The following is a 100,665-nucleotide window of genomic DNA, read 5'->3' as shown; positions in this document are numbered from 1 at the left end:
GGCGGCGCGCGGGCCGGGCAGCGAGGGGCGGGGCTCAGACGGCGGCGCGGATCGCGCGGCGCACGCGCAGCACGAGGCGTTCCGGATACCGGAACAGTTCCTCACTCGTCACGCGGATCACACACCACCCCTCGGCGGCGAGCCCCTCGTACCGCCGGATATCGGCCGCCCACTGCGCCGCGTCGACGAGATGATGCGAGCCCTCGTATTCGACCGCGACCTTCCATCGCGGATAGGCGAGATCCACGCACGCGATGCACCGGCCGTCACCATCGACCACCCAGTGGTTGATCAGCGGCTCCGGCAGACCGGCATCCACGATCACGAGCCGCGTCCACGTCTCGGTACGGGACGCAACGCGCGGCTGCACCTGCGTCAGCGCCTCGCGCAGCGCGCAAACACCGACACGCCGCTTGGTGAAGACCGCGGCCTCCAGTTGCGCGCGGGTGGCGAGGGGCGCTGCCATTCCATAGCGGCGGTCGCTGACGAGGGCATCTGCGACGGCCACGAGATCATAGGGATGCCGGAGCACCCGGCCGAGCATCGCCCAGGTGCTGGCGGGGGTCGGCACCGGGAGTCGATGCTCGGGGTGGAGAGTCAGCCGCACGTGCTCAGGCTGCACGCGGTGACCGCGCACCCCGCGCCCTCTCGGCGGACGTGCGGGGTGCAGCACTCCGACATCGAGGTCGTCGTGCATCAGGAGCGGTCCGGGAGGGAGCGGCACGCCCCAGAGGACGGCCGCCGTCAGGTGCGAGAAGAACGCACCGTCACCCAGCCGCAGGTTCGCGATGGCGGCGCGGTCGATGATCTCGTCCTCGGGCCGCAGCACCGGCGAGCGCGCGTCAGTGACGACATAGATGCCGTGGAAAGGATGCCCGAGGTCCGCTGCCCGGAGCCTCGAACGCGCGACGCCGGCGGCTGCGGCATCCGCCGCGGTGAACGCAGACGGGAGCAACTCGGGAAGCGGCGCACCAAGCATGAAAACAACCTGGCATTCGTCGCGGGGGCGCCGTTGCCGATGTGGGCCGAATGGGGACGGATGCCACCCCTCGCGACCTGTGGAGGAACCGCCGCGCCGCCACCCGCTGCGTGCCCGGCGCCGCTCCGGTGTCGCCTCCGCACGGTGAGAGGTCGCTCCCACCCGCGATTCGCGACACTCGAGCAGCCCCAGCCCGCGGGCGCGGGGTTCAGCCCAGGATCGTCGTGGTGACGGGGGTCTCGAACTCCGACCCGCCTCCGGTGAGGGTCAGGGTCACGGGCGCGTCGTCGACATCCACGCCGCCGTCGAGGTACACGAGGGTTGCGCGGGGAGCGAGGTCCATCGTGCACATGCGGTCGGCGGCGGGCTCGGCGAAGGTGACCGTCACGGCATCCGCCGCCGTCGCCTCAACCGACTCGACGATCGGCGCGCACGACGACGACCCCCACGTGAGCACGACGAACGCGTCGTCGTCCACCCAACCGGCGCTCGGCGCGTAGTCGGTCTGCCCGCTCGGCGCCGCCAGCCCGGGGATGCCGTCGAGGTCGGTGTCGGCACGGTAACCGTCGCCGATCACCTCGATTTCGAGGTCCTGCGAGGGGTCGACACCCTCGGGCAGGCCGACGGGCGTCACCCGCGGGCTCATGTCCGCGGTGCAGGCGGTGTCGCCTGCGGGGTCGACGAGGGTGACCTCCAGAACACCCGCCGAGGTGAGCGTCGCGGCATCGGCCGTCGGCACGCACGACGACGAACCCTGGGTCACGAGCGCGATCATGCGACCGCCGTCGAGCCAGGCCGCATCCACGTCGATGTCGGCCACACCGCCCGACGCTGCGGTGCCCGGGGAGGCGGGGGTAGCAGGATCGGCCGTGGCGCAGGCGGTCAGCCCGCCGGCCAGCAGCACGGCGAGGCCGGCGCCGGCCAGCACAGAGGTGAGTCGGGAAGAGGTCATGAACCTATTCTGGCCTGTTCCGCTCCGCAGCGCTGACCGATACTCACACCGCGATGACGCTCATTGCAGCGCCGAGGTGAGTCGCGCGAGGTTGTCGAGCACCGTGGAGCGCAGCGGCTGCTGCATCCACTCGTCGAGCGTCAACTCGCGGCTGAGTTCACGGTATGACTGCTCGACTTCGCGCATCTCCGTCACGAACTCCGTTCCGCGCACGAGCATCGACACCTCGAGGTTCAGACCGAACGAACGCATGTCCATGTTGCTCGATCCGATCACGGCCACCTCGTCGTCGACGGTCATCGACTTCGAGTGGAGGATGTAGGGCTTGCGGTACATCCAGATGCTCACGCCGGCTCGCAGGAGCGCCTCGTAGTAGCTGCGCTGCGCGTGGTAGACCAGGGCCTGGTCGCCCTCCTCGGAGACGAACAGCTGCACGTCGACGCCGCGCTGGCACGCGGTGGCGATGGCCAGCAGCATCGCCTCGTCGGGCACGAAGTACGGGCTCACGATGATCAGCTTGCGCTGCGCGGCATACATGAGACTCAGGAACAGCTTGAGGTTGTTCTCGAACTCGAAGCCGGGTCCCGACGGGATGATCTGGCAGTCCAGGTCCCCCGGTCCGGCCTGCACCGAGAACAGGTCGATCTCGTCGGCGAGCGTCTCGCCGGTCTCGCTGAACCAGTCCGAGAGGAACACCGCGTTGATGGATCCCACGATGGGTCCTTCCACCCGCACCATGAGGTCCACCCAGTGCAGCCCGCGGCGGATGTTGCGCCGCAGGTTGTAGGTCGAATCGGTGATGTTCTGCGAGCCCATGAACGCGACGACGCCGTCGATCACGAGGAGTTTGCGGTGGTTGCGCAGGTCGGGGCGCTGATACTTTCCGCGCAACGGCTGCACCGGCAGCATCAGCTGCCAGTGCGCGCCCATGTCGGTGAGGCGCGTGAGCGTCTGCTTGTAGTAGGGCTTGCCGCGGTTGGCCCAGTGGTCCAGCAGCACACGCACGGTGACGCCGCGGGCGCAGGCCTCTTCGAGGGCTCGGAAGAAGTTGTCGGTGGTGGCGTCGGCCTGCAAGATGTAGAACTCGACGTGCACATAGCGCTTCGCAGCACGGATGGCGTCGGCCTGCTGGTCGAGTGATGCTTCGTAGTCCGCGATGAGGTGGGCGGAGTTGTCCCCCGCCAGCGGCATGGCCCCCAGGTTGCGGTTGAGGGTCACGGTGGAGGTGAACCACTCCGGCGCGTGCGGGCGCAGCGTGCCGAAGTCGAGGTTCTCGCTGGTTTCGTGGATGTACTCGTTGATCTGCGCCTGCTTGCGGCGGCGCTTGCGCGGCAGCCGCGGGTTTCCGATCAGCAGGAACAGGAAGACACCCACGATGGGGATGAAGTAGATCGCCAGGAGCCAGGCCATAGCCGCGGTCGGGCGCCGGTTGCGGGGCACGACGATGATCGCGGTGATGCGGACGATGATGTCGACGACGCCGACGAGGATGACCCACCAAGTCCAGTCGACGGTGATGCTGATCACTGGTGCCCCTCGCTACTCATTGGGTCAGCGTAGCGAGAGGGGCGGTCATCCGGCGCTGGTCGAGGCGGGGGTGTCGTCGGCGACGGGCGGCAGACCACGCTTGGCGCGTTCCTCCGCCTCGATGCGGGCGTGCACGCGGCGTTCGGTGCGGTCCATGCGCAGGATGCTGCGCAGCACGAACCAGAACAAGAAGACGACCACGATGGTCGGCAGCAACGCCCACATCACCGCGCCCCAGGTTTCGTCCATGAACCCATCGTACGCGGCTCCAGCGCTTCCTTAACCGGCAGAAATCGCCCCGGATCCTTCACAACGGGGGCGGTTCCGGCCTCGCCGGCATCCGTCGATCCGACCACGCTGACGCCATGACCACGATCGTGAAGGCGGCGGATGCCGCGCATTTCCTCTCCCTCGTCCCTGCGATGCTCGGCTTCGCCCCGACCCGCAGCCTCGTGCTGGTGCCGTTCGATCGGGGGCGCAGTATCGGCGCGATGCGCATGGATCTGCCCCGCGCGGAGGTCGATCTCGACGCCTTCGCGGCCACGTGCCTCGGCATGGTGTGCCGACTTCCCGACGCCGATGCCGTCGCCGTCGCGGTGTACACCGACGCGTCGTGCCGTGACGGCCTGCCACACGCCGACCTGGTCGCGAGCCTGGGCAGAAGCGCGGATGCCTGCGGGTTGCGAGTGACCGACGCGCTCTCCGTCGGGGCCGACGGCTGGGGTTCGCACCTCGACGCCGACTGCCCACCGGGTGGCCGCCCCCTCGCCGCCCTGCAGCTGCCCACCCCCGCGGCGGCGCCCATCGCGCCGGGTGATCAGGCGTCAGGCGCGACGTTGCCGCCGCGGGACTCTGCCCGCGCCGATGCGGTCGCCGCGGCGCTGCGCGGGCTCTACTGGGCGGTGCGGACGCTGTGCGGCGACCGCGCCGAACCGCCCGACCCGGGGGAGGCCGACGGCGGCGTGGCAGACGGCGACCGTCGCATCGATCCGGCCGCCCTGGCGGCGGCGTGCCGCCTCGACGACGTGGTGCAGTTCTTCGAGCAGGCGCTCGAAGCGGATGCCGCCACTGTGCCCCCGTACGACGCGGCGCTGCTCGTGTGGTGTCTGGCGCGACCGGCGCTGCGCGATGTCGCCCTGGTGCAGTGGAGCGCCGACGCGGCGCGCGGCGAGCGCGCGCTGGAGGCGCAACGGCGGTGGGAGGACGGTGCCGAGTATCCCGTCGACCTCGCCATGACGATGTGGGGCGAGGGTCAGCGTCCCGACCCGCAGCGACTGTCGCGCGCCCTCGAGGTGACGCGGGTGCTCGCCGCACTCGCGCCGACGCCACTGCGGCCGGGAGTGCTCGCGGCGTGCGCCTGGTTGTCGTGGGCGCTCGGGCGTTCGACGCACGCCGAGCGGTACGCGCAGCTGGCGACCGACATCGAGCCCGAACACGGGCTTAGCGAGATCGTGCTGTCTTTCGTCGCGGCCGGGCATCTGCCCGACTGGGCCTTCCGCCGCGCCTGACCCCGCGGCCGCGGCGTGCGGGCGTCGGGGCGTGCGCGGCGTCGGGGCGTCGGGGCGTCGGGGCGTGCGGGCCGTCGGTCCGTGCGGGCCGTCGGGCCGCTCAAGTGTCACGTCCGCACAGTCCGCGCCCGAGGCACCCACCACACGTGACACCGGAACGGCGCCGGCTCGCGGGCCCGCGGCATCCGCCTGTCCCAGGGCCGCTCGAGTGTCACGCCCGCACAGTCCGGGCACGAAGTACCCGCCACACGTGACACCGGAGCAGCCCGGCACACCCGCGACCCCGGGCACACCCGCGACCCCGGGTCCCCGCGGCACCGCTCGAGTGTCACGTCCGCACAGTCTGCGCGCGATACACCCGCGATATGTGACACCGGAGCAGCCCGGGCAGCCCGCACGCGGGACCGGGCACCGCGGGGCGACGCGCCCCCGCGCGGCGCGGGTTACTTCACCAGCGGGAAGAGGATCGTCTCGCGGATGCCGAGGCCCGTGATCGCCATCATCAGGCGATCGATGCCCATGCCCATGCCACCGGTGGGCGGCATGGCGTGCTCGAGCGCCCGCAGGAACTCCTCGTCCACGCGCATCGCCTCGTCATCCCCGCGGGCGGCGAGCTTGGCCTGCTCCACGAACCGCTCGCGCTGGATGACCGGGTCCACGAGCTCCGAGTAGCCGGTGGCCAGCTCGAAGCCGCGCACGTACAGGTCCCACTTCTCCACGACACCGGGGATCGACCGGTGCTCGCGCACGAGTGGGCTGGTGTCGAGGGGGAAGTCCATGACGAAGGTCGGGCGAACGAGGTCGCCCTTGACGAAGTGCTCCCACAGCTCCTCGACGAACTTGCCGGGCGTGGCGATCTTCGCGGGCACCTCGACCCCCACCTCCGCGGCGAACGCGGTGAGCTCGTCGAGCGTCGTCTCGGGGGTGATGGTGCGACCGGATGCGGCCGACAGCGACTCGTACATCGAGATGCGGTCCCACTGACCGCCGAGGTCGTACTCGGTGCCGTCGGCCCACGTGACCGTGGTGGAGCCGGCGACGGCGACGGCCGCGTTCTGCACGAGTTCCTGGGTGAGGTCGGCGATGCCATTGTAGTCGCTGTAGGCCTGGTAGGCCTCGAGCATCGCGAACTCCGGGCTGTGCGTGGAGTCGGCGCCCTCGTTGCGGAAGTTGCGGTTGATCTCGAACACCCGGTCGATGCCACCGACGACGGCGCGCTTGAGGAACAGCTCCGGCGCGATGCGCAGGTACAGCTCGGTGTCGAACGCGTTGGAGTGCGTCACGAACGGGCGGGCGGCCGCGCCGCCGTGCTGCACCTGCAGCATGGGCGTCTCCACCTCGATGAAGCCGTGATCGGTGAAGGTGCGGCGCAGGCTCGCGTTGACCTTGGCGCGCGCGACGACGGCATCCCGCGCCTGCTCGCGGGCGATGAGGTCGAGGTAGCGCGAGCGCACCCGGCTCTCTTCGCTGAGCTCGGTGTAGAGGTTCGGCAGCGGCAGCAGCGCCTTCGAGGCGATCGCCCACTCGGTCACCATGATCGACAGCTCGCCGCGGCGGCTCGAGATGACCTGCCCGCTCACGAAGACGTGGTCGCCGAGGTCGACGAGTTCCTTCCACGACTGCAGCGACTCCTCGCCCACCTCGGCGAGGGAGACCATCGCCTGGATGCGACTGCCGTCGCCGGCCTGCAGCGAGGCGAAGCACAGCTTGCCGGTGTTGCGGCTGAACACCACGCGCCCCGCGACACCGGCGGTCACGCCGGTCTCTTCGCCCGCTTCGAGGTCGGCGAAGCGTTCGCGCAGCGCGGGGATGGTGTCGGTGACCGGGACCGACACCGGGTAGGCGCCGCCGGCGGCATCCGCGCGTTCGGCGATGAGGCGCTCGCGCTTGGCGAGTCGCACGGCCTTCTGCTCGAACACATCCTCTTCGGAGGTGGATTCTGCGGGCGTGGGGGAAGGCGGCATCGTCACGAAGGGCTCCTTGGAAAGTCGCCCTCGAGTCTACCGGCGGCACCCGAGCGGCCCCTGCGAGCCAACCAGGTCGGGCCGCCGCACCGCAACCCGCATCTGCCGCCCACCACCCGCCGCGCCACAACCCCCGACAGGCCCCGTCGCCCGTCGCCCGTCGCCCGTCGCCCGCCCCCGGCCCCCGGCGCCCGTCAGCGGCGCCCCAGCTCGACCCTCACCGCCTCACCGGCCTGCCGCATCGCCTCGAGCACGTCGTCGCGCACGTCGGTGCCGCGCTCCCAGTTCGCCAGCACGGCGTACGCGATGCGCCGCGTCGGCGACATCACCAGCCCCATGTCCGCGCGAACGGTCGAGATGGTGCCGGTCTTGTTCCACAGCCACACGTCGCGGTCGTAGCCGTAGTGCGCGAGCGGGTCGAGGCGAAAGGCGGATGCCACCATCGACAGGTCCATCCCCGCGCCGAGCCACCGTTGCAGGGTGTCGGTGGACGCGAGGCTGAGATCGGCGCCCTCGGCGGTGCGCCGCACGAACCGCACCAGGTCGGCGGCGGTCGCGTGCGACAGCGTCACGGGCGCACCGGGCGGGCGCGGCCAGCGCACCACGTCGTCGAGCCCGGAGTCGAGGTAGCCGAGCGCGCGCGTGTGCTCCTGCACGACCGGCAGCCCGATCACGCGGCACAGCGTGTTGGTCGCGGCGTTGTCGCTCACCGCGCCGATGAGGGCGGCCACGTCGTGCAGCGACAGGGTGTCGGCCTGCAGCAGGTACCAGAGGCCGGAGTTGTCCATCCACTCCACCGGCCGCCGCGTGACGGTGTCCTCCAGGCTCCGCAGACCCTCGTCAACCTCGGTGAGCAGCCGGTGCAGCAGGAAGATCTTGCCCACGCTCGCGGTGTCGAGCTTGAGGTCGGATCGGTGCTCGAACACGACGGTGTCATCGTCGAGGTCGAGGGCGAACGCCGAGACGCGCAGTCCGGGGAGGCGCTCCTCCCACGCGGCGAAGTCGATGCTCATGCGTCCACCCGCTCTCCGCGCGCGAACGCGCTCAGTCGTCCGGTCCAGATCTCTGCCGATGCCTGCAGCATCACCGTGTCCGCCGCCGTGTCGACCACGATGGTCGCGTAGGTCCAGAGGTCCTCGGCACGGTTGAGCACCCCGGGCGCCCGCAGCGCCCCGAACACGTCACCGGGCCCGGCGGGGCTGCGGCAGGCTGCGGTGAGGGCCGCCAGGCGCCCCCGGCTCTCTGCGAGCCCGGCACCGTCGGGGTCAGCGCCCAACGACCCTGCGAGGTCATCGAGGCACAGGTGGTTGGTGTGACGCAGCGGCCCGAATCCGCCACCCGCGGTCGCCACCCGACCCGCCGCGTTCTCGACGAGGTCGACCCGGCCGGCCGCGTCGGCGACGTCGAACGCGAAGCCTCCGGCGCAGGCGACGCCGGTGAGGGCGGCACGCGCGGCATCCCCGTCGCGCCGCCGCTGCGCGTGCCGGGCCACCAGGTGGCGCCCGGCACCGCCGAGGTCGGCGACGGCGACCGAGACGTGGTCCATGCCGAAGCTGAGCCCGGCCGAGGTCGTGACGAACGCGTTGGCCGGCAGCATGCCGGGGTACCAGACGGCGGTGACCGTGGGGTCGCCGTCGATGTCGAGGGTGACCAGGCGCACGTCGCCCCGCAGCTCGTCGCCGCCGTCCTCGTTGTGGCCCATCACGACACCGCCGTCGACCGCCACGGCGAGGTCACTGCAGCCGAGGCCGTCTCGGCCGAGGTCGCCGCGCAGATTCATCGCCCACAGCTCCGTCGCTGCGATGCCCGCCCCCGCGGCCATCCACTCGATCTCCTGAGCCTCCACCGGCAGCAGCCGAGCACTGGATGCCACGACCTTCGCGAACCGGTCGTGCGCGGTGCCCTCGGCGCGGTGCACGAGGCTCTGCCACATGCCGTCCTGGCGCTCGCGCACCCGCGCGATGTCGGCGGCGTGCACCTCACCCAACGCCCGGAACACCTGTTCGCGGTCGCCGCGCAGCACCGTCCACTCCAGTCCCGAGACGGCGGCGGGGCGCTCGACGACGACGCTCACCTGAGCGGCTCGTCGTCGCGCGCCCGGCCGGTGACGTGGGCGCGCAGCGTCTCGCCCAGTTCGCGCATCGCATCGAGCACCGGCGCCCGCAGGTCCCATCGGGAACCCTTCCAGTTCGCCGCCACGGCGTAGGCGACGCCCGCGGCGGGACCGGCGAGGTGACCCACGTCGATGCGGGCGAACGAGGTGGTGCCGGTCTTGTGACGCAGCACCATGCCCTGGTATTCGGCCTCGGCGTGGGCGAGCGGGTCCAGCAGCAGCCCGTCGGCGACCATCGACGTGTCGGTGTCGGCGGCGAGCCACGTCATCACCTGCTCGCTGACGGCGGCCGAGACGACGTCCCCCGCCGCCAGACGTCGCATCAGGTCGCACAGCTCCGCCCCCGTGCCGTACGACGGCGTCCACGGCAGGTCGGGGGTGCGCTCATTGCGGATGAAGTCGTGCAGCGCCGTGTCGCGGTACCCGAGCGCGGGGGCGACCTGGCGCACCGCGTCGAGGCCGCACATGGCCAGCAGGGCGTTCGTGGCGAGGTTGTCGCTGACGGCCCCCACCAGCAGCGCGGCGTCGTACACGCTCACCCGCGGATCGGCCATGCGGTACAGCAGCCCCGAGTCGGCCACGGCGTGCTCCGGCGGAATCTCGACGCGCTGGTCGGGGTCGACTTCCCCCGCCTGCAGGCGCCGGGCGACCTCGATCAGCAGGAAGACCTTGCCGACGCTGGCCGTCTCACACACGACGTCGGGGTCGTGCTCGGCCAGCACCGTGCCGTCATCGGCGACCACGCGCACCGACCACTGGGCGCGCGGGTCGAAGGTGGGGAGCACGATCGGCGTCACGCCGGCTCCCCCACGACCAGTCGCACACCCGCATCCGCAGACCCACCGGCATCCGCCTCGAGCACACCGTCGACGTTGAGCGGAATGCTCAACGCGTCGGGGGCGTGGCCGAAGCCCTGCTCCCACAGCACCGGCACCCCGAGATCGCCGAGTTCGTCCGCCATCAGGGCGCGCACCGCGTCGGGCTCGGCGCAGTTGTGCCACGAGCCGAGCACGATGCCCGCGGCCGCCGTGAGCCGACCGGCACGCCGCAGCTGCAGCAAGAAGGAGTCCAGGCGATAGGCGTCTTCGTTGACGTCCTCCAGGAACAGGATGCCGCCCGGCACCACCGCAGCCTCGGGCGAGCCCAGCCCCATCGCCAGCAGCGACAGGTTGCCGCCGGTGAAACGGCCGCCCGCGCGCCCTGGAACGAGCACCTCGGTGCGGGGTCCGACGATGCTGCGGCCCCGCCACGGCTCGAACAGCCACCGGTGCACGTCGTCGCGGATGCCCTCGGCGTCGCGGAAGACGTCGTTGCCCGGCATGGGGCAGAAGAGCGTCGGCACGTCCAGGTGCACGCGGAACGCCTCGTGCAGCGCCGTGGCGTCGGACGACCCGGTGAGCAGCTTCGGGCGCCCATCGCGGCGCAACGACGCCTCACGCAGGCGCGGCCAGTCGATGCCGTCGAGCAGCCGCATGGCCCCGTAGCCGCCGCGCAGGCAGACGATCGCGTCGGCGTCGGGGTCGCACCAGGCATCCACGAGGTCCGCCCGGCGCACGTCATCGGCACCGGCGAGGTAGGTCGCGCGCGGGTGCGGGTCGAGCACGTGGTCGCCGACGACCACCTCCACTCCCCAGTCGCGGTAGTAGCCCACCGCGCGTTCGAGGCTCTCGACGTTGCCCGGGCCCGACGGTGAGACCACACGCACCCGGTCGCCCGGTTTCAGCGGCGCCGAGTCGAGGTAGGCGGTGCGGTGTGCGGCGAGCGCGGGCGCGCTCACGCGATGGCCCGCTGGATCGTCGGCGCCGCCGACAGCAGCTGCCGGGTGTACTCGTGCTGCGGGCGCAGCAGCACCTGCTCGGTGGGCCCGTACTCGACGATCACGCCCTCGTACATGACGGCGACGGTGTCGGCGATGTTCCACGCGAGCCCGAGGTCGTGCGTGATGACGAGGGCGCTGAGCCCCAGCCGGTCGCGCAGCGACAGCAGCAGCCCCAGGATCTCGCCGCGTGCCGAGGCGTCCAGCGACGCGACCGGCTCGTCGGCGACCAGCAGCTGCGGCCCGACGGCCAGGGCGCCGGCGATCACGGTGCGCTGGCGCTGGCCGCCGGAGAGCTCCTGCGGGATCGCGGTGAAGAAGTCCTCCGGCGGGGTGAGCTCGGCATCGGTGAGGCCCTGCGCCACCCGCTCCCGCTCGTCGCCGCGGTAGTGCTGCACGCGCAGCCCTTCGGCGACCGATTCGTAGACGCTGAGCTTGGGGTTGAGGGCGGCGGTGGGGTCCTGCAGCACCATCTGCACCTCCTTGCGGAACGCGCGTAGCCCTTTGCCCTTGCGCGGCAGGTCGCGTCCGCGGAAGCGCACGACCGAACCCGGGTCGGGCTGCTGCAGACCCACGAGCGTGCGGGCGAGGGTCGTCTTGCCCGACCCCGACTGGCCCACGAGCGCCAGGATCTCGCCGCGGCGCACGACGAGGTCGACGTCCTTCACGGCGCGGGCCGACTTCGTGCGGCTGTGGAAGGTGACACTGAGCCCGCGGGCCTCCAGCAGCACCTCGTCGGTCATGGGGCTCTGCTGCGGGTCGGATGCCGCATCCGAGCGGGTGCGTCGGGTCACCGGGTTGCGGCGCGATGCCGGGTCGCCGATCGTGGGGAAGGCGTCGGCGAGCTGGCGCGTGTACGGGTGCTGACCGCGCGTGCAGACCTCCAGCGCGTCGCCGACCTCCACCACCTCGCCGCCGCGCATGATCGCGATGCGCCGGCAGGCGCTGGCGAGCACCGACAGGTCGTGGCTGATCATGAGCAGCGAGATGCCGCGCTCGGTCACGAGGCGGCTGATCATCTCGAGGATCTGCTGCTGCACGATGACGTCGAGGGCCGTCGTGGGCTCGTCGGCGATGATGATCTCCGGCTCGCAGGCGAGGGCCATCGCGATCATGATGCGCTGCTTCTGCCCACCCGACAGCTCGTGCGGGTAGGAGTCGGCCTTCAGCGGTGGCAGGTCGACCGCCCGCAGCAGTTCGGTCACGCGTTCCCTGCGCGCGGCCTCGGTCTTCCAGCCGTCGGCGACGTGCAGTTCGAGCGCCTCAAGGATCTGCTGCCCGACGGTGCGCACCGGGTTGAGGGAGTGCATCGCGCCCTGGAACACGATCGAGGCATCCGCCCAGCGCAGCGCCCGCAGCTCACCGAAGCTCAGCTCGGTCACGTCGGTGTCGCCCACCATCACGCGCCCGGTGAGCTGGGCGTTGCCGGGCAGCAGCCGCAGCACGCTCATCGCGAGGGTCGACTTGCCCGACCCCGACTCCCCCGCGATGCCGAGGGTGCCGCCGGCGGGCAGCGTCAGGTCGACGCCGCGCACCGCCGCGATCTCGCCCCGCACCCCGCCTCCCGCGGTGCGGTAGGTGATGGAGACGTCCTCGAACCTCAGATCGGGCATCAGCGGCTCCTCAGCGTGGGGTTGACGATCGTCTCGACGGCGCGGCCGACGAGGGTGAAGGCGAGCACGACCAGCACGATCGCGATGCCGGGCACCAGCACGTACCACCAGTAGCCGCTGGTCGCGGCCGAGACGTCCATGGAGTTGCGCAGCACCGCGCCCCACGACTGCAGGGTGGTGTCGCCGAGGCCGAGGAAGGCGAGAGTGGATTCCGAGATGATCGCCGAGCCCACCGTGAGGGTGGTGTTCGCCAGCACCAGCGGCAACACCGCCGGCAGCAGGTGCTTGACGATGATGTGCCAGTGGCCGGCGCCGAGCACGCGGGAGCGCTCGACGTAGTCGCGGGATTCCACCGAGAGCGTCTGCGAGCGCACCACCCGGGCGGTGCCGGCCCACGAGGTCAGGCCGATCGCGATGACGATGGTCCACACGCCTCGCGACAGCACCGTCGACAGCACGATGGCGAGGATGAGCGAGGGCAGCACCAGGAAGAAGTCGATGAGGCGCATGAGCAAGGCGCCGGGGATGCCGGTGAAGTGCCCGGCCGCAATGCCGACGATGGTGCCGATGATCATCGACATCGCCGTGGCGGCGAAGCCGACCAGCAGCGACACCTGCGCGCCCCAGAGCATGCGCACCCACAGCTCGCGGCCCTGGTGGTCGGTGCCGAGCGGATGCTCCCACGAGGGCGGGGCGAACCGCGGCGAGTCCATCACCTTGGTGACATCCAGCATCCACGCCGGGGCGAGGATCGGCGCGAGGAAGGCGAGGGTGACGATGACGACGAGGAAGACGAGCCCCACCATGCCCGAGCGGCTGCGGGAGAACTCACGGGCGAACCGGGCGAATGCGGTGCGCCGCCGCGCCCACGCCATGGCGCGCGGCGAACGGGATGCGACGTGCTCGCTCATCCGCGCCTCACTCTCGGGTCGAGCCGACGATAGATGAGATCGGCGACGAGGTTGGTGGCGATGATGACGGCCGAGAACACCACGAAGGTGCCCTGCAGCAGCGGCAGGTCGGGTCCGCTGATGGCCTCGAAGGTGAGCTTGCCCAGACCCGGCCAGGAGAAGACGGTCTCCACCGTCACCGCTCCGGCGATGAGGCCGCCGATGTGCAGGAACATGAGCGTCACCGCGGGCAGCAGCGCGTTGGGCACGGCGTGGCGGCGACGCACGAGGTCGTCGCGCAGGCCCTTCGCCCGGGCGGTGACGAGGTAGTCGGCGCTCTTCTCCTCCATGAGCGAGGCGCGCATCACCATGACGTACTGGGCGTAGACGACGGCCACCATCGTGATCACCGGCAGCACCATGTGCGCCGCGACGTCGAGCACGAGGGCGAGCGGATCGGTGGGCGGGTCGGGGGAGGTCATGCCGCCGGTGGGGAACCACTGCAGGGTGCCGCCGAAGACCATGAGCAGGATGAGCGCCAGCCAGAACGTCGGCACCGACCAGAGCACGAGCGCCATGCCCGAGGTGATGCGGTCGAACAGCGAGCCGGGCCGCCAGCCGGCCTTCTGTCCGAGCCACAACCCCAGGGCGATGGCGAGCACCGCCGAGGTGCCGGTGAGCAGGATCGTGTTCCAGAAGTAGTCGCCGATCAGCTCGCCCACCGGCTTGCGGTACACGTAGCTCTCGCCGAAGTTCAGGGTGAAGACGTTGACGATGTAGTCGACGAACTGCTGCCACAGCGGCTTGTCCAGGCCCATCTGCGTGCGCAGCTGCGCGATCTGCTCGGGGCTGAGCTGGCGCTCGCGGGCGATGCCGGCGACCGGGTCGCCGGGGAGGACCTTGAAGGCGAAGAAGCCGAGCAGGATCACCATCGCCATGCTCACGGCGGCGCCGCCGAGCTTGGACAGCAGGTACGACAGCGCCGAGGTGCGTCGCGGCGCTCTGTCCGAACCCGTCTCGGCGAGGAGGATCTCCTCAGTGGGCGGCACCGTGTTGGTCATGCGGTTCTTTCGTCCAGGGGTGCGGGCGATGGCGGGGATGCCGCGGCCGATCGGCTCGACCGCGGCATCCCGTCACTCATTCGACGTCGGCCATCTTGCGCCGGCGCAGCAGCACGAACACGATGCCGCCGATCACGAGCACGCCGACGATCACTCCGGTGACGATGAGCCCGGTGGGCACACCGCCTTCGTCGGCCTGCGCCTCGGCCGAGACCGGCTCGACGGTGAGGAAGCCCCAGTACCCGGCCTGGCTGGCGATGATGCCGCCCTCCGCGGGCTGCAGCGTGAAGCCGGTGAACCGGTCGGAGCGGTAGGCCTCGAGCGAGTTCGGGTACCACGTGGCGATCTGGGCGGTGTCGGTGTAGTTCATCACCAGCATGTCGTGGACGATCTGCTGACGAGCCTCCTCGTCGAGCTCGGAGCGCTGCTCGGCGTACATCGCGTCGAACTCGGGGTTGCAGTAGCCGTCCTGGCTCGTGCCGCCCGACCCGTCGGTGCCGGTGGGCAGCGTCGAGCACAGGTTGATGCCGAGCTGGTAGTCCGGGTCGGGGTTGACGCTCCATCCGCTGAAGTACATGTCGTAGTCGGCCTTGACGGCGCGGTCGCTGATGGTGTCGCCGTCGGTGGATTCCACCGTGATGCCGACACCGATCTCCTGCATCCACGGCACGAAGTACTCCGAGATCGACTGCTCGATGATGTCATCGGCATCGACCAGCAGACGCAGCTGCAGCGGTGCACCGTCCTTCTCGCGGATGCCACTGGCCCCGACCGTCCAGCCGGCCTCGTCGAGAGTGGCCATCGCCGCTTCGGGGTCGTACGCCATGATCGCCTCGTCGTCGGCGGGGAGGGCCCACTTCGGGAACGACGCCGGGATGAAGCTGGTCGCGAGGGTGGCGCGGCCCTCCATGACGCGCTCCAGCAGCGTCTCGGTGTCGGTGCCCTGGCGCAGTGCCTGGCGCACCTTGACGTCCTTGAGCGCTTCGTTGCCGGTGCCGTACGGCTGACCATCGCGCGTCACGGTGCCGACGTTGATGCTGATCGAGTGGTAACGACGCCCCTCACCGGAGTGGGCCGTGATGCCCTCCACACCCTCGAGCGCCTGGAACTGCGTGGGGGTGAGCCCCGCGACGAAGTCCACCTCGCCGGCACGCAGCGCCTGCACCTGGGCGTCGGAGTTGGTGTAGTAGACGTACTGGATGCGGTCGACCTTCGGTGCGCCCTGCCAGAAGTTGGGGTTGGCGCGCAGCGTGATCGACTGGTTCGGGCTGTAGCTCTCGAGCACGTAGGGCCCCGAGCCGACGACGTCGGCGTCGTTGGCGTAGTCGGCCGGGTCGTCGATCTCCTCCCAGATGTGCTTCGGAACGATCGGCACCTCGGTGCCGGGGTTCGGCGCCTGCGGGGTCTTCAGCCGGATGATGACGGTCTTGTCGTCGGGAGCCTCGACGCTCTCGAAGTTCGAGACGAGGTTGCCGTTGGCGACGCTGAGCTCGGGGACGGTCATCATCTGCTCGTACGTGTAGACGACGTCGGCCGAGGTGATCGGCTCGTCGTCGGACCACAGCAGGTCGTCCTGCAGGGTGTAGACCCACGTCATGCCGTCGTCCTCGACCTCCCAGTCGTCGGCGAGGCCCTTCGTCGGGGAGCCGTCCTCGGCGCTGTTCTGCACGAGGTACTCGTAGACGTAGCGGATCGTGTTGGTGGGGAGCAGGTAGATCGACACGAACGGATTGAACGTGTCGACGAAGCCGGAGGTGGCGATGCGGAAGGTCGTGGCATCGGCTTCGGGGGTCGCGGTCGCCTCGGCGGAGACCACCGTGGGCGCGGTGTCGGTGGCGTGAGCGGCGCCGACGGGCAGGGCGATCAGCGCCGCTGCGGCGACCACGGCCAGCGTGCGACGGGTACGCCTTCCAGGACGTTGGGGCATGAGGGTTCCTTTCATGAAACCTCGGCCGCGGCGTTCCGGGCCGGCGATGGACTACATAGAACCTCATCGTCGATGACGGGGTCAACGTATTTGTGTCCGATCGTGCCGATTGCGCGACGATTTCACATGACTGTTACATGGCGACATCCAGAGCCATCGATGCTCGATCTGCGCGAAACGTCGGGCGTACCTTCACATAATGCGCAGTGTGCGCAGCTTGGACGCCACCTTCGATACAGCATGCGCACGGCAGTCGCGCGCGTAACGATCTCTACAGCGTCGATGATCCGTAACGGATCATGCGCCCGTCGCGCTACCGGCCGAGCACGGCCGCCAGCAGCGCGATGCGCTCCTGCAGCGACTGCAGCGACAGGTGCTCAGTCAGCGCGTGGGCACCGCCGCCGCGCGGCCCGAATCCGTCGACCGTGGGGATGCCGAAGTTTCCGACCTGATTGGTGTCGCCGGCGCCCGCCGCGGGGCGCCCCGCCACCCGCTGCCCGAGCGACGCGCCCGCGCGCGCGATCTCGTCCAGCAGCGCGTTGTCACCGTCGGAGGCCTGCCATGCCGGGCGGTGGCTCAGCACCGACACCGTCACCGACGCGCCGCCGCGCACCGGCGCAAGGCCGCGCAGCGCCTGCAGCACCCGTTCCTCGGACTCACCGTCGATGAAGCGCAGGCCGATCTCGGCCTCCGCCTCGGCGGGCACCACGTTGGCCCGGCCGCCGCCGCGCAGGGTGCCGACGTTGCACAGCACCTCGCTCGGCAGGTCGGGATGGGTCACCGCCTGCCGCACCGCCATCAACTGATCGACGAGCTCATCGATCGCCGAGACGCCGGAGCCTGGGTCCAAGGCGGCATGGGCGGCGCGGCCGCCGACACGAAGGCTCACCCGGGTGCTGCCGCGACGGCCCACCTTCAGCGCACCGTCGGGATGCGGCGACTCGAACCCGATCGCCGCGGCGGCCCCGACCGCGGCCTCACGCAGCAGCTCCTGCGTCGTGGGAGACCCGACCTCCTCGTCGCAGACGACCACGACCCGCACCGCCCGCCGGCGCCGACCCGCGAGCCGTTCGACGGCGGCGAGCATGACCACCAGCCCGCTCTTCATGTCGTAGGCGCCGGGACCGCGCACGATGTCGCCCTCGATCGACCAGGGCAGATCACCCTCCAGCGTGCCGCGCGGCCACACCGTGTCGGAGTGGCCGACGAGCAGCACCGGGTCGCCGGTGCCGTCGAGGTCGGCGATGAGGGTGCAACCGGCATCGGTGCGCACGGCCCGCACACGGGCGCCGAGGTCGCGCCACCATCGGCCCAACAGGTCGACCATCGACTCGCTGGCGGCGATGTCGAGCGAAGGGGACTCGATGCGCACCAGCTGCTCGAGGCGGGCGAGCACGGTCGCCCGTTCTGCGGCGGTGTCGTTCATGCGTCCCTTCCAGAGTTTCGTTTTACGTAACATATCGAGTCTTGCTACGACTCGTGCTGTCAGATAATTTCAGTCGCGTAGCCCGCAATTCCTCCAACATCGGATACGTATCGTGCCTTCAGCACCCCCCTTGCCCCTTCGCGCGGAGTGCCTCGCCGATGCGTCCGCCTACCGAGGTGCCACAGCTCTCTACGCGCGGGTCTTCGGTTACGCCGACCCCGACTTCTCGCTGAACCCCAACCTACTGAGCGCTCTGGCCCGTAACGGCGGCTCCGCCGTGGGCGTGTTCACCCCCGAAGACGAGCTCATCGGCTTCGCCTACGGGTTCGCCGGGCGCGACGCCGACGGCCGCGAGTTCCACTACTCCCAGGCGGCCGTGGTCGATCCCCGCCACCAGGGCCGGGGGGTCGGGCGCATGCTCAAGGACTGCCAGCGACGCGTGGCGCTGGGCTGGGGGCACGACACGATGCGGTGGACGTTCGATCCGCTGTTGGCCCGCAACGCGCACTTCAACTTCTCGGTGCTCGGCGCCGAGGGGGTGGCCTACGTTCCCGACTACTACGACAGGCCGGGCACCGACCGCATCGTCGTCGACTGGGCGCTGCGGCGCACCGCCGACCCGTACGCCGCCCTGCGCGCCGCCGCTCCCCCCGCCCTCGGACGCGCCGATTGGGGGCGGGTCGTCACGAGCACCCTCGCCGCGGTCGACGGCGCGACGCACCCCGCCGCCTGGCTCGCCGTTCCGACCGACGTCACCGGCGTCGCCGGTCGACAGGACGAGGCGGATGCCGCGGGCGACGCCCTGCGCGTCCGCGTGCGCGCCGGGCTGACGACCCTGCTCGACGGCGAGCGCGTGCTCGTCGCATGTCGGAGGATCGACGCCGAGACGGCGGCCTACCTCGCCGTCCCGCGCCGAGCGACCACGCCACCCATGGAAGGGGCGACGTCATCATGACCACCGAGCCGCAGGATGTGGACGACAGCGAACTGGACCGCTCGCTGGACTCCCCCGGCGCCCGCTACGGCGAGCGCTTCCGCACCAATATGTCGGCTGAGGCGCTGCAGGCGCGCGTCATCGAAGCCGAGACCCGGTCGCTCGCGCGCACGTTCGAGGAGCTCAGTCGCACCGGCGAGGTGGCGCACGCCGCCGCGCTGATCCTGGGTGCCCGCCGCCGGTACGTCACCGGTCGCGGCAAGACGGCCGCCTACGCCGAACTGCTCAGCGCCGACCTCGCCACGACCCTCTCCAACGTCTTCCTCGTCGACGGTCGCGCCCTGTCGCCGCTGACCGTGCTCACCGACGTGCGGGCGAGCGACGTGCTCGTCGCCTTCACGATGCGCCGCTACCGCGAGGAGACGGTGCGCTTCGGCCGACTGTTCCACGAGGCGGGCGGGCAGCTGATCCTCATCACCGACAGCGACCATGCGCCGCTGACCGACGTGGCATCCGCCGTCATCCGCGTGCACACCCACTCGGCCTCGTACGCCGATTCCCCCACGGCGGTCGCCGCGGTGTGCCACCTGCTCAGCACACTGACCACCGCGAGCGCCAAGGGCGCCCGACGCCGACTGGCCAACCGCGACCGGTTCGCCGCGGATCTGGGCCTTCACCATCCCGAACCGGGCAAGGAGTGGGACGCATGAGGATCGACCGACTGCGTATCTTCGACGTCGGCCTGCCACTCGTGCACGGCTTCGAGACGAGCTCGCACCGCAAGACATCGCTCGATCACCTGCTCGTGGAGGCCACCGCCGCCGACGGCACGGTCGGGTGGGGCGAGGTCGCTTCGCCGGCCGACCCCTACTACGGCTCGGAGACGACCGAGACGGCGTGGACCATCGCGGTGCGCTATCTCGTCCCGGCGGTGCTCGGCACCGAGTGGGAGACCCCCGCCGACCTCGAGCAGTCGTGGGCGAGGATCCGCGGGCACGAGTTCGCCAAGGCCGGCTTCTCGATCGCCGCGTGGGATCTGCACTCCCGCGCCACGGGGCAGTCGCTCGCGGTCGCCCTCGGCGGCACCCGCACGACGGTGACGGCGGGGGTGTCGCTCGGCATCGAGCCGAGCATCGACGCGCTGCTGACGCAGGTCGAGCGTCAGGTGGCCGCCGGGTACGGACGGGTCAAGCTCAAGATCGCCCCCGGGTGGGATGCCGCGCCCGTCGCCGCCGTGCGCGCCGCGCACCCCGACCTCGATCTGCACGTCGATGCGAACGGCGCCTACCCCGACACCGCCGAGTCGCTCGAGGTGTTCCGCGCCCTCGACGGCGAGCGCCTGACCATGATCGAGCAGCCGTTCGCGCCGCGGGACTTCGTCGCGCATGCCCGGCTGCAGGCACAGCTGGCCACCCCCCTGTGCCTCGACGAGTCGATCGTCGACCTGGCGGATCTCGGCACCATGCTCGCCCTCGACGCGGGGCGGGTGCTCAACATCAAGGTGTCCCGCATGGGCGGGCTCACCGCCGCCCGACGTGCGCACGACGTGGCGCGAGAGTCCGGCGTGCCGGTGTGGTGCGGGGGCATGCACGAGTTCGGCGTCGGCCGCGCTGCGAACGTCGCGCTCTCGTCGCTGCCCGGGTTCACACTGCCGTCGGATGTCTCGGGATCGGACAAGTACTACGCCCGCGACGTCATCGTGCCGCCCGTCGTCGCGCGCGGCGGCCGGGTACCTGTGCCCACCTCACCCGGCCTCGGCCACGACGTCGACGTGGACTGGATCATCGAGAACACCTCGCGGCGGTTCGACACCGCCGCACTCCCCGTCTGAGAACGAAGGAAGCATGCAACCGCTCGTCCTGTATGTGCTCGACCTCGCCGCCGACGGCGCTTTCGAACGGTGCGTTCGCCGCGTCGAGGCCCGGGATGCCGTGCTGAGCGTGACCGACCTCAGCGCCACCCGCGGCGATGGCGTCTTCGAGACGGTGGTCGTGATCGACGGCACCCCGCAGGCGCTCGAGGAGCACCTCGACCGCTTCGCGCGCTCCGCCGCCCTGCTGGATCTGCCCGAGCCCCGCCGTGACCTGTGGCGTCACGCCGTGCTCACCGCGGCGGCCGACCTCGGCGCCCTGCGTCCGCGCGCGGCGATCAAGTTCGTACTGTCGCGCGGCGACGAGGCCGGCGACGGGGCCGGCACCGGCTGGGCGCTCGGGTTCGCCCCGAGCGCGCCGCCCGCCGCACCGCCCGCGCCGATCGATGTCGTGCTGCTCGACCGCGGCTACCGGCACGACGTCGCCCAGACCTCACCCTGGCTGCTGCAGGGTGCGAAGACGCTCTCGTACGCCGTCAACATGGCGGCGCTGCGCGAAGCGCGGCGTCGCGGCGCGCAGGACGTGGTGTTCGTCAGCAGCGACGGGTTCGTGCTGGAGGGCCCGACCTCGACCCTCATCGCGCGCATCGACGGCGCGTACGTCACCCCGCCGACCGATCTCGGCATCCTCCCCGGCACGACGCAGGCCGACGTGTTCGCGGGGCTGCGTGCGTGGGGCGAGCAGGTCGCGACGCGACGGCTGAGCGTGCCCGACCTGCTCGGGGCCGATGCCGTGTGGCTCTGCTCCAGCACGCGGGGGGCGGCGGCCGTACGCTCGATCGACGGCACACCGTTCACTGTGGACGACGCCCTCACCGCGCGACTGCGCGACCACCTCGACGCGCGAAAGAAGTGACCCCATGATCCCCGTCATCGACGGCCACAACGACCTCGCCTGGGCATGCCGCGAGCATCACGGCTACGACACGACGGTGCTGTCCGGCTCGGTGCCGACACTGCACACCGACCTGCCGCGGCTCGCTGCGGGCGGGGTCGCGGGGCAGTTCTGGTCGGTGTGGGTCGATGCGTCACTCACGGGCCCCGAGCAGGTCACGGCGACGCTGGAGCAGATCGATTTCGTGCACCGGCTCGTCGGCGACCACCCCGACCGCCTCGCGCTCGCCCGCACCGCGCAGGACGTCCGCGACGCGATGGCGTCGGGTCGCATCGCCTCGCTCATCGGTGTGGAGGGCGGCGACCAGCTCGACGGATCGCTCGCGGTGCTGCGCCAGTACGCCCGGCTCGGCGCCCGCTACCTCACCCTCACCTGGTCGCGGACGATCCCGTGGGCCGACTCCGCGACCGACGACGCGCATCACGGCGGGCTGACCGAGTTCGGGCGGGACGTGGTGCGCGAGCTCAACCGCATCGGCATGCTGGTCGACCTCTCGCACGTGGCGCCGAGCACGATGCGCGACGCGCTCGAGGTCAGCGCGCGGCCGGTGATCGTCAGCCACTCGGGGGCGCTGGCGCTGTGCGACCACCCGCGCAATGTGCCCGACGACGTGCTGGCGGCCATCGGCGCCGGCGGCGGGGTCGTGATGGTCGCCTTCGTCCCCTCCTTCGTGTCGCAGGCGCGGCGCGACTGGGTGCGCGACGGTGAGCAGGGCCCGCCCCCGGCCGTCGGCATCGCCGACGTCGCCGACCACATCGAGTACATCCGCGGCGTCGCGGGAGTGCACGCGGTGGGTCTCGGGGCCGACTACGACGGCACGGATGCCATGCCCGACGGGCTGCACGACGTCTCGACCTACCCGGATCTGCTGGCCGAGCTGCGCAGCCGCGGCTGGTCGCAGGCCGACCTCGAAGCCCTCGCGCACGGCAACGTGCTGCGGGTGCTCGAGGCCGCCGACGCCGACCACCTCGCCTTCCTCGCCGGGCGGGCCGCTCGCCCCTCGGCCGCCGCTCTGCGCCCCGCCGTCGACGTCGCCGCGCGTGCGGCCGCGCAGCCCCGCGTGCTCGTCGTGCAGAACGCCGCGTCGTCGGGGGTGCGCCGGCTCGGCCGATGGCTCGCCGACGAGGGTGTCGCCGTGGAGGTGGTGGCCGGTGAGCAGGGGCTGCCCGAGACCCTCGCCGGGTACGACGGGCTCGTGATGCTCGGCGGCGGGCTCATGCCCGACGACGACGACCGCGCGCCGTGGCTGGCCGCGGAGCGGGAGCTGGCACGGCAGGCGATCACCGCGGACCTTCCCACCCTCGGCATCTGCCTGGGCGGCCAGCTGCTCGCCCATGTCGCCGGTGGCGAGGTGCGCGCCTCTTTCGGGCCGAAGGAGCGCGGCGCGACCCCCATCACGGCCTCTGCCGCAGGCCGGGCCGACGCGGTGATCGGCGCGCTCGGCGACGGCGCCCCGATGATCGAGAACCACCAGGACATGATCACCGCACTCCCGCCGGGAGCGGTGCTGCTGGCGTCGAGCGACGCCGTCGCACTGCAGGCGTTCCGCCTCGGCGCACACGTGCGCGGCGTGCAGTTTCATCCCGAGGTGGGCGCCGACGATCTGCTCGGCTGGACCGAGCCAACCACGCCCACCCCCGACGATCGCCCCGTGGCGGAGCTGGTGGATGCCGCGCGCGCGGTCGACGCGCACAACACGCGGGTCAGCCGGGCGCTGGCCGCCGGGTTCGCCGCCGAGGTGCGTGAGGCCGCCGCAGCCCGCACCGCCGCCGCCCGCACCGCCGCGACCGCCGCAGCCGCGGGCGCGGGAGTGCTGTCATGACCGCAGCCGCGCCCAGCGGCATCCGTCGCCCCGTCCCGCCGGTCGTCGCCCCGCCGGAGTGGCCCACCCACGCGGGCGACGCCCTCGCCGCGCACCTCGACGCCGCGGCGTCACGCCCGGCGCCGGCGGCCCTAGCCGCCGTCACCCACCGCGGGCGCGTGCTCGCCATCGCCGCGCACGGCGAACCTCGCCGCGACGGGGCGCCCACGGGGCGGGCGACCGTCTTCCGCATCGCGTCGATGTCGAAGAGCTTCCTCGCCGCCACCGCGCTGTCGCTGCGCGATGACGGGCTGCTCGACCTGCATGCCCCGGCCGCCGAGTTCGTGCCCGAGGTCGCCTCCGCCCGCTTCGAGGGCGCTCCCGTGCGGCTCACCCTCGATGCGCTGCTGTCGAACCGCAGCGGTCTGGGCGAGGACAACGCGTGGGGCGACGACCACCTGGGTGACTCCCGCGCGCGGCTGGGTGCGCTCGTGGCGGCCGGGCTCCCGCTGTCAGCGCGGCCGGGCACCGAGTATCAGTACTCCAACATCGGCCAGTCGCTCGTCGGCCGGGCGATCGAGGCGGTCACCGGGCGCCGGGTCGAAAACGTGGTGCGCGAGCGCCTGCTCGACCCGCTCGGCCTCGCCGACACCCGCCCCGCGGCGGACGACTACCCCGCAGGCACCGACCTCGCCGCCGGGTTCCGCACGTTCGACGGCGGCGCGACGTTCCTCCCCGAGCCCTACGTCGGCTCGGGCGCGCTGGCGTGCATCGGGAGCCTGTTCAGCACGGTCGACGACATCGCGACGTGGATGCAGTTCCTCGGCTCCGCCTTCGACGACCCCGACGACGGCGCCGCCGCTCCCGGTGTGCTGGCCGCGTCGTCCCGGCGCGAGATGCAGACCGCGCGCACCCTCATGACCATCGGCGTCGGCGAGCGCGACCTCGTGGGCGCCGGCTACGGGTACGGGCTCGTGGTGGAGCACGACCGCCGGTTCGGCCGCGTCGTGCAGCATGCCGGCGGCCTCCCCGGGTTCTCGTCGCACATGCGCTGGCATCCGGCGACCGGCCTCGGTGTGGCGGTCTTCGGCAACTCCGACGCGTTCCGGGCGGGCGGCGTCGCCGGACCGCTGCTGGCCGACATGCTGGGGCGGGTGAACGCGCCTGCCGCGGTGGTGCGGCCGTGGCCCGAGACCGTCGCGGCCGCGCGGCGCATCGACGACCTGCTGGTGGCGGGGCGCCCGCTGACCGAGGCCGGTGACCTGCTCGCCCGCAACGTGCTGACCGACGTGCCCGCCGCCGTGCGTGCGCAGCGACTCGCCGCCGCGCACGCCGAGGTCGGTGCGGTGCGCCGAGGCCTCGCCCCGTTCGCGCACCGCATCGTGTCGGCCGCCGACGCCGCGGCTCTGCGCTGGAGCGTGCCGTGCGAGCGGGGCGCGCTGGTGTGCGACGTGCGGCTCGTGGGGCTCCCCGACCCGCTCGTGCAGAGCATCTCGATCGCCGCCGCCGATGCCACCGGCCGCAAGCCCCAGGGCGAGCAGCCCGCGATCACCGACCACCACGCGGTCGACCTCGGCTGAGGTCAGTCGAGCGCCGTGAACCCGTCGTCGTCGACCGGAGTCGTGCCGGCGGCGGTGAGTGCCTGGTCGATCGCGGAGTGCACGAGCGTCGACAGGTAGGTGCCGGGGTTCTCCACGCCCGCCTGCGCGAGCAGCGCCGCCGCCTGCGTGACGATGGAGCGCGAGAACGCCGTGGCCGTCGCGATCGCCTCGGCGTACGCGGCCCGGTCCTCTTCGGCGATGACGACCGGCTCGCAGCCGAGCTCGACGGCGAGGGCCTGCGCGATCGGCAGCACGGCGGCGGGGGCGGCGACCGCGGCGTGCGCATCGACGAGCTGACGCACGTCGATCGAGGTGCCGGTGAACGTGATGGCCGGATGCAGCGCGAGCGGGATCGCCCCCTTCGCCGCCGCCGGGGCGAGCACCCCGTAGCCGTGGGCGGGGTCGGTGTGCAGCACGAGCTGTCCCGGTTGCCACGCGCCGACTTCGGCCAGTCCGCGCACGAGGGCGGGGAGTTCGTCCGACGGCACCGCGATGACGACGAGCTCGCTGCGGCGGGCGATCTCGGTGGCATCCAGCACCGGCACGCCCGGCAGGATCGCTTCGACACGGTCGGGGTCGGATCCCGAGGTGATGCCGACCAGCGCGTGCCCCGCACCGGCGAGGGCGGCGCCGATCACGGGGCCCACACGTCCGGCGCCGATGACGCCCACGCCGAGTCGGGCGCTGCGGTTCACCGCGGATCCTCAGGGATCACGGCATCCGGAGGCCGGGGCGTGCGGGGCGGCGCGTCGGGGTCTGCGTCACCGAGGCGCGCCGGAGGCTGCGCCACCGGGCTCTCGGACAGCGGCGGGACGGCGGCCGGCCGCTCCAGCATCGGCGGGCTCACGCGGCGCAGCAGCGCCGGCGCCTCAGCAGCGGCATCCTCCTCGCCGGCCCAGCGGTGCGACCGGTCCGACGCGGCGGCGCGCACCGCACCAGCGGCCACCGCCTCGAACACGGCGATCGCCTGATCGCGATCGATGGCCGAGACGTTGGGGTACACCGGGCCCGCCACGATGCTGCCGCGCACGGCGGCGACCCGCAGCATCCGGTCGATCGGCCCCTGGTGGATGCCGATGGACTGCAGCCGCGCCAGCGGGAGCACGGCGAGCTTGCGCCAGATCGCGCCACGGCGCAGCAGCAGCAGGTCGCCCGACAGCAGGAAGCCGTTGCGACGCCACGACAGCAGACGGATGATGCGCGCCCGCTTCGGGGTCGTGGTGAACGGATCGTCGTCGGTGGGGCCGTCGACGCCCTGCCGCACGAGCGCGGGGCGATCCCCGTCGGCCAGTTCCGGCGCCAGCAGGTGCAGCACGCGCTCGACGTCGGCGTAGGTGCCCACCGGCAGCACGGTGGTGAACTGGTCGGCGCTGCCGTCGTAGATGCTGCGTCCGGTGAGGCGGTTGATCTTGATCGTCCACCAGCCGAAGCCGCGCCAGAGGATCGACTGGCTCACCTCGATCGCGTGCACCCGGCCGGGCGGCACGATCTCGGTGACCGTCGTGAGCAGCCCGAACGTGATCCGCACGCCGTCGGACGTCGGGGCGATGGCGTAGCGCAGGGAGCGCATAATCTGGCGCAGCGCGATCGCTCCGAACGAGAGCACGACCGGGATCAGGGAGAACAGCAGCCACGGCGTGCCGATGACCGAGGCGACGATGATGGCCACGACACCCAGCACGACGACCACGCTGGTCGGGCTGATGAGCTGCGAGGCCACGAGGCGGCCCGCGGGGATGTGCACCACGGACTCGGGCACGAGATCCTGCCGGTCGTCGCCCTCGATGATGCCGGAGATGCCCCGGCTCACCGTCTGCGACAGCGTCCCACCGGTGCGGGCCGCTGCGGCACCACCCAGCCGGCGCCCGGAGGCCAGCCGCAGGATGTCGGCGCGCACCGCCTCGGCGTGCGAGGTCGAGAGGTATTCGAGCTTCACGTTGCCGTCGGTGCCGGCACCGACGACCTCGAGCTTGGCCATGCCGAGCAGTCGCGCGATCATCGGGCGCGTGAGGTTGACGCCCTGCACGCGGTCCAGCGGCGCGCGCCGCTGCGTGCGGAAGAGGATGCCGCTGCGCACCTCGACGTCGTCTCCGGTGATGCGGAACGTGTGGAACCGCCACGACAGGTAGAAGCCGGCGACGAGCAGCAGGATGACCGCGAGCACGATCAGCAGCGCGACGAACACCAGGTTGTTGGCGAACACCCAGTCGATCGCCTCGGTCTCCCAGTCGCCCGACTCGACCTCCTCCTCCCCCATCCCCGGCACGAACATGGCGATGAGCCGGTCGCGGAGGTTGGCGATGACGATGCCCACGATGACGATGAGGGCGAGCCCGCCGCGCAGCAGCGGCGTGAGCGGGTGCAGGCGATGCCATTCGCCGTCGCTCAGCGGCGAGCGCACGAGCGCCGGCGGCGGGGCGGCGACGGTGGGATCGGTCATGGCGTGGTCGGTCACAGGCCTGTGCGCCGGCTCTCGGCGACAGCGATGAGGTGGTCGCGCAACGCCTCGGCTGCCTGCTGCGAGAGCCCCGGAATCGTGACGCCGGTGGTGGCGGCTGCCGTGACGAGCTTCAGCTGCGCCACACCGAAGCCGCGGTCCAGCGGCCCGTGGGTGATGTCGACCAGCTGCATCCGCCCGTAGGGGACGGCCACCATGCGCTGCCAGAGGATGCCGCGGCGGAAGACCAGATCGTCGTCACGCAGCTGGTAGCCGATCGCGCGCACCTGCCGCGGCAGCACCGCGATGGTCCACACCAGGATGACGGCGGCGATGCCGCCCGGGATGAACACCCAGGTCTGCTGCAGCGCGAGCCCGACCACCAGTGCGGCCACGATCACGATGACGAGCACCATCCCGTAGCTGAGCAGCTGCTCCCAGAGGTACTTGCGGGAGATCTGATGCCACACGCCGCCCTCCAGGGCGAGGCGGCCGGGGCTGCGGGGTTCGATCAGCCGGCGGTAGGTGCCGGCGTCGAGCGTCGCATCGATGCCCGGGGTGCCGGTCGCCTGGACCTCACCGGCGTCAGTGGTGGGAGGGAGTGGTGTCGGGCCCGGGGGCGGGGGGTTCGTCATCGTCGTCCTTCCGGATGGTGCAGAGCTGCTCGGCGATCAGCCCTGCCGCGACGAGGATCGCACCGCCGACGGCGGTCGCGAGGATCGTCCCCACCGAGCCTAGCGACGGTTCGACGGGTCGAGACGCGAGAAAGATCCCAAGACCCAGGCCGAAACCGGCCACCGCCGCACCGACGATGCTCGACGCCTTGGCGAGCATCGCGATGCGCAGCGCCTGGAACGGGTCGACGGGGCGTGCGCCGTCGCCGGCGGTGCCCCGGGTCGCGCGCGCGATCGGCAGCGCGAGCACGATGAGGATCGCCCCGAGTGCCACCAGCAGCACCGACAGCATGATCGAGGGGGTGAAGGTCGCGCGGCCGCCGGCCGTGAGCGTCTGGTCGACGAGGAAGCCGGTGCCGAGGCCGAGGACGGCGGCGACAGCGAGGGTGGCGGGTCCGGTGCGTTTCACGAGGGCGCTCCCGCGGCATCCGCGTGCAGTCGCCGCAGCAGCTCGTCGACGCGGCCCCGGCCGGGGAGGACGGCGTCGGGGTCGATGGTCAGCCACGGCCCGAGCACGAAGTCGCGCTCCGCCGCGCGCGGGTGCGGCAGCAGCAGCGCCGGGTCGGAGCTGCGCACGTCGTCGTACGCGATGAGGTCGAGATCGAGGGTGCGATCGAGCCAGCGCACGGCATCCTTGCCGCGCGCGGCGCGGCCGTGCTCGGCCTCGATGGCGTGCAGGTAGCCCAGCAGCACGCTCGGCGCGAGGCGGGTGCGCAGCAGGGCGACCGTGTTGAGGTAGCCCGGCGCCTGCGGGTCGGGGCCGTCGGCGGTGACGGCGACCGACTCGATCGGCGCGGCGGCGACGACCTCCGTCGTCAGCGGCATGCGGGCGAGGTGCCGCAGGGCCGACGCGATCGTGTCGGCGCGGGCGCCGAGGTTGGCCCCCAGCGCCACGACGGCGATGCTCGACTCTGCCGACGACGCCGATGCGTCACCCGAGAAGCCCTGCGCGAGTCGGCGGCTCACGGCATGCGCCCGCGGGTGATGGTGACGGCGACGTCGCTGAAGGGCACCGGGATAGGGGCGGCGGGCTTGTGCACCGTCACGCGCGCGCGCTCGACGAGGTCGTGCGCGAGCACGGCGTCGGCGATGCGCGCCGCGAGCGTCTCGAGCAGGTCCACCGGGTCGCCGGCGAGGATCGCCGCGACGTGTTCCGCCAATTCGCCGTAGTGCACGGTGTCGGAGACGTCGTCGCTCTGGGCCGCCTCGGCGGTGGAGAGGAACAGCACCACGTCGGCCACGAACTCCTGCCCGTCACGGCGCTCGTCGGGGTACACGCCGTGGTGGCCGTACGCGCGGATGCCGGTGACGGCGATCTCATCGAAGACGGTCACGATGCGGCTCCTCGCTGCCAGGCGCGGGCGGTGCGCAGGGCGTCGCGGGTGGCGGCGACGTCGTGCACGCGCACCGCCCACGCCCCCGCCTGCGCGGCGAGCACGCTCGTGACGGCGGTCGCGAGGTCGCGCCGCCGTTCATCGACCGCCGCGGCGGCTGCGGCATCGGTGTCGGGCGCAGCGAGCGCGTCGAGCAGGAACCGCTTGCGGCTCGTGCCCACCAGCACCCGGGGGCCGAGCGCCACCAGCTGCGGCAGCTGCGACAGCACCTGCCAGTTCTGGTCTCCCCGCTTGCCGAAACCGATGCCGGGATCGAGCACGATGCGCTCGCGCGGGATGCCGGCGGCCGCGGCCGCGGCGAGCCGTTCGCCGAGTTCGGCGATGACCTCGGCGGTCACGTCGGCATAGTGGGCGCGGGCGTACATGTCGGTGGCGTGGCCGCGCCAGTGACCGATCGCGAGGTGCGCGGAGGTTTCGGCGACGGCGGCGAACATGTCGTCGTCGGCGAGGCCGCCGGAGACGTCGTTGATCAGGTGCGCGCCGGCGGCGATCGCGGCCGAGGCGGTGGCGGCGTTCATCGTGTCGATGCTCACCGTCGCCCCGTCGGCGGCGAGGGCGGCCACGACCGGCAGCACCCGCTGCTGCTCGACGGCGGGGTCGACACGCTCGGAGCCCGGGCGGGTCGATTCGCCGCCCACATCGATCAGATCGGCGCCCGCCGCGAGCAGGCGCCGGCCGTGGGCGATGGCGGCATCGGCGTCGGCGTGACGTCCGCCGTCACTGAACGAATCGGGGGTGGCATTGACGATGCCCATGATGGCGGTCATCGGCGGGTCCCCGCCAGCAGCGCCATGACCTCGGTGCGCGCCGCCGGATCGGCCATCTCACCGCGGGCCGCCACCGTCACCGTCGAGGCGTCGGGTTGCCGACCGCCGCGCATCGTGACGCACTGGTGGGTGGCATCCAGCACGACGAGCACGCCGCGCGCGTCGATGGCGCCGGCGATGGTGTCGGCCACCTGCTCCCCCAGGCGCTCCTGCACCTGCGGGCGCGCCGCGAGGATGTCGACGACCCGGGGAAGGGCGCCGAGACCCACCACCTGCTCACCCGGGAGATACGCGATGTGCGCGTACCCCGCGAACGGCAGCAGGTGGTGCTCGCACGTCGAACGGAAGCGGATGTCGCGCAGCATGACCGCGCCCGACGGCAGCGTGTCGGGCGCGGGACCACGCGAGACCGAGATCGTGTGGGCGAGCGGCTCGCCGGGGTCGGCGCCCACACCGGCGAAGAACTCCGCGTAGGCGTCGGCGACGCGCTGCGGGGTCAGCCGCAGGCCCGGACGATCGGGATCCTCGCCGATGGCGACGAGCAGTTCCCGCACCAGGGAGGACACGCGCTCACGGTCGACGGACACGCTCCGAGCCTACGCGGTCGCGGGGCGCGCCTGCCCGGTGGGGCGGCGATGTGCGACCTTCTCCACGGCCTCGTCGGCCTCGACGCTGGCGGCGAGTCCGGCCTCTTCGCGGCGACGCGGCACCTCGACGGGCGGACGCGGCGACACCGGCCGGTCACTGCTGGAGAGCCACTGCGGGCGCGGCGGCAGGTGGGTGATGTCCTTGAAGATCTCGGCCAGCTCGATGTGGTCGAGCGTCTCCTTCTCCAGCAGCGCCAGCGCGAGCTTGTCGAGGATGTCCCGGTTGGCGTTGATCACCTGGTAGGCCTCGTTGTGCGCCTGCTCGATGAGCTCGCGCACCTGCGCGTCGACGCGCTCGGCGATGGCTTCGGAGAAGTCGCGGCCATGACCCATGTCGCGGCCGAGGAACATCTCGCCCGACGCGGCACCGAGCTTCACCGGCCCGACCTCGGTGGTCATGCCGTACTCGGTGACCATCTTGCGAGCGATGCTGGTCGCCTTCTCGATGTCGTTGGAGGCACCGGTGGTGGGGTCGTGGAAGATGATCTCCTCCGCGACGCGGCCGCCCATGGCATACGTCAACTGGTCCTGCAGCTCGTTGCGGGTGATCGAGTACTTGTCATCCAGCGGCAGCACCATCGTGTAGCCCAGGGCCTTGCCACGCGGCAGGATCGTGACCTTCGTCACGGGGTCGGTGTGGTTCATCGCCGCCGCCGCCAGGGCGTGCCCGCCCTCGTGGTAGGCGGTGATGAGCTTCTCCTTGTCCTTCATGACGCGCGTGCGCCGCTGCGGACCGGCGATGACGCGGTCGATCGCCTCGTCGAGCGCGCGCATGTCGATGAGCTGCGCGTTGGAGCGGGCGGTCAGCAGCGCCGCCTCGTTGAGCACGTTGGCAAGGTCGGCACCGGTGAAGCCGGGCGTCTTGCGCGCGACGACCTCGAGGTCGACGGAGTCGGCCAAGGGCTTGCCACGGCCGTGCACCTCGAGGATCTTCAGGCGGCCCTTGAGGTCGGGGGCGTCCACGCCGATCTGGCGGTCGAAGCGGCCGGGGCGCAGCAGCGCCGGGTCGAGGATGTCGGGGCGGTTGGTGGCCGCGATGACGATGACGTTGGCCTTGGGGTCGAAGCCGTCCATCTCGACGAGCATCTGGTTGAGCGTCTGCTCGCGCTCGTCGTGACCGCCGCCGAGGCCCGCGCCGCGGTGGCGACCCACGGCATCGATCTCGTCGATGAAGATGATGGCCGGGGCGTTCTCCTTGGCCTGGGTGAACAGGTCGCGTACGCGGCTCGCGCCGACACCGACGAACATCTCCACGAAGTCAGAACCCGAGATCGAGTAGAACGGCACACCCGCCTCACCGGCGACGGCGCGCGCGAGCAGGGTCTTGCCGGTTCCGGGAGGGCCGTACAGCAGCACACCCTTGGGGATGCGCGCCCCCACCGCCTGGAAGCGCGCGGGGTCCTTCAGGAAGTCCTTGATCTCGTGCAGTTCCTCGATCGCCTCGTCGGCGCCCGCGACGTCCTGGAACGTGACGGTGGGCGTCTCCTTGGTGACCAGCTTCGCGCGCGACTTGCCGAACTGCATGACCTTGCCGCCGCCGCCCTGGGCAGAGGACAGCAGGAACCAGAACAGCAGACCCAGCAGCAGGATGGGGAGGAAGAGCGAGATGAACCCGTCGAACCAGGTGGCACGCGGCACCGCGTCGTTGAACCCGTCTGCGGGCTCGGCCGCGGCGATCGCGTCGATGACCTCGTCGGCGCGAGCCTCCACGTAGTAGAACTGCACCTCGGTCGCGCCGTCGTGCGGCTCGGAGAGGGTCATGTCCACGCGCTGGTCGCCGTCGGTGTTCAGCACCTCGGTGACCGTGCCGCCCTGGAGCAGCTCGAGGCCCTCCTGGGTGGTGACCTGCTTGGCGCCGCCGAGGCTGGAGATCAGCGAGAACCCGACGAGCAGCAGCACGCCGATCAGCAGGATGTAGATCAGCGGGTTGCGGGTGATCTTCTTGAAGTCCATGGTGCGGGGCCGGCGCCCGATCCCTTTCGTCGCAGGGCAGCCCGTATGCGAGACGGGCAACAGGGATTCAGGCTACCGCCGCGCCCTATGGCTGATCTGTGCATTCGCCCAGGGCTGAATCAACGCGGCATTCCGCGGGGCGAGGCGTCGAGCGGATGCCGCCAGGAGCCGCGGCTCAGGCGTAGACGTGGGGCGCGAGAACCGCGACGTCGCGCAGGTTGCGGTAGCGCTCGGCGTAGTCGAGGCCGTAGCCGACGACGAACTCGTTCGGGATGTCGAAGCCGACGTACTTGCAGTCGATCTTCACCTTCGCCGCCTCGGGCTTGCGCAGCAGTGCCAGCACCTCGATCGACTCGGCACCGCGCGAGGCGAAGTTCTCCAACAGCCAGCTGAGGGTGAGGCCGGAGTCGATGATGTCCTCGACGATGAGCACGTGCTTGCCGTGCAGGTCGGTGTCGAGGTCCTTGCGGATCTGCACCACACCACTGGACTTCGTGCCGGCGCCGTACGACGACACCGCCATCCAGTCCATCGTGATGTCGCTCTGCAGCGACCGGGCGAAGTCGGCCATGACCATGACCGCCCCCTTCAGCACGCCCACCAGCAGCAGGTCCTTGCCGGCGTAGTCGGCGTCCACCCGGGCGGCGAGCTCCGCGAGCTTGCGCTGGATCTCCTCTTCGGTGACGAGGACGGTGGAGAGCTGGTCCGAGATGTCGGCTGCGCGCATGTCTACGAGTCTAAGTTCCCGCGGGACCTGCGGTGAACTCGATCAGACCGCCGCGACGGCGGGCGCGGCACGCGGGAAGATCGATCGGTCCCTGACCCGCCCAGTCGGTGACGAGCCGGGCGACCTCGAGGGTCTGTGAACGCGAGAGCGAGGCGCCGAACTCGCTGGCCACGACGTGCCGGATGATGCGGTGGCGCAGCGCCGGCGGGTTCGCGGCGAGCGCCGCGACCGACACCGCGATGCCCGCTTCGGCGGGCTGCACGATGTCTTCGATGGTCTCGTCGATCATCTCGGCGAACGCCTCGGCGTCTTCGCGCAGCTGCTCGGCGGTGCGGGCGAGCGCTTCGGCGACGCCGGGGCCGAGTTCGGTCTCGAGCGCCGGCAGCACGCGCTCCCGCACCCGCACGCGGGCGAAGCGGGTGTCGGTGTTGTGCGGGTCGTCCCAGGGGTGCAGGCCGGCGGCGGCGCAGGCGGCGCGCGTGGTGTCGCGGCGCACCCCCAGCATCGGCCGCAGCCACCGCACCCCGGTGGCCTCGTCGCGGCGTTCGGGCGCCATGGCGGCCAGGCTCGCGGCACCCGAGCCGCGGGCGAGCCCCAGCAGCACCGTCTCGGCCTGGTCGTCGAGGGTGTGGCCGAGCAGCACCCCCACGGCGCCGGGGGCGGCCTGTGCCGCCTCGGCGAGGGCGCGGTAGCGGGCGTCGCGGGCGGCGGCTTCGGGGCCGCCCTCGCCGGTGACGGTGACACGTACGACCGCGGCGTCGATGCCGAGGGCGGTCGCCGCTGCTGCGGCATCCGCTGCCGCTTCGGCCGACCCCGGCTGCAGGGCGTGGTCGACCGTGACGCTGCGCACCGAGAGCCCGAGCTTGGGGGCCTCGAACGCCGTGGCGGCGGCGAGGGCGAGCGAGTCAGACCCGCCCGAGAGCGCCACGATCACGGTGCCGGAGCCGGCGTAGGGCTGCAGCGCCGTGCGCACGGCGCGGCGGATCTCGGCGATGGCGGGGCTGAGGGACGGCACGCGACCACGGTAGCCGCCCGGCGCGGCGCCCTGTCGCTCGCGGTTGCCGGGCGCGGTTGCCCGCGGTGGCGCCGCCCGCCCCCGCACGACGTCGCCAATCCACCGCCGGCGACCCCGGATTCGGGCCTTCCGGCCTCGCAGAACCCCGGATCAGCGACGTTGTGCACAGCGCTCGCTCACCATCGGCGGCGGCCCCGCGACTAGGCTGGTCGCCGCATCCCACCCCTGTCTTGAAGGAGCACCAGCATGGGCGCGTACGACGCCGTCATCGAGATCCCCCGCGGCAGCCGCGTGAAGTACGAAGTGGACCACGGCACCGGCCGCGTCTACCTCGACCGCGTGCTGTTCACCCCCATGGGCTACCCGGCCAACTACGGGTTCTTCGAGAACACGCTCGGCGAAGACGGTGACCCGCTCGACGTGCTGCTGCTGCTGGACCGCGACCTGTACCCGGGCATCATGGCGAAGGTGCGCCCCGTCGGCGTGCTGAAGATGAGCGACGAGGCCGGCGGCGACGACAAGGTCGTCGCGGTGCTCGCGAAGGACCCGCGCTGGGCGCACATCCAGGATGTGTCGGACCTCGACGAGTGGACCAAGGGCGAGATCAACCACTTCTTCGAGCACTACAAGGACCTGGAGCCCGGCAAGTGGGTCAAGGTCGACGAGTGGGCCGATGCCGCCGAGGCCGAGCGTCTCGTGGCCGAGGCGTTCGTGCGCTTCGAGGAGCACGACGAGCAGACCCGCACGCAGGGTGAGGGCGCAGCGCCCAAGACCGTCTGACGACGGAGAGTGTCACGAGGGGCGGGTGCTGCGGCATCCGCCCTTCGTCGCGTCTAGACCGAGACGCCGCGGTCGCGCAGGTAGGGCGCGGGGTCGATGCGCACGCCGCCGCGGTACACCTCGAAGTGCAGGTGGCAGCCCTGCGAGACGCCGGTGTTGCCGGCGTAGGCGATGACCTGTCCGGCGCCGACGCTCTGGCCGACACCGACGGCGAAGCCCTGCGGACGGATGTGCGCGTAGCCGGTGACGATGCCGCCGCCGTGGTCGATCTTGATGTAGTTGCCCCAGCCGCCGGCGCTGTACGAGGCGAAGATGACGCGTCCCGCTGCGGCGGCGTAGATCTGTGCGCCGCAGCCGTTGGCGAAGTCGATGCCGCGGTGTCCGCTGCCACTGCAGTATCCGTTGGAGCAGATGCTGTCGCGTCCGCCGAACCAGGAGCTGATCCAGCCGCCGTGGGGACGCACCCAGCCCTGGCCGCCGCCGGAACCGCCGGGAGCACCGCCGCCGCCTCCACCGCCGCCACCGCCGCCGCCGCCTCCTCCGCCACCGGAGTTGTTGCCGGCATTGGCCGCAGCTTCTTCACGCGCCTTGCGTTCGGCCTCTTCGCGGGCGAGGCGCTCGCGCTCGAGGCGGGCGAGACGCTCGGCCTCGACACCGGCCTGGTAGCCTGCAACGGTCTGCGCGGTGGTGTCCTTGAGCGCGGCGAGCTGAGCCTGCAGCGTGCCGAGGTGCTCGGTCTGCGCCGCGAGCGCCGCCTGCGCGGCATCGGCGGCAGCCTGCGCCTCGACCATCTTGAGCTCGGCCTCCTGCTTCAGGCGGTCGCGCTCGTTGCGGGCGACGGATGCCTGATCGCTGAGGCTCTGCGCGTTGTCACGCGCGCTGACGGCATCGGTGTAGACGGCCTGGTTGGCGGCGAGGAGCTTGTCCATCGTGCCGAGACGCGCCAGCAGGTCGTCGGCACTGGCCGCCGAGCCCGAGAAGAACAGTTCGAGCGAGGTGTCGTCGCCACCGTTGCGGTAGAGCTGCGCGGCGACGCGGCCGGCCTTCTGCGCCGCTTCCACCGCGCGCGCCTCTTCGGCGTCGGCCTGCGCCTGCAACGAGAGGGCACGGTCGACGGCGGCTTCGTAGGCCTCCTGCGCGGCCTGGTACTCCAGGCCCAGACGCTCGGCTTCGGCCTGCTTGTAGGCGACGTCGGCGGTGAGGTCGGAGATGAGCTTCTCGATGCGCGCGACTTCGGAGTTCTTCGCCGCTTCGTTCTGCTTCGCCCGCTGCACGTCATCCCATGAGGGGTAGCTTGCGGCGAACGCGGCCGGCACGAAGGGGGCGGCGAGGGCGCTCGCGGCGACCAGGCCGAACGCGCCGACGGTGAGTGCTCCGCGACGGGTGATGCCGCCGGCGAACGCACGCTGTTCCGCCTCGGTGGGGGCACAACCGCAATCCTCCGGGGTTTCCTCGGACCGGAAACGCACGCGGCACCTCATCTCTTCGCCGTTCGGGGGGAACGAAGACAGCATTCACAGTAGCAACATCAGCCCCACAAGCAACGCTCGGGGCCGGATTTTCAGCGCCGACCGGCGGTTCCGTCTCGCCCATCGTGCCCGCGACGCGCGCGGGATGCGGGAGGACGCGCCCTCGATTGGTGTTTTGGCTCAGCAATGCTTATGCTTGGTCGTCGGTAAGCGTGAGCACCGGGTTCGTCCCAACGGTTCACTCGGCCCCATCGTTTAGCGGCCTAGGACGCCGCCCTTTCACGGCGGTAGCACGGGTTCGAATCCCGTTGGGGTCACACCTACAATTGAATATGCATGGCCCTGTAGCGCAGTTGGTTAGCGTGCCGCCCTGTCACGGCGGAGGTCGCGGGTTCAAGTCCCGTCAGGGTCGCTCCAGAGCGACGGGCCCTTTTTCGGAAGGGCCCTTCGTCTCGGACGCGGCAGACATGCCGTGAGGCTCTGTAGCTCAGTTGGTAGAGCGCACGACTGAAAATCGTGAGGTCACGGGATCGACGCCCGTCGGAGCCACACGGGTGATCATTACAGTCACCCTAGAAACCCTCGCCTAGCTTCTACATGGCGGGGGTTTCGCTTTTCCCCGGTGATAGTCGGTGCCCGAACCGCTCCTCGTGGGTTGTGCCCGCCCGGCCGTTGAGCGAGCGCAGCGAGACGAAACGCCTGTCAGAGCCGATCCCACCACCACCGTGACCATTGCTGCAGCTAGCCCACCGAGGCGGCAGGCTCCTGTTGCTGTTCATTGGTGATGGCGACGGTAAGCGGCCGGCCCTCCGCGCGCTCAATCACGCTTTGGGACGCCCCCTTCTGACTGAGCACGATTCGCATCCACTCCCCTGGGTCTCTGCAGCAACGCGGGTGACCCGAGGTCCGGCAGCGCTCAGAGCCGCGTATCGGCGCGCATCATCCCCGCGTTCTGCGGGGGCGCATTGAAATTCGGCGCCTCAACACTAGACGTGGGGCGGCAGAGCGCGGGGCGATGTGGGTGGGGTGGGTCAAAATGGTTGCATGAGAAAACTCTTATTTCCCGCCGCGCCGGTAGCGATTGCGGCTGCTCTGGTCCTGACCGGGTGCAGCCCGGCCGCCACGACCGTCGAGCCGGAGCCCAGTTCCGTGACCGAGGTCGAGGTCGCGGCTCCGGCCGAGGATGCTGCCGCCGCTGAAGAGTCGTTCGTCGACGGCGTGCTGACCACCGAAGAAGTCAAGATCGCCATCACGGACTATCGTGTGATCCCGGTCGGAGAAGCTGGCAACGAGTACGGCGACAAACCCGTCCTGGCCATCTGGTACGACACGACCAACCTGGGCACCTCGGACCGCGACATCACTCCTTCGGAGTTCATCTTTTCCTTCGAGGCCTACCAAGACACGGACCCGAACCGGGAGAACACCCTCGACGTGGGGATGCTTCCGGACCCGTCGTTCCGGGACTCGCAGATGGAGAACATCAAGCCCGGCGGGACCGTCCCCAACGCGATCGCCTACGAGCTCGACGACACGACCACCCCGGTGGATCTGGTCGCCGTCCGGCTGTTCGGCGACGACATCGGTCGCATGACCTTCAACCTGAGCTGAGCGATGCGCCGTTTCATAGCACCCGCTGCACTGGCCCTGTCCGCGCTTCTGCTCGCTGGCTGCGCGCCGGCGGGGGATGCCGACTCGAGCAGCCCGTCGTCGCCCAGCAAGGTGGAAGAGACCGTCGCACCACCCGCCGAGCCGCTGGATCTGACCGGCGAGTGGAAGCAGACGAACTCGAACGCCGAGGACTCTTACCAGACCGCCACCATAACCGAGGAAACGATCAGCGTGGACTGGGTCGTCACCTCCGATTCCACGTCGGCGATCTACTGGGTCGGAACTTACGAAGCACCCAAGGAGGACGTCGATGCGTACTCCTGGGAATCGGTTAACGACACCAGCCAGACCGAGACCGCGCTTCTGGCTTCGGATGCCCCCACGAAGACCTTTACGTACGAGAACGGCGTGCTCAAGTACGAGCTCACCGCGATGGGCGTGACCATGACCGTTGAGATGGAGAAGCAGTAACCGGCGCCCGACCAGCGCACCTGAAAGGCCCTCCGAGTGCTCGGAGGGCCTTGACGAGCGCTCAGCGGCGGCGGGTGGCCGACGTCGGCGCTACGCCTTCCGGGCCTGGTCCAGTGCGTCGCGGTACGCGTTAGGCGACCGCGATCCTGCGCGGTCGCTACGGAGGTGCGCGGCGGTCCGAGTGCTCGATTCGCTTCGGAGCGACGACGGCCATGAAGCTGTAAGACAGCAGCTGGCGGCCTCACACGCTGCGGGGACGGGTCTGAACAGCCGCCAGCGCGAGAGTGCGCGTACTCCTGAGCGAACTGCAGCTGCGTCCGCCTGAACGCCGACGCCATGCTTGCGTTCCGTCGTCGGCACTCGTTCCGTCATCGGTGACGGCGGCGGGCGCCACGGGTGCGCGATATCCCCCTGCCGTCGGAGGCGCTGGGCGCCGCGACGCGCTTGGCTGGAAGGATGCACGCTCCACGACGACCCCAGACCGAGACCACCCCGCCGTCCCGCCGCCGCACCCGCGTCGCTGCGGCTATCGCCACCGCCGCCCTCGCCGCCGGACTCGTCGGGTGCTCGCCTGACGTCGGCGGCGCCCCGTCCGCCGAGGCCACCGTTGAGGTCGCGCTGCCCGACACCGCGCTCGGCGAGCACGCGCAGTGGGTCATCGATGCGGTCAACGGCGCCGAGGTCGCGCCCGCCGCAGCCGAATCACGACTGTCCGCCCCCATGCTCGATCAGATCTCCGGCGACCAGCTGATCGAGGTGTTCACCCAGCTCGAGCCGCAGAGCCCGTGGGTTCCGACAGCGATCCAGGATGCCGGAGACCAGGCGGTCATCACCCTCACTCCGGCCGCGGGCGACGCGCTCGACATGCAGATCGTGGTCGACGACGAAGACCTCATCGCGGGTCTCCTCTTCACGCCGTCGGCAGGGGCCCGGACGCCCGCCGCTTCTTGGTCGGAACTGGAGGAGACGGTCAACGGCTTCGCCGCGGACACCACCTTCACAGTGACGGATGTCGCCGACGGGACCCGCGTCGCCGCCGCAGGCGACGGCAGCGGGGTGGGCGACGAAGATCCACTGCCCTCCGGCTCGATGTTCAAGCTCTACGTGCTGGGTGCCGTGGCCGACCAGGTGGCGAACGGCGCGCTCAAGTGGGACGGCGTGCTCACCGTCACCGACGATGTCCGCAGCCTGCCCTCGGGCGAGCTGCAGGATGCCCCGACCGGCACCACGGTGACGGTGCAGGAGGCAGCCGAGAAGATGATCGCCATCAGCGACAACACCGCCACCGACCTGCTGATGGCCGCGGTCGGACCCGCCGCACTGGAGAAGGCCCTCGCCGACATGGGGCACCACGACCCGGCTCTGAACACCCCGATGCTCACGACGCGGGCACTGTTCCAGCTCGGTTGGGGCGCCGACGCCGCGGCCCGCACCGCCTGGACTGCGGCCACCACCGCGGCCGAGAAGCAGGCGGTGCTCGACGCCCTCCCCACCGGGGTGCTCGAGGTGCCCGCCACCGCGGTCGTCACTCCGGTCTGGCAGGACGGCCTGGAGTGGTTCACCACGCCCGACGACCTCATCGCCGCACACCTCGCGCTGCAGGAGAAGGCGGCGACGGATGCCGGGGCTCCGCTCCGCGGCATCCTCTCCGCCAACAGTGGCCTCGGCGATCTCGGCGAGGCGTGGTATTACGCGGCGTTCAAGGGCGGCAGCTCCGTCGGGGTGCTGGCCGGATCCTGGTACCTGGAGCGCTCCGACGGGCGCGCATTCGTGATCACCATCCAGGGCTCGACGCAGGACCCGGCCGAGCTCGCCGACCAGATCATGTTCTTCGGCCAGGTGCAGGACGCGATCGCCCTGCTCGAGAAGGAGCAGTAGCCGCGGCAGCCGCGCGGTGGCAGACGACATGCGGGACGAACTAGGCTGCTGGTCCATCGTGTCGCGGTCGCGCACCGTGACGGCGCGGTCCTCGAGCGAGTCGAAGTCGATGTTCCACTGGCCGCGCAGATCTGCGGCCAGCCCGCGCGATCGATCACCACCCAAGACCTCCAGAATCTCGGATGTGCGGTCGGCGCGGCGGCGACGGAGCACATCGCGCCGTCGGGTGCTCCGGCCGCGCGTCCGCGAGCATTCGCAGCGCCCGCTCAGCATCCCCGGCGAGTACGTCCTGTTCCCCGAGCTCCATCCTTGTCTGATGAACGGAACGAAAGTTTGGGCCATCGGTGAACCCCACCAATAAGATCGACTGGCTCGACCGAACCGGTTGCTCCCGTACGAGCTGCTAACACCCGTTCGGAAGGTTCATCGCACTCCATGACCCACGGCCTGGCGCATCTGCGACGCGGGCTTCCTCCCCAGCCCGAAAACCGAGAAGCTCCGCTCATGACGACCAGCGCCTGGTGGGAATCCGTCCCGCTCCACGAAGCCCTTTTAGTTTGCGCCGGCCAGCACGCTTCCGCGGCCTACGAGGTCCAGGGGAAGGACGATCCGAGAGAGGCCTCATTCGCGGCGGCGCGGGCGAGCATCCACGCCGGTGCTGCCGTCGAACTCCTCGCAAAGTCACTGCTCGCGAAGGAGCATCCTGCGCTAATCATGGAAAAGCCAGCCGATGCTGTGCCAGCCAAGAGGCACCCCCTGGAACTGGCTAGGACCGCAGACGCGGGCGCCCTGCAGCGGATGCTTTGCCGCCACCTCAAACTGGGCAAGGAGGTCGAGGATCTCGGGGCCGGAATCCTCAATGACCGGAACAACGCGGCCCCCGTCGGCCTCTCTACCCATGGGCTTGCCGGGAACGTAGACCGCCTCGGACTATGGATCCATTTTGTGCAGGACGCGTCCGGACTCGTAAGCACGGACTGGCTGTCTAGCAAAGCCGCCCGCGAGCAGGAGCGACGCTTCAACGCGTTCGTCCTTGAATTGCACGAGAAGCTAGTTGCCGCGAAGCGAGTGTTCGAGAAGCGACGGAGCGACCGCCAGAAGGCAAGCAAGGACTTCGAGGATTGGGCTGCGCGGCTTGAACGCGAGCTCGCGGAGTCGGCCCATAATGAGATCGGCCCTGACTTCGACAACGAACAGGAATGCCCTGCGTGCGCGCGAACCGGTCGAACTTGGGGGGTCATCCATGACATCGAATACGAGTACGAAGGTCCCGGCGAATATTCTCAGAACGTCATCTGGTCCTCGTACTTCAAGTGCCCTGTCTGCACGCTTGAACTCAACGATCCTGAGTCCACAGCGGTGTTCAGCCCCGGGTGGAGCGATCTCAGGATCCGATTCGAGTCACTCGCCTCGTAGGCGACCGCGCCCTATTCGAGACTCGCGCAATGAGTCACTCAGCGGCTGCCGCGTCGTGAACTGAGTTCTGCGACGGGCGCAAGTGAGACATCGCGGAGTTCAGCCGTGCTGCGCGACCGGCTCACACCATCACCTTGGATGGCGAACGTCACGATGCCGAGCATCAGGTCCTGGACGTCACGCGGGCGGACGTTGAGCACTCGGGCAATCTCAGAGAAGCCCTCACCGCGTTTCCGCATGTCACTCATGACTTGAGTCAGCAAGCTCGAGGTCTCAACGCGCAAATCGGAACCAGGCTCTCCACGCCGAAAGCCGGCCATCGAAAGCTGCTTGGCAAGCGTGCCGTAGGTCCAGTCCGAGATCACGCCGAGACGGTGCGCTCGCAAATTGAGTGCCATCGCGCTGACGCGCCAGCGGCGCTTCAGAATCAGAACGTCCTCGAGCATGAGATTGTTGCCGCGGATTGCCCCGATGACATCCGATCGTGGCATTAGGAACGAGCTAGCGAAGTCATTCGCCGCCTGTTCCTTCTCCTTACCTGGCTCGACGTGTAACGACCCTCCGTGCATAACGAGATGGCCAAGCTCATGCGCGAGGTCGAAGCGCAACCGCTCGGCGGATTTGTGGACGTTTAGGAAGATGACCGGCGTCGCCCCGTGCCGGAACGAGAATGCATCGATGGCCTGCAAAGGGCCGCCCGCAGAGTAAACCTTGGCCCCCTTGGACTCGAGGAGCCGCAACAGGTCCTTTACAGGTGTTACACCCAGCCCCCAAGCTCCACGAAGTGCTTCGGCGGTCTGCTCCGGTGCGAGCTCATCGTCAGAGTCGATCAGATCTTGCAGCTCTGGGACGTCCGGGGCAGGAGAGCGGTAGGTCGCCTCGATCCAATCCGACAGCTCGATGGCGAGCGTCGACAAGCTGCGCGCTGTCGCCTCATCCTTCTTTGCGAGCTTCGAGGTCGCACGAAAATGGAAAGCATCGGCCGGCGGCTGACTTTTCACCGGGCGGTAGAAGAACTCGATCGGAAAGTTAAGGACGCGGGCGAACTCGCGAATCAGCTCAGGGCTCGGGGTCTTCTTAACATTCTCGATCTGGGATATCCACGGCGCGGTGGTACCCGCAGCAGCGGCCAAGTCAGTCGCCGTCATCTGCCGGATGGCGCGCGCCATTTCGAGGCGTGCTGGAATGAAGGTGGTGCTCATCGTCGGAACCTAGCTCAGTTCAGCGGCGCGCGATGGTGAAGCCGAAGCCCTCGTCGTCGCCTTCGTCTTCCTCGAACGAGAAGGCGCCAAGTGCAAGGTCAAACGGCGGGAAGACGATGCGGTCGAGCCAGCTGTCGATCTGCTTCCCGGCCATCGACTTCGGGCGGGACAGCTCAAGGTGGACCATGCCGTCACGCTCGTTGTAGAGCAGGATCCAGAGATACCTGACGTCGATCTCGCCGCCGTCCGAGGTCGGCTGACCGAAGAGCGCACCCTGGCCGTTTTCGTCGACGCGGCGCGCAAAGGCCGAGCCCTTCGGATTCTTGGTGCTCGGGGTACCCCAAGGCACGCCTGTGAACTCGTCACCGCTGCTCGTGATGAGGCCGAGGTTGAGGTCGGACTGCGAGAAGTACGGAAGATTCTGTGGGTTAGATCGCTTCCAGTCAAGCTGAAGCAGCATGAGCTCCTCGTGAATGAACTCAACGGTGCGGAACCAGCGCATCATGTTTGGCGCCGACTTCGGCGCCCCCTGGGAGAAGGTGCGGCTCTCTGCCGCGCCGACCGCCACCGCCCGCTCGAACACCTCTGCGGCGAGGCGCATCGGGGACAGTATGCGAGCGAGATCCTCGCGGGTCTTCGGGGTATGGATCGCCATTTGCGGTTCCTCTCTCGCGGCCGGTGAACTTAGACTAGCGCAACAAGCGAAAGAAATGACACATTAAGTTAGGTGCGGCGTGTCGGCCACGCAAACCGCACGTCGCCACTGCGCCGAGCCAATCGGCCGTTCTTGGCGTAGAGATCAGCATGCGCTACACCACCGACACCCCTTCTAGTCGCAGTTAGAGTCATCACCGGCTTTATGACCATCGCTGCTTGGCTCGTGGTCGCATCCGGAACCTGACTCGCGCGACCTTCGCCCAGGCCCACGGCGCGCTCATCGCCGCTCTCGACGCATTAGTCGGACGACGGGTGAAGACTGACCCCGTGGCGACGTTTGAAGCTTGACCCCTCCGACACTCTTGAAAGGTGATTTCACTGGAAGATTGGGCGGAGATCCGTCGGCTGCATAAGTGCACTCAGCACTGGAGGCGGTCGGTTTCGAGATCATCGAAAGTCACCAACGGGCCGAGCGCGATCGGCGCCCTGTCGGAGCTATCATTTGCGAGCTGTCCCGCTCTTGAACTCGCGAAACGCCCACAGGCCGCCGATGGCGCAAGCGCCATCACCCGGCTGACGGACGTGGGCCGCGGCATCCTGACGCCAGCCATCCGGTGCTTTTCCTACGTTGGAAACATGGACAACGAGACGGAATCCGGCTCGGCCGGGCGCAACGCCAAGGGCACCGGCATCGGCATCGGCGTCGCACTCGGATTGGCCCTGGGTACCGCCGTCGGCATCGCGGCTGACAACCTCGCCCTCTGGCTCGCGGTCGGCGTCGCCGTCGGCATCGCGATCGGCGCCGGCTTCGACGCCCGCGACCGGGGTCACCGCTAGCGGCACTGACCTACTCGATGTCGCGGCTCAGCGGTCGGCGTGCTCGTGCTCGTCTTCCAGGAGCATCCCGACCGAGGTGGCGCAGGCATCGCCGCGCCATGCCTCGATGCCCTCACGGATGGCGAAGGCGGCGATGACGAGACCGGCGAGCGCATCGGCCCACCACCAGCCGAACAGGCTGTTGAGCACCAATCCCACCAACACGGCCGCAGAGAGGTACGTGCAGATCAACGTCTGCTTCGAATCAGCGACCGCGGTGGCCGATCCCAGCTCGCGACCGGCCCGGCGCTCAGCGAACGAGAGGAACGGCATGACGACGACGCTCACGGCGGTGACGACGAGGCCGAGCGTCGAGTGCTCGACGTCGGCCCGGCCGACCAGCGCGAGCACAGACGCGACCGTGACGTACGCGGCCAGGGCGAAGAACGCGACCGCGATAACGCGGAACGTGCCCTTCTCCCACCGCTCGGGATCGCGGCGTGTGAACTGCCAGGCAACGGCGGCCGCCGACGGGACCTCGATGGTGGAGTCCAGGCCGAACCCGATCAGCGCGGCCGACGAAGCCACCGTGCCGGCGGCGATCGCGACCACCGCCTCGATCAGGTTGTAGACGATCGTTGCGGCGACGATCCACCGGATGCGGCGCTGCAGCACGAATCTGCGGTCGTCGGAAAGGCGGGGAGTCGGGGTGGTCATGCGCAGGCAGCGCAAGCCTGCGGCATCCGTGATCCGGCGACGCCGGCCGGCATCCATCTGCCAGCCCTGATCGTCACTAGAATCCTGAGGGAGCGACGCACCCGGCCGGCCTTCTCGCCACGCCCGCGCGTCCCACATCGAAGCCCGATCCGGCCCGAGCAAGACGGGGCCTCCCCCGCTCGCGGTTCGGGCTTCAGCCATGCCGACGGGAGAAGAAGATCAGCACGACAGCGGGTATGCGGGGCGGCGTGGTGGCGTCGCTGATCGCGTCGGTGCTGTTCGGCGTTCTGTTCTTCCTCCCCCCACTGGTGTCGCCCCTCGAGGCGAACAGCATCTTCGCGTGGCGCATCTTCATCACGCTGCCCCTCGTCGCCGCGGCGCTGCTGCTCTCGCGCAGGATGCCGGATGTGCAGCGCATCCTGCGGCGGGTGCGCGCCCGGCCACTGCTCGCGGTGGTGATCGTGTGCAACGGCCTGCTGCTCGGCGTGCAGCTCTGGCTGTTCGGATGGGCGCCACTGTCGGGCCACGGCCTGGATGTCGCACTCGGCTATCTGCTGCTCCCCCTGATGATGGTGATCGTCGGCCGCGTGCTGCACGGCGATGCCCTGCCTCCGCTGCGACTCGGCGCCGTCATCGCCGCAGCCGTCGGTGTGGTCTTCGCGGTCGCCCTGACGGGACAGATCTCCGCCGCGACGCTGATCGTCATGCTCGGCTACCCCGTCTACTTCGAGCTGCGGGGCCGCTTCGGCCTGAACAGCCCCGGCGCCCTGGCGCTGGAGCTCACCGCCCTCCTCCCCGTGGCCGTCTGGTTCGCGTTCGGGCAGACCTGGCCGGCGACGGACACCCCGCGGATCATCGTCGGTCTGCTCGCCATCGGCCTCGTCAGCGCCGTCGCCCTGCTGCTGTATCTGCGCGCGAGCGAACTGCTCCCCTTCGGACTCTTCGGCATGCTGAGCTACGTCGAGCCCGTGCTGCTGACCGTCGTCGCGGTCGCGCTGCTCGGCGAGACCATGACCGCCGCAGACCTGCTCGTCTACGGACCCATCACCCTCGCCCTCGTGCTGTTGTGCGTCGAAGCCGCCATCGGAACACACACGCGCCGTGCGGACTGACGGGCTACCCTTGATCGACCCGCCCGACCGACGACAGGACGACCGATGGATCTGACGATCATCGTCCCGACCTACAACGAAGGTCCGAACGTCGTCGAACTGCTCGGCCGCATCGGCGCGGCGATGACCGGCCGCGACTTCGAAGTGCTGTTCGTCGACGACTCCACCGACGACACCCCGGCCGTCGTGCGCACCGCCGCAGCGACCTCACCCTTTCCGGTGCGCCTGCTGCACCGCGAGCAGCCGACCGCCGGCCTCGGCGGCGCCGTGGTCGAGGGCTTCCGCCTGGCGCAGTCGCGTTGGTGTCTCGTGATGGACGGCGACCTGCAGCATCCGCCCGAGACCATCCCCACCCTCCTCGCCCGCGCCGAAGCGGGCGACGTCGACGTGGTGGTGGCCTCGCGCTATGCCGCCGGCGGCACGTCGAAGGGCCTGGCGGATGCCACCCGCACCACGGTGTCGCGCGTGTCGAACCTGCTGACCAAGGCCATGTTCCCCCGCAAGCTCCACGGCTGCTCCGACCCGATGACCGGGTTCTTCCTCGTCGACCGCGAGGCGTTCGACGTCGAAGCGCTGCGTCCTCGCGGGTTCAAGATTCTGCTCGAGGTGCTCGCCCGCAGGCAGCTGCGCACCGCCGAGGTGCCGTTCAACTTCGACGAGCGGCACGCCGGCGCCTCGAAGGCGTCGTTCACGCAGGGGGTGCGGTTCCTCTCGCAGCTGACGATGCTGCGCTTCGGTCGCATGTCGGCGTTCGCGCTGGTCGGGGGATTCGGCGCGATCGTCAATCTGCTGATCATGTGGGGGCTCATCCGCCTCGGCATGGAATATGTCGTGGCCGCGATCATCGCGAGCGAAGTGACCATCATCGGCAACTTCCTGCTGCTGGAGTACCTGGTCTTCGCCGACATGCGCTCCGAATCGGGCCGCATGCGGCATCGGTTCGTGAAGTCGTTCGTGTTCAACAACGTCGAAGCGGCCGTGCGCATCCCGGTGCTGTGGGTGCTGGTGGAAGGCACGCACATCCCCGCCGTGCTCGCCGCCGCCCTCACCCTCGTGGCGGCGTTCATCGTGCGGTTCGTCTTCCATGCACTCGTCGTGTACGCCCCCAAGAGCTCCGCCGCCGCCGCGGCGGCGCCCGGCGCACGCCCGGTGCGGGTGCGCGCCGACCGGTAAGCGGTCGGCCCCCACCCAGCCGGGCAGACCTAGGCTGGAGACATGACCGACCAGGCCCCCACGATCACGATGTTCGGCGCCGACTGGTGCCGCGACTGCCGCCGCACGAAGTCCCAGCTCGATGCCCTCGGCGTCGGCTACGAGTACATCGATCTCGAGGCTGACCCGAGCGCCGCCGAGGTCGCCCGCGAGATCTCCGGCCGCACGAACATCCCCGTCGTCGTCTACCCCGACGCCACGCACCACGTCGAGCCGAGCAACCTCGACGTCGAGACGAAGCTGCGCGAGCTCTCGCTGATCTGACGCTCTCCTCGAGCATCGGCAGGCTCCCGGCCTAAGCTGGACACCCCGACCCGAGGAGAGCGCTCCGTGGCATCCACCCCGTCCCCCTCGCACGCAGACACCGGTCTGGCCGACGACGAACGCGAGCGGCTGGATGCCGCGATCGACGAGCTGCGCACCGGCACGCAGGTCTGGGCCCGGCTGACCCTCGGCCAGCGCCGACGCCTGCTCGGCCGTGTGCGCGCCGCCGTGGCGGCCGTCGCCGAGGAATGGGCCGACGTGGCATCCACCTCGAAGGGTCTCGAGCCCGGGCATCCGCTGCGGGGCGAGGAGTGGCTCGGCGGTCCCTACGGCGCCATCGTCGCCCTCGACGCCTACGCCGACACGCTCGCCGCCCTGGAGCGCGGCGCCAGCCCGCTCGACGGCCTGCGCATCGACGAGGCCCCGGGCGGCCGCACCCGTGTGCACGTGCTTCCCGTCGCCCCCATCGACCGACTGCTGCTGTCGGGATTCACCGCCGAAGTGTGGCTGGAACCGGGCGCGACGGCCGCCGAAGCCGTGCGCACGGCCGGCCTCGGGCAGCTCGCCGGTCCCCGGTCGGCGGGCGTGGGCCTCGTGCTCGGCGCGGGCAACGTCAGCGCCATCCCGTTCCTCGACGTGCTGTACGAACTGCTCGCGTTCAACCGCGTCGCACTGCTCAAGGTCAACCCCACGCAGGACGCCCTCGTCCCCGTGTTCGAGCGCGCGCTGGCGCCGCTCATCGGGCCGGGCCTCGTGCGCATCGTCACCGGCGGCGGCGACGTGGGCGGCTACCTCACCACCCACCCCGGCATCGACCACGTGCACATCACCGGGTCGTCCGCCACCTTCGACGCGATCGTGTGGGGCGGCGATGCCGATGCCGCCGCGCGCCGCGACGCCGACGAGCCGCGCCTGGGCGTGCCCATCACCGCCGAGCTCGGCGGGGTGTCGCCCGTCATCGTGGTGCCGGGCGAGTGGACCGACGCCGACCTGCGCTACCAGGCCGAGCACATCGTGACGATGCGCCTCGCCAACAGCGGCCACAACTGCATCGCCGCCCAGGTGGTGGTGGTGAGCACCGACTGGCCGCAACGCGACGCGTTCGTCGCGGCGCTGCAGACCGCGTACGCCACCGCTCCGCGGCGCACCGTCTGGTACCCGGGCGCGCAGCAGCGGGTCGAGGCCATCGCCGACGCGCATCCCGACGCCGTGCGCAGCGCCGACGGCACCCGCCTGCTCTTCGAGGTGCAGGGCGCGGATGCCACGCACCTCGAGACCACCGAGTACTTCGCCCCGGTGCTCGGCGTCATCGACCTGCCCGGCACCGGGCAGGAGTTCCTCGACGCAGCAGTCGCGTACGCCAACGACCGGCTCGCCGGCACCCTCGGGGCGAACGTGATCATCGACCCGGCCGTGCAGTCCACCCTCGGCGACGGATTCGAGCAGGCGATCGCGGACCTGCGCTACGGCACCGTCGCGATCAACGCGTGGACGGCGCTGGGCTTCTTGACGCCGACCTGCACGTGGGGCGCGTTCCCCGGCGGCACCCTCGCCGACGCCCCGAGCGGCATCGGCGTCGTGCACAACTCCCTGCTGCTCGACCGTGTGGAGCGCAGCGTCGTGCGCGGGCCCTTCCGCCCGTTCCCGTCGTCGCTGTCGGCGGGCAACCTGCTCGCCTCCGGGCGCCCCTCGGTGCTGCCGAAGCCGCCATGGTTCGTCACCTCGCGCACCGGCTCCGCCGTCAGCGAAGGGTTCACGCGCTTCCGCATCGACGGCAACCCGGTGCGCCTGTCGGCGACGATGCTGCAGGCCTTCGGCGCGTAGCCGATCGACCCGCTGAGGTCAGGCGGAGAGGGCCGGCTCCGCGAACGGCGGCGGGGTGTCCGAGCCCTTGGCGAACCGGTCGGTTGCGGCGCGGAGTGCGGCGGCGATCCCGGGCTCCGACGCCGAGTGTCCGGCATCCGGCACCACCACCAGCTCGGCCTCGGGCCACGCCCGATGCAGATCCCACGCGGTCATGATGGGCGTGCACGCGTCGTAGCGGCCCTGCACGATGACGCCGGGGATGTGGCGGATCGCACCGGCGTCGGCGATGAGCTGACCCTCGCGCAGCCAGCCGCGGTTGAGGAAGTAGTGGTTCTCGATACGCGCGAACGCGGTGGCGTCCTCGGGGCCGGTCATGGCTGCCACGAGCGCAGGGTCGGGCAGCAGGGTGACCGTCGAGGCCTCCCACTTCGCCCACGCGAGCGCCGCCGGCACGTGCACGGCCGGGTCGGGGTCGGAGAGCCGCCGGTGGTACGCCTCGATCAGCTGCGCGCGTTCGAGCACCGGGATCGGGGCGATGAACTCCTCCCACAGGTCGGGGAACAGCGACGCCGCCCCACCCTCGTAGAACCACTCCAGCTCGTGCGTGCGCAGGGTGAAGATGCCGCGCAGCACCAGTTCGCTCACCGTCGCGGGGTACGCCTCGGCATACGCCAGCGCGAGCGTGCTGCCCCACGAGCCGCCGAACACCATCCACCGGTCGATGCCCAGGGTCCGCCGCAGCTGATCGACATCGGCGACGAGGTGCCACGTGGTGTTGTGGCGCAGATCGGAGTCGGGGCTGCTCGCGTGCGGTGTGCTGCGTCCGCAGCCGCGCTGGTCGAACAGGATGATGCGGTACGCCTCGGGGTCGAAGAACCGCCGCTGCCAGGGCGAGGTGCCGCCGCCGGGGCCGCCGTGCAAGAACACGACCGGCTTGCCGTCGGGGTTGCCCGACTGCTCCCAGTACACGCGGTTGCCCTCGCCGACGAGCAGTTCGCCGGTTTCGTAGGGCGCGATGGGCGGGTAGAGGATGCCGTCGAGGTGCGCGAGGTCGCTCACAGGTCCGCTCCTGACGCTGAGAAGGTGTCGCACGAGCGGGCGCCGCGCTGGTAGCCGGTGTCGAACCAGCGTTGTCGTTGCTCACTGGAGCCGTGCGTCCAGCTCTCGGGGTTGACCGCTCCACCGGACTGCCGCTGGATGTTGTCGTCGCCGACGGCCGCGGCGGCGTCGAGCGCGTCACGGATCTCGGTCTCGGTGGGCGCCTGCATGAACGGAACGCCGTTCTCATCGACCTGCTGCGGCAGGTCGGCGATCCACGCGCCGGCGAGGCAGTCGGCCTGCAGTTCGACGCGCACCCCGTTGCTGTCGGCCCCGCTGCCGTTGTTCGGGTAACGCTCCATGATGCCGGTGATCTGCTGCACGTGGTGGCCGTACTCGTGGCCGAGCACATAGAGCTGCGCGAGCGGACCGGCGGTCGCGCCGAACTGGTCGCGCAGGATGCCGAAGAACGTCGGGTCGACGTAGACGGTCTCTTCGGGCGGGCAGTAGAAGGGACCGGCGGCGTTGGATGCCGTGCCGCACGCGGTCGGGGTGGAGCCGTCGACGATGATCAGCTGCGGCTGGCGGTAGCCGTCGAGCTCGCGCGCCCAGAACTGGTCGAGGTTGAGCGACGCGGCCGCGAGCCGGCAGTCGTCGTTCGCGTTCGCGTCGGCACCGGTTTCGCAGTTCTCGATGGCCGATTCCTCGGTCGCGGCATCCCCGCCGCCGAGGCCGCCGAGCAGTCCGCTGAGGTCCTGACCGGTGAACAGGCTGAGCAGCAGCACCGCGATGCCGCCGATGCCCACGACCCCGCCGCCCAAGATCGCGCCGTTTCGGCCACGGCGCTTGGCCGTGTTGCCGCCCACGCGGGCGTTGTCGTTGAACGTCACGGGTTCCACGGTATCCGTTGTGCCCCGTAATTCCGCGGCGCCGGACCGATGACCCCGCGGTATCCGCGCCGTGCGGGGCGTGCGCGGCGGTGCCGTTCGCGCCCGCGCGCGCCGCCCGCGCCGTTCGAGTGTCGCGAATGGCGGGTGTCACGACCTCTCGACCGTGCGGATGCGACACCCGAGCAGTCCCCGGCCCGCCCGCCGCGGCATCCGCGCCCTTCGAGTGTCGCGAATGGCGGGTGCCGCCGCCTCGCGATCGTGCGGATGCGACACCCGAGCAACCCTCACCCCTCCGCTCCGGCCCGCGGAGCCCGCCCCGCGCACCCGCGCCCGCGCGCGCGGCATCCGCGCCCTTCGAGTGTCGCGAATGGCGGGTATCACGGCCTCGCGACCGTGCGGATGCGACACCCGAGCAGCCCTCAACCCTCCACCCGGCCCGCGGAGCCCGCGCGACCACGCCCGCGCACGCGGCCCGCGGCATCCGCGCCCTTCGAGTGTCGCGAATGGCGGGTGCCGCCGCCTCGCGACGGTGCGGATGCGACACTCGAGCGGCCCCGGGCTCGGCCCCGGCCCCGGGCTCGGCCCCGCGGCGCGGCGGCGTGGATATGCTCGTCGGATGGATGCCGCTCCCGTCACCGTGACCATCACCGGCGCCGGGGGCCAGATCGGCTACGCGCTGCTGTTCCGCATCGCCGCCGGCGACATGCTCGGCCCCCACCGGCCGGTGCGGCTGCGACTGTTGGAGATCCCGCAGGGGGTGCGGGCGGCCGAGGGCGCAGCGCTGGAACTGCAGGACTGCGCCTTCGGGCTGCTGCGCGACGTCGAGGTGACCGACGACCCGGCCGTCGCGTTCGCCGGTGCGAACCGCGCCCTGCTGGTGGGTTCCCGCCCGCGGGCGGCGGGCCAGGACCGCGCCGACCTCCTGGCCGCAAACGCCGGTGTCTTCGGCCCGCAGGGCGCCGCCATCGCCGCTCACGCGGCCGCGGACGTGCGGGTGCTGGCGGTGGGCAATCCCGCGAACACCAATGCGCTCATCGCCGCGACCGCCGCCGAGGGCGTGCCCGCCGACCGGTTCAGCGCGCTCACCCGGCTCGACCACGACCGGGCGCTCGGGCAGCTGGCATCCGCCCTCGACGTCTCGCCGTCGCACCTGCGCGACGTGACGATCTGGGGCAACCACTCCAACACCCAGTTCCCCGATGTCTCGCACGCGACGGTCGACGGGGTGCCTGTCGTCGACGCGCTCGCGCAGCGCCTGGGCGGCGCGGATGCCGCGGTCGCGTGGCTCGACAACGTGTTCATCCCGCGGGTCGCCGGCCGCGGCGCGGAGATCATCGAGGTGCGGGGGTCGTCGTCGGTCGCGTCGGCGGCCAACGCCGTCATCGCGCACGTACGCGACGAGGCGCGAGGAACCCACGACGGCTGGACGTCGGCGGCGCTGGTCTCGCGCGGCGAATACGGGGTGGCCGAAGGACTGGTGTGCTCGTTCCCGGTGACCAGCGACGGGTCGGGCTACCGCGTCGTCGAGGGCCTCGACCTCGGCGAGCGCGTGCGCGCCGGGCTCGCGGCATCGGTCGCCGAGCTGGCCGCCGAGCGCGACGCGGTGCTCGCCCTCGGCGCCCTCTGACCTCGGCGCGCTGACCGCTCACCCGGCGCCCGGCACCCGCGCCCCGCTCGCTTGCCCGGGCCCGGGCCCGCGCCGCCGCCTCCGCGCGGACGCCCGACCGCCGCGCCGCCCTCTGACCCACGACCCGCCGACCCGCCGACGCCCTGCCCGACCGCCGCCCCGCCCTAACCGGCGACGTACGCGCGCAGGTGCTGCGCGGTGAGCGTGTCGCCCACCGCGACGAGATCGGCGGGGGTGCCCTCGAACACGATCGTGCCGCCGTCGCGGCCCGCCCCCGGGCCGAGATCGACGATCCAGTCGGCGTGCGCCATGACCGCCTGGTGATGCTCGATCACGACGACGGTGTTGCCGGCATCCACGAGGCGGTCGAGCATGCCGAGCAGGTTGTCGACGTCGGCGAGGTGCAGGCCCGTCGTCGGCTCGTCGAGCACGTAGACCGCGCCCTTCTTGGCCATGCTGATGGCCAGCTTCAGCCGCTGCCGCTCACCGCCGGAGAGCGTGTTCAGGCGCTGCCCGAGCGTCAGGTACGACAGCCCGACGTCGACCATGCGGGAAAGCGTCGTGTGCGCCGGACCGCTGCCGAAGAACTCCGCCGCCTCCCCCACCGGCATCGAGAGCACCTCGTCGATGTTCTTGCCGTTCAGCCGGTACTCCAGCACCTCGTCGGTGAACCGCCGGCCCTCGCAGACCTCGCACACCGTCTCGACGGTCGACATGAAGCCCAGCTCGGTGATGATCACGCCGAGTCCCTTGCAGGCGGGGCAGGCGCCCGCAGAGTTGGCACTGAACAGCGCCGGCTTCACGCCGTTGGCCTTGGCGAACGCGGTGCGGATGACATCGAGCACGCCGGTGTAGGTGGCCGGGTTGCTGCGGCGGGACCCCCGGATGGCGGACTGGTCGACCATCACGACATCGTCGAAGGCGGTGAGGTTGCCGTGGATGAGCGAGGACTTGCCCGAGCCGGCGACCCCCGTGACCACCGTGAGCACCCCGCGGGGGATGTCGACGTCGACGTCACGCAGGTTGTGCTGGCTCGCACCGCGGATGGGCAGGGCGCCCCGGTGCGGGCGCACGGCGTCCTTCAGCCGGGCCCGGTGGTCGAGGTGGCGTCCGGTGACGGTGTCGCAGGCGCGCAGCCCCGCCACGTCGCCCTGGTACATGATGTGCCCGCCGTCGCGACCGGCGCCCGGACCGAGGTCCACGACGTGGTCGGCGATGTCGATGACCTCGGGCTTGTGCTCGACGACGAGCACCGTGTTGCCCTTGTCGCGCAGCCGCCGCAGCAGCGCGTTCATCCGCTGGATGTCGTGGGGGTGCAGCCCCGCAGTCGGCTCGTCGAAGACGTAGGTGATGTCGGTGAGCGCCGAACCGAGGTGGCGGATCATGCGGGTGCGCTGCGCCTCGCCGCCCGAGAGGGTGCCCGACGCGCGGTCGAGCGAGAGGTAGCCGAGCCCGATCTCCACGAACGAGTCGATCGTGTCGCGCAGCCCCGCCAGCAGCGGGGCGACCGACGCGTCGTCGATGGTGCGCAGCCAGGCGGCGAGGTCGGTGATCTGCATCGCCGCGGCATCCGCGATGCTCACCCCGCCGATCGTCGACGATCGTGCCGCTTCGCTGAGCCGCGTGCCGTGGCATTCGGGGCACGGCGTGAACTTCACGGCACGGTCGACGAACGCGCGGACGTGCGGCTGCAGGGAGTCGCGGTCCTTCTGCAGGAAGCTCTTGGTGATCTTGGGGACGAGACCTTCGTAGGTCATGTTGATCCCCTGGATCTTGACCTTCGTCGGCTCCTTGTAGAGGAAGTCCTGCCACTCCTGCTCGGTGAAGTCGGCGAGCTTCTTGTCGGCATCCACGAACCCCGACTCGGTGAAGCCGCGCACCATCCACCCGTCGACGCTGTAGCCGGGGACGGTCATCGCCCCCTCGGCGAGCGACTTGGTGCGGTCGAACAGCTCGTCGAGGTCGATGTCACTGATCTCCCCCGTCCCCTCGCAGCGCGGACACATGCCGCCGGTCACGGTGAAGTCGCGGGTGACGGCCTTCTTGTCGCCCACCTTCATCGCCCCGGATCCGCTGACCGAGGGCACGTTGAACGAGAAGGCCTGCGGCGAGCCGATGTGCGGCTGACCGAGCCGGCTGAAGAGGATGCGCAGCATCGCATGCGCATCGGTGGCGGTGCCGACGGTGGAGCGGGAATTGCCGCCCATGCGCTCCTGGTCGACGAGGATCGCAGTGGTCAGACCCTCGAGCAGGTCGACGTCGGGGCGGGGCAGCGTGGGCATGAACCCCTGCACGAAGGTGCTGTAGGTCTCGTTGATCAGCCGCTGCGACTCGGCGGCGATGGTGCCGAACACGAGCGAGGACTTACCCGACCCGCTCACTCCCGTGAACACGGTCAGCCGGCGCTTGGGCAGGTCGATGCTGACGCCCCGGAGATTGTTCTCCCGCGCACCGACGACGCGGATGACATCGTGGGTGTCGGGGACGGCGGGAGCGCCGACGGCGCCCCCTGCGGCGGTGTCGGTCATGGCAGTCCTTCCTCGTGCGCACCCCAGCATGCCCCCTTCTGCGGACATTCGCAGTCCGCAAACGGGTCCGAAGGACCAGAATCGTCCCGACGGAGGTGTGAGATGAATGCGGCCATCGTGCTGGCGATCCTCGGGGTGCTCGTGATCGCCACGGCCACGGCGCTCGCCCCGCGGGTGAACATCGCGGGGCCCCTGCTGCTGGTGATCGTGGGGCTCGGGGTGAGTCTGCTGCCGTTCATCCCGGCGGTGGAGATCGACCCGGAGATCATCCTCGTCGGCATCCTGCCGCCCCTGCTGTACTCGGCGGCGGTGTCGCTGCCGGCGATCGAGTTCCGCCGCGACTTCGGGCCGATCGCCGGGCTCTCGGTGGTGCTGGTGGTGATCAGCGCACTCGCGCTGGGACTGTTCTTCACCTGGGTGATCCCCGGGCTCGGGCTGCTGTCGGCCATCGCACTGGGGGCGATTCTCAGCCCGACGGATGCCGTCGCGACCTCGATCGTGAAGCGGCTGGGCCTGTCGCCGCGGGTGGTGACGATGCTCGAGGGCGAAAGCCTGCTCAACGATGCGACTTCCCTCGTGCTGCTGCGCACCGCCATCGCCGCCGTCGCCGCAGGCGGCGCGGTGGCCGTCGGCGAGTTCGTCGGGGCGTTCGCGTGGGGCGTCGTGGTCGCCCTCATCGTCGGCGCACTTGTGGGGTGGGCGAACCTGCGCTTCCGCGCGTGGGTGGGGCACTCCGCCGCGAACACCGCCGTCGGCTTCGCCGTGCCGTTCGTGGCGTATCTGCCCACCGAACAGCTCGGCGGGTCGGGACTGGTCGCCGCCGTCGTCGCCGGAATCGTCACCGGTCAGGGGTCGGCGCGCTGGTTCACCGCCGAGCAGCGGCTGTCGGACACCCTCAACTGGCGCACCGTCGAGCTCGTGCTCGAGGGCGCCGTGTTCCTCATCATGGGCCTGGAGCTCAAGGACATCTGGAACGAGAACGTCGCCGAGAACGACGGGCCGCTGCGCGCGGTGTGGCTGGCGCTGGCGGCACTGGCGATCGTGCTGGTGGTGCGCACCGGCTACGTCGCGCTCATCGTGCTGCTGCAGGGCCGTCGCGCGCGCGGCAAGCAGCGGGAGCGACTCGATGAGTTCGGCGCCCGACTCGACGCCTTCGAGCACGACGACGCTCCGCTCCCCGCGCACCGGCGCGGCGCGCACCGCGAGCGGCGCATCGCGTCGCTGCGCAAGCGGCTGACCCGCTCGCTGGCCGATCTCGACTACTACCAGGCGTCGCCGCTGGGGTGGAAGCACGGGGGCATCATCGTGTGGGCGGGCATGCGCGGCGTCGTCACGCTGGCCGCCGCCCAGACCCTGCCCCGGGAGACACCGTCGCGGGAGCTGCTCATCCTCACCGCGTTCCTCGTCGCGGTGATCAGCCTGCTCGTGCAGGGCTTCACGCTGCCCGCCTTCGCGCGCCTGCTGCGACTGCCGCCCGAGAACGACGCCCTCACCCGCGACGAGCAGGACCGCATCGACGACGAGCTGCGTGCGGCCGCGACCGACGCGCTGACCCGGCCGGGGCTCCACCGCCGCGACGGCACCCCGTTTCCGCCGGACCTGATCCAGCGCGTGGGGTCCCGGCTGGCCGAGCCACCCGACGACGACGAGTCACTGGCGCACCGGGACGGGCTGGAGCTGCGCCTCGCCCTCATCACGGCGATGCGGGTGCGGCTGGCGTCACTGGCGCGCAGCGGCATCGGATCGGCGGCGCTGCGTCATGCGCTGGCCGAGCTCGATGCCGACGAGCTGAGCCTGCGCCTGCGTCTGGACGGCGAAGAGTAAGCGGCCCGCGGCCGTGGTGCGGGACAATGGACATGACCGAGGAGCCCACGATGACCGATGTCACGCCGCAGGATGCCGCCGTGCACCGCGCGCCCGCCGACTACGCCGAATCGATCGCGCTGCCGGTGGACCCGGCTGCGCTGCCGCCGGCGTTCCGCGACCTGGAGCAGTCGCGCGACTGGTGGCTGGCCCGGCCGGCCGGTGCCCGGCTCGTGGGGCTGGTCGTCGCCCGCGACGACATGCCGTCGATCGTGCGTCAGCGCGACGAACTGTCACGCTTCGGCGTGCCGATCGAAGGCTTCCGCCACCCCGCTCCCGAGACGATGGAGACCTGGCAGGAGCGACTCACGCGCCTGTTCGGCCGCCTCTCGAACGGCGATGTCGTCGTGGTCGCCACAGCTCGCGCCCTGGGTCGCGACGTCGACGAGGAATCGCGCACCATCACGGAGCTGCGCCGGCGCGGCATCATCGTCAAGGTGCTCTCGCACACCGGCGAGACCGGCCCGGTTGCCACCGTCTGATCTCAGGGCGCGCAGGTCTCGGCAAGCGGTGAGCTCTGCCGGTCGGCGCGCACGAGGGTGACCTCCACACAGGTGCGTCCGCCGGGTTCGACCGGCACGGTGACGGTGGTCTGATCGGTCGATTCCATGCGTGACTCCTCACCCAGGCGCTGCACCGCCCACAGGTAGGTGTCGCCCTCTTCGGGTTCGGCGTTGCGCCACGTGAATGTGACCGTCTCGCCCGCCACGGTGCCCGTGAGGTCGGCGACCGCCGGCACCCCTCCGGTGGGGAGGATGTCGATGGGGCGCTCTTCGTCGTCGGGGGCTGCCGACGGGTCGGGCGCGGGGGCGAGGATGCCGGTGGCCGCGGCGACCGCGATGCCGGCACCGGCGAGCACGACGACGGCCGCGACGACAGCACCCACAAGCGCACCGGTGCGGCGGCGGGGCCGCTCGGGTTGCGCCTCGGGCGCGACGGGTGCGACGTCGCCGGGCGGCATCTCGGCGGGTGCCGCGAACCCCGGGGAGGGCGCGGCTGCCGCCGGGGAGCCGAGCGGAGCGGAACGTTGCACCGTGGCATCCGGAATCGCACTGTCCCACACCGGCGGCTGCACCGCGCCGGGGCGCAGCACCGTGGCGCCGACGGTCGTCGCGGCGGGGGGCGACGTGGTGCCGGCGAGCGGGCTGGTGGAGCCGGGGGCGCGCACGATGGGCGGCGGCAGCGACGGGTCGATGCTCACGATGCCGCGGATGCGGGTGAGCCCGCCGTCCTCCACCTCGGCAGGGGCGTCGTCGACGGCCTCATCGATGACGTCGATGGGGGTCGCCGCCATGTTGAGCTCCAGCTGCACACGCTGCAGCGCTCGGGCGAAGTCCAGCGCACTGGCGTAGCGGTCACCGGGAGCGGTGGCCATCGCCCTCTCGAAGACACGCTGCAGCGACGGGGGTGCATCGGCCCGGCCGAGCGGCGGCACCGGCTGCGTGAGCGCACGCTGGATGAGGTCGGCGCTGCCGTTGCGCTGGCCCGGGATCTCGAACGGCGAACGCCCGGCCAGCAGCGTGTAGACCGTGGCACCGAGCGCGTAGACGTCACCGGCGCGGCCGGGCGACCCCGCCTCGGCGAACGCCTCGGGCGGCGACCACGGGATCGACATGCCGGCCAGTTCCTGCTCGTTGTCGCCGACGGTCGCGATGCCGAAGTCGGTGAGGGCGGGACGGTTGTATTCCGTCACGAGGATATTCGCCGGCTTGATGTCGCGGTGCAGGATGCCGGCGCGATGGGCGGTTTCGACGGCGGCGGCGACCTGCACTCCGACCCGCAGGGTCTCGGCAACTGAGAACGGCTCGCGACGATAGCGGGCCTGCAGGTTCGGACGGGAGCAGTACTCCATGACGAGGTAGGGCCGGCCGTCGTCGGAGACCCCGGCCTGGTAGATCGTCACGATCGCGGGATGCGTCGACAGCTGGGCCATGATGTTGGCTTCGGCGGCGAAGTCGGCGACGGAGGTCGCGCTGAGCCGATCGGCCAGCAGCACCTTCACCGCCACGCGGCGCTGCGGCAGCGCCTGGTCGTAGAGGAAGACGTCGGCGAACCCGCCAGAGCCGAGCAGCTCGCGGTAGGTGAAGCCGGGGAGCACCGGCGGCGCGGCGGGGGGACGCGACGCGTTCATCAGGACTCCCGGTAGGCCACGGTCACTTCGTCGCCCAGATCCAGCACGTCGCCGTCGAGCAGCATGGTCGCCTCCCCCGGGTGCAGCCGCATGGGGCTGGAGCCCTCGCGGTGCAGCACGGTGCCGTTGGTGGTGTCGAGGTCGACGACGACGGCCGATTCACCCTCGAGTCGCACCTCGATGTGGCTGCGCGAGATGTCCTGGCCCGGACTGTCGACGGTCACCAGCTGCGGCGCGGCGTCACCCACCCGCGTGGCGCGGGGGCGGCGACCGATGACGACGTCGCGATCGAGCAGCACGGTGCGACCGGTCGACAGTTCGAGTCGACCCAGTACGCCCTGCTGCGGCGACGGCGGGGCCGGCACGGGCGGCAGTTCGGTGCGGCCCGCCGCGCGCATGGCGCGGGCTGCCGCGAGCGACACGGTGGCGCCGTCGTGGTCGCCCGCGCGCACGAGCGGCTCGGGAGACGGTGCCCCGGCGACATCGTCGGTCGAGGGCTCGGCGTCGGCGACGGCCGCCGCGGCGACCGAGGCCATGACCGTCTCGCCCCACAGATGGGCGAACCGCCCGCGACGGTCGGACTGCACCGTGTCGAGCGGGTCGGGATCCGGCACCCGGACGGCCGCGGTCGCGGGGGCGGCCGCGGGTGCGGTCGCGGGTGCGGCCGCGGCAGCCGCCTCGTCGTTGTCGGCTTGCTCGGGAACGACGGCTGCGCGCGCCGCGGAGGCGTCGCCGCTGACCCAGGCCGGCACCGATGCCACGAGCTGATCAGCCAGCGTCGGAACGGCCTCGGCGGGCTCCGGAGCCTCGGCGGGCTGCGGGGCCTCGGCGGATCGCGGCGCCTCGGCGGATTCCGGAGCCTCGGCGGGCTGCTTCGGCGACTCGGCCTCGGCCGCGTCGGGCACGACATGCTGCGCCCCGGTCGCGGGGGCCGCGATCGCAGGCGACGCGGCATCGGCGCTGAGCATCACCGTCACCGCACCCGCCCGCACGATGCCGTCGACGACCGGCAGTCCGGCGCCCGCAGGTGCCGCACCGAGGCGGAGCGAGACGGCGTGCGCATCGGCGACGACATGCTCGGCCCATGTCGCGACGCCGGCGCCGCTGAGCACACAGGTGCGCCCGGCGGCATCGGTCACATGCGCCTCCACGTCGCCGCGCACCAGCACCCGGGCGGGCTCGTCCCGCATCACCAGACCGAACGGCGGCATGTCGGCGAAGCCCCGCGTTCCCGCGGCCGCGTCGAGCACGGCGGCGAGCCCTTCACCTGCGGCGAGGGCACGCCAGACGTCCTCGACCACCGCGTCGTCCACCCCGGGGGCCACGATCGCCACACCGTGCGGCGTTGCGATCGCGTAGGTGTCGCCGGCTGTATAGCGGGCGGGCTCGGGGCGGGGTGAGGTCATGTCGGGTCCTTCGTGGCGGCGGGCGTCGCGGCACCCTTCGGCGGGCGTGTGCCCTTGTCGGCGGGCGCGAGCAGCGACCGCAGGCTCAGCCGAGAGCGTAGCCGACGCCAGAAGCCCACCGAACCGCGCATGCCGCCGACGACCTCGTCGACCTCGAGCCACAGCGCCGCCACGTCGGCGTCGGCCGGCTCTCCCGGGCCGAAGACGCCGGCATCGGCGCGTTCGGCGACCGCCACCACGGCCGGGGCGGCGAGGGTGTCGGCGACCACGCGCGCGTCGTCCCGGCGGGTGCCACCGGCCGGGGGGCCCGCCCCGAGGTCGCGCGCGGTGTCGATGACCTCGGCCCACGCGCCGCTCGCGCGCTGCGACGGTGCGCCCTGTTCGCGCCGGCGACGGCGGCGCAGCAGCTTCAGCAGCAGCACGGCGACGAAGGGCGCCGCGAGCACGATGAGCACGCCGAGGGCGGCCGCGATGTACGCGACGATCGCGAGCCAGGCGAAGGCGTCGTTGTCGTCATCGTCGTCGTTGCCCTCGTCTTCAGGCACATCCGGCGGCAGGTTGACCGGATCTTGCGCGGGCGGCGGCGGCTGCAGCGTCTGCGGCTGCAGTTCGGTCTGCGGCACCGTCTGCTGATCGGTGGGGACCTGGTCCTCCGGCGGTGTCGGATCGAACACGACCCAGCCGTACTCGTCGAATGCGACCTCCACCCACGCATGCAGGTGCTCGCCGGTCGCGGCGAACGTGGCGCCGGCGGCATCCTCGTCGGGGTAGAAACCCATGACGACGCGCGCCGGAAGGCCCAGCTGGCCGGCCAGCAGCGCCATCGTGACGGCGTACTGCTCGTCGTCGCCGACCATGCGCTCGGGGGTCGCGAGCAGCGACTGGATGCGCTCCGACCCGTGGCCGGCGCGCGAGATCACCTCGCCCTCGAGACCGTGGCTGAAGAACCCCTGCGTCGACAGCGTCGTCGCCAGCGCATCGGCCTGTTCGAACGGGGTGTCGGCGCCGCCCACGATGGTCGACGCCAGCGATGCCGAGCCCTCGGGCACGTCCTGCTGGGGCGGGAGGGCGAGCGGGGCGACCGCGGCTTCCTCCAGCTGTGCGCGCGTGGGCGTGCGGGGGATGACCACGTCGAGCGTGTAGCGGTCGCCTTCGCGCAGCCCTGCGGTGACCACCCCGACGCCGGTGGCGCGGTTGTAGAACGTCGAACGTTTCAGATCGTCGGCCCGGTCACCGTCGTAGCGGATGCCGGTGAGATACCCGGCGTCGGGCAGCCACACGCCGCGTAGCTCCCCGATCTCGACGTCCAGCGTCGCCGGCTCCCCCGGGGCCGCGGCGGGGATGCGGTCACCCAGTCGCTGGAAGCTCGCCGAGGCGCCGGCGCCCTCGCTGGCGACGTTGTAGACGACGCCGTCGTACGCGTCGAGGGTCGCCAGCCGCACGCGCGCCCCCTCGGGCAGGCCCGACACGGTGAACAGGGTCTCGTCGGCCTTGTCACGCACGAACGCGCGGAACGACTGCAGCGGGCTGACGTAGTCGCGCATGTCGATGGGCGGCAGAATCGCGTCGCGCACGACGTAGCGGGGGCCCGACGGCGCAGCGACGGCGCTCGCGCCGGCGCCGAGCCCGACCGCGAGGCCGATCACCCCGGCCGCGGCGAGCACGCGGCGGCCGGGCCGCTGCGACGAGATCGAGCCGGACTCGGCGGCGTACTGCTGCGTGGTGACGGCACGGCGATACGCCGCCCAGGCGACGGCGGTGACCGCGAACAGCGCACCCTGGACGATCGGGACGGCGGTCTGCGTCGTGCCGAACGCGATGGCGAGCACGAGCAGCACGCCGGTCGGGAGCACCGCCCACGCCCACTGCCGCGCGCGCAGCGCGATGGATCCGGCGATCACGGCGGTGAGCAGCACCGACAGGAACGGCACGACCAGGAAGGCGTCGGATGCCGCGAACGGCGCGACCGCCGTGACGAACTGCTTCCACGCGAACACCACGCCGCCGGCGAGCGCGATGAGGCTCTCGAGGGTGGGGACGATGCCGCCCATCGTCGTGGCCGGGACGGCGAGCGCACCGCCGAAGACGACGTAAACCCCCACCGTCGCGGCGGCGACGGTCAGCACACCCCAGCGCAGCAGGGCGCCGAGCGCCGCCACGGCGAGTCCGAGCACGAGGGCGCCGAAGCCGGTGACGAGGAAGAACGCACTGTCGAAGGCGGGGCCGAAGCCCACGATCGCCACCGCGATCATCGCGGCGACCGCGCCCAGGTCGATGGCGTGGCGGCGGGCGAATCGCGGCCGCGGGCGAATCGACCCGCTCACGACAGCACCCGCCGCAGGGCCACGGGCAGGTCCGAGAGCGCGCCGAGGGTGAGCACAGTGGCATCCCCCAGTCGGCGCAGCTCCGCGGCGGCGCCGAGTGTGCACGAGACACCGAGCACGCGTGCACCGCCGGGCAGGGTGGTCGCGGCGGCCCGCAGCGTGGGGGCCGACACCCGCGAGCCGGTGAGCATGACCACGATGCTCGCCTGCAGCGCCTCGACCTTCACCCGCGCGGCGAGCTCGGTCGTCGACGGCACGGCGTGAGCGGTCTCGATGCCCGACAGCGCATCGAGCAGCGGGCGCCCGGTGACGGTGGGCAGGGTGAGGTCTTGACTCAGCACCGAGACCTGGCGGTCGTCGCGCATCGCCTGGATCGCGATGGATCCGGCGGCCGAGACGGCCAGCTCGAACTCCTCGGGGTCGGCGTACTCGGCGGCGTTGCGCGAGAGGGTGACGACGATGTGCGAGCGACGGGTGTCTTCGAACTGCCGCACCATGAGGGTGCCGGTGCGCGCCGTGGAGCGCCAGTGCACGTGACGGCGGTCATCACCGGGCGCATACTCGCGCAGCGCGTGGAACGAGACGTCGTCGGGTGACAGGTCGCGGGTCGGCAGGCCCTCGAGGTCGCGCAGGAACCCGGCGGACATGCCGCCGAGCCCCACGGTGTGCGGGTGCACGAACAGCTCGACGGGCTCACTCCAGGCCTGCGTGCGCTCGAAGACTCCGAGCGGGTCGCCGCGCACGGCGCTGACGGGACCCACCGTCAGCACGGCGCGGCGGGTGGTCGGGATGGCGAAGAGGTCTTCGTGCGTCGCGCCCACCGCGAGACGCGGCACCTCGAAGACGGGGCGCGCGTGCCCGACGGGCATGATGACGCGCGCGGGGAGGATCGGGCGGGTGCCGGGGTTGCCGAGCGTCAGGTTGCCGACCGCGCGCTCCCCCACCACGACGCGCTCCCGGGTGAGGTCCAGGGCCACGTCGTACTGGGTGCGGCCGACGAGGAACACCGCACACACCATCAGCAGCGCCGCGCCGCACAGGGCGAGGGTCGTCAGCTCCCACCAGCCCAGAGTCGCTCCCGCGACGGTGGCCACGAGGGTCACCGTGATGACCCCCCAGCCGAGCGGGGTGACCACGCCCAGAACACGTGCGACCTGGCGGGCCACCGGCGCGAGGGTGGGCGCGACCGAGGCTTCGTACCGGGCGCGCAGCGTCGGGCTGGATGCCGCGCGCGCACCCCGATCGCCCCGGCGCACCAGCGTCGGGGTGGCGGGCTCGGCAGCCGCGGTCATGCCGCGCGGGCCTGCGGTGCCGGCGTGTCCTCGAGGACCCGCCGCACGATGCCTTCCGCCGTGACGCCCGAGAACTCCGCCTCGGGGTCGAGCACGAGCCGGTGGCTCCACACCGGCACGGCGAGCGCCTTGATGTCATCGGGCAGCACGTAGTGGCGCCCCTCCGAGGCGGCGCGCACCTTCGCGGCGCGTACGATCGCGAGCATGCCGCGCACCGAGACGCCGAGGGTCGTCTCGCGGGTCTCGCGGGTGGCCTCGGCCAGCTGGGCGGCGTACCGCAGCAGCACGGGGTCGACGTGGGCCGAGGCGGCGAGGTCGGCCATCTCGGCCACCGCGTGGGCGGTCACCACCGGCTGCAGCCGGCTCACCGGGTTGCGGTCGCCGGAGCCCGCGAGGATGCGCTCGGCGCTGGCGAGGTCGGGGTAGCCGATGGAGGTCTTCAGCAGGAAGCGGTCGAGCTGCGCCTCGGGCAGCTTGTAGGTGCCCGCCTGCTCGATGGGGTTCTGCGTCGCGATCACCAGGAACGGCCGGCCCACGTCGTGGGTGACGCCGTCGACGGTGATGCGCGACTCCTCCATGACCTCCAGCAGCGCCGACTGCGTCTTCGGCGAGGCGCGGTTGATCTCGTCGGCCAGCACCACCTGCGCGAAGACGGGGCCCTTGTGGAACTCGAACGTGTGGCTCGCCTGGTCGTAGATCGTGACGCCGGTGACGTCGGAGGGCAGCAGATCGGGGGTGAACTGGATGCGGCTGCTGGTGCCCTGCACGGTGGCGGCCAGCGCACGGGCGAGGCTCGTCTTGCCGGTGCCGGGGGCGTCCTCCAGCAGCACATGCCCCTCGGCGAGCATGGCCGTCAGCACGAGGCGCACGACCTCGTCCTTGCCGAGCACGGCGTGCCCGACGTTGTCGGCCAGGCGCGTGAAGGTGTCACGGAACCACGTCGCCTGCTCCACCGTCATCGTCATTGGTCTGTCTCCTCGTTCGTCATGCGGTCACCAGGTGGTGGGTTTGGCTTGGCTGGCACCGGGGATGCCGTTGAGCTGCACCTGCACCGTGTGCCCGGCGTTGCCGTACCAGCACTGGATCTGCGTCGTCGTCCCGGCGGCGATGTGCACCGGCCCGTCCCAATCGTTGAACTTGCGGCCGTTGGCGAGGCAGCTGTAGGTGTAGCTCCCTGCCGGGAAGTCGCGCTCCGTGGTGACGGCCAAGTAGTAGCACGCGACGTTGCATCCGGACTTGTACGCGCCCTTGACCGTCTGCGCGCCGTTCTGCGGCGCGGGCCGCGGTGCCGTGGACGCCTGTGCGGAGTTCTCCCCGCTCACCTGGCCCTCGGTGTCGACGGCGCGTACGCGGATCGAGTGCGTCTGGTCGTAGTCGTTGCCCACGCGGCGGCTGCCGGTGCCTGCGACGCTCTCCCAGCCGCCGCCGTTGACGCTGATCTGCACCGTCACGTCACGGCCGTTGAGCGCGGGCCCCGACCAGCCGAGCACGACCGCCGTGCCGTCGCGCTGCGCGCTGGCCCCGGGGGCGTTGGGCTTGCCGAAGGGGACGACCTGGTTGGATCCGGCGGACCCCGGGCCGGGGTAGTTCTGGCCGTCCAGGTTGTTCACCGCGCGGATGGCGACCGTGTACCCCGAGCCGTTGGCGAGCCCGGGGATCGTGCCGCGGATCGTGGCGCCCTTCTCGAGACTCGCCCAGTTGCCGCTCCACCCGCCTCCGTTGAGGGAGTACTCGTAGTTCAGCTCCCCGGGGTTGGCGCCGTTGCCCTCGCCGGCGGCGGCGCTGACGGACAGCGACCGATCGCCGGGGCTCGCGCTGACCGCGCCGGGCGCACCGGGGGCGACGAACGCGCGACGCGGCGCCGAGGGCGCACTGAACGCACCCTGCCCGGCCTTGTTGCTCGCGGCGACGGTGAAGGTGTAGTCGGTGGTCGACGCGTTGACGTTCACGGCCTGCGAGGTCTGACCGCCGGCGACGGGGATGGTGTTCACGACCGTGCCGCCGTGGTGCACGCGCAGGCTGTACGTGCTCACGGGGTCGCCGTTGGCGTACGGCGCCGCCCACGACACCTGCAGCTGCGCCTGACTGCCGACCGGTGACAGCCGCTGGGTCGTCGGTGCGGCGGGGGCCGCCGGGGGCCCCGCGGGGATCACGCTCGGCGACCAGCTGCTCCAGCTGGAGGGCTCGGGCGCCCGGTTCACCGCGCGCACCCGAACCTGGTACGAGGTGCCGTTCTCGAGGCCTTCCCACCGCAGCGCATTGCCGGTGGCACCGGTCTTCTGCGTCGCCCCCGACGGCGGGGCCGGCGAGATCTCGAGGTCGAACGACTCCACCGGCGAGCCCGGCGTCGTCGGCGTCGTCCACGAGACGTCGAGCGCGCGGTCTCCGAAGACCAGCTGCGGCGGCTGCGGGGTGTCGGGCCGCGCGTCGGGGCGGGCGGTGGCCGAGGGCGCCGACGGGTCGGATTCGCCGACCCGGTTGGTCGCTATGACGGTGAAGTTGTACTCGACGTTGTTGGTGAGACCGTCCAGCGTGCACGTGGTCGAGGCGCACGTCTTGGTGTAGTCGCCGCGGGTGGAGGTCACCGCGTACGACGTGATCTCCGCCCCGTTATTCGACGGCGACGACCACGACAGCACGACGGTGCGGTCCTGCACGCTCGAGACGGTCGGGGTGCCGGGCACGTCGGGGCGGCCCTGCACCGTGAGGCGGATGCGGCCGTCGACGACGCGGTCGGGGTCTTCGGTGGCATCCTGCACCCGGTAGCGCACCACGAGGCTGCCGACGAAGTCGTCGGCAGGTGTCAGCTCGACCGTGCCGCCGGGGAGCACCCGCGGCTGAGCGCTCACGCTGCCGACCTCGACCTGGGCGTCGATGACGGTGAGGGGCTCATCGGGGAACGGGCTCTGGTCGTTGGCGAGCACGTCGATGCTCTGCCGCACGCCCTGGTGCGCCTCGGGAACGATGTCGTCGGTGGTGACCGCGAGCGGGCGGGTGGATGCCGTGACGGTCGCGGTCATCGTGGCGGTGACCGGATCGCTCTCGCCGTCGGTGACCGAGACGTCGATCGTGGCGGTGGTGCCCTTGGGGGTGGAGGCATCGGCCGAGACGCTCAGCACCCCGTCGGACACCGAGGCCGAGAAACCGTCGGGCGCGCCGCCGACCAGCCGGAACGCGAGGGAGGGAACGTCCTCTTCGTTGGGGTCGGATGCCAGGCCTCGCAGATCCAGCGTTGTGGCGGTCTCACCCGGCGCGACAGAGATCGCGGCGCCCGACAGCGTCGGCGGCAGGTTGTCGGGCGGGAGCACCGTGATGGGGAGGGTGAGGGTTGCGACGCGGCCCTCGGGGTCATCGGGGCCGGTGCCGTCGGTGACCTCGAAGGTGATGGCATCGGCGCCGCTGTAACCGTCGGCCGACGTGTAGACGAGCGTCGTGGCATCCTTCACCAGCGCCCCACCATCGGCGTGAATGGCCGAGACCTTCGCCGCCTCGGTGATGATCGCCCGGCCGCCGCCGGCGACGACGACGTGGTCGCCGAGGGGGATCTCCACCGTCTCGCCGCTCGTGACCTCGATGCCGCCGGTCGTCCCCAGCGAGGGGCGGAGGTCCGCGAAGCCGGGCACGTGGATGAACGCCGATGCGCTCAGGCCGTCATCGTCGGTCACGTCGTACCGCACGATGCGGGCGGTGTCGGTGAGGGGCACGCGCACGATGCCGCCGGAGCGCACGCGCACGTCCTCCTCGGCGGTGGTGATGGTGAGTTCGTCGCGCACCCCGTCGGGGTCTTCGTCGTTGAGGAGCACCTCGACATCGACCTGCGGCTGGTCGCCGACGTCGGCGATGGTGACCCTGTCATCGCGGGCGATGGGTGCCTGCAGCGGCACGTCGGGGTCGACGGTGACCACGAGTGCGCCGATCGCCGAGGCGCCACGCTCATCGCGGATCGTGTAGGTGAGTGTCTTGGTGCCCGGCTCGTCGGCGCTCGTGATGACCACGCGGTCGCCCCGGACGACCGCTTCGATGCCTTCGGGCACCTCGAGCCCGTCGGCGACGAGGATCACCTTGTCACCCTCGGGGTCGGAGTCGTTCATCGTCACCGGCACCGCCACGGTGCGGTCGGGTCGCATGAGCACGACGTCCTTCACGGCGAACGGTGCCTGGTTGGTGCCGGTCGACGGCGCGATGCCGATGCGCACCGCCGCGGTCGCAGTGCGACCGAGCCGGTCCTGCACGGTGTAGGTGAACTCGTCGGTGCCGGTGGATTCGCCGAACGCCTCGTACCGCAGGTAGTTCTGCCCCACCTCGACCACGCGGCCGTTGGCGGGAGCGGAGGCGACGCCCACGAGCTGCACCGAGTCGCCGTCGGGGTCGATGCCGTCGAGCACAACCGGGATCTTCACCTCGGTGCCGCTGAGCACACGCGCGGTGAGGTCCCGCGGCCGGGGCGCCTGGTTGTTCTCGACGTCGACGTCGACGATCTGGATCGTGACGTACCCGGCATCCTTCTGGCCGAGCGAATCGGCGACCTCATACGTCGCGTAGACGGTCTTCGCCTCGGCGCCGGCGCGGAAGCGCAGCGTGTTCTCGGAGACGAACGCCTCGCCGTCGGCCGCGTCGATGAGCGGGTCGATCAGGGTGGGCTGCACCGTGAGGGCGTCGCCGTTGGGGTGGTAGTCGTTGTCCAGCACCGGGATGGTGATGACGTCGCCGGCGCGCACGATCACGTTGTCGTCGGCGGCCACCGGCGGGCGCAGCTGGGTGGGAGCGGGAATCGGGATCACCACGACGTCCCCCGTGGCCGAGTGCCGGCCGTTGGAGATCTGGTACTCGATCGTCACCGACTGGGCCAGGCCCGACTGGTCGGTCACGAGCAGGTAGCGGTGGTCGATGACGGCGACCGATATGCGGGAATCGGGCGGCACCGTGACCGACTGCACGACGAGGATGCCGCCGGCGGGATCGGAGTCGTTGGCGAGCACGTCGATGCGCACGTCCTTGCCCGACGGCAGCAGCGCCACGTCGCGTACCGCGATGGGCGGGTCGTCGGGGTCGGCTGCAGTCATCACGTCGATGCGCACGAGCCCGGTGACCGTCTGCGGCCCGTCGGTGGCGAGGTACTGCACGTAGTAGGCCCCGGGGGTCGGGGAGACGAACGTGAACGTGCCCGCGTTGTAGTCGGGCACCACCTCGGCGCCGGCGACCTCGGTCACGCGGGCCAGGCGCAGCGGCGCCCCGCTGGGCGAGACGTCGTTGTCCAGCGGCGAGACGCTGGTCTTCTCGTTCGTGCGCACCACGAGGTGGTCGGGCGTCGTGATGGGCTTGGTGGTACCGACGGGGCGCACGTCGAACTCCACCGTCCCGGTGGTGTCGTCGGTGCCGTCCGACACCGTCACGGTCACGGTGCGCCGCCCCTGCAACGATCCGACGGCGCGGAAGGTGATCTCGCCACCCGAGGTGAAGTCCACCTCGTCGTCGCCGTCGGCCACCGCGGCCCGCAGGAACATGTCGTCGCCGTCGGGGTCGACCCAGTCCAGCAGGGTGTCGTGGGTGATCTGACCGCCCTGCTCGACCACCACGATCGGCGTCTTGCGCTGGAACGGCGCCTCGTTGACCGACCACGGCCGCACCTCGACGGTGACGTTCGCCTGATCGGTGCCGCCCGGGCGCCCGTCATTGACCTCGTAACTGAAGGTGTCGGTTCCGGTGGCGTCTTCGGGCACCGTCACCTGCAGCGCGCGGCCGCCGTAGATGGGGGCCAGCTCCCCCAGGCTCACGCCGCCCTGCGCGGCGGCGGTGAGCACGTCGCCGTCGGCGTCGTTGTCGTTGTCGAGCACCGGCAGCACCGTGGTGCGACCCGGGCGCACGCCGAAGTCGTCGTCCTCGGCGACCGGCGGGTGGTTGACGTCGGTGCGCTCGGGCAGCGACGTCTCGGGGGCGACCTCGGTGGAGGTCTGCTCGGTCTCATCTCCCCCCTCCGGCGGCACGATGTCGTCCCAGTTGTCGACGAGATCGAGCGATTCGGTCACCGTCCACGCGGAGCCGGCGACGACGTCGTTGAGCACGACGACGTCGCGGTTCACGCGGAAGACGACGTCGGCATCCGCGGCCATGCCCGGGATGTCGGCGGTGAGGTCGTCGCGGTCCTGGGGGCAGTCGCGCACGAACCGGGCCGACCCACCCCAGGCGCCGTAGACACAGCCCTTGAGCGAGACGGGCGCTGTGGGGGCGCCGTTGCCTCCGGCTGCGGTCTCGACGGCCGGGCCGTCCCCCAGAGGCACCGTGACGAGTGCTGTGGGGGTGGCGTAACTGACGTGCTCGGTGAACGGCGAGGGATGCTGCAGCACGGCATCCGCCACGCCCTCGAGATCGCGCAGCCCCAGACCCTGCACCCACAGCCGCGCATCGGTCTTGTTCAGCAGCACGGGCGTGGTGCCGGCCACCGTGATCGACAGCGCATCGCCGTCGTCGAGCCCGTCGACCGGTTCGCTGGACGATTCCGGGCCCTCCTGCCCGAGGCGCACGGTGGTGACGGTGCCCTGCTCGGGCGAGGCGACGTACACGGTGCCGTCGGTGCCGGTCGCGGCGACCGCGCCCTTGCCGAATTCGCCCGCCGAGTCGTCGGCGGGAGTGAACCCGGCGAGCGCGGAGGCCGGGGTGAGCCACAGCGTGCCATCCTGCGGCTCGAGCATCGACACGGTCGCCGCCCCCACGCCGACGGTCGCGCCGGCCGGGATGTCGATGTCGCCCACCGTCGCGACCGTCGCCGCGTCGACGGGTGCGAGCGTGCTGCTGACCTCGTCGATGACGAGCACGGTGCGCCCGTCCTGCACGATGTCGTACTCGTCCGACACGGTGCGCAGCCCCGCGTCGAGCACCTCGGATGCCTCATTGAAGCGGCCGACGAGGTAGCTGGACTGCTTGGTGACCCAGACGGAGCCGTCATTCAGCTCGACATCGGTGGTCGGGAAGCCCTCGTAGAGGAACGCCATCGTCGTGATCGCGATGGCCGAGACGGTGACGACGCTCGCCGACGCCAGGGTGCGCGGGCGCGCACGAAGCCACGCAAAGGACCTCATGACGAACGATCCCCCTTGTCGTGTCGAGCAGCGACTTGCGTGGCGTCGGGTCCGACCGTGAGTCGGCGCCTCGACCACCCTAACGTGCGGTCGAGTGCCTGTCGGTGGGGAGAACTCCCCATCGGCGCGCGAGCGGGCTCAGGCCCGCCAGCAGCCGGCGACATGGTCGTCCACCATGCCGGTCGACTGCATGAGCGCCCACATCGTCGTCGACCCCACGAAGCGCAAGCCCCGGCGGCGCAGCTCCTTCGACATCGCGTCGGACTCTGGCGTGGTCGCCCTGATGTCGGCGAACGACTGCGGGCGGGCGCGGGGCGGCGGGGCGAAAGACCACATCAGGGCGTCGAGTTCGCCGGGCGCCATCTCGGTGACGATGCGGGCGTTGCGGATCGTGGCGAGGATCTTCGCGCGGTTGCGGATGATTCCGGCATCCGCCATGAGCCGCTCGACGTCGGCGTCGTCGAACGCGGCGACGACGGTCGGTTCGAAGCCCGCGAACACCTCGCGGAACCGGGGGCGTTTGCGCAGGATCGTGATCCACGACAGCCCGGCCTGGAACCCTTCGAGGCTCAGCTTCTCGAACAGCTCCCGGTCACCGTGCAGCGCCCGCCCCCACTCCTCGTCGTGGTAGCGGCGGTACTCCGGGTCGTCGCCGACCCACCCGCAGCGCGGGACGCCGTCGGGACCGACGCGGATGTCCAGGCTCACCCCGCCACCCTATGGGGGCACGACCCCGGTTGCTCGGGGCCGTGCCGGGCCGCTGGCTCTACTTCTTCTGCTTCTTGAGCGCCTTCTCCGACACGGGTGCGTCACCGGATGCCGCAAGCGCCGCGTAGTACTCCCGCGCTTCGTGCTGGCGCTCGCGCTCGGCGCCCGAGGCGATGGGGGCGCGCAGGTGCTCGGGGGCGAAGCCGAACGCATCGACCAGGTCCTGCGAGTGCGGCCGCAGCCGCGCGCACAGGCGGTCGATGTAGCGCGACACCGCGGCGCCGCGCTGGGTGGAGAGGCGGCCGTGGATGAGGTGCCAGGCGAGGTGCTTCTCGATGAGCGACAGCCCGAACAGGTCACGCAGCCAGGTGAGCACCTGGCGGGTGCCGTCGTCGGCGGCGCGGTTCACGCCGTCGGTGAGGGCCTCCCACTGCAGCAGCTCGCCGTGTGCGCGGGCGGCCTCGATGAGCTCGGACTGGTTCTCGTTGAACAGTGCCGCAGCATCGGCCGCGGGCATCTTCGCGGCGGGGCGCAGGCGCCCGGCGACGTCGGCGACCATCTGCTGCACGCGACCCGACAGCAGGTCGTGCTGCTGATCGGCGCGAAGCCCCAACTCGACCGAGCGGGCGGTGGAGCCGAAGTCGGTGACGGTCTGGCCGAGGCGGCGAAGGCCCGCGCCGTGGAAGACCTTGCCCGCGGTCTGCCCGACGGCGAAGCGGGCGAGCGCCGCGGCATCCGCGTCCTTGAACTGCTGGGCATAGTCGCTGAGCAGGCGCTTGCCGACCAGCTGGAGGAGCACGTTGTTGTCACCCTCGAAGGTTACGTAGACGTCGAGGTCGGCACGCAGGCCCACGAGCCGGTTCTCGGCGAGGAAGCCGGCGCCGCCGCAGGCTTCGCGGGCCTCTTGGATGGTGTCCAGTGCGTTCCACGTCGACAGGGACTTCAGCGCCGCGGCGAGCGTCTCGAGGTCTTCCCGCTCGTCGGGGGTGTCCTCGCGGCCGCTGAACACGCCGTCGAACTTCTTGATCAGCTCGTCGCCGGCGAAGGCCTGGGCATAGGTGGCCGCGAGCCGGGGCAGCAGACGACGCTGGTGGCGCGCATAGTCCATCAGCACGACCTCGTCGGTGCCGCTGCCGCTGTCGAACTGGCGACGCTGGTTGCCGTAGGTCACGGCGATCGTGAGGGCGGCGGCGGTGGCGGTGGTCGCAGCGCCGTCGAGGCACACCCGACCCTGCACGAGCGCGCCGAGCATGGTGAAGAAGCGACGGCCGGGGCTGTCGATCGGGCTGGAGTAGGTGCCGTCGGGGGCGATGTCGCCGTAGCGGTTGAGCAGGTTCTCACGCGGGATGCGCACCTGGTCGAAATGCAGTCGACCGTTGTCGATGCCGTTGAGTCCGCCCTTGACGCCGTCGTCCTCGCCGCCGATGCCGGGGACGAAGGAGCCGTTCTCGTCGCGCAGCGGCACGAAGAAGCAGTGCACGCCGTAGTTGACGCCGCCGCTGATGAGCTGGGCGAACACCGTCGCCGCGCGGCCGTGCAGCGCGGCGTTGCCGAGGTAGTCCTTCCAGGCCCCGCGGAACGGGGTGTGGATCACGAACTCCTCGGCATCGACGTCGTAGGTCGCGGTCGTGCCGATGGCGGCGACGTCGGAGCCGTGGCCAGTCTCGGTCATCGCGAACGCGCCGGGAAGGTCGAGGTTCATCACGTCGCGCAGCCACTTGTCGTGGTGGGGCTTCGTGCCGAGGTGATGGATCGCCGATCCGAACAGGCCCCACTGCACGCCCGCCTTGATCTGCAGGCTGGGGTCGGCGAGCACCAGCTCGAGGAACGCCGAGACGTTGGCGCCGTTGGCATCGAGGCCGCCGTACTCCTTCGGGTACGCGCGGCGGGAGCCGCCGTGGCTCACGACGATGCGCAGCTGCTCGAGCACCCGCTCGCGGTGCTCGGCCATCGGCAGGCCGTCGACGCGCCAGAGCGCGGGGTCTTTGACCATCTCGCGGGCCTCGCGGCGGGTGTCAGCCCACGTGCCCAGCAGCAGGTCGGTGACCGCGGCGATGTCGATGCGGGCCTCGTGGGCCTCGTCGGCGGTGTGCGGCGCGGTCGGCGCGCCGCCGGCGGGCGTGCGCTTGCTGGTGGCGGGCTTGGTCGGACGGACGGCAGCGTCAGTCATGGGTCACCTCTCGGTGGGAAATGGAATGCTCCGACCGTAGGTGTCCCACAACACAGCCTCAACCCGATTGGTCACTATCTACACCCACCCGCGTCCCCGCCCCGATCCCGCGTTGTATCCACCCCACATCCCCCGTGCCGAAGGAGTACTGGTGGACGGGAGGGGCGGACGCGAAGATGACTCGAGGAGGTGGCGCGGATGCCGGTGACTTTGCAGCGCTGGAGCGAGGACGACCTCGGGTTGCTGGTGCGGATGAACACTCCGGCCATGACTGCGTTCCTCGGCGGTCCGGAATCGACTGCCGCGGTTCTCGACCGGCACGAACGCTATCTGCGCCCGGCGGATGCCAGCCCCTCACGGATGTACCGGATCGACGTCGACGGCGAACCCGCCGGCGCCATCGGCTACTGGGAAGGCGAGCTCGAGGGCACCCCCGTCTTCGAGACAGGGTGGAGCGTCGTGCCCGAGAGACAGGGCAGAGGCGTCGCACGGGCGGCACTGGACAGGCTCATCGCGCGGGTGCGGGAAGACGGGCGTCGAGACCGGCTCATCGCTCTTCCGGGTGCCGACAACGTGGCATCCAACGCCCTCTGCCGCGGCGCGGGATTCCGGGAGCACGGTCAACAGACCGAGCTGTTCCGTGGCAGCGAGCTGACATTCCGGATCTGGGTACTCGACCTCTGAGCACGAGTGCTCGCGCGGGCGCGCGGGCGGGCGCGCGGGTCAGGCTGCGGCGATGACCGAGAGCACGGCTTCGCCGTACGCCTCGCGCTTCTTGGCGCCGATGCCGGTGATGCCGTCGAGGTCGGTGAGCGTACGCGGCCGGTGCTCGGCGAGCGCGCGCAGCGTCGCGTCGCCGAAGACGATGTACGCCGGCACCCCCTGCTCGCGCGCGGTCTCGGCACGCCAGGCGCGCAGCGCCTCGAACAGGCCACGGTCGCCCTCGCCGAGGCTGTCGGCGGCCGACGCCTTGCGCACCCGGCTGCCGGCGGCCGGCCGGCCGATCGTGTCGCGCCGCAGCGGCACCGCCGCCTCGCCGCGCAGCACGGCGGCGGCGGGATCGCCGAGGGCCAGAGTGCCGTAGTCGCCGCGGGCGACGAGGATGCCGCGGGCCAGCAGCTGGCGCACGATGGAGCGCCAGTCCTGGTCGGTGAGGTCGGCGCCGAGCCCGTAGGTCGACAGCCGGTCGTGACCCTGCTGGCGGATGCGCTCGGTGTCGGCCCCCCGCAGGATGTCGATGAGGTGCCCGGCGCCGAACGACTGACTGCGCTCGCGCTGCAGCCGCACGATCGTCGACAGCAGCTTCTGCGCCGGGACGAGCCCGTCGTAGGTCTCCGGCGACTCCAGGCACGTGTCGCAGTTACCGCAGGGCCCGGATTCCTGACCGAAGTACCCCAGCAGATTCTGCCGCCGGCACTCGACCGTCTCGCACAGGGCGAGCATGGCATCCAAGTGCTGGCCCATGCGCATCTTGAACGTGCGGTCGCCGGGGCTCTGGTCGATCATCCGGCGCTGCTGCACGACGTCGCCGAGCCCGTACGCCATCCACGCCACCGCGGGCTCGCCGTCTCGACCCGCGCGACCGGTCTCCTGGTAGTACCCCTCGACCGATTTCGGCAGGTCGATGTGGGCGACGAAACGCACGTCGGGCTTGTCGATTCCCATGCCGAACGCGATCGTGGCGACCATCACGACACCGTCTTCGCGCAGGAACCGGGCCTGGTGCCGCGCCCGCATGCCGGCATCCAGCCCCGCGTGATACGCCAGCGCGTCGAGCCCCTGCGTGCGCAGGTACTCGGCGGTCTGCTCCACCGACTTGCGGCTGAGGGCGTACACGATGCCGGCGGAGCCCTCGGGCAGCGACCGGATGAACGAGACGAGCTGGCGCCGCGGGTCGACCTTCGGGGCGATGCGGTACTGGATGTTGGGCCGGTCGAAGCTCGCGACGAAGTGGCGCGCCTGCGGCAGGTGCAGGCGCTCGGTGAGCTCCTGGTGGGTCGCGTGGGTGGCCGTCGCGGTGAGCGCCATGCGCGGAACACCGGGGAAACGCTCGGCGAGGTCGCCGAGAGCGAGGTAGTCGGGGCGGAAGTCGTGGCCCCACTGCGACACGCAGTGCGCCTCGTCGATCGCGATGACGCTGAGCTTGCCGCGCTGCAGCAGTGACGTGGTCTGTGCGCTGGAGAGCCGCTCGGGCGCGACGTAGATGAGGTCGAGCTCGCCCGCGAGATAGTCGCGTTCGACGGCCTGACGCTCGGCGGCCGACTGGGTGGAGTTGAGGTAGGCCGCGCGCACGCCGTTGGCGATGAGCGCGTCGACCTGGTCGTGCATGAGCGCGATGAGTGGCGAGATCACCAGCCCCGTGCCCTCGCGCACGAGCGCGGGCACCTGGTAGGTGATCGACTTGCCGGCACCGGTGGGCATGAGCACCACGGCGTCGCCACCGCCCACGACGTGGGCGACGACATCGCCCTGATCGCCGCGGAACGCGTCGTAGCCGAACACTTCTTTGAGCACGGCGACGGGGTCGGAGCCGGTCAGCTCGCGTCGCGGCGGCAGGTCCAGCCCCGCGGATGCCGCGGCAGCAGGGCCCTGGCCCGGCGGCGCCGCGCGCGGCGGCGTCCACGCCTCATCCGGCGGGGGCATCCAGTCGTCATCGGGTGGCGGCGCCCACTCGTCGGGCGGCGGCTCGTAGGCCTCGAAGGGGGCGTCGGACGGCGCCCACCCGACATCCGTCGTTTCGCGCCTGTCTCCCACCACAACAGCCTACCCAGCGCGACGGACACCGAGCCGGGGCAGTCCCCAGGTCACCGTGGCCTCCGCGCGCCTCTTCGCCATGACTTCGGGCATCTGCGGTTCTTCGGAGCATTCCCGCCCTTTCTCTCCGGAGAAGCGGCGATCTCCGAAGAACTGGGGGCGGGATGCCATGAGGCCGCGGCCGCCGCCGCGAGGCCGCGGCGGCATCCGTGACCGCGTGTCGCACCGGGGGAGCACAATGGGCACCGTGCCGACCTATCTGGCGTTCCTGCGCGCGATCAACCTGGGGAGGACCCGCGTCTTCCCGAAGGAGGACATCCGGCGCGCGGTCGAGGCCACGGGCTTCACGGATGTCGCGACGCACATCAACACCGGCAACGTGCGCCTGACCACGGCGATGCGCTCCCGCGCCCGCATCGAGGAGCGACTCGAGCGCGCGTTCGCCGCCGATCGCGGGTTCGAGGTGCCGACGATCGTGTTCTCGGCGGCGGAGTTCGCCGACATCGCCGAGACCGGGCGCAGACTCAGTGCCGAGCGGCCCGGACTCGCGCGCCACTACGTCTATCTGCTGAAGGACGAGCCGTCCGCGGCGGCCGTCGCCGACATCGCCGCGACCTCGTCGGAACTCGGTGAGATGGTCGTGAGCGGCCGGGCGGCGCACGCGCTGCTGCAGCCGGGATACGAGGAGGGCCGGGTCGATCCGCTGCGGGCGGCCAAGCTGCTCGGCGTCGCGACGAACCGCACGCTCACCGTGGTCACGACCCTCGCCGATCGTTGGTGTTGACGACGATGGTCAACCGGCGGGCAGCGGCGTAATCTGTCGCCACCGAATGCCGGAGGTGCACCATGCCCATGTGGAGACGTCGCCGCCGCACCCCCTACGCCGCGGTGACGGACGAAGAGCGTATGTCGCGCTACGTATATCTGTTGAGCACGCTGCCGCCCAGCGTTGTGGAGCGCGCGCACGAGGCGGCATTCCGCAAGCTGCCGTTGGAACAGCGGCGCGAGATGTTCGAGAAGCTGCGACCCTTCATGACCGCTGAGGAGCGCGTGCGGGAGCCGCAGCCCGAGGTGCTCGCCGGCGTGTTCCGGCGGTTGACGCCATCGGGCGGGGGTGCCGGCACGGCGGTGTCCGAGACCGAGCGGACCGCGAGCCGGGCGGCCGTCCGCGCCGATGTGGAGCGCCGGGCCGCCGAGCTCTGGCCCTTCAACGACCCGCTGCTGTTCGCTGTCGTGGCGAGCCACTTCATCACTTCGGCGACGGTCGTGTCCTACTTCACGATCGGCGCCGGGTCGATCGGCATCGCCGGCGAGCCGGCGTGGGTCGGCGAACTCGGCGGCGTCCCCGCCGACGCGGGCGGCTACGGCTTCGACGGCGGCGGACTCGGTGACGGCGGGTTCGGCGGTGGCTTCGACGGCGGAGGCTTCGGGGGCGGGTTCGACGGCGGCGGGGGAATGGGCTGACCGCGGCATCCGGCGGTCACGACCGCCACCGCGGCCGCGGCCCGCCGGCATCCCGCCGCTTCTGCGGAGATCGCCGGTTCTTCGGAGCCGATCGCCGGAATCGCTCCGAAGAACTGCCGAACCCCGAAGATGTGGCGACGAGGCGCGCGGATGCCACGGCGGTCACGGTTGCTCCGGCGGTCACGGATGCCACCGCGCGGAGGCGCGACGCCGAGCGTCCCCGGCGCCACCGGCATCCCGCCGCTCCTGCGGAGATCGACCGTGCTTCGGAGCCGATCGCCAGAATCGCTCCGAAGAACCGGCGATCCCCGAAGATGTGGCGAACACCCCGGCGCATCGCGACACCGCGCGGCGCCTCCACCGCCGCGGCCAGACACCGCAGCGCCCGCCGGCTACAGCCGCGCCACCTCGGTCACACGCACGACGGCGGCGCCCTCTTCGACGGATGCCGCGAGGTCGACCTCCGCCCGGATGCGCCAGTCGTGGTCGCCGGCGGGGTCGTCGATGATCTGGTCGACACGCCATATGCCGTCGGCCGCGGACGACTCATCGATGACGCACAGGCCCGGCGAGCGCGCCGGCCCCCCGGTGAGGATCTCGTCGTGCTCCTCATAGTAGGCATCCAGCCGCGCGGGCCAGTCGACGTCGGGGTCGAGGGCCTCGAGCGCCTCATCGTCCTGCAGTGCGGCGAGGCGCACCCGACGGAACAGCTCGTTGCGCACCAGCACCGTGAACGCGCGGCGGTTGGTCAGCACCGACGGCGGTGCGGGCGGCACGACGGGCGCGTCGGGGTCGTCGGTCGGGTGGGTCAGGGCCTCCCACTCGTCGACGAGGCTCGAATCCACCTGGCGCACCAGTTCGCCCAGCCACTCGATGACGTCCATGAGGTCGTCGGTGCGCGCCTCGGCGGGCACCGTCTGGCGGATCGCGCGGAACGCGTCGCTCAGGTAGCGCAGCACCAGGCCCTCGCTGCGGCCGAGCTGGTACATCGCGACGAACTCGCCGAACGACAGCGCCCGCTCGTACATGTCGCGCACGATCGACTTCGGTGACAGGTGGAAGTCCCGCACCCACGGCTGGCTGGTCGCGAACACCTCGTACGACTGCGCGAGCAGGTCGGCGAGCGGCTTCGGGTAGGTGATGTCCTCGAGAAGCTCCATGCGCTCCTCGTACTCGATGCCCTCGCGCTTCATCGCGGCGACCGCTTCGCCCCGCGCCTTGTACTCCTGCTGGTTGAGGATCGCCCGCGGGTCGTCGAGGGTCGCCTCGATCACGCTGACGACGTCGAGGGCGTAGTGGCCGGTGCCGACCGTACCGGCGGCGCCGGCCGCGGCATCCGCTCCGCGCCCGAGCTCGACTTCGGGGTCGAGCAGGTCGATGGCGGCGAGCGCGAACGGCGACAGCGGCTGGTTGAGCGCGAAGTTCGGCTGCAGATCGACGGTGAGACGGATGCCGTCGGGCCCCGACTCCACGATGCCGGCGGCGACCAGCGTGCGGAAGATCGCCAGTGCCCGGCGGGCGAGCTCGTACTGCCGCCGGCGCGGCTCGTGGTTGTCGAACACCAGCGAGCGCACGTTGCCGAAGACGTCGCCGCCCCGGCCGATCACGTTGATGAGCATCGCCGCGGTCAGCTGCAGGTGGGGCACGAGCGGCTCGGGCTGGGCCTGGATGAGCCGCTCGTACGAGCCGTGCCCCCAGTTGACGACGCCGGTGGGCGCCTTCTTGCGCACGATCTTCTTGCGCTTGGCGGCGTCGTCGCCCGCGCGGCGCAACGCCGCCTCGTTCTCGATCTCCCACTCCGGCGCCATCACCACGACGTTGCCGTAGGGGTCGTAGCCGGCCCTTCCCGCGCGACCGGCGACCTGGTGGAACTCGCGCGCCGACAGCTGACGCATCTTGGTGCCGTCGTACTTCGACAGCGCCGTGATCACGACGGTGCGGATCGGGACGTTGATGCCGACCCCGAGGGTGTCGGTGCCGCAGATGACCTGCAGCAGCCCGCGCTGGGCCAGGGTCTCCACCAGGCGGCGGTAGCGCGGCAGCATGCCGGCGTGGTGCACGCCGATGCCGGCGCGCACGAGGCGCGACAGGGTCTTGCCGAACGCGGTGTTGAAACGGAACCCGCCGATGGCCTCGCCGATGGCATCCCGCTGCTCGCGCGAGGCCACCTTGACGCTCGCCAGCGCCTGCGCCCGCTCGAGTGCGGCGGCCTGCGAGAAGTGCACGATGTACACCGGGCGCTCCTTCTCGTCCAGCAGCGAGGCGACCACCTCGTGCACGGGGCGTCGCTCGTAGGAGAAGTGCAGCGGCACGGGGCGCTCGACTCCGGTGACCATCGCGGTGGGTCGACCGGTGCGCCGGGTGAGGTCGTCGGCGATGTCGGTGACGTCTCCCAGGGTCGCCGACATGAGCAGGAACTGGGCGCGGGGCAGCAGCAGCAGCGGCACCTGCCATGCCCAGCCGCGTTCGAGGTCGCCGTAGTAGTGGAACTCGTCCATCACGACCTGGTCGACGTCGGCATCCGACCCCTGGCGCAGCGCGATGTTCGCAAGGATCTCGGCGGTGCAGCAGACGATGGGCGCCTCGGGGTTGACCGATGAGTCGCCCGTGACCATGCCGACGTTCTCGGCGCCGAAGATGTCGACGAGGGCGAAGAACTTCTCGCTCACGAGCGCCTTGATGGGCGCGGTGTAATAGGTGCGCCCGCCGTTCGCGAGGGATGCCGCGTGCGCGGCCACGGCGACGAGCGACTTGCCGGTGCCGGTGGGGGTGGACAGCACGACGTTCGCGCCCGAGACGAGTTCCATCACGGCCTCGTCCTGCGCGGGGTAGAGCGAGAAGCCACGCTCGGTGGCCCACGCCACGAACGCGTCGTACACGCCGTCGGGATCGGGCGCGGCACGGACGGCGTCGAGAAGGGTCACCCTGTCGAGTCTGCCCGACGCTCGGGCAACCGTGGCCCTCGCGGAACACCAGACGGTCGGCCTACGTTGGGTGCAGTGACCGGAAGGAGCCGCCATGGCCCACGTCGACACGCAGCACACCGTCACCCGCGACGACGACGACCATCGGTACGAGATCCGCCTGGGCGGGGTGCTCGCCGGATACGCCGAGTTCGAAATCGACCGGCGCGGACGGCTGCGATTCGTGCACACCGAGATCGACCCGGCGTTCGAGGGGCGCGGAGTCGGCTCCACGCTCGTGCGCGAGGCGATGGCCGATGTCGCGAGCCGCGGCGAGACCGTCGTGCCGGTGTGCCCGTTCGTCGCGTCGTACCTCACCAAGCACGACGTACCCGGGCTCGACGTGGCATGGCCGCGCAAGAGTGATCCCGCACCTGCACCATGACCCGGTGGGAGGCCGAGGCCGCACCCCAGGTGGAGCCGGCGGGCACCGCACGCACCGAGGCGGCGGATACCCCCGAAGTGCTGCTGCTCGAGGCCCGGGAGGTGCCCCTCGGAGGCCTGCGCGGCATGCAGGTGCACCGGAGCCTGCCGCAACGGATGCTGCCCACCGTGGGCGCGTGGTGCTTCCTCGACCGGTTCGGACCGCAGACCACCACGATGCGCGTCGAACCACACCCGCACATCGGCCTGCAGACGGTCACCTGGCCGCTCGTGGGTGAGGTGCGCCACCGCGACACCCTCGGCAGCGATGTGGTGGTGCGCCGGGGCGTACTCGACCTCATGACCAGCGGCGCGGGCATCGCCCACTCGGAGTACTCGCTCGGCGACGGGCCGGTGCCGCTCGACGCCCTGCAGCTGTGGGTCGCGCTGCCCGAATCACGCCGCCACGGGCCGCCGGCGTTCGAGCAGCATGAGGACCTTCCCGTCGTCCCGCTCGGCGAGGGAGCTGAGGCGACCGTCGTGATGGGCACGTTCGCGGACACGACGTCCCCGGCATCCGCCTACACCCCACTCGTCGGAGCGGAGCTGCGGTTGCCTGCCGGCACGAGCGTACGGGTGCCCCTGCAGGCCGCATGGGAGCACGCCTTCGCCGGCGTCTCGGGCGACGTGCAGGTCGTGCCGGCTGCGGGGGCGAATCCGGTGCCGCTCGCGCCGCAGCAGCTGCTGTATCTCGCCCCCGGTCACGAGGGCGTCGACCTGGTCGCCGTCACCGACGTGACCGTCTTCCTGCTCGGCGGCGAGCCGTTCGAGAGCGACATCGTGATGTGGTGGAACTTCGTCGGCCGCTCGCACGAGGAGATCGTCGAGGCCCGCGAGGCATGGGAGGCCGATGCGCCCCGCTTCGGCCATGTCGTCGGCCACGGGAGCGAGCGGGTCCCCGCCCCGCCGCTTCCCGGTGTGCGCCTGACGAGTCGGCGGCGCCGAGGCTGAGGATTCTCCCGGTTTTCTCCGGTCTCCCCCACGGCCAGGACCCCCCGGGAACGGATAGCCTGGAGGCGTGGCCCGAGCATCCCGACTGTCCACGCGCGTCCTGCTGACCTGCGCGGCGATCGGCGTCGCCACGGGCATCATGGCCGCCGTCGGCAGCTGGCTCACGCCGCTGGTCATCGCGAGTGTCCCGATCATCTACGGCATCGTCCTCGGTGTGCACGTGCTGCCGGGCATCATCGCGCAGGAGGCGCTGCGGCTGCCCTGGGTGGCGCTGCTGACGCACCTCATGGCCGCCCTCGTCGGCGCCGCGATGGCACCGCACTGGGCGCTGCGTTTCATCGGCACGGCGCTGCTGTTCGGCGGCATCCAAGAGCTCGTCGCCGCAGCCACCCGCTACCGGGTGTGGCAGGCGTGGCGGTTCTTCATCTCGGCCGTCATCCTCGGCGGCATCGTCGCTTTCGTCGTGGCGATGGTCGCCGACCTCGGGTCGCTCGCGCCGTGGGCGCAGGCGACCTACCTCATCATCTCGGTCCTGGGACCGGTGGCGTGGACGGCCGCGGGACTCGCCGTCGGCCGGGGCCTGCGTCGCGCGGGTGTCGCCCAAGCCGTCGCCCGCTGACGCCCGCCTCTCGCGTACGATTGGCAGTGAAGTTAGGTCAGGCTACCTTGGGTAGCGACCCCATTTCTCTGCGTTCTGGATGCCTGTGACCTCCGCCCCTCGCGACGAGTCCGCCGTGTCCGACACGGCGGCATCCGGTGTCCCCCCGCTGCTGCGGGTGCAGGGGCTGGGCGTGCGCTACGAGGGCGCCCTCGCGTCGGCCCCCACGACGGCGACCCTGTCGATCCGGCGGGGCGAGGTCGTGCTGCTGCTCGGTCCGAGTGGATCGGGAAAGTCGACCCTGGCGCTCACGCTCAACGGGCTCATTCCGCAGGCGATCGCGGCCACCGTCGACGGCAGCGTCGAGGTGGCGGGGCAGGATGCCGCGACCACCCCTGTCGCCCGGCTCGCGACGCACGTCGGCATGGTCTTCCAGGACCCCGACGCGCAGCTGGTGACGGGCACGCTGCTGGACGAAGTCGCGTTCGGCCCGGAGAACCTGCGGGTGCCGGCGCCCGAGGTGCTCGCCCGCGCCGAGGCGGCGCTGCGGCGGGTGGGGCTGTGGGAGCGACGAGCCGAGAACCCCGACCACCTCTCCGGCGGCGGCAGGCAGCGTCTCGCGATCGCGTGCGCGCTGGCGCTGCGCTCAGACCTGCTGGTGCTGGACGAACCCACCGCCAACCTCGATCCGCAGGGCATCGAGGAGGTCTACCGGGCGCTGGGCGAAGTCGCCGCGACCGGAGACCGGGCGATTCTGCTCATCGAGCACAACCTCGATGCCGCGATCGGCCTCGTCGACCGCGTGGTCGTGCTCGACCACGCGGGGTGCACCGCCGTCGACGGCCCCGTGGACGAGGTGCTGCGCGGCCGCGCGGCGGAGCTGCATGAGATGGGGGTGTGGCTGCCGACGGCGACGATGGCGGCGCTGCGCCTGCGCCGCGCCGGCTACGTGCTCGACCCGCTGCCGCTGACCCCCGGCGAACTGCACGCGGCATTGCAGGCGGCGCCGGCACCGGCTGAGGCTTCGGCGCTGGCGCCGGCTTCGGCACCGGTTTCGGTTTCGGCGAGCGCCGCCGCCGGCACCCGGCCGGCATCCGCCCCTGCCCGCCCCTCGACCGCGCCGATCGTGCAGGTGCGCGGGCTCACGGTGACGCGCGGGCGACGCGAGGTGCTGCGGGACGTGCACCTCGACGTGCGCGCCGGCGAGTTCGTCGCCGTCGTCGGGGCCAACGGCGCCGGCAAGACGACGCTCGTGCAGGCGATCGCCGGCGTGATGCGACCGCCGCGCGGGCACATCGACGTCGGCGGCATCGACCCCGGCCGAGCCGATGGGCGCACGCTGCACCGACGCATCGGGTTCGTGTTCCAGAACCCCGAGCACCAGTTCATCGCGGCCACCGTCTACGACGAGCTCGCGCACGGGCTGCGGCTGCAGAAGCTGCCTGAGCCGCAGGTGCGTGAGCGCACGCATGAGCTGCTCGAGCGCTTCGGACTGACCGCCAAGGCCGACGTGCACCCGTTCCTGCTGTCGGGCGGGCAGAAGCGCCGCCTGTCGGTGGGCACCGCACTCGTGGCGGGGGCACCCGTGCTGGCCTTGGACGAGCCTACCTTCGGACAGGACCGCGCCCGCGCCGACGAGCTGCTGACTCTGCTGCAGGATCTCAACCATCAGGGCACCACGATCCTCGTCGTGACCCATGACATGCAGCTCGTGACCGAATACGCCGACCGCACCGTCGTGCTCGGCGACGGACGGGTACTCGCCGCCGGCGCGACGGCCGAGGTGTTCGCCGATGACGACCTGCTGCAGCGGGCGGGGCTGCGTCCGCCGCCCCTGCGCGAGGCGCTGCGCGGTGTGACGCGGCATCCGCTGCTCGAATCCGTCGTGCGTCTGGGCGACCTCCCCGGGGGCCGCGCATGACCGCCGTCGCCGACCCCTACGCCGAGGCGCGGCCCGCATCCCCCGTGCGGTTCTTGTACGCACTGAACCCGCTGGCGAAGTTCGCCGCCCCCGTGCCGGCGATGATCGCGCTCGTGGCCAGTCGTGACCTCGCGACCCCGCTCGCCTTCCTCGCGCTGTCCTACGTCGTGGTGATCATCGGGGTGCGCTTCACGCTGCGCCTCGCGGCGCTGCTGCTGCTGGCCGTACCCGCCGGCATCCTGCTGCTGGGGTTCGGGATGAGCGTCTGGGTCGATGCCACCCAGGTCGCCGACACCGCCCCGGTGCTGCAGGTGGGCGGGTGGACGCTGTATGCCGGGGCGCTGCGCATCGGCATGGCCACCGCGCTGCGGCTCGGCGCTATCGTGGCGCTGGCGCTCATGGCGGGGCTCACGACCACCGGGCCCGACCTCGTGCGCGCGATGGTGCAGCAGCTGCGGGTGCCGTACCGCATCGGCTACACGGCACTGGCGGCCTACCGGTTCGTGCCGCGGTTCCGGTACGAACTGGACGTCATCCGTCAGGCGCACCGCGTGCGCGGTTCGCACGGCGGCCGCGGACCGTTCGCCGCGATCGCGCGCTGGAGCGGCTACATCGTGCCGCTGCTGGCGGGCGCGATCCGCCATGCCGAGCGGGTGGCGCTGGCGATGGATTCCCGCGCGTTCGGTGCCTACCCCGACCGCACCGAGCGGCACCTCGTCCCCTGGCGCGTGCGCGACACCGTGTTCGTCGTCGCGTTCTGGGTGGTGACGGCCGCGCTCCTGTGGCTCACCTGGCCCCGCGCCTGACCCCGGGTTCGCCCGCGCCCGCGCCGTCGCCGTCCCGCGCCCGCGCTGTCGCCGTCCCGCGCCCGCGCTGTCGCCGTCCCGCGCCGTCGCCCACCCGCGGCATCCCGCGCCTGCGGCATCCCGCGCCTGCGGCATCCCCTGCCCCGGTGAGAAACCATTCCTCGGTCGAAACACCGCGCATCGCGTGGTTCCTCAGCCGGAAAGTGGTTTTTCACCGGGTTACGGCGGTGACCGGCGCCCGACCCGGGAACGACGCACGTGCCGCGACCCGCAAACGACGGATGCCGCGGCCCACCCGAAGGGGACCGCGGCATCCAGCCGGTCAGGTCAGCGCTTGCCGGCGATCTTGCGGCTCACGATGTCGCGCATGATCTCGTTCGTGCCGCCGTAGATGCGGTGCACGCGCGCGTCGAGGAAGGCCCGGGCGATGGGGTACTCGGTGATGTACCCGTAGCCGCCGTGCAGCTGCACGCAGGTGTCGAGGATCTCCCACTCGCGGTCGGTGGTCCAGAACTTCACCTTCGCGGCCTCTTCGGCGGTGAGCTTGCCCTCCTTGTACGACATCAGCGCCTTGTCGAGGTACGCCCACATGACGTCGACGGTCGTCGCGACATCGGCCAGCTTGAAGCGGGTGTTCTGGAAGTCGATGATGCGCTCACCGAACGCCTCTCGGCTCTTGGTGTACTCCACCGTCCACGCCAGCGCGGCCTGCGAGGCGGATGCCGCGGCGATGCCGATCGACAGTCGCTCCAGCGGCAGGTTCATCATCAGCTGGATGAAGCCCTGGCCCTCGGTGCCGCTGATGAGGTTGTCCTCGGGCACGAACACGTCGGTGAACGACAGCTCGGCGGTGTCGTGACCGTGCGAGCCCATCTTGTTCAGCTTCTTGCCGTGGTCGAAGCCCTCCATCCCGTTCTCGAGGATGAGCAGGCTGAACGCGTCGGGGCGGGTTCCCTCGCCGGTCTTGACGAAGGTCACCACGATGTCGGCGGTCTTGCCCGAGGAGATGAACGTCTTCGCGCCGTTGACGAGGTAGCCGCCGTCGACCTTCTTCGCAGTGGTCTTGATGCCGCGCAGGTCGCTGCCGGCGCCGGGCTCGGTCATCGCCAGCGCGCCGAGCACCTCGCCGGTGGCCATGCGCGGCAGCCACTTCTCCTTCTGCGCCTGCGTGCCCATGTGCACGAGGTACGGCACCGCGAGGTCGTCCTGGATGCCGAAGGCACCCGCGAGCGAACCGGCACCGGCGCCGATCACCTCTTCGTTGACGATCGTGCGGAAGCGGTAGTCCTGCAGCATCCCGGCGCCACCGAACTCCTCGGGCACCGACAGCCCGATGAGGCCCGCCTCGCCGGCGGCGAGCATCGTCGCTCGATCGATCTCACCCTCGGCATCCCACTGCTCGCGCTTCTCGTTGGTCGCGTAGCGTTTGATGAATTCCTTGACGACGTCGCGGAACGCCTCATGGTCCTCGTCGTAGATGTCGCGCTCCATGCGCAGCCCCCTTCAGGTCGTCGGCGGTGCAGCCGCCGGGTACTCAGACGTCTCGGTGGGGCACCGCTCACCGAAGGGCGGCGCCGCCGTGGCGAGTCTAGGCTCCACCGCACCGCCGCGCACCTGCTTGTGAGATCGGATGCCGCAAAGCATGGAACTGAGTACCGCGCTTTTGTGGGATGCCGCTAGTCGGCGTAGTCGGGCGCCGGCGGCAGCTCGAAGAACTCCTCGAGCGAGTGGAAGCCGCCCTCGCGGTAGGCGCGCGCGAGGTCTGCGCCGATGTAACGCAGGTGCCACGGCTCGTGCGCGTAGCCCGTGATGGCGGTGTAGCCCTCTTCGTAGCGGACGATCCAGCCGTACTCCCAGGCGTGCTCGCGGATCCACGCGTCGGCGGGGGTGCCGGCGAGGTCGTCGAGGGTGCCGCACGCGGGGTCGCACGGGACGACGTCGACGGCGAGACCCGACTGGTGCTCGCTGAAGCCCGGTCGGGCACTCACGAGGTCGGCGCCCGCCGCACCCCGCTGGGCGACCTGGGCGGCGTAGATCGACCGCTGCGTCCCGTAGGCGCGGTAGCCGTTCTGCGCACCGACCTCGCCGGCGCCCGCGGCGCGCGCCGCGGCGATCATCTCGGCGAGGGCGGCCGCGGCATCGGTGCGCAGAATCGCGTGACCGGCATCGGCCACCGTCCCGGCCGCCACGAGCGCCGACGGGGCATACTCGAGCTGGGCGTAGGGGCGCTGCTTGTTGACGACGACCCAGACGCGCTCCGGGTCGGCGAGGTCGATGCACGGGGCCGCCCCGGATGCCACCCGCTCGCGGAATGCGGCCGCACCCCCGGCGGCCGCGATGACGGCGGCGTCGTCACCCGCGGCGAGGGCGGCGGTGAGCGCCGCCTCGGTGCAGATGCCGTCGGTCGGGGCGGGGGCCGCAGCCTCGGCGGCTTCGGCGGACGGCTCGGGCGGCGTGGCACCCTGCAGCGTGGGCACGGGCAGGGCGGTGGCCCAGGGGGCGGGGGCGCGATCGGCTGCCGGCGCGCCGGCCCGATCCGTGTCGCCCGGGGCGAACACGGCGAACAGGATCGCGACGACGGCCCACACGAGGACAGCAGCGGTCGCGCTGAGCACGACGATTCCCCGTCGCCGCGCCGCACGGCGCGGCGCGCTCGGCGCCGGGCGCGCCTTCTCGACCGCAGCGCGCAGGGCGCGGCGGGAGGCAGGCGGTGGGGGCTCCGTCACGTGTCCATTCTCCCCCGCCGGCGGAGGACCGCCGACACAGCCCACCCGCGCGCCGTTCGAACGACGCGCGCGGCGCATTGACAGACCGTCGAAGTTCTGTTCCCATGGAACGATGCGGTGGCAGGGGCAGGAATTGGGCGTGGCGGATGCCGACGCGCTCCCCGGGATGGAACGCATCGACGGGCTGGTGCGCTCGGTGACGACTCCCGAGTTCGCCGGCATGACCTTCCACGAGGTGCAGTGCAAATCGGCGCTCAACCGGGTGCCCGGGGCCTCGGCCATGCCGTTCGACTGGACCGTCAACCCCTACCGGGGGTGCAGCCACGCGTGCGTGTACTGCTTCGCGCGAGGGACGCACGAATACCTCGATCTCGATGCCGGGCGCGATTTCGACTCGCAGATCGTCGTGAAGATCAACGTGGCCGACGTGCTCGCACGTGAGGTCAACCGCGGGTCGTGGGCGCGCGAGAGCGTGGCGCTGGGCACCAACACCGACCCGTACCAGCGGGCCGAGGGCCGGTACCGGCTCATGCCCGGCATCATCGACGCGCTCACCGCTTCGGGCACTCCCTTCTCGGTGCTCACGAAGGGCACGCTGATCCGACGCGATCTGCCGCTGCTGCGCGACGCCGCGGCATCCGTGCCGGTGTCCATCGCCATGTCGATCGCCGTCGCCGACGAACATCTGCGCGCCGCTATCGAGCCCGGTGCGCCGTCGTTCCAGGCGCGGCTCGACACGGTGCGCGCGGCCGCCGATGCCGGCTTCCGGGTGACCGTCTTCCTCATGCCGATCGTGCCCCACCTCAACGACTCGGTCGCCGTGCTCGATGACGCGCTGCGGCGCATCAAGGATGCCGGCGCCGGGCGGGTCGTGTGGGGCGCGATGCATCTGCGCCCCGGCGTGAAGCCGTGGTTCATGCAGTGGCTCGAGCGGGAGCATCCGCAGCTCGTGTCGTCGTATCGCGGCCTGTACCCGGGGGCATCCGTCGGAGCGCCGAAGGCGTATCGCTCCTGGCTGGCACAGCGCGTGCGGCCGCTGCTGCGACTGCACCGACTCAACGGCGCCGAAGAGGACGACACGCCCCGCTTCGCGCCGCGGCCGGGCCCGGTGGTGACCACGGCTCGGGGCCGTGCCGCCGCGGAGGCCGCACCGATGCTGTTCTGACGGCGGCCCCGGATCCGTTCCCGGAACAGGAGATCTCCCCGCACCAGGATGGATGCCGCCGAAGCGGCCTGTCCCCGGGAGATCACCTGTTCCGGGGAGACGCCGCGCCGCCGCCGCCCCGCAAACGACGAAGCGCCCCGGAACACGGAGGTTCCGGGGCGCTTGCAGTCGATCAGGCGTCGACGTCGGCCAGCTGGCGGCCCGCCAGCTCGTCGAGCACGTCGTCGCCGACGCGAACCTCTTCGAACGGCGCGTCGATCTCGGCGCGCTCGAGCATCTCGGTCATGCGCCGACGACGCTGACGCGGGATGAGGGTCACGACGGTGCCGGTGCGGCCCGCGCGGCCGGTGCGGCCGGAGCGGTGCAGGTACGTCTTGTACTCGTCGGGCGCATCGGCCTGGATCACCAGGTCGATGTCGTCGACGTGGATGCCGCGGGCGGCGACGTCTGTCGCGACGAGCACGCTGACGCGGCCGTCGGTGAGACGCTGCAGGTTGCGCGTGCGCTTGGCCTGGTTGAGGTCACCGTGCAGCGCCACCGCGGGGATGCCGAGGTCGTCGAACTGCTCGGCGAGCATCTCGGCGTACGCGCGGGTGCGGGCGAAGACGAGGGTCTTGCCGTCGCGGTCGACGAGCGACGAGAGGATCTCGGCCTTGTCGCGGTGGTCGATCACGAGCACGCGGTGGTTGATGGTGCTGGAGTCCTGGTCTTCACCGGCGACCTCGTAGACGGCCGGCTCGACGAGGAACTCATTGACCAGAGCCGCGACCTCACGGTCGAGCGTCGCCGAGAACAGCAGCTTCTGCGCGCCGTCGGCGACGAGGCGGAGGATGCGCTGCATCGGCTCGAGGAACCCGAGCTCCGACATGTGGTCGGCCTCGTCGAGGACGACGATCTGCACCTCGGAGAGGTCGAGCTTGCCCTGGGCGACCAGGTCCTCGATGCGGCCCGGTGTGCCGATGATGATGTCGACGCCCTTCTTCAGCGCGCCGACCTGGCGAGCCTGCGGCACACCGCCGTAGATCTGCGTGGTGAAGATGCCGACGCTGCGGGCGATCGGCTGGATCGTGCGGTCGATCTGCAGCGCGAGCTCACGCGTCGGGGCGAGCACGAGCGCCTTCGGCTTGCGGCCGAACTCGCGACGCTTGCCCTCCTGCGAACGCAGCAGCGACTCCACGAGGGGAGCGCCGAAGGCGATGGTCTTGCCGGAGCCGGTGCGGCCGCGGGCCAGGACGTCCTTGCCCTCGAGGATCGGGGCGATGGTGGCCGCCTGGATCGGGAAGGGGCTCGGGGCGCCGAGCTCCTTCAGCACGCGCACGATGTTGTCGCCGAGCCCGAGGCTCGAGAACGTCACATCGGCGACCTCGCCGGCCTGCACGGCCTCGGCCTGCAGACGCTCGTGCACGACGTCGACGTGGTCCTGCTGCGCCTTGGTCTTGGACTCGGCGTTCCAGTCCGAACGGGCGGGACGGTCGCCGGAGTCGCGACGGGGACGGTCGTCGAACGAGCGCGCCGGACGGTCACCATAGGAACGGGCGGGACGGTCGTCACGCTGCGGGCGGTCACCGTACGAACGGGCCGGACGGTCACCATAGGAACGGGCGGGACGGTCATCACGCTGCGGGCGGTCGCCATACGCACGGGCCGGACGGTCGCCATACGAACGCGCCGGGCGGTCGTCACGCTGGGGGCGGTCGCCATACGAACGCTGCGGGCGGTCGCCGTACGAACGGGCGGGACGGTCATCACGCTGCGGGCGGTCGCCGTACGAACGGGCCGGACGGTCGTCACCCGAACGGGCGGGACGGTCGTCACGCTGCGGGCGGTCGCCATAGGAACGCTGCGGGCGGTCGTCGTACGAGCGCGCCGGACGGTCATCACGCTGCGGACGGTCGCCGTACGAACGCTGCGGGCGGTCGCCGTAGGAACGCGCCGGACGATCGTCACCGGAGCGGGCGGGACGCTCGGGCCGGTAGGAGGGACGGCCGTCGCCCGAGGGGCGGCGGTCATCGCGCGCCACGCGGTCGCCGCGGTAGCCACCGCGGTCGTCACGGGCGGGACGGTCGTCACGGGCGGGACGGTCGTCGAACGAGCGGCGAGGGCGGTCGTCCCCCGCGTTGCTGCGGATGCTGCGGGCCTCGTCGCGGCCCACCTTCTCCTGTGCGGTCCAGCGGCGCTTGGGCGCGGCATCCGCCGTCTGCTCCGGTGCGCGGTAGCCGCGGTGGCCGGGGCTCTTCGATCCGGTGGTCCCGGTCGAGGCCTCGCCGGGACGGCGCTTGCGGTCCTGGAAGCTGGTCTTCGCACCGTAGCGGGGCTCGAAGTTCTTGGCGGCGCGGCCGCCTGCGGGCTTCTTGCTCTTAGGCATGGATATGTCCTTCTGGGTTCTCTAGTCACACGAGAACAGCACCCGCTGGCACGCAGGTATAACCCGGACATCCGTCGGCCGGGGCCATTATCGATAGTGGTCATGCACGTCGATCGACGCCCACCATCGGCCCCTTGGACTCACAAACCCATCCACGCGCACCACGCGCAGTGTCCGAAGCCGACTGAACGAGCATATCGGCTCTGCGGCTGTGAGAATGCCGACCGCCCTAACATGACGGCATGAGCACTCATTCGCCGTACGATCCGACCGGCCGCAGGTTCACGATCCGATCGGGCGACACCGTGGCGGAGATCTCACAGGTGGGCGCGGGTGTGCGGGCGTTCGCCGTGGGCGACGTCGATCTCGTCCCCCGCTACCCCGACCACTCCCCGACACCGGCGGCCTCGGGGATCGTCCTGGTGCCGTGGGCGAGCCGCGTGCGAGACGGATCCTGGACGCAGCGTGGGGTCACCCGTCAACTCGCGATCACCGACCCCAAGACCGGCAACGCCTCGCACGGACTGCTCCGCTACACCGCCTACCAGCCCATCGAGTACACCGACGACACCGTCACCCTCGCCGCCGACGTCTACCCCCAGACCGGTTACCCGTTCCATCTCGCCACCGAGGTCACCTATGCCGTGTCGGACATGTCACTGACGGTGACGCACCGCCTGTTGAACCTGGGCGACGAGGAGGCACCGGTCGCACTCGGCGCCCACCCCTACTTCTGCATCGGCACGGCCACCACGGGCGAGCTGACGGTGCAGGTGGATGCCTCGTCACGCTTCGCGCTCGACGAGCGGCTGCTGCCGGTCGCGGAGATGCCCGTCGACGAGGCGACCGACTTGAGGTCACCGCGGATCGTCGGCACCCTCGACCTCGACACCGCCTACGGCCAGCTCACCCGCGATGGCGAGGACCGCGCGCACGCGGTGCTCACCGCTCCCGATGGGAGCTCGGTCGACGTGTGGGCGGGCAGCGGCTTCGACTATCTGCAGCTGTTCACGACCGATCGCTACCCGGGCCAGCCCGTCGCCCTCGCGATCGAGCCGCTGACCGCGCCCGCCGACGCCCTCAATTCGGGCATCGGCGTGCGGTGGCTGGCACCGGGCGAGCAGTGGCAGCTGCAGTGGGGCGCGCACTACCGCACCCCCTGAGCCGGCTCAGCCGCGGTCTTCGTCCTCCCGGCGTTCGCCCTCGTCGTCGGTCTCGGTGGGAGCGGGCTGCGCGTGCTCGTCGGTCTCTGCGTCCGGTGCCGCGTACTCCGCCCCGCCGTCGACGACGGCGTCCGCCTCGGCATCGGCCTCGGCATCGTCTGCGACCTCGGCATCGTCTGCGACCTCGGCATCGTCTGCGACCTCGGCATCGTCTGCGACCTCGGCATCGACCTCGGCATCGTCTGCGACCTCGGTTTCGTCTGCGACCTCCGACGCGGGATCGGCCGCATCGCCATCGTCGACAACGGCGCGGTCCTCGTCCACCGCCGTCTCGTCTTCGCCCGACGACTCCTCGGGGGCAGTCGGGTCGACCGGCGCCTCCGCGGTCGGCTCCTCGATCGTCTGCGTCCACGGCGTGTCGTCGCCGACGCGAGCCGGCTGCACCGCCTGGGCGAGGGCCGACAGCGCGTCTTCATCGGGTTCGTCGGTCGCGGCCTCGACGGCGGGTTCCTCGTTCGGGGTCGACTCGGCCTCGTCCGCTGCGGCAGCAGGCGACTCGATCTCGGACTCAGCGGCCGCCACCGGTGCGGCGGCGGGCTCAGCATCCCCCGCGGCGGCATCGGCAGCCGCGCCCTCGCGCGCGGCGACGGCGTCGGGGATCACGGCGGGCAGCGACATCATGGCCGCCTGCGCACGGCGGTCCCGGCGCGTGAGGGCCACCGTGGCGGTCGTGCTGTCGGGCTCGACGGCGTCGCGCAGGTCGGGCCCACCGGCGGGAGCCGGAGTGAGCGCGCCGCGCTTGGCCTGGCGGCGCTCCCGCGCCCCCTCGACGAGGTTGTAGAGGGTCGGCAGCACCAGCAGCGTCAGCACGGTCGACGAGATGAGCCCGCCGATCACGACGATCGCCAGCGGCTGCGAGATGAAGCCGCCTTGCCCGGTGATGCCCATGGCCATCGGCGTCAGGGCGAAGATCGTCGCGAGTGCCGTCATGAGGATGGGCCGCAGGCGTCGCGCGCCGCCGGCGATGGTCGCGTCGTGCGCGGTGAGTCCCTTGACCCGGTACTGGTTGACGAGGTCCACCAGCACGATCGCGTTCGTCACGACGATGCCGATCAGCATCAGCACGCCGATGAGCGATGCCACGCCCAGCGGCACACCCGTCGCGATCTGCAGCAGGATCGCACCGGTCGCCGCGAAGGGCACCGACACGAGCAGCAGCAGCGGCTGGCGCAGCGACTTGAAGGTCGCGACCATGACGATGTAGACGATGAGGATCGCCGCGAGCATCGCGAGACCGAGCTGGGTGAATGCGTCCGCCTGCTGCGAGACCACACCGCCGACGGTGGCGTCGGCTGCAGCGGGCAGGTCGGCTTCGGCGAGCGCCTGGGTGACCACGGCCGACGCAGCAGTGAGGTCGTCTCCCGACGGGGTGACGCTCACGGTGGCGGTGCGCTGTCCGCCCACGGTCGTGATCGACGTGGGCCCCTGGCTCTCTTCGACGGTCGCGATCTGCGACAGGGCCACGGGCCCCGCCGCCGACGGCACCTGCAGGTTGCGCAGTTCATCGAGGGTCGCCGGCGTCTGCGAGGCCGCGAGGTACACCGTCAGCGCGGTGTCGTCGATCTCGACGGTGCCCAGCTGCTGGGGCTGCATCGTGCTCGACACGAGGGCGCCCACCGCGACTTCCGACAGGCCGAGCGCGGCGGCGGCGTCGCGGTCGACGACCACGGCGATGTAGGGCAGCGCGTCCGACAGGTTGGTGGTCACCTGCTCCACGCCGTCCTTGCCGTCGATGGCGGTGACGACGGCATCCGTCGCCTCCTCGAGGGTCTGCTGCTCGGGGGCGGTGACGTCGATCTCGATGTCGCTCGAGCCGAACCCGCCGGTGGCCGAGATCGCGACGTCGCCAACGCCGTCGAGGCCGGTCACCACATTGAGCACGTCCTCGCGCACGACGAGCTGGTCGGCGTCGGGATCGGTCGTGACCGAGAAGGTCGCGCCGCTGGAGCCGCCTGAGAAGGCATCGACGAGGGCCGAGCCGCTGGAGCCGATCGAGACCTGCACGGTCTCGATGCCGTCCACCTCGAGCAGGGCGTCTTCCACGGTCTGCGCCGCGGCATCCTTCGCCTCGAGCGATGCCGCGGGGCCGAGATCCTGCGTCATCGTGAACGTGTTCTGGCCGGTGTCGCCGAGGAAGTTGGTCTTCAGGAACGGCACCGCGGCGATGGTACCCGCCAGCACCAGCACGGCCAGCAGCAGGGTGACCCACGAATGCTTGAGGGTCCAGCGCAGCACCGGCAGATACGCCTTCTGCAGGCGCGACGGCGGAGCGGCCGGGTCTTCGGGATCGACCTCGTCGCCCTCGGCGTCGCGCAGCGGCTTGCCCGGACGCAGGAACCAGTAGGCCAGCACCGGCACGATCGTGAGCGAGACGAACAGCGACGCCGTCATCGCGATCGTCACCGTGAGTGCGAACGGCCGGAAGAGCTCACCGGTCATATCGCCGACGAAGGCGATGGGCAGGAACACGGCGACCGTCGTGATGGTGGATGCCGTGATGGCGGCGGCGACCTCGCGCACCGCGAGCAGGATCGAGCGCAGCTTGTCGGCGGAGCCCACGTAGTGCCGCCTGATGTTCTCGATCACGACGATCGAGTCGTCCACGACGCGCCCGATCGCGATCGTGAGTGCACCGAGGGTGAGGATGTTGAGCGAGTACCCGAACGCCTGGATGCCGACGAAGGTGATGAGCACGCTCGTCGGGATCGAGATGGCCGTGACGAGGGTGGCGCGCACCGACAGCAGGAACACCAGGATCACCAGCACCGCGAATGCCAGCCCGAGCAGGCCTTCCTGCGCGAGGGCCTCGATGGACTCCTGGATGTAGGGGGCCTGGTCGAAGACGACCGTGAACTCGGCCTGTCCGTCGAGGGCCTCCTCGAGCCCGGGGAGCACCGCCAGCACCCCGGTCGACACGTCGACGGTGTTGGCGGCGGGGAGCTTGGTCACCGCGATGGTGAGGGCCGGCTGGCCGTCGACCCGCGAGATCGAGGTCTGCGGGTCGGCCTCCGCCGCGACGGTGGCGACGTCGGCGATGGTGACCGTCTCGGCCCCGAACTGGGCGGCGTCGGTGGGGACGAGCGGCAGCTCTCCGATCTCCTGCACCGACGAGATCTTGGCGCCCGTCTGCACGGTGAGGGTCTGATCGTCTTCGGTGATGCCGCCACCCGGGAAGAGCACGCCGTTCTGCTCGAGCGCGTCGCTGATGGCCTGCTGCGTGAAGCCCGCCGCAGCGAGCTGCGCCTGGTCGGGGGTGATCGTGATGCGCTGGCCGGCTCCGCCGATGACCTCGGCCGAGTTGACCCCGTCGACGTCTTCGAGGTCGGGGATGACCGTCGAGAGGAGCAGCTCCTGCACGCCGGCTTCGTCGTCGTAGCCGGTGACGGCGAGCTGGATGACCGGCAGATCATCGATCGAGAGGCTGAACACCTGCGGATCGACCGATTCGGGCAGCTGGCCCTTGATGCGGTTGATCGCCTGCGAGATCTTCTGCTCCGCGGTGGCCAGATCGGTGCCGTACTCGAACGATGCCTGGATGATCGACGCGTTCGTCGTGCTCGTGGCGCTCGTGGATTCGAGGCCCGGAACCCCCTGGATGGCGGTCTCGATCGGCGTGGAGACGTCGTTGGCCACGACGTCGGGGGAGGCGCCCGGGTAGGTCGCGATCACCGACAGCGCGGGGAACTCGATCGACGGGATCAGCTCCTGCTTGAGGTTCGTGAGGGCGAGGCCACCGAACACAGCGGCGACGATCGTCACGAGGGCGATGAGAGCGCGGTTCTTGAGGCTCAGGACGGCGAGGTTCGACACGGACTGCCTTTACGAGCGTGGATGCGGGTGTACAACTGCCGCGAACGCGGCCGATACGCGGATGTATCGAAGAAAGTATCCCACGGGGCATCCAACCCCAGGTCATCGCGGAATGAGACCGCCCACGACCATGCCGACCACCGCGGCCAGAACAGCCAGCACGAACGTCGCGGCGAGATTCACCACGGCCCATTCCCGACGCCCCCGCTGTGCCAGCAGCACGGAGTCGAGGCTGACCGCGCTGAAGGTGGTGAAGCCGCCGAGCAGCCCGACCCCCACGATCCCTCCCCAGGCCGGCGCGAGCACCGCGCCGAGGCCCGTGACGACGCCGAACAGCAGCGACCCGATGATGTTGACGAGCAGAATGCCGGCGGGGAAGACATCATCGCGCCCGCGCATCACGATGGCATCCACCGTGTACCTCGCGCCGGCGCCGACCGCCCCCGCGGCGACGAGCGCGAACAGCTCCCACGCGTTCATTCGACCACCGCCGCGCGCCGGCCGGTCGCGCGGCGCCCGAGCACGAGCCCCCATGCGGCAGCGGCGACGCCTCCGAGCACCGAGCAGGCCGCGAGCAGCAGGCCGACCACGGGGGCGGCGCCGAACACCTGCACGGTCTGCACGGCGAAGGCGCTGTAGGTCGTGAAGCCGCCCAACACCCCCGTGCCGAGGAAGGCGCGCAGCCGCGGGCGGTGGTGGTCGAGACGCCCGGCGACGACACCGAGCAGAAAAGACCCCGTGACGTTGATGAGCAGGGTGATCGCGGGGAGCACGAGCGGGTGGGTCCCCTGGCCCCAGGGCAGCACGAACACCGCACGCACGGCGACGCCGAGCGCACCGCCGAGGACGACCAGCGCGAGGGTCACCCAGGAGAACCGCGCCACGGGCTCAGGTTAGGGACGCCCTCCCAGAATGAGCGCGCGGATCGCCGATTCCGGCGATACCGAGGTGTCGAGCAGCCTGCGCTTGCGGTAGCGCGAGAACACCCGCGGATCGATGTAGGAGCCCCGCGCGACGGTCGGCGTGTTACCCAGCGCGTCTGCGCTGCGCTGCACCGCCGACACCTCCGCCCGCTTGCGGTCGCGCTTGGTGTCGACCGGGCCGATGCGGGCGAGGGTGTCGGCGGCGAGGATCGTGCCGCGAAGCGTGCGGAAATCCTTCGCCGTGAAGTCCCCGCCGGTGAGCTCCCGCACATACGCGTTGACCTCCTGCGGCATGAGCCGTGCACGGCGCCGCCCGCGCTGCCATGACAGCAGCGGAGACGAGCGTCGTCCCGCTGCCAGCAGTCGCACCGCTGCCGCGAGGTCGGCGTCGTCGATCTCGATCTGCTGCCGTTTTCCGCTCTTGCCGGGAAAGCTCAGCGACACCGTCGTACCGGCCACGCTCGCGTGCCGCCGCTGCAACGTGGTGAGCCCGCGGTTGCCGGTGCGGGCCAGATGCCGTTCGGACCCGATGCGGACCGCCCCCAGGTCCAGCAGCCGGAACGCCACCGCGAGCACCCGCTCGCGGTCGAGGCCCTCCTGCCGGAGCGAGGCGGTCACCCGCGCCCGCGCACGAGGCAGCGCCGCCGCGAGCTGAAGCGCACGGGCGTATTTGCCCTTGTCTCGCTTCGGCGCCCAGTCCGGGTGGTAGAGGTACTGGGTGCGCCCGGCGTCGTCGACGCCGACCGCCTGGATGTGGCCGTTCGCCGCCGCGCTGATCCAGACGTCCCGCCAGGCCGGCGGGATGACCAGCCGCGTGATCCGTTCGCGGTCGGTCGCGTCCACACCGGCACCGCGGTGGTCGACGTAGCGGAAGCCCGAGCCGGCCCGGAGACGTCGGATGCCGGCATCCACTCCGGGTCGCACCCGTCTGAGGCGCGGCACCGTCAGTGGGTGCGGAGCATCGCGATGAGCTCCGCCTTGCGCTTGCCCGAGTACCCGCGAAGGCCCAGTTCCTTGGCGCGGCCGCGCAGGTCGGCGACGGTCCAGTCGTCGTAATCGCCGGAGCGACCGCCGCGCTCCGCCAGGGCGGAGCGTCCGTCGCGCGCAGCGGCGTTGGACACCCGGGCGGCTTTCTCCTTCGACGCACCGTCCGTGCGCAGCTTCTCGTAGAGCTCCGGATCCTTCACGCTGTTCGACCCTCGTCCTCGCGGCATCTCGTCTCCTCGTCCAGGGGTTCTCCGACGTTAGAGGCTCGGATTCCGCGAAGCAGAGGGCTTGACAGCGCTCGCGCGCACACTTAGCACCGTCGACGAGGCCCAGTCAAGACCTCGGCATGAGACTCTCAGCCTGGCTAACGTGTTCGACGAGCGCTGACCCGCGCCTCACCCCGCTTCCCTGCGGGTGGTGGGAGTACAGACTAGGAGCCCCCATGAACATCGCACTCTTGATCATCATCGTCGTCGCGATCGTGCTTGCCATCGTCGGCGGACTGAACTCCGCCCTCAGCTGGCTGCTGTGGGTCGCCCTGATCGTCGGTGTGATCGCGTTGATCGCATTCCTCTTCCGCGTCATCAGCGGCAACAAGAGGGTCTAAGACGTCCCCAGAGACGAGGGGGCC

General features: G+C 71.2%; 81 protein-coding genes and 3 tRNA genes. 34 read left to right on the top strand and 50 right to left on the bottom strand.

Annotation, left to right across the window (positions count from 1 at the left end; translation table 11 throughout):
• Positions 1-34: 34 nt before the first annotated feature.
• The 4 genes from H9651_RS12130 to H9651_RS12115 all read right to left on the bottom strand — a co-directional run bounded on the left by H9651_RS12130 (position 35) and on the right by H9651_RS12115 (position 3,707).
• Positions 35-979, bottom strand: coding sequence for an endonuclease domain-containing protein (locus H9651_RS12130; RefSeq protein ID WP_191719587.1), 945 nt, complete (start codon positions 977-979; stop codon positions 35-37).
• 208 nt (positions 980-1,187) lie between these two features.
• Entirely contained in the window at positions 1,188-1,931 is a 744-nt protein-coding gene (locus tag H9651_RS12125) for a hypothetical protein (RefSeq protein WP_191719586.1), read from the bottom strand.
• A 60-nt stretch (positions 1,932-1,991) separates the two neighbouring features.
• Positions 1,992-3,458: a cardiolipin synthase gene (gene cls / locus H9651_RS12120; protein ID WP_191719585.1), complete on the bottom strand. Its 1,467-nt coding sequence runs from the start codon at positions 3,456-3,458 to the stop codon at positions 1,992-1,994.
• A 45-nt stretch (positions 3,459-3,503) separates the two neighbouring features.
• Positions 3,504-3,707: a hypothetical protein gene (locus tag H9651_RS12115; RefSeq protein WP_191719584.1), complete on the bottom strand. Its 204-nt coding sequence runs from the start codon at positions 3,705-3,707 to the stop codon at positions 3,504-3,506.
• Positions 3,708-3,823: 116 nt separating this feature from the next.
• Here H9651_RS12115 and H9651_RS12110 point away from each other — a divergent pair, with 116 nt between their 5' ends.
• Complete coding sequence (locus tag H9651_RS12110; protein WP_191719583.1) at positions 3,824-4,966, top strand: DUF4192 family protein; 1,143 nt, start codon at positions 3,824-3,826, stop codon at positions 4,964-4,966.
• 443 nt (positions 4,967-5,409) lie between these two features.
• On the opposite strand, the gene lysS is transcribed toward H9651_RS12110, so the two are convergent.
• The 10 genes from lysS to H9651_RS12060 all read right to left on the bottom strand — a co-directional run bounded on the left by lysS (position 5,410) and on the right by H9651_RS12060 (position 17,776).
• A complete protein-coding gene (lysS, locus tag H9651_RS12105; protein ID WP_191719593.1) occupies positions 5,410-6,930 on the bottom strand; it encodes a lysine--tRNA ligase in 1,521 nt (506 codons plus the stop codon).
• A 194-nt stretch (positions 6,931-7,124) separates the two neighbouring features.
• Entirely contained in the window at positions 7,125-7,943 is an 819-nt protein-coding gene (locus tag H9651_RS12100; protein WP_191719582.1) for a serine hydrolase, read from the bottom strand.
• Entirely contained in the window at positions 7,940-9,004 is a 1,065-nt protein-coding gene (locus H9651_RS12095; RefSeq protein WP_318244865.1) for a C45 family peptidase, read from the bottom strand. The genes H9651_RS12100 and H9651_RS12095 overlap by 4 nt, the downstream gene beginning before the upstream one ends.
• A complete protein-coding gene (locus H9651_RS12090; protein WP_318244864.1) occupies positions 9,001-9,840 on the bottom strand; it encodes a serine hydrolase in 840 nt (279 codons plus the stop codon). The genes H9651_RS12095 and H9651_RS12090 overlap by 4 nt, the downstream gene beginning before the upstream one ends.
• Positions 9,837-10,820, bottom strand: coding sequence for a S66 peptidase family protein (locus H9651_RS12085; protein ID WP_191719580.1), 984 nt, complete (start codon positions 10,818-10,820; stop codon positions 9,837-9,839). The genes H9651_RS12090 and H9651_RS12085 overlap by 4 nt, the downstream gene beginning before the upstream one ends.
• The gene (locus H9651_RS12080) at positions 10,817-12,472 is read right to left on the bottom strand and encodes an ATP-binding cassette domain-containing protein (protein ID WP_191719579.1); all 1,656 of its coding nucleotides are present in this window, start codon (positions 12,470-12,472) and stop codon (positions 10,817-10,819) included. Before H9651_RS12080 ends, H9651_RS12085 begins: the two co-directional genes overlap by 4 nt.
• Positions 12,472-13,383 (bottom strand): ABC transporter permease, encoded by a 912-nt coding sequence (locus H9651_RS12075; protein ID WP_191719578.1) that lies wholly within the window; start codon positions 13,381-13,383, stop codon positions 12,472-12,474. Before H9651_RS12075 ends, H9651_RS12080 begins: the two co-directional genes overlap by 1 nt.
• Positions 13,380-14,423, bottom strand: coding sequence for an ABC transporter permease (locus H9651_RS12070; RefSeq protein WP_191719577.1), 1,044 nt, complete (start codon positions 14,421-14,423; stop codon positions 13,380-13,382). The genes H9651_RS12075 and H9651_RS12070 overlap by 4 nt, the downstream gene beginning before the upstream one ends.
• 76 nt (positions 14,424-14,499) lie before the next feature.
• Positions 14,500-16,350, bottom strand: coding sequence for an ABC transporter substrate-binding protein (locus tag H9651_RS12065; RefSeq protein WP_191719576.1), 1,851 nt, complete (start codon positions 16,348-16,350; stop codon positions 14,500-14,502).
• Between the two features lie 313 nt (positions 16,351-16,663).
• Positions 16,664-17,776 (bottom strand): M20/M25/M40 family metallo-hydrolase, encoded by a 1,113-nt coding sequence (locus tag H9651_RS12060; RefSeq protein WP_191719575.1) that lies wholly within the window; start codon positions 17,774-17,776, stop codon positions 16,664-16,666.
• Between the two features lie 112 nt (positions 17,777-17,888).
• Here H9651_RS12060 and H9651_RS12055 point away from each other — a divergent pair, with 112 nt between their 5' ends.
• The 6 genes from H9651_RS12055 to H9651_RS12030 are packed head-to-tail and all read left to right on the top strand — an operon-like array spanning position 17,889 to position 24,856.
• The gene (locus H9651_RS12055) at positions 17,889-18,731 is read left to right on the top strand and encodes a GNAT family N-acetyltransferase (RefSeq protein WP_191719574.1); all 843 of its coding nucleotides are present in this window, start codon (positions 17,889-17,891) and stop codon (positions 18,729-18,731) included.
• Complete coding sequence (locus tag H9651_RS12050; protein WP_191719573.1) at positions 18,728-19,420, top strand: MurR/RpiR family transcriptional regulator; 693 nt, start codon at positions 18,728-18,730, stop codon at positions 19,418-19,420. The genes H9651_RS12055 and H9651_RS12050 overlap by 4 nt, the downstream gene beginning before the upstream one ends.
• Complete coding sequence (gene menC, locus H9651_RS12045; RefSeq protein WP_191719572.1) at positions 19,417-20,541, top strand: o-succinylbenzoate synthase; 1,125 nt, start codon at positions 19,417-19,419, stop codon at positions 20,539-20,541. The genes H9651_RS12050 and menC overlap by 4 nt, the downstream gene beginning before the upstream one ends.
• 13 nt (positions 20,542-20,554) lie before the next feature.
• Complete coding sequence (locus H9651_RS12040; RefSeq protein ID WP_191719571.1) at positions 20,555-21,436, top strand: aminodeoxychorismate lyase; 882 nt, start codon at positions 20,555-20,557, stop codon at positions 21,434-21,436.
• A 4-nt stretch (positions 21,437-21,440) separates the two neighbouring features.
• Entirely contained in the window at positions 21,441-23,297 is a 1,857-nt protein-coding gene (locus tag H9651_RS15045) for a membrane dipeptidase (RefSeq protein ID WP_191719570.1), read from the top strand.
• Positions 23,294-24,856 carry a serine hydrolase domain-containing protein gene (locus tag H9651_RS12030; RefSeq protein WP_191719569.1) on the top strand — a complete coding sequence of 521 codons (1,563 nt, stop codon included), beginning with the start codon at positions 23,294-23,296 and terminating at the stop codon, positions 24,854-24,856. The genes H9651_RS15045 and H9651_RS12030 overlap by 4 nt, the downstream gene beginning before the upstream one ends.
• Positions 24,857-24,858: 2 nt before the next feature.
• Here the strand turns inward: H9651_RS12030 and H9651_RS12025 are convergent, their stop codons facing one another.
• From H9651_RS12025 to tilS, 11 genes are all read right to left on the bottom strand, one after another.
• Positions 24,859-25,572: a DUF2520 domain-containing protein gene (locus tag H9651_RS12025; RefSeq protein ID WP_191719568.1), complete on the bottom strand. Its 714-nt coding sequence runs from the start codon at positions 25,570-25,572 to the stop codon at positions 24,859-24,861.
• Positions 25,569-27,317, bottom strand: a complete 1,749-nt coding sequence (locus tag H9651_RS12020) for a PH domain-containing protein (RefSeq protein ID WP_191719567.1) — start codon at positions 27,315-27,317, stop codon at positions 25,569-25,571. Before H9651_RS12020 ends, H9651_RS12025 begins: the two co-directional genes overlap by 4 nt.
• A gap of 11 nt (positions 27,318-27,328) precedes the next feature.
• Positions 27,329-27,949: a PH domain-containing protein gene (locus H9651_RS12015; RefSeq protein ID WP_191719566.1), complete on the bottom strand. Its 621-nt coding sequence runs from the start codon at positions 27,947-27,949 to the stop codon at positions 27,329-27,331.
• Complete coding sequence (locus H9651_RS12010; RefSeq protein WP_191719565.1) at positions 27,900-28,397, bottom strand: DUF3180 domain-containing protein; 498 nt, start codon at positions 28,395-28,397, stop codon at positions 27,900-27,902. Before H9651_RS12010 ends, H9651_RS12015 begins: the two co-directional genes overlap by 50 nt.
• On the bottom strand, positions 28,394-28,954 hold the full coding sequence (gene folK / locus H9651_RS12005) for a 2-amino-4-hydroxy-6-hydroxymethyldihydropteridine diphosphokinase (RefSeq protein ID WP_191719564.1): 561 nt from the start codon (positions 28,952-28,954) through the stop codon (positions 28,394-28,396). The genes H9651_RS12010 and folK overlap by 4 nt, the downstream gene beginning before the upstream one ends.
• Positions 28,951-29,322, bottom strand: coding sequence for a dihydroneopterin aldolase (gene folB / locus H9651_RS12000; protein WP_191719563.1), 372 nt, complete (start codon positions 29,320-29,322; stop codon positions 28,951-28,953). Before folB ends, folK begins: the two co-directional genes overlap by 4 nt.
• On the bottom strand, positions 29,319-30,149 hold the full coding sequence (gene folP / locus H9651_RS11995; protein WP_191719562.1) for a dihydropteroate synthase: 831 nt from the start codon (positions 30,147-30,149) through the stop codon (positions 29,319-29,321). The genes folB and folP overlap by 4 nt, the downstream gene beginning before the upstream one ends.
• The gene (folE, locus tag H9651_RS11990; protein ID WP_191719561.1) at positions 30,146-30,736 is read right to left on the bottom strand and encodes a GTP cyclohydrolase I; all 591 of its coding nucleotides are present in this window, start codon (positions 30,734-30,736) and stop codon (positions 30,146-30,148) included. The genes folP and folE overlap by 4 nt, the downstream gene beginning before the upstream one ends.
• Before the next feature lie 9 nt (positions 30,737-30,745).
• Positions 30,746-32,749: an ATP-dependent zinc metalloprotease FtsH gene (gene ftsH, locus H9651_RS11985; protein WP_191719560.1), complete on the bottom strand. Its 2,004-nt coding sequence runs from the start codon at positions 32,747-32,749 to the stop codon at positions 30,746-30,748.
• A gap of 175 nt (positions 32,750-32,924) precedes the next feature.
• Positions 32,925-33,476: a hypoxanthine phosphoribosyltransferase gene (gene hpt / locus H9651_RS11980; RefSeq protein WP_191719559.1), complete on the bottom strand. Its 552-nt coding sequence runs from the start codon at positions 33,474-33,476 to the stop codon at positions 32,925-32,927.
• A 10-nt stretch (positions 33,477-33,486) separates the two neighbouring features.
• On the bottom strand, positions 33,487-34,491 hold the full coding sequence (gene tilS, locus H9651_RS11975) for a tRNA lysidine(34) synthetase TilS (RefSeq protein WP_191719558.1): 1,005 nt from the start codon (positions 34,489-34,491) through the stop codon (positions 33,487-33,489).
• 246 nt (positions 34,492-34,737) lie between these two features.
• Here tilS and H9651_RS11970 point away from each other — a divergent pair, with 246 nt between their 5' ends.
• On the top strand, positions 34,738-35,271 hold the full coding sequence (locus H9651_RS11970) for an inorganic diphosphatase (RefSeq protein WP_191719557.1): 534 nt from the start codon (positions 34,738-34,740) through the stop codon (positions 35,269-35,271).
• Between the two features lie 53 nt (positions 35,272-35,324).
• Here H9651_RS11970 and H9651_RS11965 read toward each other — a convergent pair whose 3' ends face one another.
• On the bottom strand, positions 35,325-36,752 hold the full coding sequence (locus tag H9651_RS11965) for a peptidoglycan DD-metalloendopeptidase family protein (protein ID WP_191719591.1): 1,428 nt from the start codon (positions 36,750-36,752) through the stop codon (positions 35,325-35,327).
• Positions 36,753-36,984: 232 nt separating this feature from the next.
• On the opposite strand from H9651_RS11965, the gene H9651_RS11960 reads away from it, so the two are divergent.
• From H9651_RS11960 to H9651_RS11930, 7 genes are all read left to right on the top strand, one after another.
• Positions 36,985-37,057: transfer RNA gene (locus H9651_RS11960), tRNA-Glu, on the top strand.
• A 21-nt stretch (positions 37,058-37,078) separates the two neighbouring features.
• Positions 37,079-37,152: transfer RNA gene (locus tag H9651_RS11955), tRNA-Asp, on the top strand.
• Between the two features lie 64 nt (positions 37,153-37,216).
• Positions 37,217-37,289 (top strand) — tRNA-Phe (locus H9651_RS11950).
• A gap of 477 nt (positions 37,290-37,766) precedes the next feature.
• Positions 37,767-38,351, top strand: coding sequence for a DUF5067 domain-containing protein (locus H9651_RS11945; protein WP_191719556.1), 585 nt, complete (start codon positions 37,767-37,769; stop codon positions 38,349-38,351).
• A 3-nt stretch (positions 38,352-38,354) separates the two neighbouring features.
• The gene (locus H9651_RS11940; RefSeq protein ID WP_191719555.1) at positions 38,355-38,822 is read left to right on the top strand and encodes a hypothetical protein; all 468 of its coding nucleotides are present in this window, start codon (positions 38,355-38,357) and stop codon (positions 38,820-38,822) included.
• A gap of 456 nt (positions 38,823-39,278) precedes the next feature.
• Positions 39,279-40,700: a Cpe/LpqF family protein gene (locus H9651_RS11935; RefSeq protein ID WP_191719554.1), complete on the top strand. Its 1,422-nt coding sequence runs from the start codon at positions 39,279-39,281 to the stop codon at positions 40,698-40,700.
• Between the two features lie 504 nt (positions 40,701-41,204).
• Positions 41,205-42,116: a hypothetical protein gene (locus H9651_RS11930; RefSeq protein WP_191719553.1), complete on the top strand. Its 912-nt coding sequence runs from the start codon at positions 41,205-41,207 to the stop codon at positions 42,114-42,116.
• Positions 42,117-42,154: 38 nt separating this feature from the next.
• Here H9651_RS11930 and H9651_RS11925 read toward each other — a convergent pair whose 3' ends face one another.
• Positions 42,155-43,318, bottom strand: a complete 1,164-nt coding sequence (locus tag H9651_RS11925; RefSeq protein WP_191719552.1) for a helix-turn-helix domain-containing protein — start codon at positions 43,316-43,318, stop codon at positions 42,155-42,157.
• Positions 43,319-43,337: 19 nt separating this feature from the next.
• Positions 43,338-43,973: a hypothetical protein gene (locus H9651_RS11920; protein WP_191719551.1), complete on the bottom strand. Its 636-nt coding sequence runs from the start codon at positions 43,971-43,973 to the stop codon at positions 43,338-43,340.
• A gap of 638 nt (positions 43,974-44,611) precedes the next feature.
• On the opposite strand from H9651_RS11920, the gene H9651_RS11915 reads away from it, so the two are divergent.
• On the top strand, positions 44,612-44,812 hold the full coding sequence (locus H9651_RS11915; RefSeq protein WP_191719550.1) for a hypothetical protein: 201 nt from the start codon (positions 44,612-44,614) through the stop codon (positions 44,810-44,812).
• A 27-nt stretch (positions 44,813-44,839) separates the two neighbouring features.
• On the opposite strand, the gene H9651_RS11910 is transcribed toward H9651_RS11915, so the two are convergent.
• Positions 44,840-45,508 carry a cation transporter gene (locus tag H9651_RS11910; protein WP_191719549.1) on the bottom strand — a complete coding sequence of 223 codons (669 nt, stop codon included), beginning with the start codon at positions 45,506-45,508 and terminating at the stop codon, positions 44,840-44,842.
• Positions 45,509-45,756: 248 nt separating this feature from the next.
• Between H9651_RS11910 and rarD the strand changes: the two genes are divergently transcribed.
• The 4 genes from rarD to H9651_RS11890 all read left to right on the top strand — a co-directional run bounded on the left by rarD (position 45,757) and on the right by H9651_RS11890 (position 49,920).
• On the top strand, positions 45,757-46,620 hold the full coding sequence (rarD, locus tag H9651_RS11905; protein ID WP_191719548.1) for an EamA family transporter RarD: 864 nt from the start codon (positions 45,757-45,759) through the stop codon (positions 46,618-46,620).
• Positions 46,621-46,665: 45 nt separating this feature from the next.
• A complete protein-coding gene (locus H9651_RS11900) occupies positions 46,666-47,793 on the top strand; it encodes a glycosyltransferase (protein WP_191719547.1) in 1,128 nt (375 codons plus the stop codon).
• 42 nt (positions 47,794-47,835) lie between these two features.
• Positions 47,836-48,096 carry a glutaredoxin family protein gene (locus H9651_RS11895; RefSeq protein WP_191719546.1) on the top strand — a complete coding sequence of 87 codons (261 nt, stop codon included), beginning with the start codon at positions 47,836-47,838 and terminating at the stop codon, positions 48,094-48,096.
• A gap of 66 nt (positions 48,097-48,162) precedes the next feature.
• A complete protein-coding gene (locus H9651_RS11890; protein ID WP_191719545.1) occupies positions 48,163-49,920 on the top strand; it encodes an aldehyde dehydrogenase family protein in 1,758 nt (585 codons plus the stop codon).
• An 18-nt stretch (positions 49,921-49,938) separates the two neighbouring features.
• Here the strand turns inward: H9651_RS11890 and pip are convergent, their stop codons facing one another.
• Both pip and ypfJ read right to left on the bottom strand, forming a co-directional pair.
• Positions 49,939-50,961 (bottom strand): prolyl aminopeptidase, encoded by a 1,023-nt coding sequence (pip, locus tag H9651_RS11885; RefSeq protein WP_191719544.1) that lies wholly within the window; start codon positions 50,959-50,961, stop codon positions 49,939-49,941.
• Entirely contained in the window at positions 50,958-51,830 is an 873-nt protein-coding gene (ypfJ, locus tag H9651_RS11880; protein WP_191719543.1) for a KPN_02809 family neutral zinc metallopeptidase, read from the bottom strand. The genes pip and ypfJ overlap by 4 nt, the downstream gene beginning before the upstream one ends.
• 616 nt (positions 51,831-52,446) lie before the next feature.
• On the opposite strand from ypfJ, the gene H9651_RS11875 reads away from it, so the two are divergent.
• Positions 52,447-53,457, top strand: coding sequence for a malate dehydrogenase (locus tag H9651_RS11875; protein WP_191719542.1), 1,011 nt, complete (start codon positions 52,447-52,449; stop codon positions 53,455-53,457).
• A 164-nt stretch (positions 53,458-53,621) separates the two neighbouring features.
• Here the strand turns inward: H9651_RS11875 and H9651_RS11870 are convergent, their stop codons facing one another.
• Positions 53,622-55,985 carry an ATP-binding cassette domain-containing protein gene (locus tag H9651_RS11870; RefSeq protein WP_191719541.1) on the bottom strand — a complete coding sequence of 788 codons (2,364 nt, stop codon included), beginning with the start codon at positions 55,983-55,985 and terminating at the stop codon, positions 53,622-53,624.
• A gap of 102 nt (positions 55,986-56,087) precedes the next feature.
• On the opposite strand from H9651_RS11870, the gene H9651_RS11865 reads away from it, so the two are divergent.
• Together H9651_RS11865 and H9651_RS11860 are read left to right on the top strand one after the other, a co-directional pair.
• The gene (locus tag H9651_RS11865) at positions 56,088-57,809 is read left to right on the top strand and encodes a cation:proton antiporter (protein ID WP_191719540.1); all 1,722 of its coding nucleotides are present in this window, start codon (positions 56,088-56,090) and stop codon (positions 57,807-57,809) included.
• 50 nt (positions 57,810-57,859) lie between these two features.
• On the top strand, positions 57,860-58,330 hold the full coding sequence (locus H9651_RS11860; protein ID WP_191719539.1) for a recombinase family protein: 471 nt from the start codon (positions 57,860-57,862) through the stop codon (positions 58,328-58,330).
• Positions 58,331-58,332: 2 nt separating this feature from the next.
• On the opposite strand, the gene H9651_RS11855 is transcribed toward H9651_RS11860, so the two are convergent.
• From H9651_RS11855 to H9651_RS11820, 8 genes are all read right to left on the bottom strand, one after another.
• Positions 58,333-59,979 (bottom strand): serine/threonine-protein kinase, encoded by a 1,647-nt coding sequence (locus tag H9651_RS11855; protein ID WP_191719538.1) that lies wholly within the window; start codon positions 59,977-59,979, stop codon positions 58,333-58,335.
• Positions 59,979-61,385, bottom strand: coding sequence for an FHA domain-containing protein (locus H9651_RS11850; protein ID WP_191719537.1), 1,407 nt, complete (start codon positions 61,383-61,385; stop codon positions 59,979-59,981). Before H9651_RS11850 ends, H9651_RS11855 begins: the two co-directional genes overlap by 1 nt.
• Positions 61,382-63,709 (bottom strand): transglutaminase family protein, encoded by a 2,328-nt coding sequence (locus H9651_RS11845; RefSeq protein ID WP_191719536.1) that lies wholly within the window; start codon positions 63,707-63,709, stop codon positions 61,382-61,384. Before H9651_RS11845 ends, H9651_RS11850 begins: the two co-directional genes overlap by 4 nt.
• On the bottom strand, positions 63,706-65,001 hold the full coding sequence (locus H9651_RS11840; RefSeq protein WP_191719535.1) for a DUF58 domain-containing protein: 1,296 nt from the start codon (positions 64,999-65,001) through the stop codon (positions 63,706-63,708). Before H9651_RS11840 ends, H9651_RS11845 begins: the two co-directional genes overlap by 4 nt.
• Positions 64,998-65,966, bottom strand: a complete 969-nt coding sequence (locus H9651_RS11835) for an AAA family ATPase (RefSeq protein WP_191719534.1) — start codon at positions 65,964-65,966, stop codon at positions 64,998-65,000. Before H9651_RS11835 ends, H9651_RS11840 begins: the two co-directional genes overlap by 4 nt.
• 27 nt (positions 65,967-65,993) lie before the next feature.
• Positions 65,994-72,077: an Ig-like domain-containing protein gene (locus H9651_RS11830; protein WP_191719533.1), complete on the bottom strand. Its 6,084-nt coding sequence runs from the start codon at positions 72,075-72,077 to the stop codon at positions 65,994-65,996.
• Positions 72,078-72,215: 138 nt separating this feature from the next.
• On the bottom strand, positions 72,216-72,779 hold the full coding sequence (locus H9651_RS11825) for a DNA-3-methyladenine glycosylase I (protein ID WP_191719590.1): 564 nt from the start codon (positions 72,777-72,779) through the stop codon (positions 72,216-72,218).
• 64 nt (positions 72,780-72,843) lie between these two features.
• Positions 72,844-74,955 (bottom strand): acyl-CoA dehydrogenase family protein, encoded by a 2,112-nt coding sequence (locus H9651_RS11820; protein WP_191719532.1) that lies wholly within the window; start codon positions 74,953-74,955, stop codon positions 72,844-72,846.
• 198 nt (positions 74,956-75,153) lie between these two features.
• On the opposite strand from H9651_RS11820, the gene H9651_RS11815 reads away from it, so the two are divergent.
• Positions 75,154-75,639, top strand: a complete 486-nt coding sequence (locus H9651_RS11815) for a GNAT family N-acetyltransferase (RefSeq protein ID WP_191719531.1) — start codon at positions 75,154-75,156, stop codon at positions 75,637-75,639.
• 39 nt (positions 75,640-75,678) lie between these two features.
• Here the strand turns inward: H9651_RS11815 and recQ are convergent, their stop codons facing one another.
• A complete protein-coding gene (gene recQ, locus H9651_RS11810; RefSeq protein ID WP_191719589.1) occupies positions 75,679-77,598 on the bottom strand; it encodes a DNA helicase RecQ in 1,920 nt (639 codons plus the stop codon).
• Positions 77,599-77,947: 349 nt separating this feature from the next.
• Between recQ and H9651_RS11805 the strand changes: the two genes are divergently transcribed.
• Positions 77,948-78,493, top strand: a complete 546-nt coding sequence (locus H9651_RS11805; RefSeq protein ID WP_225216703.1) for a DUF1697 domain-containing protein — start codon at positions 77,948-77,950, stop codon at positions 78,491-78,493.
• A 122-nt stretch (positions 78,494-78,615) separates the two neighbouring features.
• A complete protein-coding gene (locus H9651_RS11800; RefSeq protein ID WP_191719529.1) occupies positions 78,616-79,173 on the top strand; it encodes a hypothetical protein in 558 nt (185 codons plus the stop codon).
• Positions 79,174-79,565: 392 nt separating this feature from the next.
• Here H9651_RS11800 and H9651_RS11795 read toward each other — a convergent pair whose 3' ends face one another.
• Positions 79,566-82,097: a DEAD/DEAH box helicase gene (locus H9651_RS11795; protein WP_318244862.1), complete on the bottom strand. Its 2,532-nt coding sequence runs from the start codon at positions 82,095-82,097 to the stop codon at positions 79,566-79,568.
• Between the two features lie 94 nt (positions 82,098-82,191).
• On the opposite strand from H9651_RS11795, the gene H9651_RS11790 reads away from it, so the two are divergent.
• From H9651_RS11790 to H9651_RS11770, 5 genes are all read left to right on the top strand, one after another.
• Positions 82,192-82,521: a GNAT family N-acetyltransferase gene (locus tag H9651_RS11790; RefSeq protein WP_191719527.1), complete on the top strand. Its 330-nt coding sequence runs from the start codon at positions 82,192-82,194 to the stop codon at positions 82,519-82,521.
• Entirely contained in the window at positions 82,518-83,510 is a 993-nt protein-coding gene (locus H9651_RS11785; protein WP_191719526.1) for a pirin family protein, read from the top strand. Before H9651_RS11790 ends, H9651_RS11785 begins: the two co-directional genes overlap by 4 nt.
• Positions 83,511-83,577: 67 nt before the next feature.
• On the top strand, positions 83,578-84,129 hold the full coding sequence (locus H9651_RS11780; protein WP_191719525.1) for an ECF transporter S component: 552 nt from the start codon (positions 83,578-83,580) through the stop codon (positions 84,127-84,129).
• Between the two features lie 79 nt (positions 84,130-84,208).
• A complete protein-coding gene (locus tag H9651_RS11775; RefSeq protein WP_191719524.1) occupies positions 84,209-86,029 on the top strand; it encodes an ABC transporter ATP-binding protein in 1,821 nt (606 codons plus the stop codon).
• Positions 86,026-86,835, top strand: coding sequence for an energy-coupling factor transporter transmembrane component T (locus tag H9651_RS11770; protein ID WP_191719523.1), 810 nt, complete (start codon positions 86,026-86,028; stop codon positions 86,833-86,835). The genes H9651_RS11775 and H9651_RS11770 overlap by 4 nt, the downstream gene beginning before the upstream one ends.
• Positions 86,836-87,162: 327 nt before the next feature.
• Here the strand turns inward: H9651_RS11770 and H9651_RS11765 are convergent, their stop codons facing one another.
• On the bottom strand, positions 87,163-88,326 hold the full coding sequence (locus H9651_RS11765) for an acyl-CoA dehydrogenase family protein (RefSeq protein ID WP_191719522.1): 1,164 nt from the start codon (positions 88,324-88,326) through the stop codon (positions 87,163-87,165).
• A 185-nt stretch (positions 88,327-88,511) separates the two neighbouring features.
• Positions 88,512-89,561, bottom strand: a complete 1,050-nt coding sequence (locus H9651_RS11760) for a M15 family metallopeptidase (RefSeq protein ID WP_318244860.1) — start codon at positions 89,559-89,561, stop codon at positions 88,512-88,514.
• Between the two features lie 112 nt (positions 89,562-89,673).
• On the opposite strand from H9651_RS11760, the gene H9651_RS11755 reads away from it, so the two are divergent.
• Complete coding sequence (locus H9651_RS11755) at positions 89,674-90,726, top strand: Rv2578c family radical SAM protein (protein WP_191719520.1); 1,053 nt, start codon at positions 89,674-89,676, stop codon at positions 90,724-90,726.
• A 172-nt stretch (positions 90,727-90,898) separates the two neighbouring features.
• Here the strand turns inward: H9651_RS11755 and H9651_RS11750 are convergent, their stop codons facing one another.
• A complete protein-coding gene (locus tag H9651_RS11750; RefSeq protein WP_191719519.1) occupies positions 90,899-93,091 on the bottom strand; it encodes a DEAD/DEAH box helicase in 2,193 nt (730 codons plus the stop codon).
• A 242-nt stretch (positions 93,092-93,333) separates the two neighbouring features.
• Between H9651_RS11750 and H9651_RS11745 the strand changes: the two genes are divergently transcribed.
• A complete protein-coding gene (locus tag H9651_RS11745; RefSeq protein ID WP_191719518.1) occupies positions 93,334-94,254 on the top strand; it encodes an aldose 1-epimerase family protein in 921 nt (306 codons plus the stop codon).
• 6 nt (positions 94,255-94,260) lie between these two features.
• Here the strand turns inward: H9651_RS11745 and H9651_RS11740 are convergent, their stop codons facing one another.
• From H9651_RS11740 to H9651_RS11720, 5 genes are all read right to left on the bottom strand, one after another.
• Positions 94,261-98,124: an efflux RND transporter permease subunit gene (locus H9651_RS11740; protein ID WP_191719517.1), complete on the bottom strand. Its 3,864-nt coding sequence runs from the start codon at positions 98,122-98,124 to the stop codon at positions 94,261-94,263.
• A gap of 102 nt (positions 98,125-98,226) precedes the next feature.
• Positions 98,227-98,604 carry a fluoride efflux transporter FluC gene (locus H9651_RS11735; protein WP_191719516.1) on the bottom strand — a complete coding sequence of 126 codons (378 nt, stop codon included), beginning with the start codon at positions 98,602-98,604 and terminating at the stop codon, positions 98,227-98,229.
• A complete protein-coding gene (locus tag H9651_RS11730) occupies positions 98,601-99,008 on the bottom strand; it encodes a fluoride efflux transporter FluC (RefSeq protein ID WP_318244859.1) in 408 nt (135 codons plus the stop codon). Before H9651_RS11730 ends, H9651_RS11735 begins: the two co-directional genes overlap by 4 nt.
• A 9-nt stretch (positions 99,009-99,017) precedes the next feature.
• A complete protein-coding gene (locus H9651_RS11725; protein ID WP_191719515.1) occupies positions 99,018-99,989 on the bottom strand; it encodes a DNA topoisomerase IB in 972 nt (323 codons plus the stop codon).
• A 2-nt stretch (positions 99,990-99,991) separates the two neighbouring features.
• Entirely contained in the window at positions 99,992-100,261 is a 270-nt protein-coding gene (locus tag H9651_RS11720) for a DUF7218 family protein (protein WP_191719514.1), read from the bottom strand.
• Positions 100,262-100,476: 215 nt separating this feature from the next.
• Here H9651_RS11720 and H9651_RS11715 point away from each other — a divergent pair, with 215 nt between their 5' ends.
• Entirely contained in the window at positions 100,477-100,641 is a 165-nt protein-coding gene (locus tag H9651_RS11715; RefSeq protein WP_191719513.1) for a hypothetical protein, read from the top strand.
• Positions 100,642-100,665 lie beyond the last annotated feature (24 nt).

Origin of the sequence: Microbacterium pullorum, assembly GCF_014836535.1 — a bacterium.
Lineage (GTDB): Bacteria > Actinomycetota > Actinomycetes > Actinomycetales > Microbacteriaceae > Microbacterium > Microbacterium pullorum.
The sequence above is the reverse complement of the archived record's forward strand: the minus strand, read 5'-3'. Positions and strand labels throughout refer to the sequence as shown.

Excerpts from the sequence above, each read along its gene's own strand:
- H9651_RS12130 (WP_191719587.1), bottom strand. The coding sequence starts at position 979 with ATGCTTGGTGCGCCGCTTCCCGAGTTGCTCCCGTCTGCGTTCACCGCG.
- H9651_RS12125 (WP_191719586.1), bottom strand. The coding sequence starts at position 1,931 with ATGACCTCTTCCCGACTCACCTCTGTGCTGGCCGGCGCCGGCCTCGCC.
- H9651_RS12115 (WP_191719584.1), bottom strand. The coding sequence starts at position 3,707 with ATGGACGAAACCTGGGGCGCGGTGATGTGGGCGTTGCTGCCGACCATC.
- H9651_RS12110 (WP_191719583.1), top strand. The coding sequence starts at position 3,824 with ATGACCACGATCGTGAAGGCGGCGGATGCCGCGCATTTCCTCTCCCTC.
- lysS (WP_191719593.1), bottom strand. The coding sequence starts at position 6,930 with ATGCCGCCTTCCCCCACGCCCGCAGAATCCACCTCCGAAGAGGATGTG.
- H9651_RS12100 (WP_191719582.1), bottom strand. The coding sequence starts at position 7,943 with ATGAGCATCGACTTCGCCGCGTGGGAGGAGCGCCTCCCCGGACTGCGC.
- H9651_RS12080 (WP_191719579.1), bottom strand. The coding sequence starts at position 12,472 with ATGCCCGATCTGAGGTTCGAGGACGTCTCCATCACCTACCGCACCGCG.
- H9651_RS12075 (WP_191719578.1), bottom strand. The coding sequence starts at position 13,383 with ATGAGCGAGCACGTCGCATCCCGTTCGCCGCGCGCCATGGCGTGGGCG.
- H9651_RS12070 (WP_191719577.1), bottom strand. The coding sequence starts at position 14,423 with ATGACCAACACGGTGCCGCCCACTGAGGAGATCCTCCTCGCCGAGACG.
- H9651_RS12065 (WP_191719576.1), bottom strand. The coding sequence starts at position 16,350 with ATGCCCCAACGTCCTGGAAGGCGTACCCGTCGCACGCTGGCCGTGGTC.
- H9651_RS12060 (WP_191719575.1), bottom strand. The coding sequence starts at position 17,776 with ATGAACGACACCGCCGCAGAACGGGCGACCGTGCTCGCCCGCCTCGAG.
- H9651_RS12050 (WP_191719573.1), top strand. The coding sequence starts at position 18,728 with ATGACCACCGAGCCGCAGGATGTGGACGACAGCGAACTGGACCGCTCG.
- menC (WP_191719572.1), top strand. The coding sequence starts at position 19,417 with ATGAGGATCGACCGACTGCGTATCTTCGACGTCGGCCTGCCACTCGTG.
- H9651_RS12040 (WP_191719571.1), top strand. The coding sequence starts at position 20,555 with ATGCAACCGCTCGTCCTGTATGTGCTCGACCTCGCCGCCGACGGCGCT.
- H9651_RS15045 (WP_191719570.1), top strand. The coding sequence starts at position 21,441 with ATGATCCCCGTCATCGACGGCCACAACGACCTCGCCTGGGCATGCCGC.
- H9651_RS12030 (WP_191719569.1), top strand. The coding sequence starts at position 23,294 with ATGACCGCAGCCGCGCCCAGCGGCATCCGTCGCCCCGTCCCGCCGGTC.
- H9651_RS12020 (WP_191719567.1), bottom strand. The coding sequence starts at position 27,317 with ATGACCGATCCCACCGTCGCCGCCCCGCCGCCGGCGCTCGTGCGCTCG.
- H9651_RS12015 (WP_191719566.1), bottom strand. The coding sequence starts at position 27,949 with ATGACGAACCCCCCGCCCCCGGGCCCGACACCACTCCCTCCCACCACT.
- folP (WP_191719562.1), bottom strand. The coding sequence starts at position 30,149 with ATGACCGCCATCATGGGCATCGTCAATGCCACCCCCGATTCGTTCAGT.
- ftsH (WP_191719560.1), bottom strand. The coding sequence starts at position 32,749 with ATGGACTTCAAGAAGATCACCCGCAACCCGCTGATCTACATCCTGCTG.
- hpt (WP_191719559.1), bottom strand. The coding sequence starts at position 33,476 with ATGCGCGCAGCCGACATCTCGGACCAGCTCTCCACCGTCCTCGTCACC.
- H9651_RS11970 (WP_191719557.1), top strand. The coding sequence starts at position 34,738 with ATGGGCGCGTACGACGCCGTCATCGAGATCCCCCGCGGCAGCCGCGTG.
- H9651_RS11965 (WP_191719591.1), bottom strand. The coding sequence starts at position 36,752 with ATGAGGTGCCGCGTGCGTTTCCGGTCCGAGGAAACCCCGGAGGATTGC.
- H9651_RS11940 (WP_191719555.1), top strand. The coding sequence starts at position 38,355 with ATGCGCCGTTTCATAGCACCCGCTGCACTGGCCCTGTCCGCGCTTCTG.
- H9651_RS11935 (WP_191719554.1), top strand. The coding sequence starts at position 39,279 with ATGCACGCTCCACGACGACCCCAGACCGAGACCACCCCGCCGTCCCGC.
- H9651_RS11930 (WP_191719553.1), top strand. The coding sequence starts at position 41,205 with ATGACGACCAGCGCCTGGTGGGAATCCGTCCCGCTCCACGAAGCCCTT.
- H9651_RS11925 (WP_191719552.1), bottom strand. The coding sequence starts at position 43,318 with ATGAGCACCACCTTCATTCCAGCACGCCTCGAAATGGCGCGCGCCATC.
- H9651_RS11920 (WP_191719551.1), bottom strand. The coding sequence starts at position 43,973 with ATGGCGATCCATACCCCGAAGACCCGCGAGGATCTCGCTCGCATACTG.
- H9651_RS11915 (WP_191719550.1), top strand. The coding sequence starts at position 44,612 with ATGGACAACGAGACGGAATCCGGCTCGGCCGGGCGCAACGCCAAGGGC.
- H9651_RS11910 (WP_191719549.1), bottom strand. The coding sequence starts at position 45,508 with ATGACCACCCCGACTCCCCGCCTTTCCGACGACCGCAGATTCGTGCTG.
- H9651_RS11900 (WP_191719547.1), top strand. The coding sequence starts at position 46,666 with ATGGATCTGACGATCATCGTCCCGACCTACAACGAAGGTCCGAACGTC.
- H9651_RS11895 (WP_191719546.1), top strand. The coding sequence starts at position 47,836 with ATGACCGACCAGGCCCCCACGATCACGATGTTCGGCGCCGACTGGTGC.
- H9651_RS11875 (WP_191719542.1), top strand. The coding sequence starts at position 52,447 with ATGGATGCCGCTCCCGTCACCGTGACCATCACCGGCGCCGGGGGCCAG.
- H9651_RS11870 (WP_191719541.1), bottom strand. The coding sequence starts at position 55,985 with ATGACCGACACCGCCGCAGGGGGCGCCGTCGGCGCTCCCGCCGTCCCC.
- H9651_RS11865 (WP_191719540.1), top strand. The coding sequence starts at position 56,088 with ATGAATGCGGCCATCGTGCTGGCGATCCTCGGGGTGCTCGTGATCGCC.
- H9651_RS11860 (WP_191719539.1), top strand. The coding sequence starts at position 57,860 with ATGACCGATGTCACGCCGCAGGATGCCGCCGTGCACCGCGCGCCCGCC.
- H9651_RS11855 (WP_191719538.1), bottom strand. The coding sequence starts at position 59,979 with ATGAACGCGTCGCGTCCCCCCGCCGCGCCGCCGGTGCTCCCCGGCTTC.
- H9651_RS11850 (WP_191719537.1), bottom strand. The coding sequence starts at position 61,385 with ATGACCTCACCCCGCCCCGAGCCCGCCCGCTATACAGCCGGCGACACC.
- H9651_RS11840 (WP_191719535.1), bottom strand. The coding sequence starts at position 65,001 with ATGACCGCGGCTGCCGAGCCCGCCACCCCGACGCTGGTGCGCCGGGGC.
- H9651_RS11835 (WP_191719534.1), bottom strand. The coding sequence starts at position 65,966 with ATGACGATGACGGTGGAGCAGGCGACGTGGTTCCGTGACACCTTCACG.
- H9651_RS11830 (WP_191719533.1), bottom strand. The coding sequence starts at position 72,077 with ATGAGGTCCTTTGCGTGGCTTCGTGCGCGCCCGCGCACCCTGGCGTCG.
- H9651_RS11820 (WP_191719532.1), bottom strand. The coding sequence starts at position 74,955 with ATGACTGACGCTGCCGTCCGTCCGACCAAGCCCGCCACCAGCAAGCGC.
- H9651_RS11815 (WP_191719531.1), top strand. The coding sequence starts at position 75,154 with ATGCCGGTGACTTTGCAGCGCTGGAGCGAGGACGACCTCGGGTTGCTG.
- recQ (WP_191719589.1), bottom strand. The coding sequence starts at position 77,598 with ATGCCCCCGCCGGATGAGGCGTGGACGCCGCCGCGCGCGGCGCCGCCG.
- H9651_RS11805 (WP_225216703.1), top strand. The coding sequence starts at position 77,948 with ATGGGCACCGTGCCGACCTATCTGGCGTTCCTGCGCGCGATCAACCTG.
- H9651_RS11800 (WP_191719529.1), top strand. The coding sequence starts at position 78,616 with ATGTCGCGCTACGTATATCTGTTGAGCACGCTGCCGCCCAGCGTTGTG.
- H9651_RS11790 (WP_191719527.1), top strand. The coding sequence starts at position 82,192 with ATGGCCCACGTCGACACGCAGCACACCGTCACCCGCGACGACGACGAC.
- H9651_RS11785 (WP_191719526.1), top strand. The coding sequence starts at position 82,518 with ATGACCCGGTGGGAGGCCGAGGCCGCACCCCAGGTGGAGCCGGCGGGC.
- H9651_RS11775 (WP_191719524.1), top strand. The coding sequence starts at position 84,209 with ATGCCTGTGACCTCCGCCCCTCGCGACGAGTCCGCCGTGTCCGACACG.
- H9651_RS11770 (WP_191719523.1), top strand. The coding sequence starts at position 86,026 with ATGACCGCCGTCGCCGACCCCTACGCCGAGGCGCGGCCCGCATCCCCC.
- H9651_RS11765 (WP_191719522.1), bottom strand. The coding sequence starts at position 88,326 with ATGGAGCGCGACATCTACGACGAGGACCATGAGGCGTTCCGCGACGTC.
- H9651_RS11755 (WP_191719520.1), top strand. The coding sequence starts at position 89,674 with ATGCGGTGGCAGGGGCAGGAATTGGGCGTGGCGGATGCCGACGCGCTC.
- H9651_RS11750 (WP_191719519.1), bottom strand. The coding sequence starts at position 93,091 with ATGCCTAAGAGCAAGAAGCCCGCAGGCGGCCGCGCCGCCAAGAACTTC.
- H9651_RS11745 (WP_191719518.1), top strand. The coding sequence starts at position 93,334 with ATGAGCACTCATTCGCCGTACGATCCGACCGGCCGCAGGTTCACGATC.
- H9651_RS11735 (WP_191719516.1), bottom strand. The coding sequence starts at position 98,604 with ATGAACGCGTGGGAGCTGTTCGCGCTCGTCGCCGCGGGGGCGGTCGGC.
- H9651_RS11720 (WP_191719514.1), bottom strand. The coding sequence starts at position 100,261 with ATGCCGCGAGGACGAGGGTCGAACAGCGTGAAGGATCCGGAGCTCTAC.
- H9651_RS11715 (WP_191719513.1), top strand. The coding sequence starts at position 100,477 with ATGAACATCGCACTCTTGATCATCATCGTCGTCGCGATCGTGCTTGCC.